Consider the following 114,288-nt stretch of genomic DNA (forward strand, 5'->3'; position numbering starts at 1 on the left):
CGGCGGCCAGCGCGTCCTCCGCGAGGTGCGGCGGTATGTCGTGGTCGAGCAGTGCCGCGATATGGCCGGCGCGGTCGGCCACCAGGCCGAGCAGCCGGTCCCAGTCGGCCGCCGAGAGTTCCTGGACCATCACATCGGAGCGGTACGGCGTGCCGTCACGGTCGCGGACCAGCGCGGTGATCCGGCCCGGCCGCACCGACACCGCGCCCACCGCCCCCGCACGGGCGTGCCTGCGCCCCGACTTCACCTGACGGCCGTCCAGAGCGGCGTCCTCCAGGGCCTTGAGCCAGGCCCGCCCCCACCAGCTCCGGGCGAAGCTCTGCCCGGGCTCGGGAGGCAGGGCGGGGAAGGTGAGTTCGGTGCCGCCGGTGCTGTCGTGTCCGGTCATCGGCCGGTCCCCCTCAGTGCGACGAGTTCGGTGAGTTCGGCGACGGTGAGTTCGGTCAGGGCGGTCTCCGCGGAGGAGCCCAGGACGGAGTCCGCGAGGGCCTGCTTGCGCGCGAGCATCTCGGCGATCCGGTCCTCGATCGTCCCCTCGGCGATCAGCCGGTGCACCTGCACGGGCTGGGTCTGGCCGATGCGGTACGCGCGGTCGGTCGCCTGTGCTTCCACCGCGGGGTTCCACCAGCGGTCGAAGTGCACCACATGGCCCGCCCGGGTGAGGTTCAGCCCCGTCCCGGCCGCCTTCAACGACAGCAAGAAGACCGGAACTTCACCGTCCTGGAAGCGCCGGACCATCTCCTCGCGCCGTGGCACCGGCGTACCGCCGTGCAGCAGCTGCGCGGTCACACCCCGGGACGTCAGGTGCCGCTCCAGCAGCCTGCCCATCCGGACGTACTGCGTGAAGACCAGGACGCTCACTCCTTCGGCCAGAATCGTGTCCAGCAGTTCGTCGAGCAGCTCGACCTTGCCCGAGCGGCCCCGGATGCGCGGGGTGCCCTCCTGGAGGCCGTCCTCCTTGAGGAACTGCGCCGGGTGGTTGCAGATCTGCTTCAGGCCGGTGAGCAGCTTGACGATCAGGCCACGCCGCTCGAAGCCGTCCGCGGCCTCCACCTCGGCGAGCATCTCCCGCACCACGGCCTCGTAGAGAGCCGTCTGTTCCTTGGTGAGCGCGACCGTGCGATCGGTCTCGGTCTTGGGTGGCAGCTCGGGGGCGATGCCCGGGTCCGACTTGCGCCGGCGCAGCAGGAACGGGCGGATGAGCGCGGCGAGGCGTTCGGCCGCGCCGGGATCCACGCCGCCCTCGACGGCCTGCGCGTAGCGCCGGCGGAAGCCGCCGAGGGAGCCCAGGATGCCGGGCGTCGTCCAGTCGAGGATGGCCCACAGCTCGGAGAGGTTGTTCTCCACCGGAGTGCCGGACAGCGCGACGCGGGCCTTGCCGCCGATGGTGCGCAGCTGCTTCGCGGTGTCGGAGTGCGGGTTCTTGACGTGCTGGGCCTCGTCGGCGACGACCAGGCCCCAGCCGGCCTCTCCCAGTCGCCGCGCGTCCAGCCGCATCGTTCCGTACGTGGTGAGGACGAACTCGCCGTCCGCCAGGCCGTCCAGACTCCGCGCGGGGCCGTGGAAGCGGCGCACGGGCGTACCGGGGGCGAACTTCTCGATCTCACGCTGCCAGTTGCCCATCAGGGAGGTCGGGCAGACGACCAGGGTTGGTCCGGCCGCGTCCCGCAGCGTCCCGCGGTGCAGATGCAGGGCGATGACCGTGATGGTCTTGCCGAGACCCATGTCGTCGGCGAGGCAGCCGCCCAGCCCCAGCGAGGTCATGCGGTGCAGCCAGTCGAGTCCTCGCAGCTGGTAGTCGCGCAGGGTGGCGGCGAGCGCGGGGGGCTGCGCGAGTGGTTCCTGAGCACTCTCCGGGTCGGCGATACGGTCGCGCAGCGCCGCCAGCCAGCCGCTCGCCCGGACGTCGACGAACTCTTTGGCGCCCCCGGGGCCTTCCGTCTGCGTATGTCCCGTCAGGGCCGCGCCGAGCGCTTCCACGGGGGTGAGCTTGCGGTCCTGCCGGCCCTGGGCGCGGCGTACGGACTCCGGGTCGAGGAGCACCCACTGGTCGCGCAGGCGCACGGCCGGGCGGCTGGCCTCCGCGAGGCGGTCCAGTTCGGCCTGCGTCAACTCCTCGTCGCCCACGGCGAATCGCCAGCTGAAGGTGAGCAGCGCGTCGGCCGACAGCAGGGAGGGCATCGCCGAACGGTCGTCGTCCCGGCCGTGGCCGTCGTCGTCCTGCGGGCCGACGACGGCGTACGAGGTGAGCTTGCGGGCCATTTCCTTCGGCCAGTGCACCTGGACGCCGGCGGCGTCCAGCGCCTCGGAGGCCGCGCCGAGCAGTTCGCCGACCTCTTCGTCGGCGAGGTCGAGGGCGTCGGGGGCCGGGGCCGACAGCAGGGGAGCGAGAGCGGGCCAGGCGTGGGCGGCGCGGCGCAGGGCGAGCAGCGCGTTCATGCGTGCTCCCTTGCCGAGCGAGGCCGTGAGGGGCGAGGCGCCGGACCATACGTCGGCCGCGTCCGCGACGAGTGCCGGGTCGGCGAGGCTGTGCAGTTGGAGCACGGCGCGGAACCGCGGGGAGGCGTCCTGTGCGTCGGTGAGTCCCAGCACCTCGACGCGGAGGGACAGCCGTACGCCGGCGTCGTGTCCGGCTGCCACGCTGTCCGCCCACGCGCGCTGTTCGGGCATGCGCCGGGGCTCGGCGGCGGCGAAGGCGGGGCCGCCCGCCGCGACCGCGGCGGCGGGAGTGCGCGGCAGGCCGTCGGCCACGGCGTCCAGGAAGGCGCGTACGAGCCGTTCGGGCTCGGGGAGCAGCAGGGGGCCGCCGCCGTCGTGCGGGAGCGGCACGCAGTGCGCGGCGGGCGGCATGGCGGCCGCCAGCTCCCGGATCCGGGTCATGTCCTCGGGGGCCAGCGGTCCGACGCGCCAGGCGTCGTGGTCCGTCGCCGTCAGCCCGGGGAGCAGGCGGCCGCGGGCGGCCAGTTGCAGGGCGAGCACTGCCGCCGTACCCCAGAAGGTGGCCGCCTCGTCGGCGCGTGCCGCGCGGGCGCGGGTGAGGACCGGCACGGCTTCACGCACGGGCATCACCACGGCCCGGACCGTCGTGGTGGAGACGCCGGTGCCGTCGTCGACGGCGACGGTCAGTTCCTCGACGCCGCCCGGTGCGGCGGGCGGGTCCTCGTCCGGCCGCCAGAAGGCCACGCGGCCGGTGCGTGCCGGGTCACCGGGGAGGAAGACCGCCGAGCACTGTGCGAGCCGGGAGATCTCGGAGGGCGTTGCGGCAGGGGGTGGTGTCACTGGGCTGAGCATTCCTCAAATTTGACTAGTGGAGCTCGGAGCGGCCGAGGATACAGGGAAGCCCTGCCGGAAGCGCCTCCTCCGCGTGTGACGCGCGACACGTGCCGCCCGTGGTCTCGCCGGGGTGCACCCAGCCCCCCGCGGCCAGGGGGGAATGCCCCCGGCGGTTCCGGGTGGTGCCGCCATGGCTGCCGGACGCCCCGGATCCGTACGTTCTGTGAGGTCAGCCCACCGGTCCGAACTCCCCGGAGCCCTCATGCGCCAGGCCGCCACCCCGCTCGCGGAACGCGCCGCGGGCAGCGATTTCGCGCCGCTCCTGCGCCTGGTCCGGGAGGAAGGACTCCTCGGCCGGCGCAGGGGCAGGTACGCGTTCACCATCGCAGCCGACCTGCTCGCACTCGCCGCCACGGCCGCCGGCACCGCGCTCGTGGGGGACACCTGGTGGGCCGTCCTGCTGGCCGTGCCCGCCGCCGTCTTCTGCGCCCGGATCGCCTTCGTCGGCCACGACAGCGGGCACGCGCAGATAGCCGCCACCCGGCGCGCCAACCGCGTACTCGGCCTCCTGCACGCGAACCTCCTGCTGGGCATGAGCTACGCCTGGTGGAACGACAAGCACATCCGTCACCACGCCAACCCCAACCACATCGACAAGGATCCGGACGTCGGCGTCGGCGCGCTCGTGTGGACGCAGCGACAGGCCGCACAGCGGCAGGGATTCACCCGCTGGCTCACCCGCCACCAGGCCCGGCTCTTCTTCCCCATGCTCCTGCTCGAAGGCATCGCCCTGAAGGTTTCGAGTGTGCGTGACCTCATAAGGCAGGAGGCACGCGATCGGCGCGTCGAAGCGGCACTTCTCACCCTGCACACGGTGGGCTACGCGACGCTCCTGCTGTCCGTACTGTCCCCCGGCAAAGCGCTGGTCTTCGCGCTGGTCCACCACGCGCTGTTCGGCCTCCATCTCGGCATGGTCTTCGCGCCCAACCACAAGGGGATGGACATGCCGGACCCGGACGGGGAGCGCTGGGGGCATCTGCGCCGCCAGGTCGTCACCTCACGGAACGTGCGGGGCGGCGCGCTGACCGACTGGTTCATGGGCGGACTGAACTATCAGATCGAGCACCACCTCTTCCCCAGCATGCCCAGGCCCCACCTGCGGCTCGCCCGGCCCCTCGTCCGCGCGCACTGCCGCGCGGTCGGGCTGCCCTACACCGAGACCGGACTGGTCGATTCCTACCGGCAGGCGCTGGGCCACATGCACGAGGTCGGTGCCCCGCTCCGGACCGGGTGAGGAACCGAACGGAACCCCGGGGCGTTCTCCAGGGCGAGCGGCAGCCGTCGCGAAGGAGGCACGGACATGAGCAACAGGACCAAGGTCGCCGTCGCCGGTGTGGTGGCGGGAGTGATCCTGCTGTGGCTGCATCCCTGGGTGGGCCTGCTGGTGCTGCTGGCGGTGCCGGCCGCCGCCTATCTGCTGCTGGACCCCGCACAGCGCAAAAGGCTCCGCAGGGTGTCCCGCAAGCAGCTGGGGCGCTAGCCGGTGAAGGCCGGGGCGAGGGCGGCGGTCATGGAGAGCCGGGGGCTCCCGGAGCCGTCCGCCGGGACGGTCCACAGGTCGGAGCCGTAATCCCCGGGCAGGGAGTAGACGAGGGTGTGCCCGTCCCGCCAGATCGCCTGGTCGTCGACGTTCCGGTGTTCGGCCGTGGCACTCTCGCGCAAGGTACGCAGATCCAGGACGTACAGCCGCCAGGGTGCGTCGGAGGAGGCGCCCTCGACGCGCTTCTTATAGGCGATACGCGTTCCGTCGGGTGAGAGGGAGGGGCACTCGACGTTGGCGTGCAGGGTACGCAGCGTCCGGTCGGAGCGGTCGCCGCGTACGAGATAGGTCCGCCCGCCGGTGGCGACGGTCGCGTAGAACCGGGTGTCGTCGGCGAAGGTGACGCCCCAGACGTTGAGATCGGATGCCCGGTGGAGGCGGCCGTCCAGGAAGAACCGGTACTCCTCGAGGTCGCGGTCCAGGCTCCAGGCGCGGGTGTCGAGCACCGAGGTGCGGGTGGAGAAGGCCGTGCCCGCGTAGGAGTCGCCGCTGACGAAGACCGTCCAGGCCACGCTCCGGCCGCTCGGGGATACCCGGGCCCGGGTGGGGATGCCCGCCAGATCGTAGTGGCGCAGCTCGCGCAGGTGCGCGTCGAGCACCACGGCGCGGTAGCTGTCGCGGAGCCTGCCGTGCACCGCTTGGAGGCAGATGCCGGTGCCCGCGGCCGCGTGGAAACGCAGGCAGCGCACTCCGGAGGAGGTACGCTGCCCGGCCGGGTCGTCCGCGGAGACCGTGGAGATCTCGTCGCGGTGCGGACCCCAGGCCATGTTGCGGAAGACGCTGAGCCCCGGAGCGTCCAGGGCGACCTTCCCGGCGCGTACGCGCGGGCCGCCCGGTTGCGCGCGGTCCTTCTCGGCCGACCGTCCGGCGGCGTGCAAGGTGGCGCCCACGGCGACACCGCCAAGGATCAGTACGGCGGCGAGCAGGGCCAGGATGCGGTTCTTGCGGTTCAACGGACAGGCTCCGGTAGGGCGTCGGGCGAGGGGCGCAGCAGCAGGGCGCTGACGGCGACGGAGACGGTGAGACCGGTCGCCGCCGCGCCCAGCGCCACGTGGTCGCCCCAGGTGGTCCAGGCCACACCGAAGGCGATCGAGCACACGAAACGGGCGGCTGCCTGACCTGTCTGGACCACCGCGAGCCCCGTGCCACGGATCGACGCGGGCACGGCGTCGGCGGTCACGGCGGCCAGCACTCCGTCGGTCGCCGCGTAGAAGCTGCCGTGCAGCGCGAGCACGACGAAGGCGAGCGTCGTCGAGTCGCCGAGCGGGGCGACCAGCAGGCCGTACGCGGTGAGCAGTGCCAGGTGGCCGCAGAGGAACAGCCTGCGGCGGCCCACCCGGTCGGCGATCGTCCCGAAGGGCACGGCCAGCAGGAGGAACGCCGCGGCTGTTCCCAGCGGCAGCAGCGGGAACCACGTCTCGGAGAGGTCCAGGCGCCGCTGGAGGGTGAGGTAGAGGAACGAGTCGCTGACGGTCGTCAGCCCCAGCAACGCGGCACAGCAGGTGAGCCGGCGCACCGACGGCCGACGCAGAACGGCCCGTAGGGGCGCGCGGCCGACGGCCGGTTCAGCCGGCGCGGGAGCGGCCCGGTGCCCCGGGACGAACAGCAGGAGCACGAGGACGCCCAGCGCCGCGACGCAGCCGCTGACGGTGAAGACGGCGTCGTAGCCGTCGGCCGCCGCCCGCAGGATCACGAAGGCGAGGAGCGGGCCGAGCAGGGCCCCGGCGGTGTCCATCGCGCGGTGCACGCCGAACGCCCGCCCTCGGGTGCCCGGTTCGCAGGCCAGGGAGATCATGGCGTCGCGTGGCGCGGTGCGCAGCCCCTTACCCGTACGGTCCGCCGCGAGCACGGCGCCGATCAACGGCACGCTGTGCGCCACCAGCAGGAGGGGCTTGCAGAAGGCGGAAAGACCGTAGCCGACCGCGGCGACCGCCTTGTGGCTCCCGCCGCCCCGGTCGGAGACCCTGCCGCCGATGAGCCGTACGAGCGCGCTGACGCCATTGTAGACGCCGTCCAGGAGGCCGAAGCCGAGCGGGGACAGGCCGAGCCCCGCGACGAGGTAGAGCGGCAGGACGGCGGTGACCATCTCCGAGGAGATGTCGGTGATCAGGCTGACGCTGCCCAGAGCGAGCACGGCTCCGGGCACCAGTGCGGCCCGCCGGCCGGGGAGGGGGTGCCGGCCGGCGGTTTCGGAAGGTTCCGGGGTGGTGCGGCTGTCCGCGAGATACACGGTCAGTTGTTCCAGATGCCGGTGATGTCCTTGCCGTCCGCGGCGTTGCCGGCGTGCGAGGTGCCGTACATGTCCTCGACCGTGCGCAGGAGGTCGTAGTGGTTGTAGGTGGCGTCGGAGGCCGAACCGGCCTGCACGGGCTGTCCGTAGAGGACCGTCGGGATGCGGTTGCCGCTCAGCCGGTTGTCCTCGTCGAAGGTGACCAGCAGCAGGCTGTTGTGGGTCTTGGCCCAGTCGGCATAGCTCTTGAGATTCTTCTGCAGCCAGGTGTCACCGGTGCCCACGGAGCAGTCGTGCATGTCGCTGCACAGATTCGGGACGACGAAGGAGACCGTCGGCAGCTTGCCGAAGTCGCCGGGGAAGGCCGTCATGGTGTGCGCCGTGCTGGTGGGGACGTTGTCGAAGCCGAACCAGGGGTTGTGCTTCTGGGCGTACTTGCCGCTCTTGCACGTGGTCGAACCCTCGCCCGGCAGGGACTCGTTGTAGCTGGCCCAGGTCCTGCCCGTGGCCAGGAGCTCGGAAGCGAGGTTCGGCGCGTCGCTGAATCCGGGGGTGACACAGCTGTCGTCGGTGACGCCCTGGGTGTCCCCGGAGAACAGGGCGTAGTAGTTCGGCTGGCTGGGGTGGGTCTCGGCGTACGACGCGGTCAGGCTGGCGCCCCCGGAGACCAGGGAGTTGATGTACGGGGCGCTGGAGCTGCCGATGACCTGGTCGTAGGCGTGGTTCTCGAAGACGACGACCACGACGTGGTCCGGCGTGGGCACGGCCGTCGCGGCCGAGGAGTCCGTGGCCCACAGCCCGAGGGACGCGGCGGCGAGCCCGAAGGCTGTGGTCAGGGCGGCGAGACGGCGGCGGGGAAGGCGCGGGGCGCGGGACTGGCTGGCTGCGGCGGGCACGGGTCCTCCGTACGGGGTGGGCGTCAGCGCGCAGGCGAAGTGGACGTGGGGAGGCGGGGGGTGGGGCCTGCGGGTTCGCTGGCAGCGTAGAGCGTTGAGGATGACATGTACACGCCTTCCAGGTGACGGGGGCGGGAACAGTGGCCGAGCGGAGCGCGACCCGTGACTGTCAGTGCCGGTGGTTAGAGTCGGATCGTCGACGTCGCGCGTGAACGGGGCGCGGCAGCGGGGTTGCCATAAGGGGGAACGGATGATGTCGGGAACGGTCAAGGCCGTGTGCCGCGGCCCGGAGCACGAGTTCAGCAAGCCCGTACGGGAGAGCATCGTGCTGCTGGAGGGGCTGGGCGTGGAGGGGGACGCCCACTCGGGGGTGACGGTGCGGCACCGCTCGCGAGTCGCTCAGGATCCCGGCCGGCCCAACCTCCGTCAGGTCCACCTGATCCACGAGGAGTTGTTCGACGAGGTCGGTGAGGCGGGCTTCACGGTGAGGGCCGGGGAGCTGGGGGAGAACGTCACCACGAGCGGCATCGACCTGCTCGGACTGCCGCGCGGGACGCGGCTGCGCCTCGGTGACCGGGCCGTCGTGGAGGTGACCGGACTGCGCAATCCCTGCCTTCAGATCGAGGCGTTCCAGAAGGGGCTGCTCAAGCAGGTCGCCGGCCGCGACGAGCACGGCACGGTGGTCCGCAAGGGAGGCATCATGGGCATTGTCCTGACGGGTGGCGAGGTCAGGCCCGGCGACTCCATACGCGCCGAACTTCCGCCCGAGCCGCACCTTCCGCTGGAACGCGTCTAGGCCGTCCCGGAGCTGGGCTGTGCGCTCCGGCGGGTCAGGCGGCGGGCAGGCCCAGCAGCGACCGGGCCACATGCTGCGGTGTCTGGCCGTGCTCGCGGGCCAGCGCGATGACCGCACGGCAGGCGAGCTCGTTCACGCCGAAGCAGAGTGCCTCCGGGGAGACCCAGCGGGCGGCCTCCGCGCTGGTCTCGTGATCGTCCTCGGCGCAGGCCGCCACATAGGCCGCCGCCGCCTCGAAGAGGTTGCTCCGGCGTCCCGCGGACGGCGGCGGCACAGGCGGCTGCCAGGCCACTTCGATGCGCTTGCGGAGCCTGTCGAACACGTCGATCACCTGCCCCCGTGAGCCGGATGCCCTGCGGTCGTTCAAGTGTGCCCGGCGCCCGTAGAGTTGAACCTCCGACGAACGAAGGGGTAACCGCCGAGTGAAGCGCTTCGACTGGCTCAGGGAGATCCGGCGGCTGGACCCGGAGAAGGACTTCCTGCGGATCTACCGGATCACCGCCACCCTCGAGTTCCCCTGGGACGTGACCCGCGCCCTCGAGCTCGCGCTCTACCGGACGTACGCCGTGCCCAGCATCGGCAGCCTCCTCGCCGCGACCGGAGAATTCCCCGACCGCACGCAGAAGCGCTACGACGACACGGCGCTGCTGCTGGACGCGGTCGTCGAGCACGGCTTCGACCACCAGAGTGGCCGGTCGGCGATCCGCCGTATCAATCAGATGCACCGCGGTTACGACATCAGCAATGACGACATGCGGTACGTCCTCAGCACCTTCGTGGTCGTCCCCGCAAGGTGGATCGACACGTACGGCTGGCGTCGCCTGTCCGAGCACGAGCGGCACGCGCTCGCCACGTACTACCGCACCCTCGGCGAGCACATGGGCATCCAGGACATCCCCCGGTCGTACGCCTGCTTCCAGCGCTTCCTCGACGAATACGAAGACGCCCACTTCGGCTGGGACGAGGGCGGGCGGAGAGTCGCGGACGCCACCCTCGATCTGATGGCGTCCTGGTATCCGCGTGCCCTCGCCCCGCTGGTGCGCGGGGCGGGCAGGGCCCTCCTGGACGAGCCGCTGCTGCGCGCGTTCCGCTACGAACAGCCGCACCCTGCCGCCCGTGCGCTGGCGCACGGCGCTCTGCGCGCCCGGGCGAAGGCCGTCCGGCTGCTGCCGCCACGCCGGACTCCTCACTACGTCCGCCAGAACCCCGAGATCAAGGGCTATCCGAACGGCTACGACATCGCGGCACTCGGCACATTCCCCACCCGCCGGTCCGGCGCGAACGCCCCCACCTGCCCGGTCCCTCACGGACGCCCGCGCCCGGACGCCGCCGCGCAGTGAGCTGACAACCTCCCGCCGCGGGGGCCTACTGGACTCGCCGGAGATATCAGTGTGTCCGATGAGGAGAAGGCGTGCGGCAGGCGGAATTCGGGCCCCAGGGCGCGCGTCCCGCCCCGGCCTCGTAACTCCGGGCTGCCCGCGCACTCCCGCGCGGGCAGCCGCCGCCGAACGGCCGCCCCCAGGCCGCGTCGGCGCGGATCAGTCCGCGACCGAGGCCAGGGCCACGACCTTGTCGATCCGGACGCGGACCACCAGCTCGCCGGGGACGCCGTTCCGTGCCCCGTACTCCTCGGCGCGTTCGTCGCCCATATAACGCCCGGCGATTCTGGTCGCCCACGCGCGCACCTCATCGAGGTCGTCGCTCAACTCGGCGCGCCCTTGGACGGTGACGAACGAGAACGGGGGCCGGTCGTCGTCCACACAGAGCGCGATCCGGCCGTCGCGGGCGAGATTGCGGCCCTTGACCGTATCCGCGCCGGTGTTGAAGACCAGGTCGTCACCATCGAGCACAAACCAGATGGGCGCGATGTGCGGGCTTCCGTCGGCGCGCACCGTCGAAAGCTTTCCGGTGCGCGTTCCCATGGAAAGAAAGGCGTGCCACTCGTCCTTGTTCATTTTCTGTGCCATGTCCCCATCTTGTGCCAACTGGCGCACAGACGTGTGCCGACAGGCCGGGCGGGTTGCCGACAGCGCGCGGGTGAGCAAGGCTGGCACGGCAGTTACGGGGAACGGCGGAACGGGGAGGCGGGACATGGCACTCAGCAAGGGACTCGACTGGATGCTTGACGACCTGACCGAGCGCGTCGAGCACATACGCCACGCGCTGGTGCTCTCCAACGACGGACTGGTGACGGGCGCCAGCGCGAGCCTCGAAAGAGAGGACGCCGAGCATCTGGCCGCCGTCGCCTCGGGGCTGCACAGCCTCGCCAAGGGCACGGGGCGGCAATTCCGGGCGGGCAGAGTGCGGCAGACGATGGTCGAATTCGACGAAGGTGTCCTCTTCGTGACGGCCGCGGGCGAAGGCAGCTGCCTTTGTGTCCTGGGCGGCCCCGACGCCGATATCGGCCATGTCGCTTATGAAATGACCCTCTTGGTCAACCGGGTCGGCGAGCACTTGAGCGTGGAGGCGCGGCAGCAGGGCGCAGCCCGTGGGGATGCCGACCGCGAGCTCTGACCGGAGTTATCCACAGGGTGAACGCGCTGTGGTCTCCCACCGCTACAGTCGTGACTGTCAGTGATCGACCTGTAGCGGGGAGGATGCCATGACGGTGCAGCAGTGCCATGAGCCGGGCACGGCGGTGGCCGGGATTCCGTTCGGGAGAGCGGCCCGGGAGCTGGAGCTCAAGCCACGCGAGTTCGAACTCGCCGTGCAACTGGGGCATGTACGGACGGTCGCGGCGGGGCCCGGCGGGCGCCGCAGAGTCCCACGCGAGGAGATCGAGAGGCATACGGCCCGGCCCGGGTTCCCCGACACGCTCCGCTCCCGGGTGTGGGTGGTCGGCACCGCCGAGGGAGCCGAGCTGATGGGCATCAGCCCGGCCCGGTTCGGCCGGCTCGCGAGAGCCGGCTGCTTCGCGCCCGTGAGGTTCTACGTCAACAGGTACCGCGCGGTGGTCTGGCACTATCTCGCGGCCGATCTCGTGGAGTTCGCCGACGCCAGCCCCGACCTGCTCACCGGCCGCACTCCTCCCGCGCTGCGCGCCGCCCTGGCGGAGAGAGAGGACAGGCGGGCCCGGACCTGGCGCGCCCGGCGGATCGACCAACTACTGGCCCTGGCCGAGGACCCGTGGGAGCGTGCCGCGGTCATGGCATCGGTGCTCGGCCCCGAGCAGTTGGCCGATGCTGTCCCCGACCCCGGTGAACGCGCCTACGTGAGTGCGCTGCGCCCGGAGCTCGCCTATGGGCGATCGAATGCCCCGGCCGGGCGCGAGGTCATCGACAGGGTGACCCTGGCGGCCGCGCCGGACGAGATCGAGCGGTATCGGCGCAGGCTCGCCGTCGCGCTGGCCGAAGCCCGTGTGATCCGGCCGGCGCCGATGCCGGACGGGCCACCGGTCGCCGGTTCACAGGTCGTTCCCGCCCTGAGGGCAGCAGAGCCGATGGCTGCCACGTCGGGGTCGCCCACGGCAGAGACCGGTGGATCGCCGGGCGCGCGTCAGGCGACACCGTCGGGGTTCCGCGCGCTGTGGAGATGGCTGCGACGCGGGAGAGCGCCGCTCGCCCGCGATTGAAGCCACTTTCACGGCACCTTGCGGAACAGCCCCTCCTGCATCACGGACACCAGAAGTCTGCCCTCGCGGTCGAAGATCTGGCCGCGCGCCAGGCCCCTGGCGCCCGTCGCGATGGGCGACTCCTGTTGGTAGAGGAACCACTCGTCGGCACGGATGGGCCGGTGGAACCACATCGCGTGATCCAGGGACGCCAGGTCGAAACCGCGCGGACCCCACAGCGGTTCCACCGGGATGCGCACCGCGTCGAGGAGCGTCATGTCGCTGGCGTAGGTGAGGGCGCAGGTGTGCACCAGTGGATCGTCACCGAGCGGCCCCAGGGCGCGCATCCACACCGCGCTGCGCGGTTCCGCCTCGGCCAGCTCCTGCGCCGTCCAGCGCAGCCGGTCCACGTAACGGATATCGAAGGCGAGCCGGCGCTCCATGTGCCGCAGAGCGTTCGGCAGCTCTCCGCCGAGGTGCTCGCGGATCTCGTCCGCGAGCCGCGGCAGTTCCTCCGGACCCGGCACGTCGGGCACCGCCATCTGGTGCTCGAAGCCCGGCTCGGGCTGATGGAAGGAAGCGGTGAGATTGAAGATCGTTCGCCCCTGCTGGACGGCCACCACCCGCCGTGTGGTGAAGGACCGCCCGTCGCGGACCCGCTCCACCTGGTACACGATCGGCACGCCCGGCCGTCCCGGGCGCAGGAAGTACGCGTGCAGCGAGTGGACCGGGCGGCCACCGTCGGTGGTCCGCCCGGCCGCGACCAGCGCCTGGCCGGCGACCTGTCCGCCGAAGACCCGCTGGAGGGACTCGTCCGGGCTGCGGCCCCGGAAGATGTTCAGATCGATCTGCTCCAGGTCGAGCAGACCCACCAGACGGTCGGTCGGACTGGCCATCGGTACTCCTCTGCTGGTGCGGCGCCGCGCGCGGGCGGCGCCTCGGAGGCTACAGCTGACCCACGTCCATGACGCGCACCACCGCGCGGCCTTCCTCGTCGGAAGCCGCGAGATCCACCTCGGCGGAGATGCCCCAGTCGTGGTCGCCGTTCGGGTCGGCGAAGGTCTGCCGGACCCGCCACAGACCGTCCTCCGGCTTCTCCTCGATGCGCAGCAGCTTCGGCCCGCGGGCGTCGGGGCCGGTGCCCAGCTCCTCGTACTCGTCCCAGTACGCGTCCATGGCCTCGGCCCAGCGGTCCTCGTCCCACCCGGCCTCGGCGTCCATCTCGCCGAGCTCGCCGACCTTGTCGAGCGCGGCGAGCTCGACCCGGCGGAACAGCGCGTTGCGCACCAGCACCCGGAAGGCGCGGGCGTTCGAGGTGACGGGCTTGACCTGGTCGGCGCGCTCCCGTGCCTCCTCCGCCGTCTCCTCCTCGGGGTTGGCCAGCTGCTCCCACTCGTCCAGCAGGCTGGAGTCGACCTGCCGGACCATTTCACCCAGCCAGGCGATCAGATCCTCGAAGTCGTCGGACTTCAGGTCGTCGGGCACGGTGTGGTCCAGCGCCTTGTACGCCCCGGCGAGGTAGCGCAGCACGATGCCCTCGGTCCGCGCGAGGTCGTAGAAGGAGGTGAACTCCGTGAAGGTCATGGCCCGCTCGTACATGTCGCGGATGACCGACTTCGGGGACAGCGGGTGGTCGCCGACCCAGGGGTGGCTCTTGCGGTAGAGGCCGTAGGCGTGGGTGAGCACCTCCTCCAGCGGCTTGGGGTAGGTGACGTCCATGAGGCGCTCCATGCGGTCCTCGTACTCGACGCCGTCCGCCTTCATCGCCGCCACGGCCTCGCCCCGCGCCTTGTTCTGCTGGGCGGCCAGGATCTGCCGTGGGTCGTCCAGCGTCGACTCGACCACCGAGACCATGTCCAGCGCGTAGGACGGGGACTCCGGGTCGAGGAGCTCGAAGGAGGCGAGCGCGAAGGTCGAGAGCGGCTGGTTGAGCGCGAAGTCGGACTGGAGGTCGACCGTCAGCCGTACGATCCGGCCCTCGGCGTCGGGCTTGTCGAGCTGCTCCACCACACCGCCGTCGAGCAGCGAGCGGTAGATGGCGATGGCGCGGCGGATGTGCCGCAGCTGGTTCCGGCGCGGCTCGTGGTTGTCCTCCAGCAGACGGCGCATCGCCTCGAAGGCGTTGCCCGGGCGCGCGATGACCGCCAGCAGCATCGCGTGAGTGACCCGGAAGCGGGAGGTGAGCTGCTCGGGCTCGGAGGCGATGAGCTTCTCGAAGGTGTTCTCGCCCCAGTTGACGAAGCCCTCGGGAGCCTTCTTGCGGACCACCTTGCGGCGCTTCTTGGGGTCGTCGCCCGCCTTCGCCAGCGCCTTCTCGTTCTCCACGACGTGCTCGGGTGCCTGGGCGACGACGAAGCCCGCCGTGTCGAACCCGGCCCGGCCGGCCCGGCCGGCGATCTGGTGGAACTCCCGGGCGCGCAGCGTCCGCACCCGCTGGCCGTCGTACTTGGTGAGGGCGGTGAACAGCACCGTGCGGATCGGCACGTTGACGCCGACGCCCAGCGTGTCCGTACCGCAGATGACCTTCAGCAGGCCCGCCTGCGCCAGCCGCTCCACGAGCCGGCGGTACTTGGGCAGCATGCCGGCGTGGTGGACGCCGATGCCGTGGCGCACATAGCGCGAGAGGTTCCGGCCGAACTTGGTGGTGAAGCGGAAATTGCCGATCAGCTTGGCGATCTCCTCCTTCTCCTCGCGCGAGCACATGTTGATGCTCATCAGCGCCTGCGCCCGCTCCACGGCGGCGGCCTGGGTGAAGTGGACGATGTAGACCGGTGCCTGATGCGTCTGCAGCAGCTCGGTCAGGGTCTCGGTCAGCGGCGTCGCGCGGTATTCGTAGGAGAGGGGGACGGGGCGGGTCGCCGACCGGACCACGGCGGTGGGCCGGCCCGTGCGGCGGGTGAGGTCCCCCTCGAATTTGGAGACGTCACCCAGCGTCGCCGACATCAGGACGAACTGCGCCTGCGGCAGTTCGAGCAGCGGGATCTGCCAGGCCCAGCCCCGGTCGGGTTCCGCGTAGAAGTGGAACTCGTCCATGACGACCTGGCCGATGTCGGCGTCCTTGCCGTCCCGCAGCGCGATGGAGGCGAGGACTTCGGCCGTGCAGCAGATGATGGGCGCGTCGGCGTTGACCGACGCGTCACCCGTGAGCATGCCGACGTTCTCCGTGCCGAAGATCTTGCACAGGTCGAAGAACTTCTCCGAGACCAGCGCCTTGATGGGCGCGGTGTAGAACGTCACCTGGTCGTTGGCGAGCGCGGTGAAATGCGCTCCCGCCGCGACGAGGCTCTTCCCCGAGCCGGTCGGCGTCGAGAGGATCACGTTCGCTCCGGAGACGACCTCGATCAGTGCCTCCTCCTGCGCGGGGTACAGCGTGATACCCCGCTCCTCGGCCCAGGTCGAAAAAGCTTCGAAGAGGGCATCGGGGTCGGCATGGCTCGGCATCTGATCGATAAGGGTCACCCCTCCATACTGCCTGGCCCCGGGCCGTATCAGAGAACCGGGCGGCCGGATGAAGATCATCGGACGCTACGCTGAGTCGCCGACCTGGCGTCAGGAATGCACGACGTCGGCCAACAAAAGGGGTGAAACGACCATGATGGGACCGGCGCACTCGCTCTCGGGCGCTGCCGCCTGGCTGGGGGTGGGGGCCGCGGTCGCCGCCGCGGGCCACCCGATGCCGTGGCCGGTGCTGATCGTCGGTGCCCTGATCTGCGCCGGCGCGGCACTCGCGCCCGACCTCGACCACAAGTCGGCGACCATATCGCGAGCCTTCGGCCCGATATCCCGCTCACTGTGCGAGATCATCGACAAGCTCTCGCACGCCGTCTACAAGGCCACCCGAGGCCACGGTGACCCGCGGCGCAACGGCGGCCACCGCACCCTCACCCACACCTGGCTGTGGGCGGTCCTGATAGGGGTCGGCGCTTCGGTGCTCGCGATGACCGGCGGCCGCTGGGCGGTGCTCGGCATCCTCTTCGTCCACCTCGTGCTCGCCGTCGAGGGACTCCTGTGGCGGATGGCCAGGACGTCCAGTGATGTCCTGGTGTGGCTGCTCGGCGCCACCAGCGCCTGGATACTCGCCGGCGTCCTGAACCAGCCGGGCAACGGCTCCGACTGGCTGTTCGGCGACCCGGGCCAGGAGTACATGTGGCTCGGCCTGCCCATCATCCTCGGGGCGCTCGTGCACGACATCGGTGACGCGCTCACCGTCTCCGGCTGCCCGATCCTGTGGCCCGTCCCGATCGGCCGCAAGCGCTGGTATCCGGTGGGCCCGCCGAAGTCCCTGCGCTTCCGGGCGGGCAGCTGGGTGGAGCTGAAGGTCCTGACGCCAGTGTTCATCCTGCTCGGAGGGGCGAGCGGGCTCGGCGCCCTGGATCTCATCTGATCCCCGGGGCCCGGCCCGCCATCGGCCTACCGGTGCCAGGAGCGCCACAGCGCCGCGTACGCCCCGTTTGCTGCGACCAACTCGTCGTGACTGCCCAGCTCGGTGATGCGGCCCTCCTCCGCCACCGCGATCACATCCGCGTCATGGGCGGTGTGCAGCCGGTGCGCGATCGCCACGACCGTACGTCCCTCCAGCACCCTCGCCAGTGAGCGCTCCAGGTGCCGGGCCGCCCGTGGATCCAGCAGCGACGTCGCCTCGTCCAGCACCAGCGTGTGCGGGTCGGCGAGGACGAGCCGCGCCAGGGCGATCTGCTGGGCCTGGGCGGGAGTGAGCGACAGCGCACCGGACCCGACCTCCGTGTCGAGACCCCGCTCCAGGGCTCGCACCCAGGCATCCGCGTCCACGGCGCCGAGAGCGGTCCAGAGCTCATCGTCATCGGCGGTCGTGCGGGCGAGCAGCAGGTTGTCGCGCAGTGAGCCCACGAAGACGTGATGCTCCTGATTCACCAGGGCCACATGCCGCCGCACCCGCTCCACGGGCATCCGGGCCAGCTCGGCGCCGCCGAGCGTCACCGCGCCGGAGCGCGGGGCGTAGATGCCCGCCAGCAGCCGCCCCAGCGTCGACTTGCCCGCGCCGGACGGCCCGACGAGTGCCACCCGGCTGCCCGGCCTGACCTCCAGCGACACCCCGTGCAGCACATCGCTGCCCGCGCGGTAGCCGAACCTGACCTCGTCGGCCCGCACGTTCCGGCCCTTCGGTTCCGTACCCTCGACCCCGGCGTCGGGCTCGATCTCGCGGACCCCCACCAGCCGGGCCAGCGAGACCTGAGCGACCTGGAGCTCGTCGTACCAGCGCAGGATCAGCCCGACCGGTTCGATGAGCATCTGCGCGAAGAGCGCGCCCGTCGTCAGCTGACCGACCGAGACCCACCCTTGGAGGACGAAGACGCCCCCGATGATCAGCACCGCGCCGAACACCAGCGTGTGCGTCACGTTGATCACCGGGAACAGCACCGAGCGCAGCCACAGGGTGTAGCGCTCCCACTGCGTCCACTCCGAGATCCGCCGGTCGGAGAGCGCGACCCGGCGCGCGCCCAGCCGGTGGGCCTCGACGGTCCGCCCCGCGTCCACCGTCTCCGTCAGGGACGCCGCGACCGCGGCATATCCCGCGGCCTCGGACCGATAGGCACTCGGCGCCCGCTTGAAGTACCAGCGGCAGCCCACCACCAGCACCGGCAGCGCCACCAGTACGCACAGCGCCAGCGGCGGCGCCGTCAGCGTCAGGGCGCCCAGGAGCAGCGCCACCCATACGAAACCGATGGCCAACTGCGGCACGGCCTCGCGCATGGCGTTCGCCAGCCGGTCGATGTCCGTGGTGATACGGGAGAGCAGGTCGCCCGTGCCCGCCCGCTCCAGGACGCCCGGAGGCAGTGCCACCGACCGTACGAGGAAGTCCTCGCGCAGATCCGCCAGCATCTCCTCGCCGAGCACCGCCCCACGCAGCCGCACCAGCCGTACAAAGAAGGTCTGTGCGGCAAGGGCGACCGCGAACAGCGAGATCGTGCGCCCCAGATGGAGGTCACGCGCACCCGACGACAGGTCCTCGACCAAGCCGCCGAGCAGATACGGGCCGACCATGGACGCGGTCACGGCCAGCGCGTTCACCGTCACCAGCAGGACGAAGGCCCTCCGGTGCCGGCGGAACAGCCCGCGGACGTAGGCCCGTACGGTCACCGGTGCGGCCACGGGCAAGGTGGTCGCCGACTCCGGTGCCGCCGGGTCGTAGGCCGGTGGCGCCACGCCGATCATGCCGACTCCTCGATGGGCTCGATCTCCTTGAGCTCGGTGAGCTCCGATTCCAGCTCCGCGGCTCCCGCTGGCTTCTCCATGTCGCTCTCCGTGTCCGACTCCCGTGTGACGACAGCGCGATAAACGGGATGACGCAGCAGCTCACGGTGCGTTCCTTCGGCCGCGACAGCGCCTTGTTGCACAAACACCACGCGGTCGGCCCGGTCGAGCAGCAGCGGACTGGAGGAGAACACCACGGTGGTGCGGCCCTTGCGCAGAGCCTTCACCCCGTCCGCGACCCGCGCCTCCGTATGCGAGTCCACGGCGGAGGTCGGTTCGTCTAGCACCAGCACCTGCGGATCGGTCACCAGCGACCGCGCCAGTGCCAGCCGCTGGCGCTGCCCTCCCGAGAGCGAACGGCCGCGCTCGGTGATCCGGGTCCGCATCGGATCGCCGGAGTCGTCCGCCGACGCCTGCGCCAGCGCGGTCAGCACATCACCGCACTGCGCTGCGGCCAGCGCCGCTTCGGTGCTCACGGCCCCCGAAGCGGGCACGTCCAGCAGCTCCGCGAGCGTCCCCGAAAGCAGCACCGGATCCTTGTCCTGGACGAGCACCGCGGCGCGGGCCGTGTCCAGTGGGAGCTCATCCAGTGCCACACCGCCGAGCCGGGCCGAGGCCACCCCGGTGGTGTCGCCCGGCGCATGCCCGCCCAGCCGGTCGGCCAGCCTTCCCGCGGCATCCGGGTCACCGCACACCACCGCGGTCAGCAGGCCGGCAGGCGCGAGCACACCGCTCGCCGGGTCGTGGAGATCGCCTGACGGGGCCGGCCCGCGGTCCGCGTCGTCCGCCGCCGGTACCGTGCGCTGGAGGGCGAGTACCCTGGCCGCGCGCGCCGCGGACGGACGGGAGAAGGAGTACGCCATGGCGATCTCCTCGAACTGGCGCAGCGGGAAGAGCAGGAAGGTGACCATGCCGTAGACGGTGACCAGTTCGCCGACGCCGACGCGCCCGTCCTGGACCAGCCCGACGCCGTACCAGACCACGGCGATCAGCAGCAGCCCCGGCAGGGCCACCTGCACCGAGGCGATCAGCGCCCACATCCGGGCGCTGTGCACGGCTGCCTTGCGTACCTCCTGCGACGCCCGCCGATAGCGGGCCAGGAACAGTTCCTCGCCGCCGATGCCCCGCAGCACACGCAGCCCGGCCACCGTGTCCGAGGCCAACTCCGTCGCCCGGCCGGCCTTCTCGCGCTGCTCGTCCGCACGCTTCGTCGCGCGAGGCAGCAGCGGCAGCACGGCCAGCACCAGCACAGGCACGCCGATCGCCACCACGACACCCAGCGCGGGCTGGTAGATCACCAGGGCCACACACACTGCCACGGTGGTGAACGCGGCCGAGGCGAAGCGCGACAGCGCCTCCACGAACCAGCCGATCTTCTCCACATCACCGGTCCAGACGGCGACCACTTCACCCGCCGCGACACGCCGGGTCAGAGTGGCCCCCAACTCGGCTGTCTTGCGGGCCAGAAGCTGCTGCACCCGGGCCGCCGCCGTGATCCAGTTGGTGACGGCGGTACGGTGCAGCATCGTGTCACCCAGGGCGATGAGGATGCCGAGCAGCACCATCAGGCCACCCGCCAGCGCCAGCCGTATGCCCGACCGGTCGACGACCGCCTGTACGGCGACGCCCATGGTCACCGGCAGCAGGGCCACGGACACCATGTGCAGGGTGCCCCACAGCATGGCCTTGACCTGTCCCACCAGTTGGTTCCGCCCCAGCCACAGCAGCAGATGAGGTCCGGACCGCACGTCGGGCCGGCCGGGGTCGGGATAGGGGAGATCGCGAATCTGCATGTCATCCCGGGGTCGAGTGAAGGGTGGGAGCGCTGAAAGGTTCGCGCCACCGGGATGCTGGGTTCAACTGGTTTTCCCGCAGCGACGACACATCAGGCCAAAGGGGCTCTGGCGCGCCGCCCCACGACGCGCTTCACTCCTGCCCCATGAGACGACTGCTTCTCGCGCTGTGCGCCGCGGCCATCGGGCTGTCGCTGGGCGTGAACCCGGCTACGGCCGCGGGCCCGCCGACCGAGTTCGGCACCGACTGGCACGACCCGGTCACCGCCGCCCCGCCGATAGCCACCCCGGACACCCGGTCCTGCAAGGTGACCGTCGCCGACACCGAATTCCGCGACTACACGCCCTACAAGAACACGTACACGCCGCCCAAGGGCTGTGGTGACCACTGGAGCAAGGTGGTCCTGCGGCTCGAAGGGGCTGTCGCCGGACGGCAATTCGATCGCCTGGGCTATCTGCACATCGGCGGCGTCGAGGTCCTGCGCACCTCCACACCCGAGCCGTCACCCCAGGGCATCGCCTGGAACGTGGAGAAGGACGTCACCCGCTATGCCGCCACGCTGCGGAACGAGCAGCCTGTCGAGATGCTCATCGGCAACACCGTGGACGGCACGTACACCGGCGTCATCAAGGTCAAGGTCACGTTGACGTTCTACGCCGCCGAAGGGCCGGTGAAGGCCGCGTCCACTCCGGACAGGGTTCTCACCCTCGACGGTGCGCACAGTGCGGGAGCGGCCTACGAGGGTCAGCTGACCACGCCGCGCAACAGCGAGCGGATCGTGGCCGAGGTCTACGCGACGGGCTCGGGTGGCGGGTGCGAGGAGTTCTGGTACCTCACCGTGCCCGACTCCACGCCGTACTCGTGCAGGGCCAAGGACGGCCCCTATCGGGAGGTCCAGGTCGCGGTGGACGGCCGCCTGGCGGGCATCGCCGCGCCGTTCCCGACGGTATGGACCGGAGGCTGGTCCAACCCCTTCCTGTGGTACGTGATTCCGGGCCCGCGCGCTTTCGACGTGCGCCCCGTCGAGTACGACCTCACGCCCTTCGCCGGGCAGCTGAACGACGGCAAGCCGCACCGGGTCACGGTCTCCGTGGCGGGACTGCCCGACGGGCAGAGCGGCTGGAGCACGCCCACCAACATCCTCGTCTGGCAGGACGCCAAGTCGGCCGTGGTCACCGGCGCGTTGACCACCCACGACGCGGGGGATCCCCGCAACACCACCGCCTACGAGCCCGGTGCCGAGCGGCATCTGCGAGCCGACGGTGGGCACTTGCTGACCGTAGCCGGATACCTCGACACCTCGCATGGCCGTGTGACGACGACCGTCACGCGGAACCTCACGGGTCGCTCAGACCACCGCTGGAACGAGAGCGAGACGACGGACGCGCTCCAGGCGCGCTGGAACGACGATGAGACGGTCACGACAGCGGGGCACGGGCCCGCCACCACGACCCGGACCCACCGGACCTACACCATGGACGGGGCGACGACGGTCTCGACCGGAGACCGTCTGCGCACGGTCATGACGATGGGGGACGGGGCGGACAGTGTCACTCTGCGTGCAGGCAAACGTCTCACCTGGTCGAGTTTTGACGACACCTATAAGGGTGATGCCGCGTACAACCAGAACGTATCGCGCGACCAGCGGCACGCGACCGGCATCTCGCGCGAGCGGTACCGCCTCGAAGGGCCAGGCTCCTGCTACGACCGGACGCTGGCGACGGCCCAGGGCGAGCTGACGGAGGACCGGCAGCGCTGCTGACCGGCGCGGTCGGGCGGGATCCCGGGGAACGCTGCCCCGAGGTCCCGCCTCCCGGCGGGCAGCAGCGTCAGCAGTGCTGGTCCGGGCCGTTCAGCAACTCGGCCAGCAGGCCGCCGAGCAGTTCACGCCGCTCGGCGGAGAGCGGGGCGAGGGTGTCCTCGACGGCGGTCCGCCGGGCTTCACGCAGAGCGCGCAGGGTGGAGCGACCGCGATCGGTGAGCTCGATCCGGATGACCCGCCGGTTGGACGGATCCGGGACCCGGCGCACGGAACCGTGCTCCTCCAGGGCGTCGACCAGCGTGGTCACGGCGCGCGGCACGACCTCGAGCCGCTGGGCGAGATCAGCCATACGCGGCGGCTCCTCGCAGTGCGCGACGGTGCGCAGCAGACGGGCCTGAGCGGGCGTGATGCCAACCGGTCCCAGATAGAGCTTCTGCGCCCGGTGGAGCCTGCGGGTGAGACGCAGCAGCTGTTCGGCGAGCTGGGCGGACGAATCGGAAGCGGTCATGATCAGAGGTTACAGGACCCAGTGCATTGTGAGTATAGGTAACAATGAGCTATGCTCGCTAGCGATCGGATCTCCACTGCCGGCCTCGCCGACCTCGCGAGCCTCGCCGACCTCGCGAGCCTCGCCGACCTCGCGAGCCTCGCCGGCTTCGCGGGCCGGTAGGTTGCCGGTCTCGTTCGCACCTCTCTCGCACACCCTTCGTGATCAGAGAATCAGGAGCCCATGCGTCACGACCAACCTGACTGGACACCCCCGCCCGCAGACCCCGAGCAACCCGCGCAAGTGCGCAGGATCCTCGGGCTCTTCCGTCCCTACCGCGGCAGACTCGCCCTCGTCGGGCTGCTCGTCGCCGCCTCCTCACTGGTGTCGGTCGCCTCGCCCTTCCTGCTGCGTGAGGTGCTCGACGTAGCCATCCCGCAAGGCCGTACGGGCCTTCTCAGCCTGCTGGCGCTCGGCATGATCGCGGCCGCGGTCGTGAACGGCATCTTCGGCGTGGCGCAGACGCTGATCTCCACCACGGTCGGCCAGCGGGTGATGCACGACCTGCGCATCGCGGTCTACGACCGGCTCCAGCGCATGCCCCTCGCCTTCTTCACCCGGACCCGCACGGGTGAGGTGCAGTCGCGCATCGCCAACGACATCGGCGGCATGCAGGCCACGGTGACGTCGACCGCCACCTCGCTGGTCTCCAATCTCACCAGTGTCGTCGCCACGGTGGTGGCGATGCTGGCCCTGGACTGGCGGCTCACGGTCGTCTCCCTGCTGCTCCTGCCGGTCTTCGTATGGATCAGCCGTCGCGTCGGCCGCGAGCGCAAGAAGATCACCTCTCAGCGGCAGAAGCAGATGGCCGCCATGGCGGCCATGGTCACCGAGTCGCTGTCGGTGAGCGGCATTCTCCTCGGCCGTACCATGGGCCGCTCCGACTCCCTCACCCGCGCGTTCTCCCAGGAGTCCGAACGGCTCGTCGGGCTCGAGGTCCGCGCGAACATGGCCGGGCGCTGGAGGATGTCCACCATCGGCGTGGTCATGGCGGCCATGCCCGCTCTCGTCTACTGGGCGGCCGGTATCGCGCTGCAAGCAGGCGGCCCCGGCATTTCCCTCGGCACCCTGGTCGCCTTCGTCTCACTCCAGCAGGCCCTCTTCCGGCCGGCGATCAGCCTGCTGACCACGGGCGTGCAGATGCAGACCTCTCTCGCTCTCTTCCAGCGGATCTTCGAATACCTCGACCTGCCGGTGGACATCGCCGAGCCGGAAGAGCCGGTACGGCTGGAGAAGGTGCGCGGCGAAGTCCGCTTCGAGGACGTCACGTTCTCCTACGAGGCGCAGCGTTCCGGGGAACCGCCCAGACAAGCGCTCAGCGGCATCGACCTGGAGGTTCCGGCCGGTGGCAGCCTGGCCGTCGTCGGCCCGACCGGCTCGGGCAAGAGCACCCTCAGCTATCTGGTGCCGCGGCTGTACGACGTCGCCGGCGGTCGGGTGCTCCTGGACGGGGTCGACGTCCGTGACCTGGATTTCGATACGCTCGCCCGCGCGGTCGGAGTGGTCTCGCAGGAGACGTATCTCTTTCATGCCTCGGTCGCCGACAATCTGCGATTCGCCAAACCGGATGCCACGGACGAGGAGATGGTGGAGGCGGCCAAGGCCGCGCAGATCCATGAGCACATCGCTTCCCTGCCCGACGGCTATGACACCCTCGTCGGTGAGCGCGGCTACCGCTTCTCCGGAGGCGAGAAGCAGCGATTGGCCATCGCCCGCACGATTCTCCGCGATCCTCCTGTCCTCATCCTGGACGAAGCGACCAGCGCCCTGGACACGCGCACGGAGCACGCGGTGCAGCAAGCCATCGACGCCCTTTCCGCAGGCCGCACGACGATCACCATCGCGCACCGGCTTTCTACTGTCCGCGATGCCCATCAAATCGTCGTGCTCGACGGAGGACGCATCGCCGAGCGCGGCACCCATGAGGAACTCCTCGCGGACGATGGCCACTACGCCGCCCTCGTGCGCCGCGACGCCCACCTCGCGGCGAGCGTCTGAGGGAGATCTGAGGAAGAGGGGTCGGACGGCCAGGGCCTGGGAGAAGCCGCATCGGACGGGTGTGCGAGGCGAAGGGGGAGGGGATTCAATGGATCATGACGCAATCCGAATCCCTGCCTGTCGACGGTGGCGGAGCCGTCGGCCCCCCGCATCCGGTGAAGGCGGCAGGCTTCCACTCCAGGTCCTCCGTCCGCCAGCTCGCTGCGGCATCGGTCGGCAACGCCGCCGAATGGTACGACTGGTACGCCTATTCGTTCCTCGCGACCTACTTCGCAGATCAGATCTTCCCCAAGGGCTCAGGAAACTCCCTGGTGCCCCTGCTGTCCAGCTTCGCCGTCTTCGCCGTCGGCTTCTTCATGCGTCCGGTCGGAGGTCTCCTGATGGGGGCCGTCGCCGACCGCCGAGGTCGACGGGCCGCGCTGACCGTCACCATTCTGCTCATGGGCGGCGGCAGCCTGCTGGTGGCACTCACGCCCACCTACGCCTCCGTGGGCGTCCTCGCGCCGGTGGTGCTCGTCATTGCCCGCCTGGTCCAAGGACTCTCCGTCGGAGGGGAATTCGCGGCCTCGACGACCTTCCTCATCGAATCGGCCGGCCCCGGCCGAAGGGGGCTGTTCTCCAGCTTCCAATACGTGTCCACCACGCTCGGACAGCTCCTCGCGTCCGGCAGCGCGGCCCTTCTGGCCCACCTCCTCACGGATGACCAGATGGGTGACTGGGGCTGGCGCGTTCCCTTTCTTTTCGGAGCCCTCATCAGCCTTGTCGGGTTCTGGATCCGGCAGGGAGCACACGAGACGCATGAGGTGGTGCGCGAGGCAGCCGCGCGACCGTCGCTGTGCGAAGGCATGCGCCGCTATCCCCGCCAGTCACTCCTGATTTGCGGGATCACGGCGGGCGGCACCCTCGCCTACTACACCTGGACCACCTACCTGCCGACATACGCCCAGGTGAACGCCGATATCAGCAAAGGCGACGCACTGCTCGCGGGGACGATCTCCCTGGCCTTCTTCGCCGTACTCCAGCCGCTCGGCGGCATGTTGTCGGACCACATCGGGCGCAAGCCCTTGCTGATCGGCTTCGCAGTGGGATTCGCAGCCCTCGCGGTGCCGCTGCTGCACGCGGTCGACGGATCCTTCACCTCGCTGCTGCTGGTCCAGTGCGCCGGGATGGTACTGCTCACGGGATACACCTCCGTGGCGGCAGCTGTGAACGCCGAGGTATTCCCCGCCCGCGTGCGGGCCGCTGGAATCGGCTTCCCCTATTCCCTGACGGTCGCGCTCTTCGGCGGCACCGCGCCCTATGTCGGCACCTGGTTCAAGCAGTCAGGCCACCCGAGTGCCTTCCCCTGGTACGTCGCGGCGCTCTGCGTGGTCTCGGCCTGTGTCTATCTGCTGCTCCCGGAGACCGCGAAACGCCCGCTCGATCACTGATACAGCAACGGTATCCGGGGGTTGTGCCCCTGGTATCCGCGATGGGTGGGGTGCCGGGCCGGCCACTGAGGCACAGGCCAGGAGACGCCGATTGGAGCTCGGCTCTCCCCGGCTAAGTGGTGGGCCCCACGGCCGTCAGCGATTCCGGGCACGGCTTCGACGGCCACGTACCGCTTCAACGGTCATGCCTTCCCGTACAGCCATATGCGGTTGCGGTACTAACGCGTGCCAGGTTCCGAGAACTCCGCGCGGATCGCCGTAGTATGGGCGCCCAGGGCGGGCACCGCGCCCATCACCGGCTCCCGGCCGTGGACTTCGACCGGTGGCAGGAGACCGCGCAATGGGCCTTTCGGCGAATCGAAGGCGCGCCACCGATCGCGTGCCGTCAACTGCGGATGGGCAGTGAATTCGGCGACTGTCCGAAGCCGCGCATGGGCGATTCCCGCTCCTTCGAGCAAGGCAATAGCCTCGTCCGCTGTATGCGGGTGGAATTGCTGCTCGATCACGGCTGTCAGCTCGTCGTCGTGTGCCCGTCGCAGGGGGTTGTCCGCGAAGCGGGGATCACGGATCAAAGCGGGCTGCCGGAGGACCTTTTCGCACAGTGCCTCCCACTCGCGATCGTTCTGCACGCCGAGGAAGACGCCGGCGCCGTCCCCGCAACGGTAGTGGCCGTATGGAGAGATGGAAGGGTGCCGGGCGCCACTGCGGGAAATGGGCGGGCCGCCATACGCCTCGGCGAAGTACGGATGCCCCATCCACTCCGCGAGAGCGTCGAAGAGGGAGACGGACAGTTGTGACCCTTCGCCCGTGCGCTCGCGCTCGTACAGCGCGCTGAGAATGCCTGTGTAGGCGTACATGCCTCCGGCGATGTCCGCGACGGAGATGCCGGGCCGGGCCGGCGAGTCGGTGTCGCCGGTGATCGACACCAGCCCCGCCTCGCACTGCACCAGCAGGTCGTAGGCTTTCTTGTCACGGTACGGACCTGAGGTGCCGTAGCCGGAGACATCACAAGTAATCAGGCGACGGTGCCGGGCGCGCAACTCCGCGCTGCCGAAACCGAGCCGTTCGGCGGCTCCGGGACCCAGGTTCTGTATGAACACATCGGCCCGAGTGAGTATGCGATCCAGCAGTGAGCGGTCCGGGCCGGATTTGAGATCGAGGGCGATGCTCTCCTTGCCCCGATTGACCCAGACGAAATGGGCGGACAGGCCCTTGACGCTGCGATCGTAGTCACGGGCGAAATCGCCGCGGCCCGGCCGCTCGACCTTGATGACACGCGCGCCGAGATCTGCCAGCTGGCGAGTGGCGAACGGGGCGGCGACGGCCTGTTCCAGGGCGACGACGGTGATGTCGTGCAAGGGGAGGCTCAACTCGGCTCCTTGCTGGGTGGGATCATACGACTGGGGCTGTGGACAGCCCGTCACGCTCCGATCACTCCATCCCTAGTCTCGTGCCATGGATATCGGAGAGCGGTTCAGCGTCGAGAGTTTCCCTGGTCGGTCGCCAGGGGGCGGGCCGCAGCCGGTAGGAGTAGCTGTACTCGCGGTCGGCATGCAGCAGATAGCGCTCCAGCGGCGCCGCTCCCCAGGAGTCGTTGCCGCCGACGCCAGTCTGCCGGTGATTGATGCCCAGGAATGTCTGGCCGCGTGGCTGGAGCTCGTGCGGATGGCGGGGCCCGTCCAGGTCGACGGGTGTCCAAGGGAGAGCGCTCACCTCCAACCACCCGAAGTCGTCTCCCGGTTCGGCCAGCACGGTCAGCCCGACACCACTCTGCCCTGTCAACGAGACGCTGCGGACGCCCGTTACGTTACCGCTCTCCTGCGGACGGGCGTACGGCATGGCGGCTGTCGCCAGGGAACGGTCGTAACGACCGACGAAGGAGGCGGTGCACCGGTCCCGATAGTTCTCCTGCGGTCCGCGTCCGTACCAGCTGAGCGCCTGATAGTCGGCCGGCACGGTCAGCAGGGCACCCACCAGAGGCAGATCGGGGAGGCCCCGGCCAGGGAGGAGAGTATGGCGTACGAGGATCTCGCCGTCCCCGCGTACGGTGAAGACGGTCGTCCACGGGGAGACGTCGGGAGACGTCGGGAGGGTCGCAGCGACGGTGAGGACGACTTCTCCTGCCGCGGCCCGTGTGACCTCGACGCCGGTGACGGTGCGGTTGGCGCCCGCGTCGCGCCAGGTGCGCGAGATGACCTGGGCGCCACGCCCGATGTCGTTATCGGTAGGCGCGCGCCAGAAGTTGGGCACCGGACCACCCGTCAAGAGCGTCCGCCCGGCATAGCGGTAGGCGGTGAACGTTCCGGTGGATTTGTCCAGGACCAGGTCGAGTTCCGGGCCCGTGACCGCGATGGTGCGCATGGTCTCTGTGACCGAGATTACCGGAAGGGCAGCCGCAGAGACGGGTGTGGATGCCGGGGCGCGCCATGGGAGGGCGAACTGCTCGGCGGCGACGGCATGGCCCGCTTCGGCCCAGGACGCTGCGCCGCGAAGAGCGAAGGAGATGTTCAGCCAGTACTCGGCGCCGGGCACCGGCTGGTCCGGTGGCTTCAACGGCAATTGCACGGTCGCGGATTCACCTGGCCCGGCCTGCGGCGAGGCAAGGGAGCCGTGCTGGATACGGGATCCGTCGCGGGTGACCTCCCACAGCAGCTCGTATCCCTGGAGGCCGGTGAAGAGCTGGCGGTTGGTGACCCGTACGGTCCCGGCGCCGAGATCCTCGCTGGACACCCGTACCGGCTGATAGATCTTTTTGACCTCCAGGAGAGCGGGCCGCGGGGTGCGGTCGGCGTCGACGAGACCGTTGCAGCAGAAGTTGCCGTCGGAGGGGTGGCCGGGCTTCCAGTCGCCACCGTAGGAAAGGTAGGTGCCATCGAGACCGTCCGGGAGCGGGAGACGGACTGCCTGGTCGGCGAAGTCCCAGATGAATCCGCCGTGAAGCAGGGGATGGGCCTCGATGATGTCCCAGTATTCCTTGAGGTTGCCCGTGCTGTTGCCCATCGAGTGGGCGTACTCGCAAAGGATGTACGGCTTGGTCGCGCCGGATCGTCCGTATGCCTCCACGGCGTCGGGCGTGGCATACATCTGCGACTCGATGTCGGCGACTTCGTTCATGCCCTCGTAGTGCACGGGGCGGGACGGGTCGCGGTCGTGGACCCAGTCGGCCATCGCGTGGAAGATCTCCCCCTGGCCGGCTTCGTTGCCCAGCGACCAGACCACGACGCAGGGGTGGTTCTTGTCCCGTTCGACGAGACTGCGGATCCGGTCGAGGCAGGCGGGGGCCCACTCGGGGCGGTTTCCCGGCAGTGTGTCCCGCACATCGTGCGTCTCCAGGTTGGCCTCGTCGATCACATAGAGGCCGTATTGGTCGCACAGTTCGAGCCAGTGTGGGTGATTGGGGTAATGAGAGGTACGGACGGCGTTGATGTTGTGCTGCTTCATGAGGCGGATGTCCCGCACCATGCGATCCAGTGGGACCGCCTGCCCGTGGTCCGGATCGGATTCGTGCCGGTTCACCCCGCGGAAGACGAGGGGCTTGCCGTTGATGGTGAGTCTTCCCCGTGCGCAGGAGATGCTGCGGAAGCCGACGCGAGTGTGCTGGACTTCGAGCGTGCGGCCCTCGGGGTCGGCCAGTTCGACCGTGAGGTCGTAGAGGTTCGGCGCCTCGTCGGACCACAGCGATGGCCTCGGCACATGGGCACTGAGCTCGACGATCGCCTCCCCGGTGGCGGCGTCGAAGCGGGCGTTGCCGGTGCGGGAGAGAACCGCGGATCCGTCGGCGGTGTGCAGGACGGCACGGACGAGGTGGTCGGCAGGGCAGGCTGTCGGGTCGGACCGCAAGGTCACCTGTGCCATCAGATCGGCGTCGCGGAGGTCGGGGCCGAGGTCGGTGCGGACGAAGAGGTCGTGCACATGGACCTGGGGCACGGAGATGAGATAGACGTCGCGGAAGATACCGGACAGATCGATCATGTCCTGGTCCTCCAGCCAGCTGCCGTTGGACCAGCGGTAGACCTCGACCGCGAGACTGTTCTCCTCCGCCCCACGGCCGTCGCGCAGACAGGGGCTGAGGTCGAACTCGGCGGGAGAGTAGCTGTCCTCGCTGTAGCCGACCAGCTCGCCGTTGACCCAGACGAAGAACGCGGACTTGACGCCCTGGAAGGAGATCAGTGTCCGGCGGCCCTGCCAGTCGTCGGGGATGGTGAAGGTGCGGCGATAGGAGCCCACCGGGTTGAAGGAGGTCGGCGCGTGCGGGGGAGTGGGCTGTTCGTATCCGGTCCAGGGATAGCGGACGTTGAAGTAGGTCGGCTCGGAGTAGCCCTGCGTTTCCCAGTTGCCGGGCACCTCGATGCGGTCCCAGTCGGTGTCGTCGAAGTCGTGGTCGAAGAAGTTCCGGGGGCGATCCGCCGGGTTGCTGGACCAGGCGAAGCGCCACTCGCCGTTGAGCGAGCGGTAGTACGGCGACTCGGCGGGGCGGTGGGCAAGGGCGGACGGCACGTCGGCGAAGGGGATGAGCGGGCTGCGAGCGGGTTCCCGGTTCAGTTGGAAGACCTCGGGGGAGGCACCGGTGACGGTGGCGGCGCGGGGGTCCGGGCGTGGTGCGCGCATGCGTCAACTCCGAACGTCTCAGGGGTACGCGGAGGCAGGCCGTGGATCTCCCGCCACGAGAATCACTTCCAAGGTGCGTGGGCCATGGACTCCTTCGACCCGGTCCAGTTCGATGTCGCTGGTGGCGGAAGGGCCGGAGATCCAGGTCAGCGGACGGTCCGCGGCCAGGCGGGGGAGGGCTTGCGGTACGGAGTCCACGACCTGGTCCGCGGTCCGCACCACGCACAGGTGATGGTCGGGCACGAGCGAGATGATGCGGCGCCCTTGCCCGGGGCTGCCGTCGAGGACGATCGTGCCGGTCTCGGAGATCGCCAGGGCACAGCCGGTGACGACACTGTCCATCGTGTCCAGTTCGCCCGGCGACAAGGCAGCGGACGCCGAGTCGGGGACGACGTCCACCCGCGCCTCGGCGAGCCAGGTCCCCGGCAGCCCGGACGGCACGACCACGCGTCGCGCGCCCCGTGCGGCCAGCAGACGGGAAAGGAGCGCGGGCAGGCCGGCGGCGTCCGAGCGGTGGACGACGGCACGGTAGTCGGAGAGGTTCCGGGCGAGCAGATCGACGGATTCGGCGGGCGTGCGCTGCCCGTGCGTGGCGAGATAGTCGCGCACGACGGGATGGTCGTCCGGGTGCTCGTCGCGTGGCACGTCGGCCAGTGCGCGCCGGATACGCCCCAGCACCTGTTCCCTGCTCGACCCCGCCCCCGGCCCCGATGCCGGACCCGACCACGTGCTCATGTCGCGTCCCCTCGCGTACGGGCCCACCAGTCCCGGAAGGATTCGGCCGGCACATCGGGCAGTTCCCGGGAGTCAGTCCAGGCCCGGCCAGGGCCCGGGAGCCGTCCGGGGTGGAGGCGGCGGGTGCGGGAGAGCAGTCGCTGGCCGTGGCGCAGCGCGCCCGGGTGGTCGAAGGTCCAGCGGGCGGCCCGCATCATGGCGCGCTCGGCCCGGTGCTTCCTGGCCGGCTTGATGACGGTGCGCGTTCCGCGCAGGGTCACCTCGCCGCCTTCCACGACCCGCTCGCGCAGGTGGACCAGGACTTCCGGGATGTCGATGGCGACCGGGCACACCTCGAAACAAGCCCCGCACAGCGACGAGGCGTACGGGAGCGACTCCTCCAGCGGGGAGGTGAGTCCGCGCAACTGCGGGGTGAGGATCGCACCGATCGGACCGGGGTACGGCGAACCGTACGCATGGCCGCCGGCCCTCTCGTACACGGGGCAGACGTTCAGACAGGCCGAGCAGCGGATACAGCGCAGCGCTTGGCGGCCGACCTGGTCCGCGAGGGTGTCCGTGCGCCCGTTGTCGAGAAGCACCAGATGGAAGGAGCGCGGGCCGTCGCCGTCGGTGGTGCCTGTCCACATCGACGTGTACGGGTTCATCCGCTCCGCGGTCGAGGAGCGCGGCAGGAGCTGGAGGAAGACTTCCAGATCCCGCCACGTCGGCACGACCTTCTCGATACCGACGACCGAGATCAGTGTTTCCGGGAGGGTGAGGCACATCCGGCCGTTGCCTTCGGATTCGACCACCACCAGGGTGCCGCTCTCGGCGACCATGAAGTTCGCGCCGGAGATACCGACCTTGGCGCGCAGGAATTTCTCGCGCAGATGTATCCGAGCCGCCTCGGCGAGGTCGGCGGGCCGGTCGCTCAGACCTTCGGGGGCGGGGCGGCCCCAGCTCGCCATGCGGTCGCGGAAGATGTCACGGATCTCGCCGCGATTGCGGTGGATGGCGGGGACGAGGATGTGCGAGGGGAGGTCGTCGCCGAGCTGGACGATCAGTTCGGCGAGGTCGGTCTCGTAGGCGTGGATCCCGGCGTCCTCAAGGGCCTCGTTGAGGCCGGTCTCCTGCGTGGCCATCGACTTGACCTTGACGGCCTCGGTCTCACCGGTCGCCCGTACCAGGTCGGTGACGATGCGGTTGGCTTCCCCGGCGTCGGCCGCCCAGTGCACCGTGCCGCCGGCCCGGGTCACCGACTCCTCCAGCTGCACGAGGTAGTGGTCGAGATGACGCAAGGTCCGGTCCTTGATCGCGGCCCCGGCGGCGCGTAGTCCGTCCCAGTCCGCCAGTTCCGCGACCGCTTGGGCGCGCTTGGCGCGGATGGTGTGCGTCGCGTGCCGGAGATTGGCGCGCAGGCGGCTGTCACGGGTGGAGACGGCGGCAGCCCGGGGGAAGGCCGGCATGCCCAGATAGGTGGCGCCGCGGGCGCGGTCCTGAGGGCCGCCGTCGGCCGGGCCCGGCCTCCTGCCTGCCGGACCGCTGACGGGACCGCTCCCGCGACCGCTGTTCACCGGACGTCGCCCTCCCTGCTGGCGAGGATCTCCGCGATATGGACGGGACGCACGGCCGAGCCGGCGCGGGAGAGAATGCCGCCGATGTGCATCAGACAGGAGTTGTCGACCGCGCACACGCCCTGTGCGCCGGTCGCGGTAACGGCGCGGGCCTTGTCGGTGCCCATCGCGGTGGACACGGCGGGGTTCTTCACCGCGAAGGTGCCGCCGAAACCGCAGCACTCCTCCGCCCCTGCCAGCTCCCGCAGCTCAAGCCCCTTCACCTGCTCCAGCAGGCGCCGGGGCCGGTCGCCGAGGCCCAGCGCCCGGAGTCCGTGGCAGGTGGGGTGGTAGGTGACGGTATGCGGATAGGAGGCGCCGACGTCGGTCACGCCGAGGACGTCGACGAGGAACTCGGTCAGCTCGTAGGTCTTGGCCACCGCCTCGGCCGCCACCGTGGACAGCTCCTCGCCCCGGCCCTCCGCGGCTGCCCTCGCCGCGATCCGTGGGTAATGGTCACGGACCATGGCGGCACAGGAGCCCGAGGGAGTGACGATGTAGTCGTGGTCGCGGAAGGCGGCGGCGTAACGGCGCATCAGCGGCTCGGTCTCATGGCGGTATCCCGTGTTGAACAACGGCTGGCCGCAGCAGCTCTGTTCCATCGGGAAGTCCACCCGCACACCGAGCCGTTCCAGCAGGGTGACGACCGCCCGGCCCGTGCGGGGGTAGAGAGTGTCATTGACGCAGGTGACGAACAGTCCTACGCGCATGTCCCCCTCCTCTTCCCGCCCTGATCATCCGGCGCCTCATACTGCCGCAGCGAGCGACCGCTGTGAAGGACCGGCCGCGCGGACGGGTCGGCGCCGGGGGCCGTCACCACTCCGCTTGAATATGAGGCATGGCTGATACCACCTTCACCTCCCGCACGATCGGCATCACGACCGGTTCGACGCAGACCGTGTACGACCTCACCGAGGAGTGCGCGGCGTTCCTCCGTGAGGTTGCCCCAGGGCGCGACGGACTGCTGAACATCTTCACGCCCCACGCGACCGCGGGGCTGGCCGTCATCGAGACCGGCTCGGGCAGCGACCACGACCTGCTGGCGGCCCTCGGCGACCTGCTCCCCGCCGACGACCGCTGGCGGCACCGCCACGGCACTCCCGGACACGGCCGGGATCACGTCCTGCCCGCCCTGGTCCCGCCGCACGCCACGCTGCCCGTGGTGGACGGCGAACTGGAGCTGGGGACCTGGCAGTCGGTCGTCCTGGTCGACACGAACGTGGACAACCCGGACCGGAAAGTGAGGCTGAGCTTCCTGGGGTGACCTGGGACAGGCCACTCCTGCAGGGCCTGGTCCGGGTGCCGGCTCTCGTGCGCTCTCGGGAGCCGCGGCTGAGGGCCGGACGTTCACCGTGCCGGTTTGCGTGCGGCTCTTTGCCGGTGCCCGGAGGGCGCGTTCAACTGGGGTGCTTTGTTTCGTGCGCCAATGCGGGATGCGCAGGGTGTGAGAGGAAGGCTTCGCGGAAGTACCGTGGAGTGACGTGGCTTTGGGGGAGTGCGAGTGGGGACCGACGGCGTGGTCAACCCTTTGTCGGGGCAGCCGAAATCAGCGGCTGTCTCTGCGGCGTCGTCACGAGCCAGCAGGCTCGACGACCAAGTCCCTTTCCTGGCCCGGTTGGAGCACCAGGAGCGGGTCGCGTTGCTGGAGCTGGGTCAGCCCATGAAGTACAGCCCGCGGTCCGTCCTCGTGCATCAGGACGAACCGTCCACCCATGTGATAGTCGTCCTCGCCGGCTGGACCAAGGTCATCTGCTCCGCGGCCAACGGCTACGAAGCTCTGCTCGCCCTGCGGGGACCGGGCGACATCGTCGGTGAGGCCGCCGCGGTCAGCGGCCGCTCTCGCTCGGCGACGGTCGCCGCACTCGGAAAGGTCGAGGCCGTCACGATCGGGCGCGGCAGATTCCTGGACCATCTGGCGGAGTTCCCGGCTACCGCCCTCCAACTGCTCAGCCTCATCGGGGACCGGACGCAGGCCAGCGACCGGCGCCGCGTGGAGCAAGGAGCGCTCGGGGTTCGTCAGCGATTGTCGCTCCTGCTCCTGGAGCTGTCGTGCACACACGGGGTGCAGGATGCGGAGGGGATGCGCCTGACCACCGGTCTCAGCCAGCATGAGCTGGCAGGCGCGGTCGGAGCCTCCCGCGAGGCGGTGGCCAGGCTTCTGAAAGAGCTGCGGGAACGCGACATAGTCCGCACCAGCCGCAGAGGACTGGTCATCGTCCGTCCGGACCTGCTGCGCCGGATAGGGGGTGGTGAATAGCCGACGGCTTTGCGGTCGGGGCGAGTTGTGTGCCATCGGCTACAGATGCTGTGTGTAGCCGTTCCTTCTCCACTGTCAGACCCCTGCGAGATAGTGCTCCGGACCGAGCCCGACCGTCCGAGAGGCACCTATGACTCTGGCCCTGACAGAACCCGTCAACCGTACCATTCTGCTGCTGGACATCGAGGACTTCAGCCGACGGGACGATGTGGTGCAGGCCTGCCTGCGCCGGGAACTGCACAACGTGGTGGAGGACACCCTGGCTGAGGCGGGTGTCGAGAGGAACATGCAGTACCGCGAGGACCGCGGGGACGGCCTGATCGTGCTCCTCAGCGCCGACATCCCGAAAACCGCGCTGCTCCGGGCCCTGTTGACGACCACCCCGGATGCGTTGTTCCAGTACAACCGGCTGGCATCGAGCAGTGCCCAGATGCGGCTGCGGATGGTGCTGGCCGCAGGGGAGGTCGCCTTCGACCCGAAGCAGGGCACGGTTGGCGGGCTCGTCGGCCACGACCTCAACCAGTCCTGCCGGATGCTCGATGCCGATGCCTTGCGCGAAGGGCTCGCGCAGCGGGACGCGGACTGTGTGCTGGGGGTGTCGTCCCCCGTCTACGAAGGAGTGGTCCGCCACGGACACCGCGGACTGCGCCCGGAAGAGTTCCGCCACGTTGCGGTGTCCGTGAAGAAGGACCGGCTCGACCTGTGGCTGCACGGTGTGCTCCCCCACGTCACCACCGCCCCTGCCGCGGAACCCGCGCCCGCCTGGCGCGACGGCGGGGGTACGCACAGCGATGCCGCCGGGCAGGCTCTCGCGGCGCCTGTCTCGGTGCCTGCGAGCACCGGGGCGGCATTCGCGTTCAACGGCGGGACCGTGTCGGTCGGCGGGAGCCAGGTCAACGGTGATCAGACCGGGGTCAGCGGCGGCCACGTCACCGGTGACGTGGTCATGGGCTCCGTCCGGCACGAGGGCCGGAGCGAGCAGGCATGAGCGAGCAGCCTGGTGACAAGCGGACGGATCGCTCCCAGGACGACACGGACCCGGCGGCCGGCCAACAGGAGCAGGCCAACGGCGAGCACACCGAGGCGGAGGACGACCGTCCGCAGGACCCCTGGGCCGCGCGGCGTGAGCTGTACGAGCACGTACCGGCCGCGGTCGGCGGCAGCCTGGTCGGCGGTGATCAGACCGGCGTCAGCGGGGGCAGCGTCGTAGGCGACGTCATTCTGGGCACGAAGGTGGAACACCACTACCGTTTCGGCGCCGCCACCCGCACGTCCGGGAACATCCCTCCATCCGAACTCGATCAACTTGCCCTGGAGTTCGCTGGGTACGAGGAGCTCGTGCACCCCCTGCGCGACCGGCTGCGCGAGGAGCGGGTACTCGTGCTGTACGGCGCGCCCTTCACCGGCCGCCGCAGCGCTGCCCTGATGCTGCTGCGCTCCCTGGACGCCGTGAGCGTACGCGCCGTCGACCCCAACACCCCGCCGACCGCGCTGAAAGACGAGGTGAATGGCAACTCTCACGGCTACCTCGTGAGCGACCTGGTGACGGGCCGGGAGAACCCACTGCGCGACATCGACCTGTGGGCCCTGCGCGACGCCCTTCGGCAGAAGGGCGCCTATCTGGTCATCACCGTCGACCTGTTCGCGACCCTGCGGGGCGTCGATCCCGTCCCATGGGTGCCGCCGTCGCCCCAGGCTGTGCTCCGGTCACATCTGCACGCCCTGGTGGACGACCCGCGCAGGGAACGCGAGCTGCTGGCTTTGGAACTCTCCCAGGAGTTCCTCGGCCGGGACGACCGTCAGCTGCGGGAGGCGGCGGCGTTCGCGAAGGCACTGGCCGCACACGCGGACGGCACGACCACTCGGGAGGATCTGGCGAACGTCGGTCCGAGACTGGTCCGGGAGCAGGTCCGGGAATGGTTCGGGGGCGACGAAACCCAGCTCCGGGACAAGGCGTTCCTCATCTCCCTGGCAGCGTTCGACGAGGCTGCCTACGCCCTGACCGCAGAGCTCAGCGACACCCTGTACGCGCAGTTCCAGAGGACGGAGGACGCCGGGAGAGAACCCCGGGTCGGCATCTTCGGGACGTCCATCACCAAACGTCTGCGACTGGCCCGCGCTGTCGAGTACTGGAGGGAGGAACACACCGAGTGGGGCCCCGTGCGCCAGCGCGTGGCCCGCTTCCAGGAGCCCAGAGCCTCGGGCGAGGTCCTTCGCGAGGTCTGGACGAGCCACCCTTCCGCGCGGCCTGCTCTGCTCGCGTGGCTCCGGAAGCTCGCACAGGACGGCCGGCCACTGGTGCGCACTCGCGCGGCAGTGACCGCCGCGGTGCTGGCCCAGACCGACCTGCCGTCGGCGATGGCCCTGCTCATCGAGGGCTGGGCGAAGTCGAAGATCTACCGTGACTGCCTCGTCGCCGCCAACGCCCTCGCGACGGCGTACGCCGTCGGTGCCCCGAACATCCCGTCGATCCTGCGTTCCTGGTGCGAGGAGGAGGCCGGATCACGGCTTCGCTGGACAGCCATCCGGGCCTACGCTCTGGTGGGCCCAAGGATGCCCGACGAAGCGCTGAAGGCGTTGGCGAAAGCCGCTCGTACCGGGGATGACGAGCACGAGGCGCAGCATATCGCCGAGTCCGCCGCGCTGCTGCTGAGCGACGAATCGGCACCGGTGCGCAGCCGGGTGCTACGGGGCCTGGTCGAACTCCTCCAGGATGGGCCTTCCGGCCGTGGCCTGGCGCTGCGCGCGTTTGTTCTAGCCTGTGCGCGCGCTGACAGCCGGCTGTTGTTGCGGTGGCATGCGGAGGCCTCCTCAGCAGGCCCGCCCGAGGACGCACGGTGGTTGTCCCTGCTCTGGCAGACCGCCCTGGGCGATCTGCGGTACACGGCGGACGCGCTGAAGGCTCTGGCCGGGTGGGTCCTCGAGGCGGACGGCGATCCGCAGGCGGAGCGGGAACTGTCGATGCTGCTTCCGACGCTTGTCGACTCCGATGACGACCGTAAGCGTCTCGATCACATGCTGGGGACACTGCGCGACCGGCGAGGGGACGGCCCGCCCGCGGTGGCCCATCGTCTGATGGCCGTGTTGTAGGGCATCACCTCTCGTCTGCGGCCAACAGGGTCGTCAATTCCGGATCACCGTTGAGTGAGGAGAGATGAACCATGGTGAACATCCGCCGCGAGCCTGACTGGGACCAGGGAGCGGACCGGCACAGTGAGCTGGTCGACCCGGTATTGACCGTGCGCCAGTTGTCCCGGTTCGGCCATGGCTGGGGATACGGCCGGATCGACAATGCGTTGCTCTTCACCACGGACAAAGGGGAGTACGAGGTATACCTGCCACCCCACCGGCCGACGCGCTCATTGTTCGCCACCAGGCGGTACACCGCGGCCTATGAAATCGACATGGGGGTGCACACCTGCGCCGTGTCGCTGCTGCTGCCCAGCGACAACGACGCCTTCGACTTCACCGCCGAGGTGGAGCTGACCTGGCAAGTCTCCCGGCCGCAAAAGTTCGTGGCCAGCGGAGAACGGGACGTGCCCGCTCTCCTGAAACGCCGGCTGGAGCAGCTGATGTACCCGATCGGCCGGGGCTTTCCGATCGACCGGAGTGCGGATGCCGAACGCGCCGTGTACCAGGTGGTCGCCAGGGAGGGCGAGCTGGCTGAAGAAGCCGGGCTGCGCACGTCGTGTTCCGTGCGGCTCAGGCTGGACGACGCGGCGATTGCTCACCAGCGGGAGCTGCGCCGACTCCGGTATACCGACGAACAGCTCGGCATGTCCCACGACGTGGCGCTGCGGGAGGACCGGCTCATGGCGGAGCGGGAGGCGGAGCGGGCCCAGCACGATCACGAACTGGTCATGCTGCGGGGTCGCCAGGATGAGGAAGCGAGGCAGTTGGAAGCGGAGAAGATCCGCTACTACGAGTACCACCTCCAGCACGGCGGCGTGACGATGTGGGCCCTGCACCTGGCACAGCATCCGGAGGATTCCCGGGTGGTGATGGAAAGCCTGCAGAGTGGCCAGCTGAGCCTGATCCGCAGCCAGTCCGAGGTCGCTCTCCAGGTGTTGAAGGAGGGGAATCCGGAGGACTACCAGCGCGCGGCACTGAACAAACAGGCCGTGGAGATCCTGGAGGGACTCCTCGCCCACAACCTGCCCGGTATCGCCTCCGCTCCTCCCGCACCGGACTCCCTGCCCTGGGCGGGGTCCACCGGCACCCCGGTGCATTTCCACAAGCAGGGGGAAGGGGCGTCCGCCGACAGCGCCGAGGAGGGGCGATGAACAGCAGTGGGGCGGAAGTCCCGTCCGTGGGAGCCCGTCTCCTCGCGGAACTGCGCTCCGAGACGGCCCATGCGGACAGTAAGGCGTCTCTGCTTTTGGGGATCATGAGCATGACCGTGAGTCTGCTCGGTGGCCTGGTCGCGGCCCGCCGATGGTTCTTGTCGGGGCTCTCCGTCCCCGGGAGCGTGCTGGTGTGGGTGGCGGTGGCCGCTCTGGCCGGTGCGCTGGGGTGCCTGCTCCTCGCCGTCCTGCCCCGGTACGGCACTGGCCGGTGGTCCCCGGGGAAGCCGCTGACCTACTTCGACGACATCCGCCGGGCCGCGGAAGGCGGTCGGCTCGCAGAGGCCCTCGCCGTCACCGAGGAGAGCCAGGCCGACGGGGTACTCGAAGCGCTGGCCCAGAACAGCCGCATCGTGGGCTCCAAACACTGGTGGATCCGGGCCGGCCTCGGCTTCTACTGCACGGGAGTGGTGCTTCTGCCCATCGCGCAACTCATCGGCTGAACGCTCGGCACCGCTTTGCCCCTTACCGCGTCGTCACGATCCGGACCGTATGCCCAGACAGGAAGCTCCCATGGCCACTCCTCCCGACCCGGCCCATGCCGGCAGCACGTCCCTGCCCGCCCCTCCGGTCTACCCGGCTGCTGTGGCCTTGTCCCCCTCGCGTTGTCCGGACGGGACGATACCGCCCCCGCCGCCGTACCCGGGCAGCACGACGCAGTACGCTGCCGCCCGCGATGGCGGCGGGCTGGTGGGCCACGCCGTTCCCGGCTCCAGGAAGCGTGATCCGCACGAGGACCTCGGCCAACGTGGGCGTGTGTATCTCGCCAAGCGGCAGCGGGGCATCGATGTTACGGCCGCGCTCCAACTGCTGCTGCAGTTGCCCCCGTTCTTCGCAAGCCTGGCGATCGTGGTGGTGGTCGCTCAGCTCCTGCTCCCTGGCATGGGCTGGCTGGGGGGCTTGCTCTGGCTCGTTTCCGGCGCCATGGCGTTTCACCGGCCCACCGAGAGAGCCCTCGCCCGCCATCTGCTGAATCTTCGTCAACCCACCCCACAGGAGCTGAGCCGACTGGAACCGTTGTGGCGGACAGTGACGGCCCGGACGGGTGTCGAGGGGCGCGCATACGAGCTGTGGATCGAAGACAGCGATCACCTGAACGCGCTGGCCGTAGCAGGCCATATCGTGGGCGTTACCCGGTTTTCGCTGGAGCATCTGTCCGATGGCCAGCTGGCCGCGGTACTCGCTCACGAACTGGGGCACCATGTCCGCGGCCACGCATGGTCCTCGCTCCTGGGACAGTGGTATGCGGTTCCGGGACGTCTTGCGTGGGCCGCTGTGCGGAAACTGATCCGGCATGTCACCGCCACCGGGCATGGGCGCATGGGCTTCTGGGCGGCAGTGGTGCTTCTTGTGGCGGGTGCCGCCGTCTTGCCGGTCGCGCTGGAGTACTGGTTCGTCGTGGTGATGCTGGCCGCTGCACCGTTCCTGCTCGCCGCCGTGGCCCGTCAGGCCGAAGTACGGGCGGATCACCATGCGGCAGCGGCCGGCTTCGGGCCGATGCTCGCGGAGGTGTTGCATATGACGCGGGCGGCGGATCGGGAAAGTGGACCCGTGACGGCTCCTGCCTTGTCCCGGTGCGGTAGAGCGGCTGCGATGGGCACGGTAACCCCACCTCGTGGCCGCAGCCGCGGCTTCTTGGCAAAGCTTTTGTCCATGCACCCCGACTACCACACGCGCCTGCATCACCTGGCGCCGTATCTGAAGCAAGGATGAGCCTGCCGCACCTCGCCCCCCGGGGGCCGAGCCGCCGCCACTCGATGCCGCTGAGACATCCACTGCGTAAACGTCACTACCGTAGCCTCGGTGCCCCACAACTATGGCCCTACCAGGCATTCCTGGTAGGGCCTTGGCGCATGGCCGGAAGGCTCATCCGCGGTCGTTCAGCGGGCGGGGCATCAGTCCCGCTGGGCCGACTCCGGGAGCTGGCGCAGCTTGACGTTGGACTTGGTGCGGTAGGCCCAGTCCAGCATCTTCACCGCGTCCGGGTAGCGGGAGGTGGCGTCATTGAGGATGACACCGACGACGGTCCGTCCGTCGCGCTTGGCGGCGAACACCAGGCACGGTCCGGCGGCGGTGCCGGTGCCGGTCTTGATGCCGATCGCGCCCTTGTACGAGCCGAGCAGCTTGTTCGTGTTGTCCCAGTAGTAGGTCCGCTTGACGTTCGCGGCCTTCTGCTGGGTGCCGGTCGTCTTCACGACCGTGCTGAACGTGCTGTTGGCGATCGCGTGCCGGGCGAGCTGCGCCGAGTCGCGAGGCGTCGTGTAGTTGGCCCCGGTCTGCGATATGCCGTCGAACGAGTCGTACTTGGTGTTCTTCATGCCGAGGTCGGACGCCTTCTTGTTCATCTTGGCGATGAACGAGTTCGTGCGTTCCTTCTCGGTGCCGCCGCTGCCGAACGTGTCGGCCAGCGCGTACGCCGCGTCGCACCCCGACGGCAGCAGAAGGCCGTACAGCAGCTGCCGTACGGTCATCTTGTCGCCCGTGCGCAGATCGGCGGTGCTCGCGCCGTTCCGCTCCACGTAGTCGCGGTAGGACTGCTTGATGGTGACCTGCTTGTTCAGGTCGACCCCGGGTGTGTCCAGCACGACCGTCGCGGTCATGACCTTGGTGGTGCTGGCCATCTGCCGCTTGGTGTCGGCGTCCTTGCTCCACAGCTGGCGGTTGCTGCCGCTGTCGAGCAGGAACGCGCCCTTGGCGCCGGTCACCGCCGGGCCGCTCGCGGCCTGCGCGGTCGTCGCCGGCACCGCGACGGCGACCGCCGCGGCCGACGCGATCAGAGCGGCACCCCACCGGCGTGCCGGTCTTTCCCTGCATCGCTCCATACATGCCTCTGTTTCTCGCGTGTTGAGTAGAGCGTGCAGATAATCGCACCTACTGCTTCACGCTGAGAAACGGGGCCGGTTCCGCGCCCGGGAAGGCCCGTTCACGAGCTCCGCTGAGCCGCCGCGCGCCCCACCGCGTCGACCAGCGGCACCACGCGATAGGGCACCCGCTCGCGCAGCACCATTTCGGTGCGTGTGCGCACCACCCCCGGGAACTGGACCAGCCGCTGGATGACGTCCTCCAGATGTCCGGCGTCCCGGGCGACGACCCGCGCCATCAGATCGCCTCCGCCGGTGATCGAGAACGCCTCGATGATCTCCGGTACGTCCGCGAGGGCGGTGGCGACCGTGTCCAGGTGCCCCTGGGTGACCTCGATATGGACGAAGGCCAGTACGGGGTGGCCGAGCGCGGCGGGGGACAGCCGCGGTCCGGTGGCGGTGATCACGCCGTCGCGCTCCAGCCGGTCGAGCCGCGCCTGGAGCGTGCCGCGCGCGATGCCCAGCACGCGCGCGTACTCCCGCACGCTCGTACGCGGCTGCTCCAGCAGCAGCCGCAGAATCTTCGCGTCCAGCGTGTCCACGGCCATGGGCCGACGGCCTCCCGGTGGTCGTACTTCCTGGCCGGTAACAGTACCAATGGCGCAGCCTCACACGCCGTCAGGCGCCCGTGGCCTTCCCGCCGCTCACGCGCCTCGGCGCCGGCCGGCCGGCTGTCGGCGGAACTTCGGCGTCCGGCGGGAAGACCCATGCGAGGGCGTTGTCGAGGAGGAGGCGGGCCGGACGCGAAGGTGCGGTCGGTGTCGGCCAGTTGCGTACGCGCCCCCCACCGCGCCGTGCCGGGGTTCCCCGGTCGCCGGTCAGGCGCCGAGCAGCGGTGACGGCCGCGAGCTGTGCAGGGGCACCGCGAGTTCGGCCAGGGCCCGCTCCAGGCTGTGCAGGTGCGCGAGCGCCGGTTCGGACAGCCAGTGCTCGGGTACGGCTGCCGTGGCCCCCACCGCGTCGCGCGCCTTGCCCGGTGTGGTCAGCGCCTCCACCGCGGCCTCCACGCGCCAGCAGGCAGCGGCGAGACGGTCGTCGTGCGATGCCTCGGGGTCCGCGGCGACGGACGCCAGCCCCCGGACCTCGCGGGCGCAGTCGTCGAGGAGGGCCAGCACCCGGCGGGCCTTCTCCTTGCGGGCGCGGAACGGGTTCAGCGGGTGGACGAGCGGGGCGAGCGAGAGCCGCACCCGGCCGAGCAGGAGCTCCAGTTCGGCGACCCGTGGGGCGGGGTCGGCCGTCTCGGAACCGGCGAGCCGTGCGGCGGCTTCGGCCGCGCAGGTGTGCACGCAGCGCAGGGCGCGCTGGATCCACGCGTCGGTCGCGGCGTGCGTGGTCACGGGCAGGACGACGAGGACGGCGATCGCCGCACCGGCCGCCCCGACGCCGGTCTGGGCCAGCCGGAGGACCAGCAGGTCCGCGTCCAGGACCCCGAGGAGCCCGTACAGCAGTCCGGCCATCATGGTCACGGCGAACATCATCCACGTGTACGAGACGGCGGACGTGTAGAAGATCCCGAAGACGCAGACGGCGACCAGGGCCGCGGTGGGCACGGGGGCCCCGTGCAGGGGAATGGCCACGAGGATTCCCGTGGCGATGCCGAGCACCGTGCCCAGGACCCGGCGGAAGCCGCGTACGAGGGTCTCGCCGCGCGAGGCGGTGTTGACGAAGATCCACCAGGCGGTGCCGACGGCCCAGTACCAGCGCGCGTCGGAGACCATCTGCCCGACGGCGAGCGCCAGGCCGCAGGCGAAGGCGGCCTGGAACGCCTGCCGGGTCGTGACGCGTGCCAGACCGCCGCCGGCCAGGGGTGCCGGGCCCGCGGGCGGCGGGGTGTGCCGCTCGATGCGCCAGAGCCCGAAGCGGACGAGACCGGCCGCGGCCAGTGCCATGATCACGGCCGCGTACAGGTGCGGCAGCTGGGCGGGCACGGCGTGCAGGAACTGCGTCGCGAAGAACATCATGAAGCCGAAGATCCCGAGCGCGTTGCCCCGCGCCCCCCACCGGCGGGCGTAGACCCCGCAGAAGACGACGGCCAGGAAGGCCGCGTCACGCACCAGTGGCATGCCGTGCAGCGCCGCGGCCAGCGCGAGCACGGGAAAGCCGACGACCGGCAGCAGAGCGGTGGTGATCGCCTGGCGGCGTACGGTCGGGTCGGCGACCGTGAACAGCGCGAGCAGGGCTGTGAGCCCGCCGGTGATGGAAGCGGTCAGGGGCAGGCCCGACAGCTGGACCACGGCGACAGCGGCGGCCACGCCCATGACGGCCCGGACGGCGACCCGCAGCCTCGCCCGGCCCGGATCCGGTGCCATGAACGCCCTCTTCAGCACTGCTTCCCGCCCCTTCGACGCACGGACATGAAAAAGGCGCCACGGATCTCCGCAGCGCCATCGACATCCCCATCAGACCATCTATCCGGCTGTTGGCTCAAGAGGAGCGGAGGTGGATGTGCCAATGGCATAGTTACCAACCGTACTGTCCGGCCGTGAAGGGGCCAATGGCAGCCCTGAGGGGCGGACGCCCGCCCCGGTCCGCCCGAACCGCCACCACCGCCCTGACCTCGGGCTTGTCAGTGGCTCCGTGTAGCGTCGGATGCACAGAGTGATTCGGTGGGGGAGGCGGCACGGTGATCAGCAGTGACCAGCACAGCCGGCGGGGGCGGTTCGCGTACATCGGCTCGTTCACGGCGGCGGGCGGGCCCGGTGTGACGGTCGCCGAGGTCGACAGCCGCACGGGCGCGCTCACACCGGTGTATGCCACCGACGCCGTGGCCAACCCGTCCTTCCTCGCGCTGTCCCCCGGAGCGGATGTGCTCTACGCGGTCAGCGAGACGGACGAGGGCGCCGCCGCGGCCTTCTCGCTGGCCGATCCCGCCCGGCCCGAGCCGCTCGGTGAGCCGGTCCTCGTGCGCGGTGAGGGGCCGACGCACCTCGCCTTCGCGGGTACGCACCTGTTCACCGCCAATTACCGCTCGGGCAGTGTCAGCGCACTCCCGGTCCGGACGGGCGGAGCACTCGGAGCGCCGTCGGCCGTCCTGCCGCACCGCGGTTCCGGCCCCGTGGCCGACCGGCAGCGCGGTCCGCACGCGCATGCCGTGGTGCCCGATCCCTCCGGCCGCCTGCTGCTCGCGGTGGACCTCGGCACGGACTCGGTGTGGATCTACGCCCTCGACCCGGTGACCGGCCTGCCGCGCCCGCACCACGAGACGCGGCTCCGCTCCGGGACGGGGCCCCGGCATCTGGCCTTCCACCCCGGAGGCGGCCGGGCCTACGTCCTCAACGAGCTGGACCCGACCGTCACGGTGTGCCGCTGGGACGCGGCGGAAGGCTCCCTGGTGCCGACCGGGGAGACGCGCGCCCTCCTGCCGGGCACGGGCACCGTCGACTATCCGTCGGAGCCCGTCGTCTCCGAGGACGGGCGGTTCCTGTGGCTCGCCGTCCGGGGGCACGACAGCATCACCACCCTCGAGCTCGACGCGGCGGGCGACATCCTCGGAATCCGCGCCTCGACCCCCTGCGGGGGCCACTGGCCCCGCGATCTGACGCTCCACCCCGGCGGGCGGTATCTCTACGCCGCCAACGAGCGGTCGGGGGATGTCACCTGGTTCACGGTCGACCCCGGCACGGGCATACCGAGCCCCGCGGGGTCGCTCGCCGTGCCCGCCGCCTCCTGCGTGATCTTCTCCTGAGAAAACGCGGACGACCGGAAAAGGCCGGAGGGGCCCCCGCGATGCGGGGACCCCTCTCCGGACCGCTCCGGCCCGCGATTCCGCGGCCGTGCCGTCAGGTCGTGCGGCACGTGGCGGCAGCCTTCGCCCTGCCGGTCACGCGCGTTCGTACAGAATGGCCGTCAGCGGACCGGGGCTCCCTGGAGCGACGGCTGGGTCGTCAGGCCCAGCACGGCCGCGTACTTCGCCAGGGCCAGCTTGCCGATCGCCGGGTAGGCGCCGAGCGGCTCGGCCGCGGCGCAGGACACCTCGCGCGCCGCCTCGGCGGCGAGGCCCTCGGCCACCTCGGGGCCGATGATGCAGGGCGCGAGAGCCAGGTTCCGGGAGCCGGAGGAGCGCAGCTGCTCCGCGGCGCGGCCGATGGCGCCTTCCTCGTCCAGCGCCGCCGCGAGCACCGGCACGGCCAGGCGGGCCGACAGCAGCATGCCGGTGATGCCCGCCGCCTGCACGGCCTCCTCGCCGCCGACGGTCGCCAGGACGATGCCGTCCGCGGCAGTTGCAACTGTGAACAGTCGGGCGCGGTCGGCGCGGGCCAGCCCGGCCTCCGAGAGACGCACGTGCAGGGCCTCGGCGAGCAGCGGGTGCGGGCCCAGCGTGTCGGTGAGCTCGGTGACGGAACCGCTGTTCATCACCGCTTGGCGTATGCGGCGCAGCTGCGAGCTGTCGGGTCCCGCGAGCAGCGGCACGGCCACGGCGGTCGGGAAGCGGTCCCAGGAGTCGGCTCCGTCCCCCTCGGGGCCGTCCTGGGCTTCGCCGGCGCGAGCGGCCCGCTGGGCGGCCGCGTGGGCCAGGACCGACTCCAGCGACGGATACCCCACGTCGCCGCCGTCGGCGTCCACATAGCCGATGCGCGCGTCGAGCCCGGGGAGCTCGGAGCGGGCGATGCTGAGGGTCTCCTCGGCGAGCCGTCGCGTGGCGAGGTCGGGCGTCCCCGGCACGGCGAGGACGAGCGGCGGCGCGCCCGTCGGCGCGGCCGCCGGTTCCGGCCGCCGGTGCCGTCCGGGCTGGCGGGGACGCGGCATTCGTACAGGCAGGCCAGGCGCGGGCCCTGTGGGGGAACTCATGGCGCCGCATGTTAGCCGTTCATCGCACCAGGCCGTTCGGGCGGGGGCGATACAGCGTCGTCTGTCCGGATTTATTCGTCCAGACATACGGTCGGCGCGGAGTCGTTCAGCAAATGATACGCAACATCACAGGGTCTGTCGGCAGGCGCAGACTGTCCGTCACCAAGGCTCCTGCCACGCGCAATGCGCCGTCGAGCGGTGTGCCCTGGGCGGGGACGAGTTGTGCGTGAGGTAGTTGCGATTGCAATTCTTCGCGCAGCGGTGCGAGCAACGGTTCACCCATGCGAAACAGCCCGCCCGTGAGTGCGACTTCATGTGCCCCACCAGCCGCTCCCGGAGCGGCCGTTTCCGCCGCCGCACGGGCCGATCGGCCGGAAAGCGGCCATCGGCGCGGACATACGGCGGCGGCGGCCCCGGCGATGTGCCGGGCCGCCTCGCGGAGGATCCGGGCGGCGACGGGATCCTTCGGAGCGCACCGGGCCACTTCGGGCGCGAACGAGGCGAGGACCGCGGGCCGGTCCGCCCGCGGGTAGAGCGCGCCGGGCACATCCGGCGCCGGGCCGAGGACGGCGGTCATCCGCGCCAGCAGCGCCTCCGACCCGCCGGCCCGCCCGTCGTACGCGCGCAGCGCCGCCTCGAGCCCGGCGCGGCCGATCCAGGCGCCGCTGCCGCAGTCGCCCAGCAGGTGGCCCCAGCCGTCCGCGCGGCGCCAACCGCCCTGCGGGGTCAGGTCGGTGCCGAGCGCGATCATCCCGGTGCCCCCGGCCACCACCGCGCCGGGGCGCTGCCCGAGCGCTCCCGCGTACGCGGTGACCGCGTCCGAGGCGAGGGCGAGACGGTGCACCCCGAGGGCCTCGCGCAGCGCGCCGGGCAGGACGGCGCGGAGCTCGTCGCCCAGGGCCACCATCCCCGCGGCGCCCACACAGGCGGCTTCGCAGGTCCCGGCTCCGGCGCGGGTGAGCAGGTCCCGGGCGGCGGGCAGGACGTGGTCGAGGAGCCGCCGGGCATCCACCCCCGCCGGGGCCGGGGAGGCCCAGGTCAGCGGCGGGCCGCTGCCGTCCGCGGGGGCCAGGGCGATCCGGATGCCCGAACCGCCGGAGTCGACCCCCAGGACGTGGCCCGCCGCGCGTGTCACGGGCCCGGCCGTCTCACGGCAGCTGCCAGTTCACCGGGGCGGCCCCCTGGCGGACCAGCAGTTCGTTGGCCCGGCTGAACGGCCGGGAGCCGAAGAAGCCGCGGTCGGCCGACATGGGGGAGGGGTGCGCGGACTCGACGGACGGCACGCTGCCCAGCAGCGGCCGCAGATTGCGCGCGTCGCGGCCCCACAGGATCGCCACCAGCGGGCCGCCGCGGGCGACGAGCGCGCGGATCGCCTGCTCGGTGACCTCTTCCCAGCCCTTGCCCCGGTGCGCCGCGGGCTTGCGCGGGGCGGTGGTCAGGGCCCTGTTGAGGAGCAGGACGCCCTGCTGGGTCCACGGCGTGAGGTCACCGTTGGACGGGCGGGGGAGGCCCAGGTCGGTGTGCATCTCCCGGTATATGTTCTCCAGGCTGCCGGGCAGCGGGCGCACCTCGGGCGCGACCGAGAAGCTCAGCCCCACGGCGTGACCGGGTGTCGGATACGGGTCCTGACCGACGATCAGCACCCTTACGTCGTCGAAGGGTTGCTGGAAAGCGCGCAGCACGTTCGCGCCGGAGGGCAGATAGGTACGGCCCGCGGCGATCTCGGCGCGCAGGAAGTCGCCCATCGACGCGATGCGCCCGGCCACCGGTTCCAGTGCCTTGGCCCAGCCGTTCTCGACGATCTCGTTCAAAGGTCGTGCAGCCACGGGGCGTCACTCTACTGGCTCAGCGCGTGCCCGTACGAACGCGTCCGGCCCATGGGCCCGTTCCGGCCGGACCCGGTGTCCCTCGAACGAGGGCCCAGGCGTCTTGTACGAAGGGTGTCGTAATTCGAGGATCCTCGTAGTACGGTGTTTCTCGTACCACTCGCGGCGCGTCGGTCGCACCGGCGGAAACGGAGTCTTTGATGAGTGCCCTCTTCGAGCCCTTCACCCTGCGCTCGCTGACCATCCCCAACCGGATCTGGATGGCTCCGATGTGCCAGTACAGCGCGGACGACCACGGCCACGACATGGGCATGCTGCACGACTGGCACTTCGCCCACCTCGCCGCGCGGGCCGTCGGCGGCGCGGGCCTGATCCTCACCGAGGCCACGGCTGTCTCTCCCGAAGGGCGCATATCGACCGCCGACCTGGGGCTGTGGAACGACCGCCAGGCGGAGGCGTTCCGGCGCATCACCTCCTTCCTGGAGGCCCATGGCGCGGTGCCGGGCGTCCAGCTCGGGCACGCCGGACGGAAGGCGTCGACCGAGCGGCCGTGGCGCGGCGGCGGTCCCGCCGGCCCCGAGGCGCACGGCTGGGCGACCGTCGCCCCCTCCCCGCTGCCGTTCGCGGAGGGCTACCCCACGCCGCGCGAGCTGACCAAGGACGGCATCGCCCAGGTGGTCGCCGACTTCGCGGCCGCCGCGCGGCGGGCGCTCGCGGCCGGCTTCAAGGTCGTCGAGATCCACGGCGCCCACGGCTATCTGATCAACGAGTTCCTGTCCCCGCACAGCAACCGCCGCACCGACGAGTACGGCGGCTCCTTCGAGAACCGCACCCGGTTCGCGCTGGAGGTCGTGGACGCGGTGCGCGCGGTGTGGCCCGAGGAACTGCCCGTCCTCTTCCGGATCTCCGCCACGGACTGGCTCACGGAGAACCCGGAGGATGACCGGGAGGGCTGGACCGCCGACGACACCGTGCGCTTCGCGAAGGACCTCGCCGCGCACGGCGTGGACCTGCTCGACACCTCCACCGGCGGCAACACCCCCGACGCCACCATCCCCACCGGGCCCGGCTATCAGGTCCCCTTCGCCGCCAGGGTGCGCGAGGAAGCGGGCCTGGCCGTGGCCGCCGTCGGCCTGATCACCGACCCCGCGCAGGCCGAGGAGATCGTGTCGTCGGGGCGGGCGGACGCCGTGCTCCTCGGCCGCGAACTGCTCCGCGACCCTTACTGGCCGCTCCGGGCGGCCACCGCCCTGGGCCTGCCGCCGCGCCGCCCCGCGCAGTACGGCAGGGCCGCCTGACGGCCCGGGGGGGGGGGGGGGGGAGCCCCCCCCCCCCCCCCCCCCCCCCCCCCCACACCCCCCCCCCCCCCCCCCCCCCCTCCCCCCCCTCCCCCCCCCCCCCCCCCCCCCCCCCCCCCCCCCCCCCCCCCCCCCCCCCCTCCCCACCCCCCCCCCCCCCCCCCCCCCCCCCCCCCCCCCGCCGCTCGAGGCGACCGGCCGCACCGCGCTTGAGGCAGGCTGTCAGGCTTGCGCGTACCGCAGCACGCCCCACATCGTGTTCTCGTCCGCGTCGCCCGGCTCCAGCCGCCGGCAGCTCTCCAGGCCGGTCCGCAGGGCGGTCGCGTCGATCCCCGTCCCGATCAGCACCAGCTGGGTGACCCGCTCCTCCGCGCGGCCCCACGGCGCGGCGTAGAAGCGCAGGAAGTCGCCCACCGCGTGCACCGCGTACCGCACCCCCCGGTGGCCTTCCGCCCCGAAGTGGATGAAGCCCTTGATGCGGTACAGGCCCTTGGGCCGGTTGTCGAGGAAGTCCATCAGCCGCCGCGGATCCATCGGCTCCGCGGAGGTGAAGCCCACGCTGTCGTACGCGGCGTGCAGATGACCGTGGCCGGGGCTGCCCCCCGCGCAGTCCCCGCCACAGCCCTGCGTTCCGCAGTCGTGGGCGTGCTCGTCCGCGTCCCGCACGAGGTCCTCGAAGGACAGCTGGCGTATCGCGCCCGGCTCGTCCCGCTCCCGCGCCTTGCGGTCGAAGAGCAGCTCCGGGTCGACCCGCCCGTGGGCCGACTCCAGGACAGGAGTGCCGGGGCCGAGCCGGGCCAGCTCGTCGAGGACGGCCTTCCGCTCGGTCTCCTTCGCCCGGTCCGTCTTGTTGAGGACGATGAGGTCGGCGATGGCCAGATGGCGGTCGATCTCGGGGTGCCGGGCGCGGGTGCGGGTGAACTCCGCGGCGTCCACGACCTCGACCAGGCCGCCGTAGACGATGCTCGCGTTGTCGCTGGCGAGGATCATGCGGATGAGCTCCTGCGGCTCGGCCAGCCCGCTGGCCTCGATGACGATGACGTCGATCCGCGCGGCCGGGCGGGCGAGCTTGTCGAGGAAGCCGTCGAGCTCGCTGGTGTCGACGGCACAGCACAGGCACCCGTTGCCCAGGGAGACCATGGAGTCGACCTGCCCGGCGACGCTCATCGCGTCGATCTCGATGCTGCCGAAGTCGTTGACGACCACGCCGATCCGGCTGCCCCCGCTGTGTTTGAGCAGGTGGTTGAGCAGGGTGGTCTTGCCGGATCCGAGGAAGCCCGCCAGCACGATGACCGGGATCTGTCGTTTCGCCAAGAGGCAGCCTCCATCACACGTCGGACGCAGCGGGCACCGGCTGCGGCGGGGGCGGGCCGACATAGCGGGCCGCCGGGCGGATGATCTTCGAGTCCTCCGCCTGTTCCAGGATATTGGCGCTCCAGCCGACCACGCGGGCCGCGCAGAACGTGGGCGTGAACATCTCCCGCGGCAGCCCGCAGAGCTCCATGACGACGCCCGCGTAGAACTCCACGTTGGTGTGCAGCTCGCGCCCCGGCTTGAGCTCGGCGAGGATCGCCTCGACCTTCCCCTCGACCTCGGTCGCGAGGTCGACCAGGGGCCCGCCGAAGTCCTGCGCGATGGAGCGCAGCATCCGTGAGCGCGGGTCCTCGGTGCGGTAGACGGGGTGCCCGAAGCCCATGATGCGCTCCCCCGCGAGGACGCGTTCGCGGATCCAGGGGTCGATGCGGTCCGGGGTGCCGATGGCGTCGAGGGTGTCCAGGGCTCGGCTGGGCGCGCCGCCGTGGAGCGGGCCGGAGAGGGCACCGATGGCACCGCCGAGGCAGGCGACGAGGTCGGCTCCGGTGGAGGCGATGACGCGGGCGGTGAACGTCGAGGCGTTGAAGCCGTGGTCGACGGTGGAGATGAGGTACCGCTCGATCGCGCGGGCCCGGCGGGGCTCGGGCTCGCGCCCGTCCAGCATGTAAAGGTAGTTGGCGGCGTACGGGAGGTCCTCGCGCGGCTCGACGGGCTCCAGTCCTCGGCCGAGCCGGTGGAGCGCGGTGAGCAGGGTGGGGACGGCGGCGCAGGCGGCGAGGGCGTCGGCCTCGCGGTGGGCGGCGGCGGTGTCGTAGAGGGGGCGGAGCCCGGCGGAGGCGCCGAGCAGCGAGAGCGCGGTGCGCAGCCCGGCGAGCGGGCCGGACGGCGCGCAGGAGCGGGCGATGGCCGGCAGGGCGTCGCGCACGTCGGCGGGGAGCCGGCGCAGGGCCGCGGTCTCGGCGGCGAAGGCGGCCCGCTGCGCCGCGTCGGGGAGGTGGCCCCGGAACATCAGGTGCCAGACGTCCTCGAAGGAGCGGCTCCCGGCGAGCTCGACGGCGGAGAACTGGCGGTAGTGGTAGAAGCCTTCGCCGCCGCGGACGTCGCCCAGGGCGGTGTCGGTGACGACGACGCCCGCGAGTCCGCGCGGTACCTCGGTGATCGGCATGACGGTGCCTCCTCGATCCCTTGAGTGCTGCTCGTTGAAACGTGATGGGACTGTCCACCCTTGATCCAATGGCTGTCAATATTGATTGAATCAATATGTACACGCCGGTTACGGTGTGCCCATGGCGGATCTTGAGACGGGCGGCCCGGCGGCGGGCGACGACGGCAGAGGACGGCTGACCACCCGCGAGGTCGCCGAGCGCCTGGGCGTCAAACCCGAGACGGTCTACGCGTATGTCAGCCGCGGCCAGCTCTCCAGCCGCCGCGGTCCCGGCGGCCGGGGCAGCACCTTCGACGCGCGGGAGGTCGACGCGCTGGCCCGGCGCGGCAGACGGGAGCCGGCGTTCGGCGGCGAGACGGCGATCCGTACGGGCATCACGCTCATCGAGAAGGACCGGTATTTCTACCGCGGCGTCGACGCGACCGCGCTCGCCGGGCGGCACGCGTACGAGGAGGTGGCCGACTGGCTGTGGACCGGGGAACTGCGCCCCGGGACCCGCTTCGCCGCCCCCGAGGAGACGTTGGCCGCGGCGCGCCGCGCCGTGGACGCGCTGCCCGCCGACAGCGGGCCCACCGACCGGCTGCGGGTGGCCGCGATCGCGGCGGCGGCCGCGGATCCGCTGCGCTTCGACCTCTCCCCGCAGGCGGTGCTCGGCACGGCCCGTGGCCTGATCCCGACGCTGGTCGACGCCCTGCCGCCCGCCGGCCGGCAGGCGCACGCCGACGACCGGATCGCGCCACGCCTGTGGTCACGGCTGACCTCGCAGGCGCCGGACGAGGCGTCGCTGTGCGCCCTGGAGGCCGCCCTCGTCCTGCTGATCGACCACGACCTCGCCGCCTCCACCCTCGCGGTGCGGGTCGCGGCCTCGGCGCGCTCCCATCCGTACGCCGTGGTCTCGGCGGGGCTCGGCGCCCTGGAGGGGCCGCTGCACGGCGCGGCGAGCGGGCTGGCCCACCGGATGCTGACGGAGGTGCTGGAGCGCGGCAGCGCGGGTGCCGTGGTGGCGGACCACCTGCGGGACGGCAGGCGCGTACCGGGACTCGGGCACCGCCTCTACCCCGGGCCGGACCCCCGGGCCACCACGCTCCTCGCCCGGCTGGAATCGGTGCCCGCCGCGGCGGCCGCACTGGCGGCGGCCCGCGAGGTCGAGGCCACGACGGCACGGCACGTGCCCCTGCACGCGAACATCGACCTCGCGCTGGCGGTCCTTTCCGTCGCCTCTGGCATGCCGCCCGAGGCGGGCGAGACGGTCTTCGCGGTCGCGCGCACGGCGGGCTGGATCGCGCACGCCCTGGAGGAGTACGCCGAGCGGCCCCTGCGGCTGCGTCCCACGGGCCACTACTGCGGCCCGCGGCCACCACAGCCCCTGCCCTGACAGCCGGGCGGGGATTCCGGGCCCCGCAAAGGCAGGTTAGGCTTACCTTTGTGAGTACGTGCGCGACCGTCTCCCGTCAACTCTCCGAGCCCCTGGCCGGCACCGCCGCCACCGCCCGGACCTGGCTGCTGCTCGAACAGCCCGGCCCCTGGGGCGCGAACGCACTCGCCACCAGCCACCTCGACCCCGCCGTGGGCCGCGCCCTGGAAGAGGCCGCGGCAGGCACCGGTGTGCGGATCGCCCTCATCCGGCGCCCCGGCCGCCACGCGGACTGCCACCGGCCCACGACGCAGCGGGTGTTCATCGCCCACACGGCGCCGGGCCGCTCCTGGATCCGCACCACCGCGCTCACCGACCCGGCGGCGCTGACGGAGCTGGACCTCGCGGCGCTCGGCGCGGGCGAGCACGGCGGGCTGTGGGAGCCGTACGCCGGAGACCCGCTGGTCTTCGTCTGCACCAACGGCAAGCGCGACCGCTGCTGCGCCCTGCTCGGCAGGCCGCTCGCCGCCGAACTGGTCAGCGCGGGCGGGATCGAGACCTGGGAGGTCACCCACATCGGTGGCCACCGCTTCGCGCCGACCCTCTTCGTCCTTCCCTACGGCTACGCGTACGGGCAGGTCACCGCGCACGGCGTCAAGGACGTGCTCGAAGCCGTGCGTGACGGCCGGGTGGTGACGGAGGGGTGCCGCGGCCGCTCCGCGTGGGAGCGCCCCGCCCAGGCCGCCGAGCTGGCCGTCCGCGAACTCACCGGAGAGGAGGGCGCGGACGCCCTGGACGTGTCCGGCTCCGGACCCGCCGACGGCCCGGCCGCGCGCTGGGCCGTGACCGTCACCCACACCGACGGCCGGGCCTGGCGGGTCCTCGTCGGGCAGGGTGCCGCCGAGCCGCCCCGCCCGGAGAGCTGCGGCCGGACGCCCGGCACCCCGGCCCGGATGGATGTCGTGTCCGTCACCCCGCTTTCCTGACGAACTCCGTGGTGTAGGTCTTCTCCAGGTCGATGTCGGCGTCGCGGATCGTGGGGCTGAACGCCTTGAGCACGTCGTGCACGGTCCTCGGCCCGTCGTCGGGCATCACCCCGTCCCGGGTGAACATGGGCAGGGTGTTCTTGACGGCCTGGACGTAGAGGTCCTTGCCGCCCTTGGCGTAGTCGGCGGGCATCTTGGCGGCGATCTCCCCGGGACTGTGCGAGGCCAGCCACGCCAGGGTCTTCACGAAGGCGTTGGCGAGCTTCTGGGTGGTCTCCTTGTGGCCGTCGACCCACGAGGTGTTCATGTAGAGGCTCGACGCGGGGTAGAGCCCGCCGAGCGCGGCCCGCGAGCCCTCGGGCGTCCGCAGGTCGATCAGCACCTTGCCGGTGCCCTGGGCGAGGACCTGGGCCACGGTCGGGTCGGTGGTCATCCCGCCGTCGATGGAGCCCTGCTGGAGCGCGGAGACGAAGGTCTGGCCCGCGCCGACGGCGACCAGGGTGACATCACTGACCTTCACACCGTTGCGCACGGCCAGATACTTCGTCAGGAAGTCGGTGGAGGAGCCGAGTCCGGTGACCCCCAGCTTCTTCCCCTTGAAGTCCGCGGGTGAGGTGAGGTCGCCCGCCGCCTTCTTCGAGACGATCTCCACCTCCCCCGGCGTCCGGGCGAGCTGGACCACCGACTCCACCCGCTTCCCCTTCGCCTGGAGGTCGAGGGTGTGGTCGTAGAAACCGACGACGCCCTGCACCTCGCCGGCGACCAGGGCCGTGGTGGCCTGCACTCCGGCCGGTTCGGTGAGGAGCTGGACGTCGACACCCTGTTCCTGGAAGAAGCCGAGCCGCTGGGTGAGCACCGCCGGCAGATAGATGACCTTGTCGAGACCGCCGACCATGATCCTCACGGTCTTGCCGGAGGTCTTGCCGCCGCCGGAGTTCGCGCCGTTTCCGGACACCTCGTCGGCGCAGCCGGCGAGGACGGTCACGAGGGCCACGGCGGCGGCCGCGAAGCGGAGGCGCTTACTGCTGGTTGAACGCATGACGGGTGATCCTTCGGGTGAGGGGTGGAGGGGGACGAGGGCCCGGGACGCCAGGCCCGCAGGCGCCCGGCGCGGCCTCAGCCGTCGGCCCCCGGCCGGCCGGCCTTCCACCGGAACAGCCGCCGCTCCGCGAAGGTCAGCAGCCCTTCCGCCAGCAGCGCGACCACCGCGAGGATGACCATCGCCGCGTACACCCCGGCCGAGTTGAACGTGTTCTGCGCGTTGGAGACGAGCAGCCCGATCCCCTTCGTCGCCCCGATGTACTCGCCGACGATGGCTCCGATCAGCGCGAACCCGAAGCTCACATGGAGGCTGGTGAAGATCCAGGAGGTGGCGGACGGGACGACGACCTGAAGGGTCACCCGGCGGTTGCTCGCGCCCAGGATCCGGGCGTTGGCGACGAGGTTGCGGTCCACCTCCCGCGCCCCCTGGAACGCGTTGAAGAAGACGGGGAAGAAGACCAGCACCACGGCCGAGGCGACCTTGGAGGCAGGGCCCAGGCCGAACCAGATGAGGAAGATGGGCGCGAGGACGATCCTCGGCAGCGCGTTGAGGATCTTGATGTACGGGCCGAGGACGTCGGCCAGGAAACGCACCCGGCCGAGCGCGATGCCGAGCGCCACACCGCCCGTCACGCCGATGACCCAGCCGAACAGGGCCTCGTAGAGCGTGTACCAGATCTGCTCGCCGAGCGAGCCCTGGGCGGTGCCATGGGCGGTCCACTGCACGATCTGGTCCCAGATCTCCGACGGCATCGAGAAGTTGAAGGGGTCGATAATTTTCTGACGGGCCATCAGTTCCCAGGCCCCGAGCACGACGGCGAGCAGCAGCACCCGCACGGCGAGGACCAGCAGCTTCCGGTGCCGGGCGGCCCTGGCCCGGGCCTCCGTACGGCCCGTCGCGCTCTTCGGCGCGGCCGGCGCGGCGGGGACGACGGCGGAACGGGACGGAATCGACTCATGCGACACGCCCTGCACCCCTCTCCCGTGTGATGCGGACCTCTTCGCCGAGCGAGGACCAGATCTCGCGGTAGATCTCGACGAACTCCGCCTCCAGACGGATGGATTCGACCTTCCGGGGCCGCGGCAGCCGGACGGGGAAGACCTCCTTGACGGTGGCCGGGCCGGCGGTCATCACGACCACCTTGTCGGCCAGCGCGATGGCCTCCTCCAGGTCATGGGTGACGAAGACGACGGACGCGGCCGTTCCGCCGGGCCGTCCACCGCCCCACAGCTCCAGGAGCTCGTCCGACATCAGCGCGCGGGTCTGCACGTCGAGCGCGGAGAACGGCTCGTCCATCAGCAGGATCGAGGGATCGCCGACAAAGGTCTGGGCCAGCGCCACGCGCTTGCGCTGGCCGCCGGAGAGCTGGTGCGGATAGCGGTCGGCGAAGGCCGCGAGACCGACCCGGCCGAGCCAGTCGAGGGCCCGCTCGCGCGCCTCCGCCTTGGGCACGCCACGGAAGCGCGGGCCGGCCATCACATTGGACAGGACCGTGCGCCAGGGGAACACCGCGTCCTGCTGGAAGACGAACCCGACCTCCGGCCGGATCCCGGTCACGGGTGCGCCGTCGATGAGCACCTCGCCCTCGGACGGCTCCTCCAGCCCGCTGACCAGGGTGAGGGTAGTCGACTTCCCGCAGCCGGTGGGGCCCACCACGGCCACGAACTCGCCGCGCTCGACGGTCAGGTCGAGATCGCGCACGGCCGTGTGCGCCGCGCCGGAAGGGGTGCGGAACACCTTGGTGGCGCCGCGCAGCTCGATGGCCGGATACCGGCCCGGTGGAGTCCCGCTGGGGGTAGCGTCGTCGGTCGTCCCGCTGTTCATCGTGGCGCCTCCTGTGCCCGGCTCGTCCGCCCCGCGGTCCCTCGGGGCGGTGCTGGACGGTAGGCGCGGCGCGCCCCGCGCAGACAGCCTTGTGAGCGCTGTGCGACTTGAGGGCACGAACCCTGTTCTGCTCGTTTTGCTCGCGGTAGAACAACGAAAGCGCTACGGAACCGGCCACTGGCCGGTCGTCCGGCTACGTTCTGGTGGCAGCGCAGGACGAAAACGAAAGGGACCCCTATGCGCCCCCGGTGGCCCCGCCGTGTCTTCGCTCAGGTGCTGCTCGCCCAACTGCTGATCATCACCGGGGTGACCGGGCTGGCCGCCGGGCTCTTCCTCGCACCCCTCGGCGCCCAGCTGGACGACCAGGCCGAGCGGCAGGCGCTGGCCATAGCGCAGGCCACCGCCGCCCAGCCCGGCATCGCCCGTGAACTGCTGGCCGGACTGCCCACCCCGCAGGGGCCCGTGCAGACGGCGGCCGAACGCATCCGGCTGGCCACGGGCGCCAGCTATGTGGTGGTCGTCGACCTCCAGGGCACCCGCTACTCCCACCCCTCGCCCACCCGGATCGGCGAGCGGGTCAGCACCGACCCGGGCAAGGTCTTGAGCGGGCAGGAGTGGAAGGGGATCGCCAAGGGCACCCTCGGCCGCTCGGCGCGCGGCAAGGTGCCGTTGCGCGACAGCGAGGGCGCCGTCGTCGGCGCCGTCTCCGTCGGCATCGCCTACGACAATGTGCACGCGCTGCTGGTCCACGCGGTGCCGGGCATCCTGCTGTACGCGGGTGCCGCCCTCGGGGCCGGGGCGCTGGCGGCGCTCGCCGTCTCCCGGCGGCTGCGCAAGCGCACCCGCGGCATCGCGCTCACCGAGATATCCGCCCTGCTGGACGAGCGCGAGGCGATGCTGCACGGCATCCGCGAGGGCGTGGTGGCCCTCGACCGGCACGGCCGCGTACGGCTCGTCAACGACGAGGCCCAGCGGCTGCTCGGGCTCGGGCCGGACGCGACCGGGCAGCCGCTGGACAGCGTCCTGCCACCCGGCCGGACCACGGACGTGCTGGCCGGGCGGGTGACGGGCACCGACCTGCTCACCGTCCGGGACGGGCGGGTCCTGGTCGCCAACCGGATGGACACCGCCGACGGGGGCACCGTGGCCACCTTGCGCGACCGCACCGAACTGGAGCAGCTCCGCCGGGAGCTCGACGGCACCCGCGGCCTGACCGACGCGCTGCGCGCGCAGGACCACGAGCACGCCAACCGGCTGCACACCCTGGTCGGCCTGCTGGAGCTGGAACTCTACGACGAGGCAGCCGAGTTCCTGGCAGAGGTGACGGGCGCGCACCGGGCCACGGCCGAGCAGGTCGCCGAGCGGGTGCGCGATCCGCTGGTCGGCGCGCTGCTGGTGGGCAAGAGCGCGGTCGCGGCCGAGCGCGGCGTGGCACTGCGGGTGAGCCCGCGCACCCGGCTGCCCGACCGGGTGGTCGACCCCCGCGACCTGGTCACCGTCCTGGGCAACCTCGTCGACAACGCGCTGGACGCGACCGCCGGCCGGGCCGGCGGAGAACCGTTCGTGGAAGTGGAGCTGCGGACGGTGGGCGCCGCGCTGATCGTGCGGGTCACCGACAACGGACCAGGGGTACCCGCCGCCGACCGGGAACTCGTCTTCGCCGACGGCTGGTCCACCAAGGAACCGCCCCCGCACCGCCGCCGCGGACTCGGCCTCTCCCTCGTCAGAAGGCTGGCCGAGCGCTACGGAGGATCGGCGCGGGCGGACGAACGGGAAGGCGGCGGCGCGGTGTTCACCGTGGAGTTGCCCGAGGCAGTGCGCTCACTCGAAGGGGTGAAGTAAATGATCGAGGTCCTGGTGGTGGACGACGATTTCCGCGTCGCCGAGATCAACGCCGCGTATGTCGCGCGCGTGCCCGGCTTCCATGTCGCCGCCAAGGTCCACACCGCGGCGCAGGCCCTGGCCGTGCTCGAACAGGGAGGCATCGACCTGATGCTCCTGGACCACTTCCTGCCCGACGAGACAGGGCTCTGTCTGGTGCGCCGGATGCGCCAGCGCGGTCACCTCACCGACGTGATCATGGTGACGGCCTCCCGGGACGTCGCGACCGTGCAGGCGGCGATGTGCTTCGGCGCCCTGCAATACCTGGTCAAGCCGTTCACCTTCCCGGGGCTGCGGGTGAAACTGGAGGCGTACGCCCAGCTGCGCCGGACTCTCGACGACGCGCACGAGGCCGGCCAGGACCAGGTCGACCGCATCTTCGGCACCCTGCGCACCGCGGCCACCAGCGCCCCCTTGCCGAAGGGCCACTCCGCGCCCACCGCCGAACTGATCCGCCGCGTGCTCTCGGACGCCGCGCGGCCGCTGTCGGCCCACGAGGTCGCCACCCGCGCGGGCCTGAGCCGCTCCACCGCCCAGCGCTACCTCAAACGCCTGGAGGAGTCCGGCAGACTCCATCTCACCCTCAAATACGGCGAGACCGGCCGCCCGGAACACCGCTACGCCTGGACGACCCGCTGAGCACGCGGGCCCCACATTCCAATTGACCTCACGTCAGCTCCGGCGCGGATCGGGCGGCACCACGATCCCGTAGCGGAAGGCATACCGCACGGCCTGCGCGCGGTCCCGCACCCCCGTCTTGGCGAAGAGGTTGTTGATGTGCGTCTTCACCGTCGCCGTGCTGACATGCAACCGGCGGGCGATCTCGGCGTTGGACAGCCCCTCGGCGACCAAGGACAGCACCTCCGCCTCACGCGCCGTCAGCCCGTCCGGCAACTCCCGGCGCGGCGGCACGCCCTGGGGGGATCCGCCCAGGGGCGACGGCCCCGCCCCGGCCGTACGCTCCGGTGAGCCTTGCTCCCCGGACACGGAGAGCCGCTCCAGCAACCGCCGCTGGATGTTGGGCGAAAGCCCCGCCTCCCCCGACATCACATGCCGCACCGCCCGCACGATCTCCTCCCCGCCGGCATCCTTGGTGAGATACCCGCGCGCTCCGGCCCTGAGCGCGGGAAAGAGCGAGTCGTCGTCGCCGTAGGTGGTGAGGATCACGACCTGGGTCGAGGGATGCTCGTCGCGAATCCGCCGCGTCGCCTCCACGCCGTCGCACCGCGGCATCCTCAGGTCCATCAGCACCACATCGGGGGCGAGTTCGGCCACCAGCCGCACCGCCTCATGGCCATCGGCCGCCGCCCCCACGACCTCGATCCCCGGCAGCAGCCCGAGCAGCATCACGATCCCCTCGCGCACCACGGTCTGGTCGTCAGCCACCACGACCCGCGCCACATCACGGACTTCGGCGCCGCCCGCCCCGGCCGAGCCCGGAGCTCCCGCACTCCCTTCCCCGCCCGCACCCGGCGCGGCCTGAGGACCGCTCGCTCCTCCCCCGCCGCCCGCCCCCTCGCCACCGATCGCGCCGTCCGTCATGCCGGCACCCGCAAACGCACCACAAAGCCCTCCTGCCCAGGTCCGGCCGGTCCGGCCTCCAGCGTGCCGCCGAGCAACTCGGCGCGCTCGCGCATCCCCAGCAGACCGTACCCGGCACCGGACGCCGCGAGGTCACCGGAATCCACATGCCCGCCCCCGTCACGGACCCACAGCTCCACCTGTCCCTCCAGATAGGTGAACCTCACCCGCACATCCGCACCGGGCGCGTGCTTGCGGACATTGGTCAGCGCCTCCTGGGCGACCCTGCGCACCGTCAGCCCGGCCTCCGCCGGCAGGCCCCTGGGCTCCCCCACCACTTCGAAGCGCGCCCCTTCGGACGCGGACGCGTCCCTGAGGAAGTCCTCGACTCGGGACATCTCGCCGCGCAGCGCGGAGAGCGCCTGCCGCGTCTCGGCCAGCCCCTCGCGCGCCATGCCCCGGGCCGCCACCACCCGCTCCAGGATCCGCTGCCGGTCTTCCCCTCTCTCGATGAGCAGCCGCGCCGCCTCCAGGTGCACCATCTGCGCGGAGAGGCTGTGGGCGAGCACGTCGTGGATCTCCCGGGCGATCCGGGCCCGCTCGGCGAGGGCCGCCGACTCGGCCTCCGCCCGGCGGGCCGCCCGCTCCTGCGCCAGCAGCCGGAACCCGGCCCCCCGCGCCTCCTCGTCCAGCCGCAGCGCGTACCCCAGGACGGGCAGCCCCAGCGCCGTCAGCGCGGCCACCGTCGGTCGGTCCGTGCTCGCCAGGGCGTACGACCCCATGGCGACCACGGAGACGCCCACCCCGTAGAGCATCGGGAGCCGCTCCATCGCGACGAGCGCGCACAGGCACCAGAGCACCGCGGCCGGCGTGTGCACCCCCGCCGCCTGGGATGCCGTACCGACCGCGTACAGCACCGCCAGCACCCCCAGGGACGGCCACAGCCGCTGGGCGAGCGTCGTGCCGTAGTAGACCCGGACCCCGACGACGCAGACGATCAGGCCGACGGCCAGGGCGACGAATCCCCACCCGTGCAGCAGGTGATCGCTCAGCACCCCCCACAGGACCAGGCCGAGCAGGCCGAGCCGTACCACCCAGCCCATGACCTGGCGCCGCCGTGGCACTCCCATCCGCGAAAGCGCCTCACGGGCCGGCCACTCGGTCCAGTTCTCCATCGGCACGTGGTGTCCCTCCGCCGCGACTCGAGCCTCAGCCACCGGCAGGGACACCGTACGCCGGGCGGAAGCCCTGGGCCCGGTGGGCCAGCACCCCGGAGCGGGCCAGGAGCACGGCCGCGACGGTCATCATCGTCGCGGCGCCGCCCTGGTGGACCCCGGCCAGCGCACCCAGACCGTAGAGCGCGACGCGCAGGGCCGCCCCGCCGAGCCATATCGCGGCCGTGGCCTTGCCGCCCCGGGCCCAGAGGGCCCCGGATTCGTCGGACCATATTCGGGTGGTCCAGGCCCACGCGGCGCCGGTGGCGAGCCCCGCCAGCACACCGCCGGCGAGCAGACCCACGGACGCGGCGCGATGCCCGGCGTCGATCAGCCCCGGCTGCCGGACGGCCACGACGACGAGCACCGCGGGAAGCAGCCACCAGCGCCGGGCATCGTCCGCCACCCTGCGCGGCCTCGTCTGCCGGACGAGCACGATCGCGCAGACCGCGACGATCACTGCGACATCGAAAAAGCCGGACATGGGACAAGCCTCCGCGGAGCGTGGACGAGCGCGAACGATTCAACGCATCCGACGCTACGGATCCGGCTCGCGGCCGGGATCGGCTCACGGGTGGGCTTCGGGTGGAGCCTGGGTGGAGGCTCGGGTGGAGGCCGCTCTCCACCCAGGGGTGGAGGCTCCGTGCCGGCGCACGGGCCTCCGGCGCCGCAGCGGCCGCCGGACCACTACCGCGTCGATCCCGGCGGACGCGCGGGCGCTGCCACAACGCCTGTCGGAGGAAGGGGTGCTGACAGGCGGCGGTGCGTCACTCGCCGACGCGTCAGGCGTCGATGCGCGAGCGGTCCAGCGTGGCGGCGGAGTTGGTGATGAACTCCTTGCGGGGGGCGACCTCGTTGCCCATCAGGAGGTCGAAAGCACGCTCCGCCGCTTCCAGGTCGCTGATGTTGATGCGCCGCAGGGTGCGGTGGCGCGGGTCCATCGTGGTCTCCGCGAGCTGGTCGGCGTCCATCTCACCGAGACCCTTGTAGCGCTGGATGCCCTCCTTGTAGCGGACGTTCTTCCGCTCCAGCTCCAGCAGCGTCTCCCGCAGCTCGCTGTCGGAGTAGGTGTAGATGTACTTGTCCTGCCCCTTCTTGAGCTGGGTCAGCTCCACCCGGTGCAGCGGCGGCACCGCCGAGAAGACCCGCCCCTCCTCCACCATGGGCCGCATGTAGCGCTGGAAGAGGGTCAACAGCAGGCAGCGGATGTGCGCGCCGTCCACATCGGCGTCGGCGAGGAAGATCACCTTGCCGTAGCGCGCCGCGTCGATGTCGAAGGTCCGGCCGGACCCCGCTCCTATCACCTGGATGATCGCGCCGCACTCGGCGTTCTTGAGCATGTCGGAGACCGACGACTTCTGGACATTGAGGATCTTGCCGCGGATCGGCAGCAGCGCCTGGAACTCGGAGTTCCGGGCCAGCTTCGCCGTGCCGAGCGCCGAGTCGCCCTCGACGATGAACAGCTCGCTGCGCTCGACGTCGTCACTGCGGCAGTCGGCGAGCTTGGCCGGCAGCGAGGAGGACTCCAGGGCCGTCTTCCGCCGCTGGGCCTCCTTGTGCTGCCGGGCGGCGATGCGCGTACGGGCCGCGGCGACGATCTTCTCCAGCACGGCCCGCGCCTGCTGCTTGGCGTCGCGCTTGGTGGAGACCAGGAACGCCTTGAGCTCCTTGGCGACGACGTTCGCCACGATCCGGGAGGCGGCCGAGGTGCCCAGGACCTCCTTGGTCTGCCCCTCGAACTGCGGTTCCGCCAGGCGGACCGTCACGACGGCCGTGAGGCCCTCCATGGCGTCGTCCTTGACGACGTCGTCCTCGGCGACCCGCAGGAGCTTCGACGAACGGAGCACCTCATTGACCGTCTTGGTGATCGACCGCTCGAATCCGGTCACATGCGTGCCGCCCTTGGGGGTGGCGATGATGTTGACGAAGGACTTCACCGTCGCGTCGTAACCCGTGCCCCAGCGGAGCGCGATGTCCACGCCGAGCTCGCGGGTGACCTCGGTCGGGGTCATGTGCCCGCGGTCGTCGAGGACCGGCACGGTCTCCTTGAAGGTGCCCTGGCCGCTCAGCCGCAGCACGTCGCACACGGCCTTGTCCTGCGCGAGGTACTCGCAGAACTCACTGATGCCGCCGTCGTAGCGGAACGTCTCCTCGGTGCTGTCCGCGCCGTCGAGGCCCCGCTCGTCACGGACGACGATGGTCAGCCCCGGCACCAGGAAGGCAGTCTGCCGCGCGCGGCCGTACAGCGTCTCCAGGGAGAGCTTCGCGTCCTTGAGGAAGATCTGGCGGTCCGCCCAGTAGCGGATACGGGTGCCGGTGCGGGCCTTGGGGGCCTTCTTGCCCTTCAGGAGGCCGTTGGCCGGGTCGAAGGGGGCGTCCGGGCCGGACTCGGTGAAGATGCCGGGCACGCCGCGCCGGAAGCTGATCGCGTGGGTCCGGCTGTTCCGGTCCACCTCCACGTCCAGCCGGGCGGAGAGCGCGTTGACGACGGAGGCGCCCACGCCGTGCAGACCACCGGAGGCGGCGTACGAGCCGCCGCCGAACTTGCCGCCCGCGTGCAGCTTGGTCATCACGACCTCGACACCGGACAGCCCGGTCTTGGGCTCGACGTCCACGGGGATGCCGCGGCCGTTGTCCCGGACCTCCACCGAGCCGTCGTCGTGGAGGATCACGTCGATCCGGTCGCAGAATCCGCCCAGAGCCTCATCGACGGAATTGTCGATGATCTCCCAGAGGCAGTGCATCAGGCCGCGGCTGTCGGTGGAGCCGATATACATACCGGGCCGCTTGCGAACGGCCTCGAGCCCCTCGAGGACGAGCAGGTGCCGCGCGGTGTAGTTGGATCCGTCCCGGTCTGCCCCGGTCAGCAACGCAGTGGACGGCACGGACATATCGGCGGTCACGCGGTTCGCTCCTCGCTGAATTTCTTTTTCGGCCCCGGTCGGGCGCGGTCATGGCTCGGTCGCCGTTCAGAGGGTACCGAGGCCTGGTAGAGCCTTTGCGCAGCCACCCGTAGGAATGCCCATGCTAGTCCAGAGTCGATCACACGTTCGATGACTCGTTGGAGTGACGTGCACATCACGTTCCCTTGGAGGCATGAACCATTTAGGCTCCGGGCACGTCCTCAAGAACAACCCGGCAAGCCGGCCGGGCAGGACCAAAGACCCCAGCGACGTGAAACCGTAAGCCCACGCAATACGGCTCATTCGCCGCCAACCGTCAAGATCTGGCCCACTCGGAAGGAACTTTCGAGGAAAAGCCGCGAGCGGGAACGTTTTCGGCCTGGTTGGATGTTGACCCTGGTACGACAGCTCGTCGAGCTAGAGAAGAGGCGACGTGACTACTGTTCTGACCCCCGCGAGCCCGCTGACGGCCGCTGACCGCTGCGACCGGTGCGGCGCTCAGGCTTACCTGCGCGTCGTTCTCATGAGCGGCGGCGAACTGCTCTTCTGCGCCCACCACGGGCGTAAGTTCGAGCCAGAACTCAAGAAGATCGCCGCGGAGATACAGGACGAGACGGAGCGGCTCACCGCCTCTCCGGCGTCCGCGTCCGACGAGGACCGTTGAGTCCGCAATGGAACGCTGACACATCGCATCCGACGACGAGCGAGGTCCGGCCATCCAGGGCCGGGCAGCGGCGGGCGGCCACCCCCACGGGGGAGGTCGCCCGCTCTCGTGTCCGCACACACTCCACCGGGTCTCTCCACGGCCTCACCGCCGCCTTCCCGGCCGCGCCCTGAGGTGGTGGCGCACGCCCCTCGGGACAGCCCGCGACACGAGCTGCTGGAGGGTCGGGGGCGGCGCCGGAGTCCCGGTGCGCTCCGGGGCCGCCGTGCGGAGGGGCGGCTCGACCGCCTGAGCGGCGGCTGGAGCGGCTTGCTTCGCCCCTTCGGCCACACGTGCCGCCACCAGCGACTTGACCGCCGAGATGCGCGTATAGACCCCTGGATGACCCTTCTGGGCGCAACCGCTGCCCCAGGACACCAGCCCGATCAGCCTCCCCCGCGCGACCAGCGGCCCGCCGCTGTCGCCCTGACAGGCGTCCTTGCCGCCGTCCGGCAGCCCGCCGCACAGCATCGAACCCCGGCGGTAGACGCCCTCCGCGCTCCCCGGGTACGCCCGCTCGCACAGAGCGTCGTCCAGCACGAGCAGCTTGGCGGTACGGAGCGTCTCCGAGTAGGTGCCGTCGCCGTACACGTCGCCCCACCCGTAGACCATGGCCGGCGTGCCCGTCCGGTACACCGAGTCGCCCGACTGCGCCATCGGGAGGACGCGCCCCCCGGGCACCGGCTCCTTCAGGGTGAGCACGGCGACATCGCCCGCGTTGGTACCGGCGTCGTACCCCGGATTGACCCAGGTGTCGCGGAGCTCCAGCTCGAAGCCGGACACTCCGCGCAGATCGTCCCGGCCGCTGATGATCCGGAGGTCCTTCGCCTCGCTCACGTCCATGCCGAGCACTTCGTGGCTCAGGCAGTGCGCCGCCGTGACGACCGTCCTGGGGCCCACCACGACGCCGCCGCAGAACTGTCCCGACCGGGCGACCCCGAACCGCTGGCGGCTCGCCAGAGCCACGGCCCAGGGCGCGTCCGAGGCTCGCACGGACTGTCCACCGATGACCCCCCGGTCCGCCGCTGCCGGAGCGGGGACCGCGAGCAGCAGCGCGACGGCGCCGGCCAGCGGATAGCTCAGGGAACGCATGCGGTCTCCTGACGGTGCGGAGTTCCTTGCACACCCAGGGTCAACCCGCGCGCCGATCACCGCATCCCGAAGCCGGACGGGCGTACTCCGAATTCGCACCCCGTCGCACGGAAAGCCCGAAGGCCCGGCGCCTCCACGAGGGAGGCCCGGGGCCTTCGGGACCTGCTGATTCGACGGGTTCGTCCGTCAGTCCAGGTAGTCGCGCAGGACCTGGGAGCGGGACGGGTGACGCAGCTTCGACATCGTCTTCGACTCGATCTGACGGATGCGCTCACGCGTCACCCCGTAGACCTTGCCGATCTCGTCGAGGGTCTTCGGCTGACCGTCGGTGAGACCGAAGCGCATCGAGACGACGCCCGCCTCACGCTCGCTGAGCGTGTCCAGGACGGAGTGCAGCTGCTCCTGGAGGAGGGTGAAGCTGACGGCATCGGCGGGCACGACCGCCTCGGAGTCCTCGATGAGGTCACCGAACTCGCTGTCGCCGTCCTCACCCAGGGGGGTGTGGAGGGAGATCGGCTCACGGCCGTACTTCTGGACCTCGATGACCTTCTCGGGGGTCATGTCGAGCTCCTTGGCCAGCTCCTCCGGGGTGGGCTCGCGGCCCAGGTCCTGGAGCATCTGGCGCTGGACACGCGCGAGCTTGTTGATGACCTCGACCATGTGCACCGGGATACGGATGGTGCGGGCCTGGTCGGCCATCGCGCGCGTGATGGCCTGGCGGATCCACCAGGTCGCGTACGTCGAGAACTTGTAACCCTTGGTGTAGTCGAACTTCTCGACGGCGCGGATCAGACCGAGGTTGCCCTCCTGGATGAGGTCCAGGAAGAGCATGCCGCGGCCGGTGTAGCGCTTGGCCAGGGAGACCACGAGTCGGAGGTTGGCCTCCAGCAGGTGGTTCTTGGCGCGGCGCCCGTCCTCGGCGATGATCTCCAGCTCACGCTTGAGCTTGGGCGCGAGCTTGTCGGAGTTCGCGAGCTTGTCCTCGGCGAACAGGCCCGCCTCGATGCGCTTGGCGAGCTCGACCTCCTGCTCGGCGTTGAGGAGGGGGACCTTACCGATCTGCTTGAGGTAGTCCTTGACCGGGTCGGCGGTGGCACCGGCCACCGCGACCTGCTGCGCGGGCGCGTCGTCCTCGTCCTCGTCGGACAGGACGAAGCCCTTGTTCTCGCCGGTCTCGTCCTCTTCCTCGCCACCCTTGCCCGGGGTGGGGGTCTCGTCGACGAGCTCATCCTCGAGCAGCTCGTCGGCGTCCTTCTTGGAGGCGGTCTTCTTGGCCGCCGTCTTCTTCACGGCGGCCTTCTTGGCCACCGTCTTCTTTGCCGCCGCCTTCTTGGTGGCGGCCTTCTTCACGGGCGAGCCCACGGCATCGTCATCGTCGCCGTACGCGTCCGGGGCGGACGTCGCGGACGCGGTCTGGCGTGCCGTGACCGTCTTGGACGCCACGGCCTTGGTGGCGGTGCGCTTCGCCGGGCTCTTCGCTGCGACGCTCTTGCGGGTGCGCTTGGGCGCCTCGGCGGCACTGACCATCAGCGTCACACCCTCCTCGTCGAGGACCTGGTTGAGGCTGCGCAGAACATTCTTCCACTGGGTTGGCGGAATCTGGTCAGCCTCGAAGGCCCGACGCACGTCGTCGCCGGCGATCTGCCCCTCGGCCTTTCCCTGCTCGATGAGCGCCATCAGAGACTCGGATTCGGCGATCTCCGGCGGGAGCGTACGGGATGTGCTGGCCGACACGAACAACCTCTCGGAACGATGGAAACGGCTTTCGGTCCCGGCCCCCTCTGGACGAGGACCCGGTTCCGACGACCGCCGGCAAGGATGAACCGGCGGCGCGGGTGGTGAATGCAGAGGGACTCAGCGCCTCGAACGAGGCCCGTATTCCTTCCGCGGCTGCCACCTCTTTAGTCATCGCACTGCCTCAAAGAGCGTTACGCCCAATCCTCGTGGCCCGAGTCACACCCCATAAGGGATATAAGGCCACTTCAGCGGACAGAACACCCCGATGCGCCCCCGCCCGAGTTCCGGGGGCGCCATGTGCCGTTCGTCCACAACGGCTCGCGCGGGCGACCCGGACGAGCGGCCGTACGCGCGAGCCGTGGGCACGGTCTCGCGCATGCGGCCCCGTCCGTGCGACCCGCCGGCGCCGTTCCGCTCTTCCGCGCGGTCAGTGCTCGCGAGGGGCCGGCACCACGCGCTCGACGTCCGGGTGGGCGACGAGCAGTTGACGCATCGCGGCTTCCGCCCCGGCGGCGTCCCCCGCGCCCACGGCGTCGACGATCCGGAGGTGATGGCCCACGCCCGCTTCCGTGGGGCGGTCACAGCCGGCCGAGGGCGCGCCCGAGACGTGCAGGGCGGAGGAGACGATGCCGGCGAGGTGCTCCAGCATGCGGTTCCCCGCGACCTGGAGCAGCAGCGAGTGGAACTCGGAGTCGGCGCGCGAGAAGGTGAGCGAGTCACCCTGCGCCAGCGCGTGCCCCATGATCTCGGCCATGTCGGCGAGGCGCTGCTGGACGTCCTCGCGCCCGTGTCCGGCGGCGAGCCGGGCGGCGAGCGGCTCGATGGTCCAGCGGAGCTCGCTGAGCTCGCGGCGCTGATCCTCGCGCTGGGGGCCGAAGGCCCGCCACTCGATGATGTCGGGGTCGAGCAGGTTCCAGTCGCTGACGGGGCGGACCCGGGTGCCGACGTTGGGGCGTGCGCTGACCAGGCCCTTGGCCTCGAGGACGCGCAGGGACTCGCGGACGACGGTGCGGGAGACCTCGAACCGCTGGCCGATCTCCTCGGGGACGAGCGGACGGTCGGCTCCCAGATCACCGGAGACGATCATCTGGCCGAGCTGCTGGACGAGCTGGCCGTGCAGCCCTCGGCCGCGACTGCCGGCCGCGCGGCGGCCTGCCCGGCTCAGCTCCGCCTCGCCGTCCCAGGCAGGCGAGGCCCCGCGGTCGACCCCTGGGGTCTCCGCGTAGGGGTAACGGTCAAGCTCGCCCGGGCCTGTGAGGCCGGTGTCGGCGGGGCGAGCCGCGGTCATCATGGTGTGCGCAAGGGTACTCACGCCTCCTTTGTCGGCGACACCTCGAAGTCCCTTGAGGTCTTTGGTGAAAAGCACACGAAAGGGTGATCGCCCATTACCTCACAATTGACGACCAAATGGACAGAACCGGGCACTCTCCGGGGTGGCGTGAATGCGGAGCGTGACGACATCAGCGCCTGGCGCCAGTCTGGATTCCGGAGCGTGAGCACGGCGGCATGAGCACCCCGGCGCGCGCCGTCATCGCGGGCCCCCTCGGAACACGGTGAGGACATACGCACCGAGCAACCCCGCGAGTGACAACGCGAGCGCCCAGCCGACGGGCTGGGACACCAACTGCAAGGCCGCCGAGATTCCGGTGTCCATCTCGGACGGCCACTGGACGACCGCGGCGGCGCGCAGCCGCTCGGGAAGTCCGATGAGGGACCGGGCCGCGGGCTCGGCCAGCACGCTGCCGAGGAGCGGCATCACGAGGGTCGGCACCGCCAGCACCGCGACCAGCCCCAGAGCGGTGGAGCGGAACAGCCCGCCGGCGAGGAGGCCGGCCCACGCGCAGCCGAGGGCCAGGCAGGCGCAGCCCGCGAGCCCGACGGCCCAGCCCGCGGGGGCGACGACCGCGTCGTCGCCGTAGAGCAGCCGCACCACGACCGCGTCGAGCAGCACCGCGACAAGCGCGAGGAGCACGGCGGCCGCACCGGTGACCGCGAGCTTGGCCCCGAGCAGTCCGAGACGGCGGGGGACGGTGCCCTGGTCCGGCGCCAGCGCGGGGTAGCGGAACTCCTGGCCGAATGAGAGCGCTCCGATGAGTCCGGCGCCGAACGCCGCCGGGGGCAGGGGCAGCAGGCTCGGCCAGCCGGTGAACAGGCGTGGCTCCGGGGCTCCGGTGCGGGCCAGCAGCACGGCGGCCAGGAGGGAGACGCCGAGGGTGGCGGCCGTCACGATCCAGCCGGTCGGGACCCCTGTCGCGCGGCGCAGTTCGTACCGCAGGGGCCAGACGGGGTCGGGGGCCGGGAGGCGCGGCAGCGGGCGGGGCACGATGACGGGCCGGACTGTCGGGCCTGACGCTGCCCCGGTGCCGCGCTCCCTCGGCTCTTCACCGGACGCGGTATCGGACGGAGCTTCCTGCGGAGCCGCCTCGGGGGCGGGGCCGCCCCGGCGGCCGTCGGCACGCGACAAGGGCGTCACGGGCCCAGTGTCACCGGTCTCCTCGGTCAGCCGGTGGACGAGGATGCCGTGCCGGTAGGCGGTCTCCCCGACGACCGCGCAACTGCTGCCGTAGACCGACAGCCTGCCGCCGCCCTCGTGCACGACCTCCATGGGCGGCTCTCCCGGGGGCATCTCCTCGGCGTCGGCCTCGGCCTCCAGGAGGTGGGCGAGGCGGGGTGCGAGCGGCGACCGCACCACGACGCGGGGGCGGAGCCGCGTACGGGCGAAGGCGGCCGCCTCTTGGTCGGCGACGAGGCGCCCCCGGTCGATGGTGACGACCTGGTGTGCGATGCGGGCGGCCTCGGAGGCGTCGCGGGAGGTGACGAGGACGGCGCCGCCCTGCTCGGCGAAGCCGCGCAGCACTCCGTGGAGCCATGCGGTCTCGCGGGGGGAGAGCTCGTACGCGGGCTCGTCGAGGACCAGGGTGTGCGGATCGCCGAGCAGCGCGGCGGCGAGGCCCAGGCGGCGGTCCATGCCGCGGGAGAAGGCGTCGAGGCGCTGATCAGCGAGGCCGGTGAGCCCCACGACCTCCAGCACCTCGTCGGCGCGGCGTACGGGCACGCCGGCCGCCGCGCTGAGCATGCGCAGGTGGCTCCGTGCGGTGCGGGCGGGATGGCCGGGGACGTCACCGAGGAGCACCCCGATCTCCCGCATGGGGTGAGCGACGCGGTCGAGGGTGCGGCCGCGGAAGAGGGCGACGCCGCGGCCGGGGTCGAGCCGCAGCATGAGACGCAGAGTGCTGGTCTTGCCCGCGCCTTCCGCCCCGAGGAGCACGGTCACCCGCCCGGGGCGCGCCTCGAAGGTGATGTCGTCGACGGCGGGAGGCTGGTCGCGGCGGGGAGTGCTCGTCAGTCCGATGGCCTGGATCATGGCTTCTCCCGCAGGGCGTGAGACGGCTCGGCGGCGCGGCCGGCGACCGGACCGGAGCGACCCGGGACCGAACGGATCCGGGGGATCGCACAGCACGCGAAGTCGCTTTGGCGTACGGCAGCACCGTAACCCGATATGCCCGAATTGGTCCGCAATGCCGACCGCGGGCCTCCCGTGTCCCGCCGCGGGAGCGAGCCGCCCCTACGCCTCCGGCCGCAGCATCGGCGGGTTAAGCACCGTGGCCCCGCCGGCCCGGAAGAGCTGCGCCGGACGCCCTCCCTGACGGGTCGTCGTCCCCCCTGTGGGCACGAGGAAGCCCGGCGTGCCCGTGACCTTGCGATGGAAGTTGCGCGGGTCCAGGGCGACGCCCCACACCGCCTCGTACACCCGGCGCAGCTCGCCGACGGTGAATTCCTGCGGGCAGAAGGCAGTGGCCAGCGAGGAATATTCGATCTTGGAGCGGGCGCGCTCGACGCCGTCCGCGAGGATACGGGCGTGATCGAAGGCCAGCGGGGCCGCCTGCTCGCCGTCGCGGCCGTGGGCCACCTCTTGGTCGAGCAGATCCTCCACGGGCGCCCAGCGCACGCTGTGCGCGTCACCGCCGGCCCGCGGAGCGGGCAGGTCGGGGGCCAGCGCGAGGTGCGCCACGCTGACCACCCTCATGCGAGGATCGCGCTTGGGGTCGCCGTAGGTGGCGAGCTGTTCGAGATGGGCGGCGTTGGCGAATGCGGGCCCCGCCGGGTCGTGGGCATGCAGCCCCGTCTCCTCGGCCAGCTCCCGGGCGGCGGCGGTCGCCAGGTCTTCGTCACCCCGGACGAAACCGCCAGGCAGTGCCCAACGGCCCTGGTACGGGGGCTCGCCGCGGCGGACGGCCAGGGCGCACAGGGCGTGGCGACGCACCGTGAGCACGACCAGGTCGACGGTGACAGCGAAGGGCGGAAAGGCCGACGGGTCGTAGGGCATGCCGCGATCATAGTCGTCTGCTTGACGATAAACAGGGTCTTGCGGACGGACCGGACGCGCCCCCTCGGACACCCTCACGCGCGTCACTCTCACACTCCGAGCTGCAGGCCGTCAGGCGCTTCCTCGACCATGCCGAGCCCCATCCTGCTGATCCGCACGGCGAACGGCTGCTCGGCGATACGCAACCCGGTGAACCGCAAGGCACCGAGCGGCGCGGTCTGGAGCGGCCGGACCGCCACGGATCCGGCAGGCACGTCGGGACGGACACCGGCGAGCGCGGTCAGCAACTGCACCGCACCAGCAGCCGCGACGGCGGCCGGCCGACAAGCCGCCGGGTGCGGCAGCGGCATGCTGCCAGTGGTGCGCTGCTCCCCCGCGTACATCTCCGGCAGACGGTGACCGAAGGCATCAGCCGCGTCGACCACGCCACGCAGCAGTGCGCCTGCTTCTCTCTCATAGCCCGCCGCCGCCAGTCCCGAGACCGCGACCGCGGTCTCGTGCACGCGCACGGCGCCGCTGCGGTGCCCGAACGGATTGTGTCCGGGCTCCTTCGCCCCCAGGCTGCGCAAACCCCAGCCCGAGTCGAGCGCGGGCCCGCCGAGCAGCCGGGCCAGTTGCTCGGTCTGCACCTTGTCGAGGAGCCCCGGGGCGTACACCCCGGCTCCGAGCAGGCCCGTGTCGAGGAGATGAGCGGCGGCACTCCCCAAGTGCGGTATCCGCCGCCCCTCGGGGGTGAGGGCGGCGGCCGGACGGCCACCACCCCGGTCCTCCATCCAGAAGTCCTCACGGAACCGCCGGCGCAGTCCGGCCGCCCAGCTCCGCCAGCTCTCGGCTCCGGGCCTGCCGTAGGCCTCCAGCAGCTCCGCGCCCAGGAGGGCGGCCCTGTGCGCGTGGGCCTGCACTTCGCAGCGGTACGGGCCCCGGGGCAGGGGGTCGGCGAGGTATCCGTCGTCGCCCGCTGCCGTGCGCAGCCATCCCAGGCACCGCTCGGCGGCGGGCAGCAGCCCTTCCGTCTCCCGGTCGGGCAGTCCCCACCTCCTGGCCTCGGCGAGCACGACGGGGAACAGCAGGGTGGCCTCGATGCTCGTGCACCCCGGGGGCAGGTGCGCTCCCGCGTGGCGCAGCGCGCCAGGGATACGGCCGCCGTCCGGGCCGGGGCCGGGGAGCTGGGTGCGCGCCAGGGCGCGCAGCGTGCCCGCCGCCAGTCGGACGCCGAGCGGCAGCGTCATACGGGCCGCCCACAGCCCCTCGGCGGGAGCGAGGCCGCAGCGCCAGGGGACTCCCGCGGCGAGGTGGGCGTCCCCTGGGTACGCGGGGTCGCGTACCAGCAGGGCGCGGAGATCGTCCAGGGCGGCGGCGAGCAGGCTCCCAGCTCGTGGATCATCACCGTCCGCCTGCGCGTCGCCCCAGCAGGCCGCGCCCGTTCTGCCCCAGGATGCCGATGCCTCGGGCGAGCGCATTGCGCCGTGCTGCTCCGCGAGCACCCGCAGCTCGATGCTCCGGCTGCTCCCCGGGGCCACGTCGACGTCCCAGCACAGCAGTCCCGCGGAGGCCAGGGTGTCATCCGGCGGAGGGTCGGCCATGACCGCTGACTGGGAGCCGGGCACCGACCACCGCAGCCCGGAGCCATGCACGGCGGCGGGGACTTCGGCTCCGGTCAGGCCAGCCGCTACCGCGCCCAGTTCGGCCAGGTCGGTGCCCAGCGACACCTCCACCCGGAGGCTCAGGGGGCGGACGGCGGTGCTGCGCAGGATGATGCGCTCGACGCCCTCCGCCATGCGCAGCCGTTCGACGGTGACGGCCGGATCGGGCCCGGAGTCGGCGGCGGTCCGCACCGTTCCCACGAAGCGGGCACGGTCGGCGGCGAGCAGCCGCCCCTGCACAGGCAGTGGCTCGGAGCCCCCTACCCGTACGAGGCACCGGGCGAGGAGCCGCCTGCCGCCCCGGTAGAAGCCGTCGAGGCCCTGACCGGTCATCTGCCCGTGCTCGCCGGAGATGGCGAGGGCAGGCAGCGCTACACAGATGAGCGCCGAGTGGACGGGCTGCGGGCCGTGGGCACGGAGTGCACCGGTGCGTGGGGGCGGTGCGGGGCGGCGGGTCGGCTGACCATGGGGGACGATGCCTTGCACTTGTCTGCACTCCCCTGCGGGTGTCATGGACCGGATCGACGGACAGCGTTTGCGGCCACCCGGATGAACGGCGCCGGGCCTGCCGAAGTCACGGTGCGGGGCACGCACCTCCTTTGTCGCGGGGGTCACTGGGGGCGGTCCTGGCCGCTGCGGGCGCCCTGCTCTCCCCCTGTCCACCGGGTGCGCGCCCTTCCTGCGGGACTGGTCGGTCCGCCGGGCCGGGTGTTCGCTGTCGGCCTCACCGTCCTGCTCCGGCGTCGCGTCGCCCCGCCAGCGGGCGGGGCGTCCGCCTTGGCCTCGGCGGTGATTCCCCTGCTCTCCTCATCCTGGACGGCCTGGCGCAGCGCGCGGTCGGCCTGCTCCGCGCGCAGGCAACGGCGCAGGGGTTCGGGGTCGAGGCCCTCGTTGCAGGCTCGGTGGAGGAGCTGGGCGAAGAGGTATTCCGGATCGAGGCGGAGGGCCCGCCCGAGGGCGACCCTGGCTTCGAGCTTGTCGCCGGCCGACCAGGCGACCCAGCCCGCGAGGGTGACGGGGGCGGCGGCGTGCTCGGCGTACGGAGGCACGCAGCGGCGGGCGAGGGCGCGCCAGAGCCGCAGCGCGGCCGGCAGGTCGGGGCCCTCCATCCACTCCGCGGCGCGGTCCCGTGTGACGCGGTCCTGCAATCCGATGATGATCGCCGCTGCTTCCTGAGCGGTGAGAAGGGTGTCGTCGCGGGCGTCGGCTTCCGCTCGGCCGCCGAACGCGGCGGTCTCATGGAACCTGCCCATGACCGCCCGGATCAGATCCAGCGTCTCCCGGCGCACGGTCTCGCAGTCGGCACCGCGGAGGATCCGGGGCACCAGGGCCATCGCCGCCGCGTCCAGCGCCTCCGTCTGCTCCTCGGCACGGGCTCCGGCGAGGGCTGCGTACCGCGCTTCCATCTGGCTGAGGGAGCCGCGCATCTCCATGCCGGCGTAGGTGGCGGCCGCCGCCATGACCGAGGTGCCGGGGGTCGCGAGGGGTGTTCCGTCGTCGGGGCAGCAGCGCGGATCGGGACAGCAGTAGGACCAGAAGCGGCCGTCGGAGATGCACAGCGCTTCGTGCACGGGCATGGCGAACCGGCCGCACGCGTCGTGCAGTGACCGGGCCAGCGGGCGCAGTCGCTCCATCACCTCCCGCGCTGTCTCGCCCGAGGCCGGGTCCTGGCAGAGGAAGAGGACGACGCCGTCGGGACGGGCTCCGCGCTTGTTGCTTCCGGTGACGAGGGTCTCCGCGAGCTGGTCGCAGATCTCGGGTCATTCCTCGCTGGTGTGGGGAATGCCGAGCCTGAGCCGGCCCCCGAAGCGGCCGCGCGGACCGTGGAGCGCGACCATGACGACGCTGTCGTCGGGCACGAAGCCCAGCAAATACGGCAGGGCGTCGGCCAGTTCGGCGGGGCTGCGAAGGGTGACCTCCTGCTCCGCGTGCGGGCCCGTGGGGCCGGACGCGTCGGCCGACGAGGAGAACGGGTGGGCTGAGTCACTGTGCTTGGTCATGGCCCGAGAGTCCCGCGACTGCGGGGCGGCCCACCAGCCCTGTGGATAACCGCCGCATATTGTCGTACGAATCTTGTGGACAGTGCCCCTCCCGACAGGCCGCCGTTCCCGGCGGCGCCCGCGTTTTCCACAGGTTCATGGTCACGGTCGCGCGATGTCAGTGCCCTCGTGTTGCATGGGGGCATGACCAACGAAGACCTCCGCACCTCGGCCGACACCGTCCTGGCCCGTCTCGTCGGAGACACCACGGGCGCCGCGAGACTGCGCGAGGATCAGTGGCGCGCGATCGAAGCACTGGTCGCCCACCATCGCCGCGCGCTGGTCGTCCAGCGGACCGGCTGGGGCAAGTCGGCCGTGTATTTCGTCGCGACCGCGCTGCTGCGCGAGCGCGGCAGCGGCCCCACGGTGATCGTCTCGCCGCTCCTCGCCCTGATGCGCAACCAGGTGGAGGCTGCCGCGCGGGCCGGTATCCACGCGCGCACGATCAACTCCGCCAATACCGAGGAATGGGACACCGTCCAGGCCGAGGTCGCGGCGGGCACCGTGGACGTACTGCTCGTATCGCCGGAACGCCTGAACAATCCCGACTTCCGGGACAATGTGCTGCCCAAGCTCGCGGCCGCCACGGGCCTGCTGGTCGTCGACGAGGCCCACTGCATCTCCGACTGGGGCCACGACTTCCGCCCCGACTACCGCCGCCTGCGCACCATGCTGGCCGATCTGCCGCCCGGCGTTCCGGTGCTCGCCACGACCGCCACCGCCAACGCCCGTGTCACCGCCGACGTCGCCGAGCAGCTGGGTACGGGCGAGAACTCGGAGGAGGCGCTCGTCCTGCGCGGGCCGCTGGACCGGGAGAGCCTGAGCCTCAGCGTCCTTCAGCTGCCCGACGCCGCCCACCGGCTGGCCTGGCTCGCCGACCACCTCGACGAGCTCCCGGGCTCCGGCATCATCTACACCCTCACCGTCGCCGCCGCCGAGGAAGTGACCGCCTTCCTGCGGCACCGCGGCCACGTCGTCGCCTCGTACACCGGCAAGACCGAGAACGCCGACCGCCAGCAGGCTGAGGAAGACCTGCTGGCCAACCGCGTCAAGGCGCTGATCGCCACCTCCGCCCTCGGCATGGGCTTCGACAAGCCGGACCTGGGGTTCGTCGTCCACCTGGGATCACCGTCGTCCCCCATCGCCTACTACCAGCAAGTGGGCCGCGCGGGCCGTGGAGTGGAGCACGCGGAAGTGCTGCTGCTGCCGGGCCGCGAGGACGAGGCCATCTGGAAATATTTCGCGTCCCTCGCCTTCCCCTCCGAGGAGCAGGTGCGCCGCACCCTCGACGTGCTGGCCGCGTCCGACCGGCCGGTATCGCTGCCTGCCCTGGAGCCGCAGGTGGAGCTGCGGCGCTCCCGTCTGGAGACCATGCTCAAGGTGCTCGACGTGGACGGCGCGGTGCACCGGGTGCGCGGCGGCTGGACGGCGACCGGCCGGCCGTGGGCCTATGACGCCGAGCGCTACGCCTGGGTCGCCCGGCAGCGCGAGGCGGAGCAGCAGGCCATGCGGGAGTACGCCACCACCACGGGCTGCAGGATGGAGTTCCTGCGGCGGCAGCTCGACGACGAGGGCGCCACCGCCTGCGGTCGCTGCGACAACTGCGCGGGGCCCCGTTTCACCGCCGAGGTCTCCGCGACCGCGCTGGACGCCTCGCGCGGCGAACTGGGACGGCCCGGCGTCGAGCTCGAGCCCCGGCGGATGTGGCCGACGGGAATGCCGGCGGTCGGCGTGGACCTCAAAGGCCGTATCCCCGCAGGGGAACAGGCCGCCACCGGCCGGGCCCTCGGCCGGCTCTCCGACATCGGCTGGGGCAACCGGCTGCGGCCGCTCCTCGCTCCGAACGCCCCGGACGGCCCTGTTCCGGACGACGTGGCGGACGCCGTGGTGACCGTGCTGGCCGACTGGGCCCGGGGGCCGGGCGGTTGGGCCGGCGGCGCCCGCGATGCGACCGCCCGGCCGGTGGGTGTCGTCACGCTCGCCTCCCGCACCCGGCCCAAGCTGATCCAGTCGCTCGGCGAGCACATCGCGAGGATCGGCCGAATGCCGTTGCTGGGCACGGTCGAGTACCGGGACTCGGGAGCGGACACCCACCTGCCGCGCACCAACAGCGCCCAGCGACTGCGCGCCCTGGACGGGGCGTTGACCGTGCCGCCCGCTCTCGCGACGGCCCTGGCCTCGGCGGGCGGCCCCGTGCTGCTCGTCGACGATCTGGCGGACACGGGCTGGACGCTGGCCGTGGCAGCGCGGCTGTTGCGCCGGGCGGGGGCGAAGGACGTACTCCCGCTGGTTCTGGCGGTGCAGGGATAAGCGCGTGACGGGCAGGGCGGCTGGGCAGGGATAGGGGCGCACGCCGCCCTGTGGGGGGCGCGGTGGCGCCAATTGATCGTTGCCGCGCACCGGCGCAGCCGGGAGAATCGGACGTGCTCCCGCCCCCGTCCGTCCATGGCCCGGCGGACTGCCGTGGCGGTGCGCGCCCTTGCCCGACGCCCGCCCGCGCCCGCCCATGGGCACGCAGACGAAGGGAGGATCATGACCTTCGGCTTCGCTCCGCCGCCCGCGGGCTCCGGCCCCCGGCTGGGCCGCTCGCTGGAGCCCGCCGAGTGGGCCGCGGCAGGGATCCCCTTGCTGCGGAATCCGCGCGAACTGATTACCGGTCTGCACGCACGTCACCTGCCCGCACCGTCGACGGCTGTCGTCGCCGTCCTCGACCCCGATGAACGGCTCGCCGCGAGCGCGTCCTTCGCCAGACGCCCCGCCTCGGCCGACGGCTGGGAGCTCCGCAACGCGCTCCTCGCGCAATTGCGCCAGGTGATCCCGCACGACCTCCGGCTCCGCGCCCCGGTCCGCACGGCTGTGCTTCTCTACTGCCGGGAGGGCGAGGCCCGTTGGACGGAGGAGGACGGTGCGTGGATGTGGGGCCTGCGTGATGCCTGCACCCTGCACGGCCTGCGCTGCGGCGCGTACATCACACTGACCACGAGTGGCTGGCAGATACTCGGCGAGGGGCGCAGCGGGCGGCGTCCGCGTTCGCCCGTGTACCGGACTGCGCCACCGGCATCCGGAAGCATGGCCTCCGAAATGCGGCACGCGCCGCACAACGGCCGCCCGACGGACCGGCCCGTGGGCGGCGGGCCGGGCACGAACCCCGCGGTCACCGCTGCCTCCAAGGCCGGGTGACCGCCGGGTTCACGCCTCAGACGCCTGCCGGGAGCAGGGAGTTGACCCGCTGGGGGTCGGCGCAGACGATCAGCAGCGCATCGGCACGGTCCAGGGCGGCGGGCAGCGCACCGTTCACCACGGCGTCCGCGCCACCGTTGACCGCGACGACCACAATCGGGCGGCGCCCGACACGGCCCGCCTCGGCGCTCGCGTAGAACACGTCGTCGCGGGCGTCGTGCTGCGCCCAGTAGGACGCCTCACCGAAGGACAACTCGTGCACGGCCCAGGGGTGCGGATCGCCGGTGGTGAGCACCAGGATCTCGCCGGGCTCGCGGCCGCTGTCGAGCAGCAGGTCGACGGCCTCGTCCGCGGCGTCCAGCGCGCCCTGCGCAGAGGCGGGGATCAGCTGGACCTGCGGAGCGGCCGCCGGGGCCGGGGCAGGTGCGACGGGGGCCTGGGCCGGCGTCACCGCGTCACGCGGGGACGGTACCGGCACCGGACCACGGTGGGAGCCGGGGCTGCCGGGCCGCGCCGGGACCGGACGGGGGCCAGGGACAGGACGGGGGGTCGGCGCGCCACGGCCGGGGGCCGGAACTGCGCGGGGACCCGGGACACTCTCGGGAATCTGAGGCTCCTCGGGGATGAGAGGCATGAGTTGATGTTTATCAAACGCCTGTGCGGGATGCATCGGCGGGTGGCGGCCGGCGCCGCTCAGAAGTCGAAACCGAGTTGGCCACCGGCCTCCAGAGCGAGTGCCTCAGGAGTGCTGCGCACCCGCTTGAGGTGCTGCCACCTGGGCAGCGCGTCGAGATAGGACCAGGACAGCCGGTGGTGCGGGGTGGGGCCCAGCGCCTCCAGGGCGGCGCGGTGCACCGGCGAGGGGTATCCGGCGTTGTCGCCGAAGCCGAAGTCGGCGCACTCGACGCCCAGTTCAGCCATCATGGCGTCCCGCCGCACCTTGGCGATCACGGAGGCGGCGGCGACGACCACGCAGGACTGATCGCCCTTGATGACTGTGCGGACCCGCCAGGGATCGCCGAGGTAGTCGTGCTTGCCGTCGAGGATCACCACGTCGGGCCGTACGGGCAGGGCGTCCAGGGCGCGGGTGGCCGCCAGTCGCAGCGCCGCCGTCATACCCAGTTCGTCGATCTCCTGTGGGGAGGAGTGCCCGAGCGCGTGAGCGGTCACCCAGGTCTCCAGCTCACCGGCGAGCGCCGTGCGGCGCTTGGGGGTGAGCAGTTTGGAGTCGGTGAGCCCCTCCGGGGGCCGGCGCAGACCGGTGACGGCCGCGCATACGGTGACCGGTCCGGCCCAGGCTCCGCGGCCGACCTCGTCGACTCCGGCGACGACCTTGGCTCCGGTCGTGGCGCGCAGGGAGCGCTCGACGGTGTGGGTAGGCGGTTCGTACGGCATGGCGCCAGCAAGCGTACGCCCCCGGCTCCGGCCCGAGTAGCCCCGCCCCCTCCCCTTTTCGTCTCTTCTTTCTGTCCGGTCAGCTCACAGCGGCCGGCAGCCAGCCGGGCAGCGCTTCGACGCGCTCCAGCCAGCCCGCCGGCGGCGCTCCCCGCTCGCCCGCCGCGACCACTCCGCCGACGATGGCGCAGGTGGTGTCCACATCGCCGCCCACCTGCGCGGTCGCCCAGAAGGCCGACTCGAAGGAGCCGAGGTTCCGGGCGGCGGCCCACAGCGTGAAGGGCACCGTGTCATGGGCGCTGGTGCGGCGGCCGCAGCCGAGGACAGCGGCGACGGTGTGCGCGTCGCCGTAGTCGAGCATGTCGCGTGCGCGCCTCAGCCCGGCCTGGACCGCGCTGCGCGGCACGAGTGCGATCACGCCGTCCAGGAGCGCCTCGGCCGTGACGGAGCCGGGTGCGGCGGCGATCGCCGCGGCGGCGGCCACCGCCATGGTGCCGGCCACGGCCTCGCGGTGCTGATGGGTGGTGTACGCGGAGATCTCGGCCTGGTGCGTCGCCTGCTCCGGGTCGTCCGCGTACCAGGCGCCGAGCGGTGCGATGCGCATGGCGGCGCCGTTACCCCAGGAGCCCTGCCCGTTGAACAGGGCGGCGGCCAGCTCCCGCCAGTCGCCCCCTTCCCTGATCAGGCGCAGCATGCGGTTGACCGCGGGGCCGTAGCCGCGGTCGAAGTCGTGGTGCTCGGCGAAGGAGCGGGCCAGGGCGTCCTGATCGATCCGGCCGTGCCCGGCGAGCACGGCCAGCACCGAACAGGCCATTTCGGTGTCGTCCGTCCACTGCCAGGGGGCGGGCGGCAGTTCGCGGCGCTTGAGTGAGGGGTAATGGGCGGGGACGAAGAACTGGGACCCGAGGGCGTCACCGAGAGCCAGCCCGCGCAGGCTCCTCAGAGCTCGGTGGAATCGGTCAGCGGTCATCGCAGCGAACTCTAATTCCTTTCCAACGGCGCGGTGGCCCCGGACAGGGGTCACGGGGTTGTTCGAGTGCCGAGGGCCGCGACGCCTAACCGGTGAACCCGTACGGTTCGGGGGTGCACCAGCGCTCGAACGGCCGGTTCAGGTGGTACCGGCCGTCGGTGCCGAGGATCAGGGCGCGGGTCTCTCCGTTGCCCGGGTTCGACAGGCACTCGAATTCGGCCACGGTCCAGTGCAGCCACCGCATGCAGAACAGCCTCATGGTCAGCCCATGGGTGACCAGCAGGACGTTCGGCGGATGGCCGGGGTCCTCGAAGCTGCGCCACAGGCTCTCCAGGAACGCTCCGACGCGGTCGTACACATCGGCGCCCGACTCGCCCTGGGCGAAGCGGTAGAAGAAGTGGCCGTAGGCGTCCCGGTACGCCTTCTGGCGGCGCACGTCCGCGGGGTCCTGCCAGTTGCCCCAGTCCTGTTCGCGCAGACGCGGCTCCTCGCGGACCCGGACCCGGCCCGGGTCGAGCCCCAGCTCGTGGAAGGTCTGGTGCGTACGGCGGTAGGGCGAGACGTAAGCGGACACCTGCTCGTCCCCGAAGAGCTCGCGCAACTGGACGCCTGCTTCCCGGGCCTGCTTGCGGCCCTTTTCCGTCAGGCTCAGGGCGTGGTCGGGCTCCCGTTCGTAAACGGTGTCGTCGACGTTGCCCACCGACTCGCCGTGGCGGATGAGAACGATGCGTCGGGGCCGTGGCATGCCGCCACCCTAGATCGAGCGCGAACCTCTTGCCGCACGTCACCCCTCGAACAGAGGGCGGCCTCCCCGTATCTCGCAGCGGCGTCCGACGAAGCGGCTGGTCAGCAGCCGGTCGTGGGAGACCACCACCAGAGCACCCGGCCATTGCGCCAGCGCCTGCTCCAGTTCCTCGACCAGGCCGAGGGCGAGGTGGTTGGTGGGCTCGTCGAGCAGCAGCAGGTCGGCCGGGCGGGCCAGCAGGCGGGCGAGACCCAGGCGGCGACGCTGCCCCACCGAGAGCGAGCCGACGGGCACATGGAGATCCCGCTCCAGGAAGAGACCGTAGGAGAGCAGGAGCTCACGGTGCGCCTCCTCGTCACCCGGGAGCTCACGTCCGAAGGCGGCGAGCAGCCGCTCGGCGGGCCGGCTCACGGCTGTCTCCTGGGGGAGGTAGCCGACGCGTCCGCGGCGGCGCACCGCGCCGGTGCCCGGCTCGGTCACCCCGGCCAGGGCCTTGAGCAGCGTGGACTTGCCCGCGCCGTTGGCACCCTGCACCAGGATCCGCTCCCCCGCGTGGATCCGGAGTGAACCGACAGCGAGCCGGTCTCCGACACGCACATCCTCCATCTCGACGAGGACGCCGTCGGCTCCTCCCACCGACGGACGCGCGGTGAAGCGCAGCGGCTCCGGTGGGCACGGCACCGGGTTCTCCCGCAGGCGGCGCAGCCGTTCCTGGGCGTTGCGCACCCGGCTGGAGACCGAAGCCTGCACCCGCCCCTTGTCCCGGTCGTACGCCATCTTGTTGCCGTCCCTCATGGCCCGGCCGGGAGCGACGCGTTGCGCGGTGGTCACGGCGGTCTCGGCCAGCGTCTCGGTCTCCGCCACCCACTGCTCGTACGCTTGCGCCCAGCGGCGCCGGGCCGCCGCCCGCTCCGCCACGAATCCCGCGTAACCGCCGCCGTAGCGGACGAGGGTTTTCCGGTCCGCGTCGACCTCGACCACCGCGGTGGCGACGCGCTCCAGGAAGACCCGGTCGTGGGAGACCGCGAGGACGGTGCCGGTGTGGGCCCGTACGGCGTCTTCGAGCCAGGTCAGTGCGGCACCGTCGAGGTGGTTGGTGGGTTCGTCGAGGAGCATGACCTCGGGTGCGGCCGCGATGAGGCAGGCCAGTCCGAGCCGGGCCTGCTCGCCGCCCGACAGGCTGCCCAGCACCCGCTCCCGTCCGATGTGGGCGAGCCCGAGCGCGTGGAGCGCCTTGTCCACCCTGGCGTCCGCCTCGTAACCGCCGCGTCCCTCGAAGGCGGTGAGCAGTTCCCCGTATTCGGTGAGCCCCTGAGGTCCGGCGGACTCCAAACCGGTCTCGAGCTCGCGGAGGCGGCGCTCCATGGTGCGCAGCTCCGCGAGCGCCGCGTCGATCGCGTCGCCGACGGTGCGGTCCGGAGGAAGCGAAAGTGTCTGCCCGAGGAGGCCGACCCCGCCCTCCGCCGCCGCCACGACGGTGCCGTCGTCGGGCTTCTCGGCACCGGCCAGCAGCCTGAGCAGGGTGGACTTGCCGGCGCCGTTCTCCCCCACCACGCCGATGCGCTCACCCGGCCGCGCCGAGAAGGACACGTCGTCCAGGAGGTGCCTGTCTCCGCGGGACAGGGAAACACCGCGCAGGGAAAGCTGGGTGTGCATACAGACCTCCAGGGGAATCGGGCCACGGGCAGGCGCGCCACCCGCACAACGCGGGCGACCGAGCCGCAAATGCGACTCGAGTTGCGTTACTCTCAGCATGGCACGACCCCGCCCACTAACGCAACAGGAGTAGCAATTGCCGTCCGATATGTCACCCTCCCAGGCCCCTGGCACCGTCCGCCCCGGCGGGCGCACCGCGCGCACCCGTGCCGCCGTCCGTGACGCAGTCCTCGCGGGGCTGGTCGAGACCGGCTACCCGGGCCTGACGGTCGAGTACGTGGCCGAGCACTCCGGCGTCCACAAGACGACGCTCTACCGGCGCTGGGGCGGAGTCGAAGGACTCGTCGCGGACGCGCTCGAGCTCGCCGGCGAGGACAACTGGACCCCGCCCGACACCGGGTCCCTGCGGGGCGATCTGCGCGCCCTGACGCAGGAGATCCTCGACAGCTTCGGCGACCCCGCGGGTGCCGCCGCCCCTGCCGCCTTCATCGCCGCCGCGTTCCAGTCCGCGCGCGCGGCGGACGCCCTGCGCGCCTTCTACACCGAGCGGTTCGCGCGCTGCGCGCCACTGGTGGAACGGGCCGTCGAACGTGGCGAGGTACCCTCCGGGACCGAACCGGGCGCTCTGATGCGAGCCGCCTCGGCCCCGCTCTTCTTCCGGCTGTTCATCAGCCGGGAGCCCATCGGCACGGCCGACGCCGACCAGGCGGCTGACGCGGCACTCGCCGCGGCCCGCACAGGGGTCTACGCCCCGCGCGCCTGACGCCGGGCACGCCCCGGCGCCGCTTCGGGCACGGCGGTCACACCGTCCAGGACGGCTCTATCGCGACGATGTCGCCGCCGATCGCCGCGACATCCGCCTCGGTCTGCGCCCGCAGGGCGAGCCGCTCCAGCCGGTCGACGCGGTATTTGCCGTACTCGGCCCCGGAGTTCCACATCGACAGCACCAGGAACTCCCGGCCGGGCGCCTCGCCGAACACACCTCGCAGCATTCCCGGCGAGCCGGCCATGGCCGGGTTCCACACCTTTTCCTGCATCAGCGTGAAGTGCTCGACCCGGTCCTCACGCACACGGCAGTGGGCGACGCGCACCACGTCCGCGTCCGCGAACTGCGGCCGGAAACCTACTTTTACGTCGCACCGGTGCTCGAACAGCCGCACTTGGATGTTCTTGTACGTGCCTGCCTGCGCGGCCGCCAGCCTGTCGTGGGACCGCGCCATGAACGAGTCGTAGAACGCCCTGCTCTCCCAGAAGCCGAAGAGGTGCGCCACCTGGGGGCGACCCCTGCTCCAGCCCCCGCCCTGCCCCCGGAATCCCGGTTCACCGAGCAACCCCGCCCACTTCCGCTGCCCCCGCTCGAAACCACGACGGTCCACCACAGTGCAGCGAATCCACTTGACCAGCACCGCGCCATCGTACGGCGCGGACAGCGGCGCGTAATCACGTCCCGGATGAGTACACCCGCGCGAGCGTGCCGGCATCCACCTCTCTGAGCTCGATGCAGAACTCCCGCTTCAGCGGTTCCACCAAGTCCTCGTCTTTCAGCAGCTGTTGCACCGTGGAGGCACGGAAGCACACCATCGGGAACGGTGAGCGGGGCGGGCTCCGGCGTGCGCCGGGATTCGCCGGCCGCCGCTCCGCGCCGACAGCGTTCAAGCCGAATCGGCACTCCGCCTCGGGTCCGGGCCTCACACCCCCGCGATCATCCGGCGGGCGCGAGCAACACTGCGGCGGCGTCCCGCGCCCGGAGGGCGGCACCGGCTTCTCCGGTGATCGCGGCGGTGGTGATCGCCCCGTCCATGAGCACGGCGAGCTGGTCGGCCAGCCGTTCCGCGTCCTCGGCGCCGGCCGCACTGACGAGGCCGAGGAGATAGCCACGCACCTCGGCCTTGTGGTCACGTACGGCATCGGCCACGGCCGTCGATCCCGCCCCCATCTCCCCGAACGCGTTGATGAACGCACAGCCCCGGAAGTCCGGTTCGGCGAACCACGCGTGCAGCCACTCGAACACCGCGAGCGGCCGGTCCTTCGCGGACCGGCGTTCCACATGCCCGGCGAGCATGCCGCGCCAGTGACGGTCGCGACGGCGAAGCCACGCCTCCACCAAAGCCTCCTTGGAGGGGAAGCACTGATAGAGGCGCTTGAGCGAAACACCGGACGCGCTGCGGATCCGGTCCATGCCCACGGCCTGTACGCCGTGCTCGTAGAAGAGCGCCTCGGCGGCATCGAGCACCCGCCGCTCGCTCTCGGCGATATCCATGTCACTCCCGACTGGCGAAGAGAACGTTCGTTCTCTAGGCTACGCGACAACTGCGAGAACGCTCGTTCTCCATTGGCAGGAAAGGCAATTCCATGACTCAGCGTCCGCCGCTTCCGCCGTTCGACGAGGAGACCGCCCGAGCCAAGGTCCAGGCCGCCGAGGACGCCTGGAACTCCTGCGACCCGGATCGGGTCACCCTGGCCTACACCGAGGACTGCGTCTGGCGGAATCGGGACCGCTTCCTCACCGGCCGCGCGGAAATCCGCGAATTCCTGCGCCTCAAGTGGGAGAAGGAACGTGACTACCGCCTGCGCAAGGACCTGTGGTCCTGGGGCGGCAACCGCATCTCCGTGCGCTTCCGTTACGACTGGCGTGACGCCGACGGCAGGCAGTGGGTCAGTTTCGGCAACGAGCAGTGGGAGTTCGACGCCGACGGCCTGATGTGCCGCCGCGAGGCCAGCATCAACGATGTCCCCGCCGCTGAATCCGCTCCGGGGGCCCACGCCCAGGATCTGTACCTCTCCGCGGCACCACGCGAGCGGACCGGCTGAACCGCGGGCGGATGCCATCGCGTCCGATGCGTCACCGAGGGTGGCATCAGCGGCAACGAGCGTGAAATCCTTGGGAGTCAGGGACGCGAACTCGCGGCATCCCGCCCGGCCGTGGCCCGGTTCCGTACCGTCGGCACTTCGCACGGGTCCTGTGCGGCATCAGACGAGTTCCGAGGAAGGGGAGCCTGGTGAACGGTCTCAACAAGGGGATAGAGAAAGTCGAGGTGACGCTCAAATGGGACCCGAGCCCACCCGGCACTCCCGCCACCGACCTCGACCTCATAGCCGCGACGTATCCCGCGACCGCGCCCTACGGAAGCCCCGCGTATCTCGTCTACTTCGGCAGCCGGGCCCCCGACGGCACCATCACCCTCAGCCGGGACAGCCGCACGGGCCAGGGCCTGGGCACCGACGAGGCGATGACGCTCGAACTCGACCGGCTGTCGGATGAATACGGCCGGGTGGTGGTGGGCGTGGCCATCCAGCAGAACGCCGGACGGAAGACCTTCGGCGAGGTGACGAATACGGGCATACGCATCACTGAAGACCGCTCCGTGCTGGCCGCCGAGGATCTCACCGCCGTCGCGGCGTTCACCGCCGCGACCGTCGGGGAATTCATCCGGGACAGCTCGGGCGCGTGGGCATTCCGCAACGTGCTGCGTGGATTCGACGCCGATCCCACGGCGTTCGCCGCGATGATGGGCCGCCGCTGATTCCCGGCACATCGGCCGGAGCGCAGAAACGGCCAGGCGGAAAGGCGTCCCCGAAGGGAGCCTTTCCGCCTGGTCACGTCATACGGTGCGCGCCGTCCGGCGCTCGCCGTCAGCTGCAGCCGCTGGTGGAGCCGCAGCCCTCGCAGAGGTAGCAGCTGCCCGCGCGGCGCATCTTCGTGCCGCAGGAGAAGCACAGCGGAGCATCGGCGTTCAGGCCGAGCTGCATCTCCACCAGTTCGGTGCTGTTGTGAGCCTGCTTCGGGGCCGGGACGGCCGCCGCGGGCTGGGCCGGGGCCTCCGACTGGGGGACCTCGACGTGACGCGGCGCCGACTGGGCGAGGCCCTCGACGTCGACCTCGTCGTCGGTCGGCTCGTACGAACCGGTGTCCAGGTGACGCTGGCGCTCCTCGGCGGAGTGGATACCCAGGGCCGAGCGCGTCTCGAACGGCAGGAAGTCCAGCGCCAGACGGCGGAAGATGTAGTCGACGATCGACTGCGCCATCCGGACGTCCGGGTCGTCGGTCATGCCGGCCGGCTCGAAGCGCATGTTGGTGAACTTCGAGACGTAGGTCTCCAGCGGCACGCCGTACTGCAGGCCCACGGAAACCGCGATGGAGAAGGCGTCCATCATGCCCGCGAGGGTCGAGCCCTGCTTGGACATCTTGAGGAAGACCTCGCCGAGACCGTCGTCCGGGTAGGAGTTGGCGGTCATGTAGCCCTCGGCGCCACCGACCGTGAAGGAGGTGGTGATGCCCGGACGGCCCTTGGGCAGACGCTTGCGGACCGGGCGGTACTCGACGACCTTCTCCGCGGCGGGAGCGGCCTCGGGCGCCTTGGCGGCCTCCGCGTCCTTCTTCTTGGCGGAGAGCGGCTGGCCCACCTTGCAGTTGTCGCGGTAGATCGCGAGCGCCTTCAGACCGAGCTTCCAGCCCTCGAAGTAGACCTCCTCGACCTCCTCGACGGTGGCCGACTCCGGCAGGTTCACCGTCTTGGAGATGGCACCGGAGAGGAACGGCTGCGCGGCGGCCATCATGCGGACGTGACCCATGGCGGAGATCGCGCGCTCACCCATGGCGCAGTCGAAGACCTCGTAGTGCTCGGTCTTCAGGCCCGGGGCGTCGATCACGTTGCCGTGCTCGGCGATGTGGGCGACGATCGCCTCGACCTGCTCCGGCTGGTAGCCCAGGCGCTTGAGGGCCTTCGGGACCGTGTTGTTCACGATCTGCATCGAGCCGCCGCCGACGAGCTTCTTGAACTTGACCAGGGCCAGGTCCGGCTCGACGCCCGTGGTGTCGCAGTCCATCATCAGGCCGATGGTGCCGGTGGGGGCCAGCACGGAGGCCTGCGCGTTGCGGAAGCCGTTCTTCTCGCCGAGGCGGACGACGTCCTGCCACGCCTCGGTCGCCGCCGCCCACACCGGGGTGTCCAGGTCGTCGGCGCGCGGGGCGACGGCGTTGGCGTCAGCGTGCTGCTTCATGACGCGCTTGTGGGCGTCGGCGTTGCGGGCGTAGCCGTCGTACGGACCGACGACCGCGGCCAGCTCGGCGGAACGCTTGTAGGAGGTGCCGGTCATCAGCGAGGTGATGGCACCGGCGAGCGCGCGGCCGCCGTCGCTGTCGTACGCGTGGCCAGTGGCCATCAGCAGGGCGCCGAGGTTGGCGTAGCCGATGCCGAGCTGGCGGAACGCGCGGGTCGTCTCGCCGATCTTCTCGGTCGGGAAGTCGGCGAAGCAGATGGAGATGTCCATCGCCGTGATGACGAGCTCGACGACCTTGGCGAAGCGCTCGGCGTCGAACGACTGGTTGCCGTTGTCGTCGTCGCGCAGGAACTTCATGAGGTTGAGCGAGGCGAGGTTGCACGAGGAGTTGTCCAGGTGCATGTACTCGCTGCACGGGTTGGACGCGGTGATCCGGCCCGTCTCCGGCGAGGTATGCCAGTGGTTGATCGTGTCGTCGTACTGGATGCCCGGGTCGGCGCAGGCCCAGGCCGCCTCGGCCATCTTGCGGAAGAGGCCCTTGGCGTCGATCTCCTCGATGACCTCACCGGTCATCCGGCCGCGCAGGCCGAACTTCGAACCGGTCTCGACGGCCTTCATGAACTCGTCGTTGACACGGACGGAGTTGTTGGCGTTCTGGTACTGGACGGACGTGATGTCGTCGCCGCCCAGGTCCATGTCGAAGCCGGCGTCGCGCAGGGCGCGGACCTTCTCCTCCTCCTTCACCTTGGTCTCGATGAAGGCCTCGACGTCCGGGTGGTCGACGTCGAGGACGACCATCTTGGCCGCGCGGCGGGTGGCGCCACCGGACTTGATCGTTCCTGCGGAGGCGTCGGCGCCGCGCATGAAGGAGACCGGACCGGAGGCGTTGCCGCCGGAGGAGAGCAGTTCCTTGGAGGAGCGGATGCGGGAGAGGTTCAGGCCGGCGCCCGAGCCGCCCTTGAAGATCATGCCCTCTTCCTTGTACCAGTCGAGGATCGACTCCATGGAGTCGTCGACGGAAAGGATGAAGCAGGCGGAGACCTGCTGGGGCTGGGCGGTGCCGACGTTGAACCAGACCGGCGAGTTGAAGCTGAAGACCTGGTGCAGCAGGGCGTAGCTGAGCTCGTGCTCGAAGATCTCGGCGTCCGCCGGGGAGGCGAAGTAGCCGTTCTCCTCGCCCGCCTTGCGGTAGGTCTTCACCACTCGGTCGATCAGCTGCCGCAGGCTCGACTCGCGCTCCGGCGAACCGACCGCGCCACGGAAGTACTTGCTCGTGACAATGTTGACCGCGTTGACCGACCAGAAGTCGGGGAACTCGACGCCACGCTGCTCGAAGTTGATCGAGCCGTCGCGCCAGTTGGTCATGACGACGTCACGACGCTCCCAGACCACCTCGTCGTACGGGTGCACGCCGGGAGTCGTGTGGATGCGTTCGATGCGCAGACCCTTGCCGCCCTTGTCCCCCTTGGAGCGGGAACCTCGTGCCGGGCCGCTCGTCGTCTCTGTCATGCCGCCTCCCTCTACGGGCAAAACGCCCTAATGCGCCTAATTCTTCCGTGGCGCGGATGTCTGTCGTTCACCCGGGCGCGCGGAGCGCGCCGGGCAGGTCTGTGGTTGTCGCCGCTAGTCGGCGGCGGTGGCGGGCGCCGGAACCTCGGGGCTCCCGACGCGCTCACCGGTGGCCGTGACGGGCCGCTGCTCCCGGAGCTCCGCGACGGCGGCCTCGAAGTCCTCCAGCGAGTCGAACGCCTGGTACACGGACGCGAAGCGGAGATACGCGACGAGGTCGAGATCCCGGAGAGGGCCGAGTATGGCGAGGCCGACGTCATGCGTGGAGAGTTCGGCGCTGCCCGTGGCCCGCACCGCCTCCTCGACACGCTGGCCGAGCTTCGCCAGGGCGTCCTCGGTGACCGGCCGGCCCTGGCACGCCTTGCGCACCCCGGAGATGACCTTGTTGCGGCTGAAGGGCTCGGTGACCCCGCTGCGCTTGATCACCATCAGTGACGCGGTCTCGACGGTCGTGAACCGGCGGGAGCAGTCGGGGCACTGGCGGCGCCTGCGGATCGAGCAGCCGTCATCGGTGGTCCGACTGTCGACCACACGGCTGTCGGGGTGCCTGCAGAAGGGGCAGTGCATGGCTCTCCACCCTCCTCACCCTCATAGGACTGTGCACGATCTTCGACTTCGACGGCCCCTTTTCAGGGGCCTCGTGAAGCAGCCCCAAGCATAGGCGATGGCCGCGGGCCGGAATGACCAGCGACGGCCGTCGACCACAACTTGTGGGTAGCCGCCGCAATCAAACCACTAGATCTGGTGCCGGGCGGCGAAGCTCGCCGGAGGCGTGTCGCGCCGTCCGAGCAGACTTCGAGCCTACGCGAGCGACCCGCGCGACGGCCCCGCGGGGGCTTTGGAGACCCACGGATGACACACTGGCCACCGGCGTCGCGACCTCCGCGCACCAGTCGCGCCCGGCCGCCGCGGACCGCCGCCTCCGGGGAGGCTTCCGCCGGTCGGCGTCCGATCCGACGGGATCCGTGAAGTCCGTAGGACTTCGCACGGAAGGTTACCGTAATAGGTCGAATTGATCTTCAGCCCTACACCCTCTCGCTTGATCACGTCAGGGAATCTTCGATATTTCACTCGAACGTGTGTTTGGCGCAACCTTTCGAAAGCAACTACCGTTGTCCAGCTAGGGAGAACATCTCGAGAGGGGCCGACGTGACCACCACCGCAGACAGCGCCACCATCACCGCCCAGGACCGCTCCCAGAACCGACTCGACCAGGCACACCCGATGAATGACGCAGCCATGAACGCCGAGGGGCCCAAGCCCGCTCGCGCCCTTCCCGGACGACCTCCAGGAATCCGGGCCGACAGCTCGGGCCTCACCGACCGGCAGCGGCGGGTGATCGAGGTCATCCGGGACTCCGTCCAGCGCCGGGGCTATCCGCCCTCCATGCGCGAGATCGGCCAGGCGGTGGGACTCTCGAGCACCTCCTCCGTGGCCCACCAGCTCATGGCCCTGGAGCGCAAGGGCTTCCTCCGCAGGGACCCCCACCGCCCCCGCGCGTACGAGGTGCGCGGCTCCGACCAGCCCAGCTCGCAGCCCACCGACACGACCGGCAAGCCCGCGGCCTCCTACGTGCCCCTGGTCGGCCGGATCGCCGCAGGCGGACCCATCCTCGCCGAGGAGTCCGTGGAGGACGTCTTCCCGCTGCCGCGCCAATTGGTCGGTGACGGCGAGCTCTTCGTCCTCAAGGTGGTCGGCGACTCCATGGTCGAGGCCGCGATCTGCGACGGCGACTGGGTGACGGTGCGTCGCCAGCCGGTCGCGGAGAACGGCGATATCGTGGCCGCGATGCTCGACGGCGAGGCGACGGTCAAGCGCTTCAAGCGCGAGGACGGCCATGTATGGCTGCTCCCGCACAACGCCGCCTATCAGCCCATTCCTGGTGACGAGGCCACCATTCTGGGCAAGGTGGTAGCGGTGCTCCGCCGGGTCTGAAGGCGTCGCACGACCGAGCCCCGGGACCACTGCGCCGGTTCCGGGGCTCGCCTGTGCCCGCGTCCCCCGGACGTGGTCCGGGGGACGCGGGCTCTACCGCTCCTCCGCCTTCGCGGCCGCGTCGATCGCCGCCAGGGAGCGGCGGGCCTGGTTACGGTCCGTGGTGTACCAGAAATCCGGCATGGAGGCGCGCAGGAAGCTTCCGTAGCGCGCCTTGGCCAGCCGCGGGTCGAGCACCGCGACGACACCCCGGTCGCCGGTGGCGCGCACGAGCCGTCCGGCGCCCTGGGCCATCAGCAGCGCCGCGTGCGTCGCCGCGACCGCCATGAAGCCATTGCCGCCCGCCTCCTCCACGGCCTTCTGCCGGGCGCTCATCAGCGGGTCGTCGGGGCGCGGGAAGGGCACCCGGTCCATCACGACGAGCTGACAGCTCGGGCCGGGCACGTCGACGCCCTGCCACAGGGACAGCGTGCCGAACAGGCACGTCCGCGCGTCGTCCGCGAAGGCCCGGATGAGCTCACCGAGGGTGTCCTCGCCCTGGAGCAGGATCGGCATGTCGAGCCGGCCCCGCAGCGCCTCCGCGGCCGCCTGGGCGGCCCGCATGGAGGAGAACAGCCCGAGCGTCCGGCCCCCGGCCGCCTCCACCAGCTCCGCCAGCTCGTCGAGCATGTCCGTGCGGCTGCCCTCGCGCCCGGGCTGGGAGAGGTGCTGCGCCACGTAGAGGATGCCCTGCTTGGGGTAGTCGAAGGGGGAGCCGACGTCGACGCCCTTCCACGGCGGGCTGTCCTCTCCCCCGGTGCCTTCCGGAGCCAGCCCCAAGGAGGCCCCGACCCCGTTGAAGTCCCCGCCGAGCTTGAGCGTGGCCGAGGTGAGGATCACCGAGCGCTCGGTGAAGAGCTTCTCCCGCAGCAGGCCGGAGACCGAGAGCGGGGCGACCCGCAGGGACGCTCCGAAGCGGTCGTGCCGCGCGAACCAGACGACGTCGTATTCGGAGCCCTCCACGATCCGCTCCGCCACCGCGTGGACGTTCTCCACCGCGGCCAGCGCCTGCTTGCGGACGGCGTCCTCGTCCTGGACGGACTTGTCGCGGGTGTTGCCGATGGCCGAGATCACCGTGCGGGAGGCGTCGCGCAGCGCCGTCAGCGCGTACCCGAGATCCTCCGGGAGCACCTCGAGACGGCCGGGCAGCGCGAGCTCCATGAGGCGCTCGAAGGTCTCGGAGGCGGTCTGGAGCGCGTCCGCCGCCTTCTCGTCCACGAGCTTCGCGGCGCGGCGCACGGCGCGGTTGACCTGGCTCGGCGAGAGCTCGCCGGTGGCCACGCCGGTGACCCGGGAGACCAGCTCATGGGCCTCGTCGACGATGAGCACCTCATGGCTGGGCAGCACCGGCGCGCCCTCGATCGCGTCGATGGCCAGCAGGGCGTGGTTAGTGACCACGACATCGGCGAGCTTGGCCCGCTCGCGGGCGGCCTCGGCGAAGCACTCGGCGCCGTACGCGCACTTGGAGGCGGACAGGCACTCGCGGGAGGTCACCGACACCTGGGACCACGCGCGGTCGGACACTCCGGGCGTGAGGTCGTCGCGGTCGCCGGTCTCCGTCTCGTCCGACCAGTCGCGCAGGCGCAGCAGGTCCTTGCCGAGCTTGCTGCTCGGCGCGGCCGCCGTCGGGGCCACCGGCTCGGCGGGGTCGAAGAGGGCCTGCTCCTCCTCCTGCGGCGCGCCCTCGTGCAGCCGGTGCAAGCACAGATAGTTCGACCGGCCCTTGAGCATGGCGAACTGCGGGCGGCGGCGCAGCAGCGGCTGGAGGGCGTCGACCGTCCGCGGAAGGTCGCGCTCCACGAGCTGGCGCTGTAGCGCGAGGGTGGCGGTCGCCACGACGACGCGCTCACCGTGGGCCAGGGCCGGGACCAGATAGCCGAGGGACTTTCCGGTGCCGGTGCCGGCCTGCACCAGCAGGTGGGAGTTGTCGTCGACGGCTTCGGCGACGGCTTCGGCCATGGCGGCCTGACCGGGCCGCTCGGTGCCGCCGACGGCGGAGACGGCGGCATGCAGCAGGTCGGCGAGGGAGGGCGAGGAGGTGGCAGTCATAGCGCGTCCAGCCTAAGGGGAGGCACTGACATCTCTTGCCCGATCATGGAAATGTGCGGCGGACGGGGTGCGCGGCGGGCGCCCGGCGGCGGCTCGTGATATCCGCGGCGGCGGCCCCCGTACGAGCCGCCGCCGATCGCCGAGTTGGGTCGCCGCGGGGCGTTCAGAGGACCCGGCGCAGCGCGCGGTCGCGGATCATCAGGGCCGCGCGCTTGTCCGGCAGGTCGATCTCGGCTGTCAGCCGGAAGCCCGCGCTGAGGAACGCCGCGACCGAGGGGGTGTTACGGAGGTCGGGTTCGGCGACGACCCGGCCGCAGGCGGGACGGCGGTCCAGGACGAGGTCGGCGACGGAGCGCAGCAGGCGGGTGCCGATGCCGCGGCCGCGATAGGAGACCTTCCCGATCAGGAGGTGGAGTCCGGTGTCGTTGGGCCGGGCCGGATAGTGGCGGGCGATGGGGTCGAGGTCGGCGCGGTAGACCTCCCAGTAGCTCATCGGCACACCGGCGAGCACTCCCAGGCAGGGCACGCTGCGGCCGTCGCCGTCGAGCTGGGCGCGGAGGTGGGCCTCGGTGACGCTCTCGGGCCCGTCGAGCTCCCAGAAGGCGGCGACCGCCGGATCGTTCATCCAGCGGGTGACGGTCGGCAGGTCGCGTTCGACGCGGACGGGCACGAGCCGGAAGGGCCCCATCCCGGTCTCGACGGGCCCCCAGTCCGCGAGGGAGCCGAGGAGGTCCGGGCCCCGGCGCCAGGGCGCGCCGACGCTCCCGGGCGCGTGCGGCTCCGAGGAGTCGTGGGCGAGGAACTCGACGAGCTCTTCGGACAGCCGCAGGTCAAGGGTGTCGTCGGTGCTGGAACTCGCGCTGGGGTCGGTGGGCGGCACGACGGCACTCTCCTCTCGGTGCGTCCCCCGACCTTCGAGGGGGCTCGGCCGGATGCCACGCGACCGGGCTTCCGCCTGTCATCCGGCCGGTGTGGCAAGGGGGTTGGTGATGGTGACGTAGACGGACTGGGTGTCGACCGGGCCGACGAGCTCGTCGAGCCCGTGCAGCCTGGTCAGCAGATTCGCCTTGCAGCGGAGCGTGGGCGACTCTAGGAGGCGGGCGGACAGGGACGAGCCGCCCGTGCCCGGCGCGGCGGCGGCAGCCTGCAGGAAGCGCCGGAAGGCGGCCAGCAGCAGCCTCTCGTCCGCCAGCCGCTGGGCCCCGAACGCGCCGATCAGACCGAGCACGTTGTTGATGCCGAGGTAATAGGCGAAGCGCTCGTCGGCCACCTCGTCGGAGACGAACGTGTCGCTCTCCGTGCCGATTCCGGGGAGCCTGCCGTCGAGTGCGTCGCGGTGGGACTCGCGGAAGTAGTAGCCCTGGTTGTCGCGGAAGCGGCCACCGGCGGGCCAGCCCTCCCGGTCCAGGAGGACCAGCGTGTTCTGCTGGTGGGCCTCCAGCGCGATGCCCGCCTCGCCGTCGAGCCACAGCACGGGCCGGACGACCGCTTCCAGATACCGCAGGAACCACTCCGCGGACACGGCTCCCGCGGGCCGCCCGGTGCGGTGCGCCAGCCGGGCCACGAGGCAGGCGAGGCGGGAGGCCACGCGGGGCCGCCCGGGGTGGCCCTCGATGGCGGGCCAGGGGCGTGGCGAGACGATCCCGGCGAGGCACGCGGCGTCGTCCCCGGGGCCGAAGGGGTTGTGCCGGATGACGGCGTCCAGGCCCTTCAGCGGTGTGCCGTCGGGGTCGTCCACGGCGAGCCAGGCGGGGTCGCGGACGATGTCGAACCCGAGGCCGCCGGAGCACGCCGCGCGCCACCGCTCGGCGAGGCCGCTGCGCAGCAACCGGTGCACTTCGACACCGCGTCGCAGCTCCTTGCGGAGGTTCTCCCGCCGCGAGTTGGTGATGCGCAGGCCCAGGGAGAGCTTCAGCATCGCGGGCGCGCCGGGGCGGTGCAGGGTGCGTACGGACGAGGTGGGGTACCACGGCTCACCGTGTGCGCCGAGCTCGTGGAGCAGGCCGGCTTCGAGGAGGCGGGCGACGGCCGGGCGGCCGCGCAGTTCACGTGCCTGCCAGGGATGCACCGGCAGGGCCATGGTGTCCGGTGGCAGGCACAGTCCGGGGCCGGCGAGCCGGGCGGCGAGCGTGACGGCGTCGATCGCCCTGCCACGCTCGGTCCACGCCGATTCGCTGGCCAGCAGGGAGCGGTGGACGGCCAGCCAGTGCAGCGGGAAGGAGCCGCGCGTCTCGGGTGAGTAGAGACGGGATTCGGCTTCGGAGAGGCCCTCGCGGCTCTTGGGCGCGGGGTGGAGGGGGTGTCCGAGCAGCAGCGACTGTTCCGCGTAGAGGAAGAGATCGTCGCCGTCCGGGTCGGCGGGCCGTGCGCGCCGGTCCGCGAGGAAGTCCGCCGTACGGCGGGCCGAGTCCGCGACCCGGCCGACGAGTTCGGCCGCTGATCGGCCGGCCGACGCCGACCGGTGCGCGGCCTCCCTGCCGAGGAGTGCGGCCAGGGTGACGGCGTCGACGGGCGGGGCGTCGGCCGGGCCGTCCGCCAGGCTGGGCAGCCCGAAGCGGTGCCAGCCGGTGGCGGACCAGTAGTGCACGGGGACGCGCAGTGCGGCACCGCTCGCGGTGAGGGGCAGGTGCAGCGCACTGCCGTCCGGGCGGGCGATGTCGTTCTCCCGCACCCAGCAGCGCAGCAGGCCCTCCACGGTGGCCGCGTCCGCGGCGGCCCCGGGGTCGGGGTGCTCCAGTGGGTCGGAGGCGGCCGGCGTACGAGGGTCGGGACCCGCGCCCTGGCCCGGCAGCGCGGGCGTCCTGGGCTGACTGGAGAAACGGTGGTCCCGGTGGACGGCGGGTGCCTCGGTCCCGGTGGATGCGTTCATACGGTGTGCGGCACGCGTGCCCCGGCATCAGGCCGGGGTCGCGGGGCCTGCCTCCTTCGGCGTGCTCGGAGTGGCTGCGCGGCGGTGGGTCCGGTCGACTGCGGCGAGCGCGTCCGCCAGTCGGTCGAGAACGGCTTCCGTCTGCTCGTCGGTGATCGTGAGAGGAGGCAGGAGGCGTACGACGGAGGAGTGCGGGCCGCCCAGTCCGACGATGAGCCCCCGGCGCAGGCACTCGCGCCGCACGGCGGCGGCCGGTCCGGGCGCGCACTCGATGCCGATCATGAGGCCGATCCCCCGCACCTCGCCGACGCACGCGTGGTCGAGTGCCCGGAGCCGCCGGAGGATGTGCGCGCCGAGTGCCGCCGCGCGCCCGGCGAGGCCGTTCTCCCGTACGTACCGCAGGGTCGCCGTGCCCGCCGCCATGGCCAGTTGGTTGCCCCGGCAGGTGTCCGCGCGGTCGGCGGGCAGGCGGCCGCCGAGCTCCGCGTGGTGGACGACGGCGGCGAGGGGGAGGCTGCCGCCGATGGCGTGGGACAGCACCATCACATCGGGCACGATGCCGCTGTGCTCCACGGCCCAGAAGGCGCCGGTGCGCCCGACACCGGTCGCCGCCTCGTCCACGACGAGGGGGATCGCGCGGGCCGCGGTGATGTCGCGTGCTCGCCGCAGCAGGCCGTCCGGCGCCGGGAGCACGGCACCCTCGCCCGCCACGGGCTCGACGACCACCGCGGCCGGTGCGCGCCCGCCGCTCCCAAGGGCCGCGAGGAACATCTCGGACGGCCCGGACAGAGCGAGAAAGGTCTCGGCCGGGGCGCCGGAAAGAGTGAGCACTTCCGTGCGGCCGGTCGCGGCCCGTACGAGTGCGGCGGCCTCCCGCAGCGCGTCGGCGGCCGTCGGGCCGCAGAACCGGATCCGTGCCCCGTCGGCCAGACCGCGCGGCAGCGTGGCCAGCAACTCGCCGGTGAAAGCTTCCCGTACGGGGGTGGCGAGGTCCGGCGCGTGCAGTGGGGCGCCCGAGTCAAGCACGGCGCGGATCGCTTCGAGCACGACCGGGTGATTGTGGCCGAGCGCCAACGCGCCCGCTCCCGAGAGGCAGTCGAGATAGCGGCGGCCGTCGGCGCCCTCGACCGTCAGCCCCCGGGCACGCACCGGCACGACCGGCAGCGAGCGGGCGTACGTACGGGCCGCCGCTTCCCGGGCCGGCTGCCGCCGGAGGACACCCTCACGGGCCGTCGGCGGCGAGGTCGTTGGCAACCGGGTCAAGGTCACGGCTCTGGGACCTCCTGGTGCTGAACTCCGGTCGGTTCTCCCCTGTACGTACCAACGACGCCGCGAGCGGCGGAACACGGCCGACCGTCAAGAACCTTCGGACCGGAACCGGGGACCCGCCCGAGCCCGTCTCCCACCGCACCGGCATAGTGGGGTCCTGCCACCCCACTGGGGCGGTACATGACAAATTTAGGCGCCCGCGCACAGCGCGGGCTCCGCTGCGCCAAGAGATCGATTCAGGGGGAACCCACTCCATGCCATCCATCCGCCGGCCCGCGCTGGCAGCGGCCGCTCTGACCGCCGCGCTGGCCCTGACAGCCACCGCGTGCGGTCCTTCCGAGGACAAGGCATCCGGTAGCGACAAGCCCAGCGCCTCCGCCGCCCAGACGGGCGACGACGGCATCCAGCTGCCCAAGAACCTGCCCTCGTCCCTCAAGGACCTGGACAAGTGGAAGAACGGCGCTTGGAAGAACTGGGACAAGGACCAGTGGCTCCGCGAGGCCCGTGACTTCATCAACCCCATCATCAAGGGCCACTGGAAGCCCGACACCATGAAGGACGCCCGCTCCAGCGACAAGACGCTGTCGAGCAAGGGCGCCCCAGGCAGCGCGCCCGGCGCTTCCGGCGACCAGGGTGTCACCGACCCGGAGCCGAAGGCAGTGACGGCCAAGTCGGTCGACCTGCCGTACCACAACAACGCCGCCCCGGTCGGCAAGGTCTTCTTCGACAGCCCCGAGGGCCACATGGTCTGTTCGGCGACGGTCGTCAAGGACCCGGCACACCCCGGCAAGTCCAACATGGTGTGGACAGCGGGCCACTGCGTGCACGCGGGCAAGAGCGGTGGCTGGTACCGCAACATCGCCTTCGTGCCGTCCTACAACGACAAGGGCCTGCCGAGCGCACAGGTCAACACCGCGCCTGTGCAGGACGTCGCTCCGTACGGCGTGTGGTGGGCGGACTGGGCGCAGACGTCCTCGCAGTGGATCACGCAGGGCGCCGAGACCGGGGGCGCCGGTGCCCCCTACGACTTCTCCGTGCTGCACGTGAAGCCGGAGACCGCTTCCGGCAAGTCCCTCGAGGAGACCGTCGGCAACGCCCTCACCGTGGACTTCGACGCCCCGCAGGTGAAGTCCATCCAGTCGATGGGCGCTTGGGGCTACCCGGCCGCGCCGCCCTTCGACGGGCAGAAGATGTACGACTGCGTCGACAAGCCCGGCCGGCTGACGATCGACCCGTCGCAGCCGACGATGTACCGCATCGGCTGCACCATGACCGGCGGTTCGTCCGGCGGTGGCTGGTTCGCCCAGCGCGACGGCAAGGTGGTGCTGGTCTCCAACACCTCCATCGGCCCGGCCAACAGCACCTGGCTCGCCGGCCCGCACCTGGGCCCGGAGGCCAAGGGCGTCTATGACGGCATCAGCCGGAAGTTCGCCAACCAGTAAGCGGTGAAGCCCGAAGGCCCGCCCCCGGACGGGGGCGGGCCTTCGCGTGTGCGTGCGGCAGGCGGTCAGCCGCGGGCCGCCGGGACGTAGCGCTGGAGCTCCGCGGCCAGTTCCTCGTGGACCCGCGCCTTGAGGAGCGTGCCTTCCGGGGTGTGCTCCTCGGAGATCACCTCACCGTCGGCATGCGTCCGCGCGACGAGGCCGCCCTGGGTGTACGGCACGAGCGCCTCGATCTCGACGGAGGGCCGGGGCAGCTCGGCGTCGATCAGCTCCAGCAGCTCCGCGATGCCCTCACCGGTGCGCGCGGAGACGGCCAGCGAGTGCTTCTCGATGCGCAGCAGGCGCTGGAGCACGAGCGGGTCGGCCGCGTCCGCCTTGTTGATCACAACGATCTCCGGCACGTCGACCGCGCCGACCTCGCGGATCACCTCGCGCACGGCGGCCAGCTGCTCCTCCGGCGCCGGGTGCGAGCCGTCCACCACGTGCAGGATCAGGTCGGAGTCCCCGACCTCCTCCATGGTGGAACGGAACGCCTCGACCAGGTGGTGCGGCAGGTGGCGTACGAAGCCGACGGTGTCGGCCAGGGTGTAGAGCCGCCCGCTGGGCGTCTCGGCCCGGCGCACGGTCGGGTCGAGGGTGGCGAACAGGGAGTTCTCCACCAGCACACCGGCTCCTGTGAGCCGGTTGAGCAGCGAGGACTTGCCCGCGTTGGTGTATCCGGCGATGGCGACCGAGGGCACCTTGTTGCGCCGGCGCTCCTGCCGCTTGATGTCGCGGCCGGTCTTCATCTCCGCGATCTCCCGGCGCATCTTCGCCATCTTCTCGCGGATCCGCCGGCGGTCCGTCTCGATCTTGGTCTCACCGGGACCACGCGTGGCCATGCCGCCGCCGGACGAACCGGAGCCACCGCCACCCATCTGCCGGGAGAGCGACTGACCCCAGCCGCGCAGCCTCGGCAGCATGTACTGCATCTGGGCCAGGGAGACCTGGGCCTTGCCCTCGCGGGACTTGGCGTGCTGGGCGAAGATGTCGAGGATCAGGGCGGTCCGGTCGACCACCTTGACCTTGACGACGTCCTCGAGATGGATGAGCTGGCCGGGGCTGAGCTCACCGTCGCAGACCACGGTGTCGGCGCCGGACTCCAGAACGATGTCCCGCAGCTCCAGCGCCTTGCCCGAGCCGATGTACGTGGCCGGGTCCGGCTTGTCGCGGCGCTGCACGACGCCGTCGAGCACGAGGGCGCCCGCCGTCTCGGCGAGGGCGGCCAGCTCCGCGAGGGAGTTCTCCGCGTCCTGCACGGTGCCCGAGGTCCACACACCGACCAGCACCACGCGCTCCAGGCGCAGCTGCCGGTACTCGACCTCGGTGACGTCCTCCAGCTCGGTGGAGAGTCCCGCCACCCGGCGCAGTGCCGCGCGCTCGGAGCGGTCGTACTGCTCGCCGTCGCGCTCCCCGTCGATCTCGTGGCTCCAGGCGACGTCCTCTTCCATCAGGGCGTCGGCCCGAAGGCTCTCCGGGAGGCTCTGCCGGTCCTGCGGAAGGGAAGAAGAGGAGGTCATTTGATCCTTACGTCGTTGGGAAGTGGCGGCCCCCGACGGGAGGCCACACCGTCGACAACGTGCGGTGGCCCCCGGAGATTCCCGGGGCCGGCCCCCGCGCCGACGTGTCGATGTTCCCACGCCGCCGCGGGGGCGTCACGCGGGTTTCCGGGTGGGCTTCCAGTCGGGGTGGCCCGGCATGGGCGGGGTGGTGGGCCCGTACAGCCAGTCGCGCAGGAACTGCGTCAGGTCCTGATGCGAGATCCGCGAGGCGAGGGCGGTGAAGTCGGCCGTGGTCGCGGTGGAGTCGCGGTGGCGGGCGACCCACTGGCGCTCCAGGCTCTCGAAGGCGGGGGCCCCGATCTTCTCGCGCAGCGCGTAGAGCACCACCGCGCTGCCGTCGTAGACGATCGGCCGGAAGATGCTGATCTTCTTCCCGGGCGCGGCTCCCTTGGGGGCGGCGGGCGGGCCCCCGTCGGCGCGCATGACGTCGGAGAACTCGTACGCCATGCGCATCCGGTCGGCGAACTTCGTGCCGCCCCTCTCCTCCGCGTACAGCGCCTCGTACCAGGTGGCGTGGCCTTCGTTCAGCCAGAGGTCGGACCACATCCGGGGGCTGACGCTGTCGCCGAACCACTGGTGGGCGAGCTCGTGCACCATGATCGATTCGAGGTACCAGTCGGGGATGTCGGTCCGGGTGAACAAGGCGCGCTCGAACAGGGACAGTGTCTGCGTCTCCAGCTCGAAGCCGGTCGACGCGTCGGCCATCAAGACACCGTAGGTCTCGAAGGGGAAGGCACCGACCCGCTTCTCCATCCAGGCGATCTGGTCGGGGGTCCTCGCCGTCCACTTCTCCAGCCGCTGCCGCTCGGCGGCGGGCACCACGTCGCGGACGGGCAGCCCGTGGGGGCCGCTGCGCCGGGGGACGGCGGACCTGCCGATGGCGACCTGCGCGAGCTCGGTGGCCATGGGATGCGCGGTCCGGTACGTCCAGGTGGTCTCCTCGCCGCGGGTGACCCGGCCCAGGGGCAGGCCGTTCGCGACCACGGTCAGGTCCTTGGGCGCGGTGACGTGGAAGGTGAAACGGGCCTTGTCGGAGGGATGGTCGCTGCCCGGGAAGATCCGGTGGGCGGCGTCGGCCTGATTGGCCATGACCAGCCCGTCGCTCGTACGGACCCAGCCGCCGTCCCCCGCGCCGCGCGGGTCGCTGGTGTGGCGCACCTTGACCGTGAAGCGGCCGTGAGGCGGCAGGGCCCTCGCGGGAGTGACGACGAGGTCCTCCTTGACAGGCGTGAACTCCGCGGGCGCTCCGTTGACCTCGATCGAGCGAACGGTGCCCTGGGTGAAGTCCAGGTTGAAGTGGTCCAGCCAGGAGGTCGTCTCGGCCCTGATGGTGGTCACGGCGTCGAGCGGACGGTCGTTGCCGTGGTAGTCGAGAGCGATGTCGTAGTCGGCCACGTCGAAGCCCGGGTTCCCCAGATACGGGAAGAGCCGGTCGCCGATCCCCTCCGGCGCGGCGGCCGGCGGGGCGGCGGCGCCCACGAGGAGGACCGTGGCTGCGGCCGTGGAGAAGGCGGCCCGGCGGCGTACTGACCGACGGCGGTTCGGGGAGCGCGTCCCGGGAGAGTGCGGCATGCGTCCACCGCTATCAGCGTGGAAGGGGCCACCGTCGGCGGCACGACGCCGCCCCACCCGTATGAGCGTTTCGGAAGGCTGTACGAGCGTCACACCGGTGGGCGCCTTCCGTGTGAGGCCCGCACTCGGTCGCACGCTCAGCAGGCTTCCCGGCGTCGTCCCCGGGCCACCTCCCCGAACGGCTAGAGGCGCGCTCCGGCGAAGGCCCGCCCCGCCCTTTCGACGTCATAGACCCCAGGGACACGCCGCATGGCCCGGATCAGCTCCGGCAGCTGTGCGGCGTCGGCCAGTTGGAGGGTGTAGGTGTGCCGCACGCGCTGCTCGTGCGGTGGTTCGACGGCGGCCGAGATGACCGCGGCCCCCTCCCCCGCGATGGCCTCGGTGAGGTCGGCCAGCAGATGCGGCCTGCTGAACGATTCGGCGAGGAGCGTGACCCTGTAGTCGAAGGCCCCCGCGCTCTCCGGGCCGCTCCAGCGCACCTCCACCGGATGGCGTCCCGAGGTGACCATCCGGCCCACAGCGGGACAGTGCGCGCGGTGCACGGTCACCGCGCCGCCCCGCACGGCGAAGCCGGTGACCTCGTCGGGCGGTACAGGCGTACAGCAGCCCGCGAGGCGCACGCTGGTGGCCGCCAGGTCGGTGCCGTCGGCGGTGACCACGACGGGCCACCGCGGGGCCTGAGCCGTGGAGCGCGGCGGTGGACAGGGGCGGTCCGGTGTCAGGGGCGCGAGCGGGGCGACGGGGTCCGGCGCCGGGTGAGTGGCCAGCCAGCGCTCGATGGCGATGCGTGCCGCGGGCGTGCGGGCGTGCTCCAGCCAGTCCGGGGACGGTCCGGAGGCGGTGTCGCGGGACATCAGCAGCTGGAGGGTGTCGCCGTCGCTCAGCACCGTGCTGAGCGTCGCCAGCCGGCCGTTGACCCGTGCGCCGATGCAGCTGTGCGCGCCGTCGCCGTACTGCGCGTAGGCCGCGTCGACACAGCTCGATCCGGCCGGGAGGCCGATCGTGCCTCCGTCGGCGCGGAAGACGGTGACCTCGCGGTCCTGGGCCAGTTCGTCCCGCAGGGAGGTCCAGAAGGTGTCCGGGTCGGGCGTGGCCCGCTGCCACTCCAGGAGCCGGGAGAGCCAGCCGGGCCGGGTGGGGTCGACGCGCTCGCCGTCCGCCGCGTCGGGCGTCTCGGGGGTCGCGTACGGGTTCCCCAGGGCGACGACACCGGCCTCGGCGACGCGGTGCATCTGGTGCGTGCGGATGAGCACCTGCGCCGCCTCGCCGCTCGGGCCGGCCACGGCTGTGTGCAGCGACTGGTAGAGGTTGAACTTCGGCACCGCGATGAAGTCCTTGAACTCCGAGACGAACGGCGTGAAGCAGGTGTGGAGTTCGCCGAGGACCGCGTAGCAGTCGGCGTCCTCCGCGACGAGCACCAGGAGCCGCCCCAGGTCCGATCCGGTCACCCTGCCGCGCTTGAGCCGCACCCGGTGGACGGAGACGAAGTGCCGGGAGCGGACGAGGACGTCGGCCGCGATGCCCGCTTCGCGCAGCACGGCGCGCACCCGCTCGGCCGTCTCCACCAGTGGATCGGGGCGGTCCGCGTGGGCGAGGACGAGGTCGCGGGTGCGGGCGTACTCCTCGGGGTGGAGGATCGCGAAGACCAGGTCCTCCAGCTCGGTCTTGAGCGCCTGGACGCCCAGCCGCTCCGCGAGCGGGATCAGCACATCCCGGGTGACCTTGGCGATGCGCGCCTGCTTCTCGGGGCGCATCACACCGAGCGTGCGCATGTTGTGCAGCCGGTCGGCGAGCTTGATGGACATCACGCGGACGTCGTTGCCGGTGGCGACGAGCATCTTGCGGAAGGTCTCGGGCTCGGCCGCCGCGCCGTAGTCGACCTTCTCCAGCTTGGTGACGCCGTCGACCAGGAAGCGCACCTCCTCACCGAACTGACAGCGCACCTGATCCAGCGTCACCTCGGTGTCCTCGACCGTGTCGTGCAGGAGGGAGGCGGTCAAGGTGGTGGTCTCGGCGCCCAGTTCGGCGAGGATCAGGGTCACCGCGAGCGGGTGGGTGATGTACGGTTCGCCGCTCTTGCGCGTCTGACCGCGGTGGGAGGACTCGGCGAGGAGATACGCCCGGCGCAGGATGTCGAGGTCCGCGCCGGGGTGGTGGGCCCGGTGGACCTTGGCCACATGGTCGATGGCGTCCGGGAGGCGGCCGCGCGACCCGGAGCCGCTGAGGGCCGCGCGCCCCAGCCGTCTCAGGTCGATGCGGGCACGGCCGCGCCTGCGGCCGAGAGCACCTTCATTCGGGGCCTCTGCGCTCATGGGCACCTCCGGCAGCGTCGACCGGTGGCCGGCCCGTCGCCTCCAGACCCCGGTGCTTGATGTTACCGAGCCCATCACGCGCCGCTCACCCGCTCTCGCCCAGAGTGAAACGGATCACCCATTCGAGCGAGCCACGCAGCCAGGAGTTCGGCAGTCGCGCGGAACCGCGGTAGTGCGGGGGTCAGGCGAGCGCCGTGGCCAGCCAGGAAGCGTCGAACACGCCCTCCGCGACGATCACCGCGGGGCCGGTCATCTCCACCGTTCCGTCCGGGGACTCACCGATCACCAGACGGCCGCCCGGGAGGTCCACGGTGTAGCTGACCGGAACGCCGGTGCGCGTGGGGTCGACGCCGTCCCGGCGGGCCGTCGCGACCATCACCGCGCACGCTCCGGTGCCGCAGGAACGGGTCTCGCCGGAACCGCGCTCGTGCACCCTCATGGCGACGTGGCGCGGGCCGCGGTCGACGACGAACTCGACATTGGTGCCGTCCGGGTAGGCGGCGGCAGGCGTGACCACGGGCGCGTCGAGCAGGTTCCCCGCGTCCGCGAGGTCGTCGGTGAACAGGACGGCGTGCGGATTGCCCATATTGACGTTGCGGGCGGGCCAGCTGCGGTCCCCGACCGTGACGGTGACGTCCCCTCCGGGCAGCAGCGCCTTGCCCATCGACACGGTGATGTCGCCGTCCAGGCCGTCCTTGGCGATGTGCGCCCGGCGGATGCCCGCGCGGGTCGCGACCGCGAGGTCACCGGGCCCGGCGAGGCCGGCGCGCTGGAGGTACCGGGCGAAGACGCGGACGCCGTTGCCGCACATCTCGCCGATGGAGCCGTCGCTGTTGCGGTAGTCCATGAACCACTCGGCCTCAGCGGCCATGGCGCGCGCCTCGGGGTCCGCGGCGGACCGCACGACCCGCAGGACACCGTCGGCCCCCAGGCCGGCCCGGCGGTCGCACAGCCGGGCCACGGCAGCCGGTGACAGCTCGATCCGGCCGTCGTGGTCGGGGATGATCACGAAGTCGTTCTCGGTGCCGTGACCCTTGAGGAAGGCGATCTGCGCGGTACTCACGCTTCGATGGTACGGGGACTCGCCGGACGCGCTTCCCGGGGCCGACCGCGGGTGCTGTCATCCGCACCGCGGAACTCCGCCGCCGACGGCTAACGCAGGCGCGCCACGCGCCACACGGCCAGGACGACCACCACCGCGACCAGGACGACGTACGCCGCCACGTACCGCCAGTCCGGGCGGTTCCCGGAGCCTCTCGGCGGCAGCCCGGGCCAGGTGTAGCCGACGCGGCGGGCCGCCATCACGGCCCAGCCCGCGGCGCAGCAGCTGATGAGCAGCCCGAGCATCGCCACGACCGGCCCGCCGTCCCCGAACTCGAAGGCGAGCGGGAAGGCGAACATCAGCGAGCCGGTGGCGGCCAGCGCCACGATAGGGGCGATCTGCCAGACGCGCAGCCTGCGCTGGGGGCGCAGCTCGCGGAACGAGGCGGGCACCGGAACGGTGACACCGGTCACCGAGCCGTCGGTCTCCTCGGGGCCGTCCGGAGTGAGCGCTTCCGGCTCATCCTGCGGCGGCTGTTGCGGTCTGTCACGAGGGCCGGCCTCCATCGCCACGCGCCCTCCCCACTCGGACTTCACCGCTCGATCGACCGCTTGATGATGGCACGCTCACGCAGGCCGGAAGGGCTTGCATAGCGTCCCGATGCCATCACGTGATCAGGCTGTGACCGCCCGTTCGAGCAACGTCAGGGCGTGCCCGGGAAGTTCCGCCCTCCGGTCCGCGGCGCCGCTCAGCCAGTGCACGCGGCCGTCCCGGCGGAACCACGAGTCCTGCCGCCGCGCGAACCGCTTCGTGGCCCGTACGGTCTCCGTGCGCGCCTCCTCCTCGGTGCACTCCCCCGCGAGGAACGCGAGCACCTGCTGATAGCCGAGCGCGCGCGAGGCGGTGCGTCCCTCGCGCAGGCCCTCGCGCTCCAGGGCGCGCACCTCGTCGACCAGTCCGGCCTCCCACATGCGGTCGACGCGGACGGTGATCCGCTCGTCCAGTTCCGGCCGCTCGACGTCGACACCGATCTGCAACGCGTCGTACACAGGCTCTTCACCGGGCAGGTTGGCCGTGAACGGCTTTCCGGTGAGCTCGATGACCTCCAGAGCGCGCACGATGCGCCGGCCGTTGCCCGGCAGGATCGCGCGGGCGGCGGCGGGGTCGGCGGCGGCGAGCCGCGCGTGCAGCGCGCCGGGGCCCTGCTCCGCCAGTTCGCCCTCCAGGCGCGCGCGTACGGCCGGATCCGTGCCGGGGAATTCGAGGGCGTCAATCGTGCCCTTGATGTAGAGCCCGGACCCTCCGACGAGCACGGGGGTGCGGCCCTGGGCGAGCAGCCGGTCGATCTCGGCGCGGGCGAGGCGCTGGTACTCGGCGACGCTGGCGGCCTCCGTGACGTCCCAGATGTCGAGCAGGTGGTGCGGTACGCCCTGCCGCTCCTCAGGCGTCAGCTTGGCGGTGCCGATGTCCATGCCCCGGTACAGCTGCATGGAGTCCGCGTTGACCACCTCGCCGCCCAGGTGCTGGGCGAGGGCGACGCCGAGATCGGACTTGCCGGCCGCCGTGGGGCCGACGACGGCGATGACCCGCGGGGCGGGACGTGCGTTTTTCACCGGGTTTTTCACCGCATCAGTCTCGCAAACCTTTGGCGCACCCCTCGAACGAGCGACGTGACGCGACGCTGTCGGTTTCGTTGCCTGTTGCGAGGTTCCGAGAGTCGGTTCACGGACCGCTGTCCGGAAGCGGCGCAATGGAACGCTCCGGGCGACGCGGGGCTTCTCTCACACCAGTAAGGTAATGGAGTAGATATGGGCGTGTTTTCAAGGTTTCGCCGCAAGAAGGCCGAGGCGTCAACCGAAGAGGCGGCGACAGCCACTCTGACGGCGGAACCGGCCGACGAGACGGCGAGTGCCGAGACCACCGAGGCGGAGCCGGAGAAGTCCGGCGAGGCCGAGGCGGAGGCCGCACCGGCCGAGGGAGTCGAGATTCCCAAGCAGCAGTCCGCGGAGAAGGCAGCGGACAGCGAGGCCGGTGAGGGCGCCCGTAAGTAGCTTCCGACCAGGAAAGACGAGGGAAGGCGCCATGGGCCTGTTGGACAATCTCAAGGCCAAGCTCGGTCCCGTGAAGGACAAGGTCGGCGACCTCGCGCAGCAGCACGGGGACAAGATCGAGCAGGGGTTGGAGAAGGCAGCCAAGGTCGTCGACGAGAAGACCAAGGGCAAGTACAGCAGCCAGATCGAGACAGGCACCGGCAAGGCCAAGGACGCCCTCGACCGCCTCGCCGAGAAGGACGGCAAGGGCGACGGGCCGGGCTCCACGGCCTCCTGAGATCTCGTCGACGACGGGCCGCGGAGCATCCGCTCCGCGGCCCGTCGTCGTTTGCTTTTCCCATGGGGGCACAGCCGCCCTGTGTGCCGTTCTCCCGGGCGTACGGGCAGCGGAAGTCCCCAGGGAACCCGTCCAGCGTCCCCCCGCCGCCTGGCGCCGCTCAGGGCGGCTCCTCGCTAGGACCAGGTGGCGACGAAGTAGCCCACTCCGTAGGGGGCGTCGTCGTGGAGCAGCTCGCCCTTCAGGCCCGCGCCCTCGCCCGCGCCCGCGAGCACCTGCCAGGGCGCCCGTCCGGCGGCCTTCAGCTCGTGAGCCAGCTCCGCGTCGAGCGCGGCCAGCGCGGCGGTGTCGGCCGCGCCCAGCGCCCGCGCGGCCCCGGCGTCGAAGCCTTCGGCCCGGTCGTCGAGATAGCCGGGGGCCTTGAGCGTCCGGCAGGCGCTGCCGTCGCCCATGACCAGCAGCGCGACCCTCTCGTCCCCCGCGACCAGTTCACGGCCGGTCTCCAGGCAGCGCGCGGCCTCCAGCGTCTCGCCGACGCCCAGTCCCTCGACGGGCGCGGCGGCCCAGCCCGTACGCGCGAGCAGCCAGCCCGCGACGGCCAGGGACTGCGGCAGTTCCCGGTCTCCCGCGAGGCCGCCCGGTCCGAGGCGGACGTCGGCCTCCACGCCGAAGGCCCGGAACGATCCGGCAGCGCCCTGGGGGTACGCGCCCTGTCCCGCGGAGCCGGCCGGGCCGAGGACCACGAGCCGGTCGGGGCGCGCCGCGGCCAGCACCGCCACGGCGTCCAGGCAGGCGGCCCGCAGGCCGTCGAGCTCGGGCGCGGCCCCGGAGGCGACCTCGGGCACCAGCAGCGGCGGACAGGGGCAAACGGCAGCGGCGACGAGCATGTCGGCACCCTAACAAGCGCTGTACGGCGTCAGTGGAGGCCGACGCGGGCCGCCCGCCCCGGGGCCGTACCCGAAAACCCCGCCGTCCGTCAGTCGCAGCCGCAGCCCGCGGCGACCGGAGCCGGCGCCGGGGCGGGGGCGCCGATCGTCGGGATGCCCAGCATCACGCCGGCCGGCTTCTCGGCGGGCGCGGCGTTGCGCTTCTCCCAGGCGTCACCGGCGCGCGTGCGGCGGACGGCGATCGCGGGGCCCTCGGCGAGCAGGTGGTGCGGGGCGGCGTAGGTGATCTCGACGGTCACCACGTCGCCGGGGCGCACCGGCTCCTCGGGCTTGCTGAAGTGGACCAGGCGGTTGTCGGGGGCGCGGCCGGACAGGCGGCGGGTCGCGTCGTCCTTGCGGCCCTCGCCCTCGGCCACGAGGATCTCCAGGGTCCGGCCGACCTGCTTCTTGTTCTCCTCCCAGGAGATCTCCTCCTGGAGGGCGACCAGGCGCTCGTAGCGGGCCTGCACGACCTCCTTGGGGATCTGCCCCTCCATGTCGGCGGCCGGGGTACCCGGGCGCTTGGAGTACTGGAAGGTGAACGCCTGCGCGAAGCGCGCCTCGCGCACGACGTGCATGGTCTGCTCGAAGTCCTCCTCGGTCTCGCCGGGGAAGCCCACGATGATGTCGGTCGAGATCGCCGCGTCGGGCATGGCGGCACGGACCTTGTCGATGATCCCCAGGAAGCGCTCCTGGCGGTACGAGCGGCGCATCGCCTTGAGGACCGTGTCCGAGCCGGACTGGAGCGGCATGTGCAGTTGCGGCATCACGTTGGGCGTCTCGGCCATCGCGGCGATGACGTCGTCGGTGAAGTCCCGGGGGTGCGGGGAGGTGAAGCGGACGCGCTCCAGGCCCTCGATCGCGCCGCACGCGCGCAGCAGCTTGGAGAACGCCTCGCGATCGCCCATGTCGGAGCCGTAGGCGTTGACGTTCTGCCCGAGGAGGGTGATCTCGGTGACGCCCTCGGCGACGAGCGCCTCGACCTCGGCGAGGATGTCACCGGGGCGACGGTCCTTCTCCTTGCCGCGCAGCGCCGGGACGATGCAGAAGGTGCAGGTGTTGTTGCACCCGACGGAGATGGAGACCCAGGCCGCGTACGCGCTCTCGCGCCGGGTGGGCAGCGTCGAGGGGAACGCCTCCAGGGACTCGGCGATCTCGACCTGCGCCTCTTCCTGGACGCGGGCGCGCTCCAGCAGCACCGGGAGGGAGCCGATGTTGTGCGTGCCGAAGACGACGTCCACCCAGGGGGCCCGCTTGACGATGGTGTCGCGGTCCTTCTGGGCGAGGCAGCCGCCGACGGCGATCCGCATCCCGGGCCGCTTCGTCTTCATGGGAGCCAGTCGGCCGAGGTTGCCGTAGAGCTTGTTGTCGGCGTTCTCCCGCACCGCGCAGGTGTTGAAGACGACGACGTCGGCGTCGCCCTCGGCGGTGCCCTCCGGAGAGCGGACGTAGCCCGCGTCCTCCAGCAGACCGGAGAGCCGCTCGGAGTCGTGGACGTTCATCTGGCACCCGTAGGTGCGCACCTCGTATGTTCCCTTGACGTCCACTGCCTGGCTCCGGTCACCGCTGCTGGTCATTCCTCAAGGGTAAGGGGGCCCCGGAGAAGCTCCTGCCAAAGGTCAGGAACGCGGCTGACCGGACTGATCGGCGCGTTCCGCCTTCTTCTCCTTGATGCGCACCGCTTCCTTGCGGACCTCTGCCTGGGTGGCGCGCTCGCGCCGCAGCCACTCGGGGCTGTCGTTCTTCAGCGCGTCGATCTGCTCGGTGGTGAGGGCCTCGGTGACACCGCCGCGCGCGAGGCCCGAGATGGAGACGCCCAGCTTCGCCGCGACCACCGGACGGGGGTGCGGGCCGTTGCGGCGCAGCTCCACCAGCCACTGGGGCGGGTCGGCCTGCAGTGCGTTCAGTTCGGCGCGCGTGACGACACCCTCCTGGAACTCGGCGGGGGTGGCCTCGAGGTACACACCCAGCTTCTTCGCCGCGGTGGCGGGCTTCATCGTCTGGGTGGTCTGGTGCGACTTCATGGTTCAAGGGTATCGAGCATGTGCGCTACCTCCGACCACGAGCGGCTAACCTTGCGGAGTGACAGGCTCGGATGTATCCCCTTCGTTCCGGCTCGCCTATGTCCCGGGGGTGACGCCCACGAAGTGGGTGCGGATCTGGAACGAGCGGCTGCCCGAAATCCCACTCACTCTGGTCGCGGTGCCCGCCGCCGAAGCGTGTGAGCTGCTGCGCGGCCGTGGCGCCGACGCGGGTTTCGTACGGCTGCCGGTCGACCGGGACGACCTCAGCGCGATCCCCCTGTACACCGAGACGACGGTCGTGGTGATCCCCAAGGACCACCTCGTGGCGGCGGTCGAGGAGGTGTCCACCGAGGAACTGGCCGACGAGATCGTGCTGCACCCCCTCGACGACACCCTCGACTGGGAACAGCTTCCGGGGCGGCCCGCCATCGAGCGTCCCGCCACGACGGCGGACGCCATCGAGCTGGTGGCGGCGGGGGTGGGAGTGCTCGTCGTCCCGCAGTCGCTCGCCCGCCTGCACCACCGCAAGGACCTCACGTACCGGCCGGTCACCGACGCCCCCGAGTCGCGCGTCGCGCTGTCCTGGCCGCAGGAGGAGACCACCGACCTGGTGGACCACTTCATCGGGATCGTGCGCGGGCGGACCGTCAACAGCACGCGGGGCCGCCCCCTGGCCCCCGCGCAGCCGAAGCAGAAGCGCCCGGCCACGGGCGGCGCGCAGCGCAAGCCCGCGGCCGCCAAGTCGGCCGGGAAGGGTGCACGGGGCGGGTCCGGCGGTGCCAAGGGCGGAAAGAGCCCGCGGGGCGGTTCCGGCGCTCCCAAGCGCGGCAAGCCCCGCCGGCGGTCCTAGCCCGTCAACCCACCGGAGCGCGGCATACCGGCTCCGTCCGACCTCTGCCGAAGCCTTGCCGGGCCTGGCAGGATCCGCCCATGACTCTCCGGCTCCCGCGCCCCGGCCGCCGCCGCGCCCTGCAGACGGGCGTCGCGGCCGCCGCCGTGCTCGCCCTGCTGGCGTGGTGGCTGGTCCCGCTGCACGGCTCGTCGTCACCGAGCGGCCGGATGTCGTTCGCGACCGGGGTGCCGACCGGCGTGTACGCGAAGTACGGCGATCTCCTGAAGGAGGATCTCGGGCAGGACATGCCCTCCCTGGAGGTGCGACTGCGGCGCAGTCAGGGGTCGCTGGACAACCTCAGGCAGCTCACGT

94 protein-coding genes and 2 pseudogenes (2 of these 96 cut by a window edge) are annotated in these 114,288 nt (G+C 71.4%); 35 read left to right on the top strand and 61 right to left on the bottom strand.

The window, feature by feature from the left end:
• Positions 1-388, bottom strand: the start of a protein-coding gene (locus tag ACZ4A5_RS10445) for an SWIM zinc finger family protein (protein WP_467580913.1). It extends 899 nt beyond the left edge of the window; 388 of the gene's 1,287 nt are visible here — the first part of the coding sequence; it begins with the start codon at positions 386-388; its stop codon lies off the left edge, out of view.
• Positions 385-3,279 carry a DEAD/DEAH box helicase gene (locus tag ACZ4A5_RS10450; RefSeq protein ID WP_467580916.1) on the bottom strand — a complete coding sequence of 965 codons (2,895 nt, stop codon included), beginning with the start codon at positions 3,277-3,279 and terminating at the stop codon, positions 385-387. The genes ACZ4A5_RS10445 and ACZ4A5_RS10450 overlap by 4 nt, the downstream gene beginning before the upstream one ends.
• Before the next feature lie 256 nt (positions 3,280-3,535).
• Between ACZ4A5_RS10450 and ACZ4A5_RS10455 the strand changes: the two genes are divergently transcribed.
• Positions 3,536-4,567, top strand: coding sequence for a fatty acid desaturase family protein (locus ACZ4A5_RS10455; RefSeq protein WP_467580919.1), 1,032 nt, complete (start codon positions 3,536-3,538; stop codon positions 4,565-4,567).
• 66 nt (positions 4,568-4,633) lie between these two features.
• Positions 4,634-4,813 carry a hypothetical protein gene (locus ACZ4A5_RS10460; protein ID WP_467580922.1) on the top strand — a complete coding sequence of 60 codons (180 nt, stop codon included), beginning with the start codon at positions 4,634-4,636 and terminating at the stop codon, positions 4,811-4,813.
• On the opposite strand, the gene ACZ4A5_RS10465 is transcribed toward ACZ4A5_RS10460, so the two are convergent.
• Genes ACZ4A5_RS10465 through ACZ4A5_RS10475 form a run of 3 tightly spaced genes read right to left on the bottom strand, consistent with a single transcriptional unit; the run spans position 4,810 to position 7,939 of the window.
• A complete protein-coding gene (locus ACZ4A5_RS10465) occupies positions 4,810-5,826 on the bottom strand; it encodes a TolB family protein (RefSeq protein WP_467580925.1) in 1,017 nt (338 codons plus the stop codon). The two genes, ACZ4A5_RS10460 and ACZ4A5_RS10465, sit on opposite strands and share 4 nt — an antisense overlap.
• Positions 5,823-7,103, bottom strand: a complete 1,281-nt coding sequence (locus ACZ4A5_RS10470; protein WP_467580928.1) for an MFS transporter — start codon at positions 7,101-7,103, stop codon at positions 5,823-5,825. The genes ACZ4A5_RS10465 and ACZ4A5_RS10470 overlap by 4 nt, the downstream gene beginning before the upstream one ends.
• A gap of 2 nt (positions 7,104-7,105) precedes the next feature.
• Positions 7,106-7,939, bottom strand: coding sequence for an alkaline phosphatase family protein (locus tag ACZ4A5_RS10475; protein ID WP_467581241.1), 834 nt, complete (start codon positions 7,937-7,939; stop codon positions 7,106-7,108).
• Positions 7,940-8,249: 310 nt separating this feature from the next.
• On the opposite strand from ACZ4A5_RS10475, the gene ACZ4A5_RS10480 reads away from it, so the two are divergent.
• Positions 8,250-8,795 carry an MOSC domain-containing protein gene (locus ACZ4A5_RS10480; protein ID WP_467580931.1) on the top strand — a complete coding sequence of 182 codons (546 nt, stop codon included), beginning with the start codon at positions 8,250-8,252 and terminating at the stop codon, positions 8,793-8,795.
• A 34-nt stretch (positions 8,796-8,829) separates the two neighbouring features.
• Here the strand turns inward: ACZ4A5_RS10480 and ACZ4A5_RS10485 are convergent, their stop codons facing one another.
• Entirely contained in the window at positions 8,830-9,117 is a 288-nt protein-coding gene (locus ACZ4A5_RS10485; protein ID WP_467580934.1) for a hypothetical protein, read from the bottom strand.
• 100 nt (positions 9,118-9,217) lie between these two features.
• Between ACZ4A5_RS10485 and ACZ4A5_RS10490 the strand changes: the two genes are divergently transcribed.
• On the top strand, positions 9,218-10,135 hold the full coding sequence (locus ACZ4A5_RS10490) for an oxygenase MpaB family protein (RefSeq protein ID WP_467580937.1): 918 nt from the start codon (positions 9,218-9,220) through the stop codon (positions 10,133-10,135).
• A gap of 198 nt (positions 10,136-10,333) precedes the next feature.
• On the opposite strand, the gene ACZ4A5_RS10495 is transcribed toward ACZ4A5_RS10490, so the two are convergent.
• Positions 10,334-10,762, bottom strand: a complete 429-nt coding sequence (locus tag ACZ4A5_RS10495; RefSeq protein ID WP_467580940.1) for a PPOX class F420-dependent oxidoreductase — start codon at positions 10,760-10,762, stop codon at positions 10,334-10,336.
• Between the two features lie 124 nt (positions 10,763-10,886).
• Between ACZ4A5_RS10495 and ACZ4A5_RS10500 the strand changes: the two genes are divergently transcribed.
• Together ACZ4A5_RS10500 and ACZ4A5_RS10505 are read left to right on the top strand one after the other, a co-directional pair.
• Complete coding sequence (locus tag ACZ4A5_RS10500; protein ID WP_467580943.1) at positions 10,887-11,309, top strand: roadblock/LC7 domain-containing protein; 423 nt, start codon at positions 10,887-10,889, stop codon at positions 11,307-11,309.
• A gap of 88 nt (positions 11,310-11,397) precedes the next feature.
• A complete protein-coding gene (locus tag ACZ4A5_RS10505; protein ID WP_467580946.1) occupies positions 11,398-12,366 on the top strand; it encodes a DUF6397 family protein in 969 nt (322 codons plus the stop codon).
• 8 nt (positions 12,367-12,374) lie between these two features.
• On the opposite strand, the gene ACZ4A5_RS10510 is transcribed toward ACZ4A5_RS10505, so the two are convergent.
• Both ACZ4A5_RS10510 and ACZ4A5_RS10515 read right to left on the bottom strand, forming a co-directional pair.
• Positions 12,375-13,241 carry an acyl-CoA thioesterase gene (locus tag ACZ4A5_RS10510; protein WP_467580949.1) on the bottom strand — a complete coding sequence of 289 codons (867 nt, stop codon included), beginning with the start codon at positions 13,239-13,241 and terminating at the stop codon, positions 12,375-12,377.
• 49 nt (positions 13,242-13,290) lie between these two features.
• A complete protein-coding gene (locus ACZ4A5_RS10515) occupies positions 13,291-15,864 on the bottom strand; it encodes a DEAD/DEAH box helicase (protein WP_467580952.1) in 2,574 nt (857 codons plus the stop codon).
• Positions 15,865-15,937: 73 nt separating this feature from the next.
• Here ACZ4A5_RS10515 and ACZ4A5_RS10520 point away from each other — a divergent pair, with 73 nt between their 5' ends.
• Positions 15,938-16,729 (top strand): metal-dependent hydrolase, encoded by a 792-nt coding sequence (locus ACZ4A5_RS10520; RefSeq protein ID WP_467580955.1) that lies wholly within the window; start codon positions 15,938-15,940, stop codon positions 16,727-16,729.
• 26 nt (positions 16,730-16,755) lie between these two features.
• Here the strand turns inward: ACZ4A5_RS10520 and ACZ4A5_RS10525 are convergent, their stop codons facing one another.
• Positions 16,756-18,537 carry an ABC transporter ATP-binding protein gene (locus tag ACZ4A5_RS10525; protein WP_467580958.1) on the bottom strand — a complete coding sequence of 594 codons (1,782 nt, stop codon included), beginning with the start codon at positions 18,535-18,537 and terminating at the stop codon, positions 16,756-16,758.
• Positions 18,534-20,369: an ABC transporter transmembrane domain-containing protein gene (locus tag ACZ4A5_RS10530; RefSeq protein ID WP_467580961.1), complete on the bottom strand. Its 1,836-nt coding sequence runs from the start codon at positions 20,367-20,369 to the stop codon at positions 18,534-18,536. Before ACZ4A5_RS10530 ends, ACZ4A5_RS10525 begins: the two co-directional genes overlap by 4 nt.
• A 146-nt stretch (positions 20,370-20,515) precedes the next feature.
• Between ACZ4A5_RS10530 and ACZ4A5_RS10535 the strand changes: the two genes are divergently transcribed.
• Positions 20,516-22,132, top strand: coding sequence for a peptide-N4-asparagine amidase (locus ACZ4A5_RS10535; protein ID WP_467580964.1), 1,617 nt, complete (start codon positions 20,516-20,518; stop codon positions 22,130-22,132).
• A gap of 67 nt (positions 22,133-22,199) precedes the next feature.
• Here ACZ4A5_RS10535 and ACZ4A5_RS10540 read toward each other — a convergent pair whose 3' ends face one another.
• Entirely contained in the window at positions 22,200-22,640 is a 441-nt protein-coding gene (locus tag ACZ4A5_RS10540; protein WP_467580967.1) for a MarR family transcriptional regulator, read from the bottom strand.
• A 222-nt stretch (positions 22,641-22,862) separates the two neighbouring features.
• On the opposite strand from ACZ4A5_RS10540, the gene ACZ4A5_RS10545 reads away from it, so the two are divergent.
• Together ACZ4A5_RS10545 and ACZ4A5_RS10550 are read left to right on the top strand one after the other, a co-directional pair.
• Entirely contained in the window at positions 22,863-24,677 is a 1,815-nt protein-coding gene (locus ACZ4A5_RS10545) for an ABC transporter ATP-binding protein (RefSeq protein ID WP_467580970.1), read from the top strand.
• Positions 24,678-24,772: 95 nt separating this feature from the next.
• A complete protein-coding gene (locus tag ACZ4A5_RS10550) occupies positions 24,773-26,107 on the top strand; it encodes an MFS transporter (RefSeq protein ID WP_467580973.1) in 1,335 nt (444 codons plus the stop codon).
• A 218-nt stretch (positions 26,108-26,325) separates the two neighbouring features.
• Here ACZ4A5_RS10550 and ACZ4A5_RS10555 read toward each other — a convergent pair whose 3' ends face one another.
• From ACZ4A5_RS10555 to ACZ4A5_RS10575, 5 genes are all read right to left on the bottom strand, one after another.
• A complete protein-coding gene (locus tag ACZ4A5_RS10555; protein WP_467580976.1) occupies positions 26,326-27,477 on the bottom strand; it encodes a CaiB/BaiF CoA transferase family protein in 1,152 nt (383 codons plus the stop codon).
• A 61-nt stretch (positions 27,478-27,538) separates the two neighbouring features.
• Positions 27,539-30,715, bottom strand: a complete 3,177-nt coding sequence (lacZ, locus tag ACZ4A5_RS10560) for a beta-galactosidase, LacZ type (protein ID WP_467580979.1) — start codon at positions 30,713-30,715, stop codon at positions 27,539-27,541.
• Positions 30,716-30,733: 18 nt separating this feature from the next.
• Positions 30,734-31,450 (bottom strand): LutC/YkgG family protein, encoded by a 717-nt coding sequence (locus tag ACZ4A5_RS10565; RefSeq protein WP_467580982.1) that lies wholly within the window; start codon positions 31,448-31,450, stop codon positions 30,734-30,736.
• Positions 31,447-32,895: a lactate utilization protein B gene (locus ACZ4A5_RS10570; RefSeq protein ID WP_467581244.1), complete on the bottom strand. Its 1,449-nt coding sequence runs from the start codon at positions 32,893-32,895 to the stop codon at positions 31,447-31,449. The genes ACZ4A5_RS10565 and ACZ4A5_RS10570 overlap by 4 nt, the downstream gene beginning before the upstream one ends.
• Positions 32,896-32,999: 104 nt before the next feature.
• Entirely contained in the window at positions 33,000-33,752 is a 753-nt protein-coding gene (locus tag ACZ4A5_RS10575; RefSeq protein WP_467580984.1) for a (Fe-S)-binding protein, read from the bottom strand.
• A 128-nt stretch (positions 33,753-33,880) separates the two neighbouring features.
• On the opposite strand from ACZ4A5_RS10575, the gene ACZ4A5_RS10580 reads away from it, so the two are divergent.
• From ACZ4A5_RS10580 to ACZ4A5_RS10610, 7 genes are all read left to right on the top strand, one after another.
• A complete protein-coding gene (locus tag ACZ4A5_RS10580; protein ID WP_467580986.1) occupies positions 33,881-34,306 on the top strand; it encodes a YjbQ family protein in 426 nt (141 codons plus the stop codon).
• A gap of 351 nt (positions 34,307-34,657) precedes the next feature.
• Positions 34,658-35,299 carry a Crp/Fnr family transcriptional regulator gene (locus ACZ4A5_RS10585; RefSeq protein ID WP_467580989.1) on the top strand — a complete coding sequence of 214 codons (642 nt, stop codon included), beginning with the start codon at positions 34,658-34,660 and terminating at the stop codon, positions 35,297-35,299.
• A gap of 130 nt (positions 35,300-35,429) precedes the next feature.
• Positions 35,430-36,287: a hypothetical protein gene (locus ACZ4A5_RS10590; protein WP_467580992.1), complete on the top strand. Its 858-nt coding sequence runs from the start codon at positions 35,430-35,432 to the stop codon at positions 36,285-36,287.
• Positions 36,284-38,389: a hypothetical protein gene (locus ACZ4A5_RS10595; RefSeq protein WP_467580994.1), complete on the top strand. Its 2,106-nt coding sequence runs from the start codon at positions 36,284-36,286 to the stop codon at positions 38,387-38,389. The genes ACZ4A5_RS10590 and ACZ4A5_RS10595 overlap by 4 nt, the downstream gene beginning before the upstream one ends.
• Positions 38,390-38,460: 71 nt before the next feature.
• Complete coding sequence (locus ACZ4A5_RS10600; protein ID WP_467580997.1) at positions 38,461-39,582, top strand: PE-PGRS family protein; 1,122 nt, start codon at positions 38,461-38,463, stop codon at positions 39,580-39,582.
• Complete coding sequence (locus tag ACZ4A5_RS10605) at positions 39,579-40,085, top strand: Pycsar system effector family protein (RefSeq protein WP_467581000.1); 507 nt, start codon at positions 39,579-39,581, stop codon at positions 40,083-40,085. Before ACZ4A5_RS10600 ends, ACZ4A5_RS10605 begins: the two co-directional genes overlap by 4 nt.
• Positions 40,086-40,398: 313 nt before the next feature.
• On the top strand, positions 40,399-41,355 hold the full coding sequence (locus ACZ4A5_RS10610; protein ID WP_467581002.1) for a M48 family metalloprotease: 957 nt from the start codon (positions 40,399-40,401) through the stop codon (positions 41,353-41,355).
• Between the two features lie 182 nt (positions 41,356-41,537).
• On the opposite strand, the gene ACZ4A5_RS10615 is transcribed toward ACZ4A5_RS10610, so the two are convergent.
• From ACZ4A5_RS10615 to ACZ4A5_RS10625, 3 genes are all read right to left on the bottom strand, one after another.
• Positions 41,538-42,464 (bottom strand): D-alanyl-D-alanine carboxypeptidase family protein, encoded by a 927-nt coding sequence (locus tag ACZ4A5_RS10615; RefSeq protein WP_467581005.1) that lies wholly within the window; start codon positions 42,462-42,464, stop codon positions 41,538-41,540.
• A gap of 101 nt (positions 42,465-42,565) precedes the next feature.
• Positions 42,566-43,051 (bottom strand): Lrp/AsnC family transcriptional regulator, encoded by a 486-nt coding sequence (locus ACZ4A5_RS10620; protein ID WP_467581008.1) that lies wholly within the window; start codon positions 43,049-43,051, stop codon positions 42,566-42,568.
• A gap of 270 nt (positions 43,052-43,321) precedes the next feature.
• The gene (locus ACZ4A5_RS10625) at positions 43,322-44,812 is read right to left on the bottom strand and encodes an FUSC family protein (protein ID WP_467581011.1); all 1,491 of its coding nucleotides are present in this window, start codon (positions 44,810-44,812) and stop codon (positions 43,322-43,324) included.
• Positions 44,813-45,126: 314 nt separating this feature from the next.
• On the opposite strand from ACZ4A5_RS10625, the gene ACZ4A5_RS10630 reads away from it, so the two are divergent.
• Positions 45,127-46,188, top strand: a complete 1,062-nt coding sequence (locus tag ACZ4A5_RS10630; RefSeq protein WP_467581014.1) for a lactonase family protein — start codon at positions 45,127-45,129, stop codon at positions 46,186-46,188.
• 161 nt (positions 46,189-46,349) lie between these two features.
• Here ACZ4A5_RS10630 and ACZ4A5_RS10635 read toward each other — a convergent pair whose 3' ends face one another.
• From ACZ4A5_RS10635 to ACZ4A5_RS10645, 3 genes are all read right to left on the bottom strand, one after another.
• Positions 46,350-47,291, bottom strand: coding sequence for a sirohydrochlorin chelatase family protein (locus tag ACZ4A5_RS10635; RefSeq protein WP_467581017.1), 942 nt, complete (start codon positions 47,289-47,291; stop codon positions 46,350-46,352).
• Positions 47,292-47,397: 106 nt separating this feature from the next.
• Positions 47,398-48,426: an N-acetylglucosamine kinase gene (locus ACZ4A5_RS10640; protein WP_467581019.1), complete on the bottom strand. Its 1,029-nt coding sequence runs from the start codon at positions 48,424-48,426 to the stop codon at positions 47,398-47,400.
• A gap of 13 nt (positions 48,427-48,439) precedes the next feature.
• Positions 48,440-49,117, bottom strand: coding sequence for a uracil-DNA glycosylase (locus ACZ4A5_RS10645; RefSeq protein ID WP_467581022.1), 678 nt, complete (start codon positions 49,115-49,117; stop codon positions 48,440-48,442).
• 200 nt (positions 49,118-49,317) lie between these two features.
• Here ACZ4A5_RS10645 and ACZ4A5_RS10650 point away from each other — a divergent pair, with 200 nt between their 5' ends.
• Positions 49,318-50,415 (top strand): NADH:flavin oxidoreductase/NADH oxidase, encoded by a 1,098-nt coding sequence (locus tag ACZ4A5_RS10650; RefSeq protein ID WP_467581025.1) that lies wholly within the window; start codon positions 49,318-49,320, stop codon positions 50,413-50,415.
• A 222-nt stretch (positions 50,416-50,637) separates the two neighbouring features.
• Here ACZ4A5_RS10650 and ACZ4A5_RS10655 read toward each other — a convergent pair whose 3' ends face one another.
• Together ACZ4A5_RS10655 and ACZ4A5_RS10660 are read right to left on the bottom strand one after the other, a co-directional pair.
• Positions 50,638-51,729, bottom strand: coding sequence for a CobW family GTP-binding protein (locus ACZ4A5_RS10655; protein WP_467581028.1), 1,092 nt, complete (start codon positions 51,727-51,729; stop codon positions 50,638-50,640).
• 13 nt (positions 51,730-51,742) lie between these two features.
• A complete protein-coding gene (locus ACZ4A5_RS10660) occupies positions 51,743-52,894 on the bottom strand; it encodes a citrate synthase/methylcitrate synthase (protein WP_467581030.1) in 1,152 nt (383 codons plus the stop codon).
• Positions 52,895-53,015: 121 nt separating this feature from the next.
• Here ACZ4A5_RS10660 and ACZ4A5_RS10665 point away from each other — a divergent pair, with 121 nt between their 5' ends.
• Complete coding sequence (locus ACZ4A5_RS10665; RefSeq protein WP_467581034.1) at positions 53,016-54,269, top strand: citrate/2-methylcitrate synthase; 1,254 nt, start codon at positions 53,016-53,018, stop codon at positions 54,267-54,269.
• A 50-nt stretch (positions 54,270-54,319) separates the two neighbouring features.
• Positions 54,320-55,234 carry a sucrase ferredoxin gene (locus ACZ4A5_RS10670; RefSeq protein WP_467581037.1) on the top strand — a complete coding sequence of 305 codons (915 nt, stop codon included), beginning with the start codon at positions 54,320-54,322 and terminating at the stop codon, positions 55,232-55,234.
• Here ACZ4A5_RS10670 and ACZ4A5_RS10675 read toward each other — a convergent pair.
• The 3 genes from ACZ4A5_RS10675 to ACZ4A5_RS10685 form a co-directional block, all read right to left on the bottom strand.
• Positions 55,218-56,273: an ABC transporter substrate-binding protein gene (locus tag ACZ4A5_RS10675; protein ID WP_467581040.1), complete on the bottom strand. Its 1,056-nt coding sequence runs from the start codon at positions 56,271-56,273 to the stop codon at positions 55,218-55,220. The genes ACZ4A5_RS10670 and ACZ4A5_RS10675 overlap by 17 nt on opposite strands.
• Positions 56,274-56,350: 77 nt before the next feature.
• Entirely contained in the window at positions 56,351-57,226 is an 876-nt protein-coding gene (locus tag ACZ4A5_RS10680; protein ID WP_467581247.1) for an ABC transporter permease, read from the bottom strand.
• 4 nt (positions 57,227-57,230) lie between these two features.
• Positions 57,231-58,100 (bottom strand): ABC transporter ATP-binding protein, encoded by an 870-nt coding sequence (locus tag ACZ4A5_RS10685; protein WP_467581043.1) that lies wholly within the window; start codon positions 58,098-58,100, stop codon positions 57,231-57,233.
• Between the two features lie 237 nt (positions 58,101-58,337).
• Here ACZ4A5_RS10685 and ACZ4A5_RS10690 point away from each other — a divergent pair, with 237 nt between their 5' ends.
• The gene (locus tag ACZ4A5_RS10690) at positions 58,338-59,942 is read left to right on the top strand and encodes a sensor histidine kinase (RefSeq protein WP_467581046.1); all 1,605 of its coding nucleotides are present in this window, start codon (positions 58,338-58,340) and stop codon (positions 59,940-59,942) included.
• Complete coding sequence (locus tag ACZ4A5_RS10695) at positions 59,943-60,620, top strand: response regulator (RefSeq protein WP_467581049.1); 678 nt, start codon at positions 59,943-59,945, stop codon at positions 60,618-60,620.
• Between the two features lie 33 nt (positions 60,621-60,653).
• Here ACZ4A5_RS10695 and ACZ4A5_RS10700 read toward each other — a convergent pair whose 3' ends face one another.
• The 4 genes from ACZ4A5_RS10700 to ACZ4A5_RS10715 all read right to left on the bottom strand — a co-directional run bounded on the left by ACZ4A5_RS10700 (position 60,654) and on the right by ACZ4A5_RS10715 (position 65,619).
• A complete protein-coding gene (locus ACZ4A5_RS10700; RefSeq protein ID WP_467581250.1) occupies positions 60,654-61,328 on the bottom strand; it encodes a response regulator in 675 nt (224 codons plus the stop codon).
• Between the two features lie 191 nt (positions 61,329-61,519).
• The gene (locus ACZ4A5_RS10705) at positions 61,520-62,677 is read right to left on the bottom strand and encodes a sensor histidine kinase (RefSeq protein WP_467581253.1); all 1,158 of its coding nucleotides are present in this window, start codon (positions 62,675-62,677) and stop codon (positions 61,520-61,522) included.
• A 34-nt stretch (positions 62,678-62,711) separates the two neighbouring features.
• On the bottom strand, positions 62,712-63,200 hold the full coding sequence (locus tag ACZ4A5_RS10710) for a DUF1453 domain-containing protein (RefSeq protein WP_467581052.1): 489 nt from the start codon (positions 63,198-63,200) through the stop codon (positions 62,712-62,714).
• 298 nt (positions 63,201-63,498) lie between these two features.
• Entirely contained in the window at positions 63,499-65,619 is a 2,121-nt protein-coding gene (locus ACZ4A5_RS10715; protein WP_467581056.1) for a DNA gyrase/topoisomerase IV subunit B, read from the bottom strand.
• Between the two features lie 433 nt (positions 65,620-66,052).
• Between ACZ4A5_RS10715 and ACZ4A5_RS10720 the strand changes: the two genes are divergently transcribed.
• Positions 66,053-66,283 (top strand): DUF7455 domain-containing protein, encoded by a 231-nt coding sequence (locus tag ACZ4A5_RS10720; RefSeq protein WP_030260793.1) that lies wholly within the window; start codon positions 66,053-66,055, stop codon positions 66,281-66,283.
• A 327-nt stretch (positions 66,284-66,610) separates the two neighbouring features.
• Here ACZ4A5_RS10720 and ACZ4A5_RS10725 read toward each other — a convergent pair.
• The 7 genes and pseudogenes from ACZ4A5_RS10725 to ACZ4A5_RS10755 form a co-directional block, all read right to left on the bottom strand.
• Positions 66,611-67,414, bottom strand: a pseudogene (locus ACZ4A5_RS10725) (S1 family peptidase); the annotation flags it as partial.
• A gap of 186 nt (positions 67,415-67,600) precedes the next feature.
• Positions 67,601-69,148 (bottom strand): RNA polymerase sigma factor, encoded by a 1,548-nt coding sequence (locus ACZ4A5_RS10730; RefSeq protein WP_398873469.1) that lies wholly within the window; start codon positions 69,146-69,148, stop codon positions 67,601-67,603.
• A 430-nt stretch (positions 69,149-69,578) separates the two neighbouring features.
• Positions 69,579-70,517, bottom strand: a complete 939-nt coding sequence (locus ACZ4A5_RS10735) for a FadR/GntR family transcriptional regulator (protein ID WP_467581061.1) — start codon at positions 70,515-70,517, stop codon at positions 69,579-69,581.
• Positions 70,518-70,679: 162 nt separating this feature from the next.
• Positions 70,680-72,515, bottom strand: coding sequence for an ABC transporter ATP-binding protein (locus ACZ4A5_RS10740; RefSeq protein WP_467581065.1), 1,836 nt, complete (start codon positions 72,513-72,515; stop codon positions 70,680-70,682).
• Between the two features lie 201 nt (positions 72,516-72,716).
• On the bottom strand, positions 72,717-73,478 hold the full coding sequence (locus ACZ4A5_RS10745) for an NUDIX hydrolase (protein ID WP_467581068.1): 762 nt from the start codon (positions 73,476-73,478) through the stop codon (positions 72,717-72,719).
• Positions 73,479-73,567: 89 nt separating this feature from the next.
• Positions 73,568-75,634: a glycogen debranching N-terminal domain-containing protein gene (locus tag ACZ4A5_RS10750; protein WP_467581071.1), complete on the bottom strand. Its 2,067-nt coding sequence runs from the start codon at positions 75,632-75,634 to the stop codon at positions 73,568-73,570.
• A 98-nt stretch (positions 75,635-75,732) separates the two neighbouring features.
• Positions 75,733-77,121: pseudogene (locus ACZ4A5_RS10755) on the bottom strand (DUF4192 domain-containing protein).
• 183 nt (positions 77,122-77,304) lie between these two features.
• Between ACZ4A5_RS10755 and ACZ4A5_RS10760 the strand changes: the two are divergent.
• Positions 77,305-79,470 (top strand): RecQ family ATP-dependent DNA helicase, encoded by a 2,166-nt coding sequence (locus ACZ4A5_RS10760; RefSeq protein WP_467581074.1) that lies wholly within the window; start codon positions 77,305-77,307, stop codon positions 79,468-79,470.
• A 222-nt stretch (positions 79,471-79,692) separates the two neighbouring features.
• Complete coding sequence (locus ACZ4A5_RS10765; RefSeq protein ID WP_467581077.1) at positions 79,693-80,340, top strand: hypothetical protein; 648 nt, start codon at positions 79,693-79,695, stop codon at positions 80,338-80,340.
• 16 nt (positions 80,341-80,356) lie between these two features.
• On the opposite strand, the gene ACZ4A5_RS10770 is transcribed toward ACZ4A5_RS10765, so the two are convergent.
• From ACZ4A5_RS10770 to abc-f, 5 genes are all read right to left on the bottom strand, one after another.
• Positions 80,357-80,974: a hypothetical protein gene (locus ACZ4A5_RS10770; protein ID WP_467581080.1), complete on the bottom strand. Its 618-nt coding sequence runs from the start codon at positions 80,972-80,974 to the stop codon at positions 80,357-80,359.
• Between the two features lie 59 nt (positions 80,975-81,033).
• Positions 81,034-81,735, bottom strand: coding sequence for a ribonuclease HII (locus ACZ4A5_RS10775; protein ID WP_467581082.1), 702 nt, complete (start codon positions 81,733-81,735; stop codon positions 81,034-81,036).
• Positions 81,736-81,814: 79 nt separating this feature from the next.
• Complete coding sequence (locus tag ACZ4A5_RS10780) at positions 81,815-82,705, bottom strand: ADP-ribosylglycohydrolase family protein (RefSeq protein WP_467581085.1); 891 nt, start codon at positions 82,703-82,705, stop codon at positions 81,815-81,817.
• Between the two features lie 85 nt (positions 82,706-82,790).
• Positions 82,791-83,450 (bottom strand): histidine phosphatase family protein, encoded by a 660-nt coding sequence (locus tag ACZ4A5_RS10785; protein WP_398873491.1) that lies wholly within the window; start codon positions 83,448-83,450, stop codon positions 82,791-82,793.
• Positions 83,451-83,489: 39 nt separating this feature from the next.
• Positions 83,490-85,106 carry a ribosomal protection-like ABC-F family protein gene (abc-f, locus tag ACZ4A5_RS10790; RefSeq protein WP_467581089.1) on the bottom strand — a complete coding sequence of 539 codons (1,617 nt, stop codon included), beginning with the start codon at positions 85,104-85,106 and terminating at the stop codon, positions 83,490-83,492.
• Between the two features lie 148 nt (positions 85,107-85,254).
• Between abc-f and ACZ4A5_RS10795 the strand changes: the two genes are divergently transcribed.
• Positions 85,255-85,869: a TetR-like C-terminal domain-containing protein gene (locus ACZ4A5_RS10795; RefSeq protein WP_467581255.1), complete on the top strand. Its 615-nt coding sequence runs from the start codon at positions 85,255-85,257 to the stop codon at positions 85,867-85,869.
• 37 nt (positions 85,870-85,906) lie between these two features.
• Here ACZ4A5_RS10795 and ACZ4A5_RS10800 read toward each other — a convergent pair whose 3' ends face one another.
• Positions 85,907-86,512, bottom strand: a complete 606-nt coding sequence (locus ACZ4A5_RS10800; RefSeq protein WP_467581092.1) for a YdbC family protein — start codon at positions 86,510-86,512, stop codon at positions 85,907-85,909.
• A 296-nt stretch (positions 86,513-86,808) separates the two neighbouring features.
• Positions 86,809-87,366: a TetR/AcrR family transcriptional regulator gene (locus tag ACZ4A5_RS10805; protein ID WP_467581095.1), complete on the bottom strand. Its 558-nt coding sequence runs from the start codon at positions 87,364-87,366 to the stop codon at positions 86,809-86,811.
• Between the two features lie 92 nt (positions 87,367-87,458).
• Here ACZ4A5_RS10805 and ACZ4A5_RS10810 point away from each other — a divergent pair, with 92 nt between their 5' ends.
• Together ACZ4A5_RS10810 and ACZ4A5_RS10815 are read left to right on the top strand one after the other, a co-directional pair.
• Positions 87,459-87,917, top strand: a complete 459-nt coding sequence (locus ACZ4A5_RS10810; RefSeq protein ID WP_467581098.1) for a nuclear transport factor 2 family protein — start codon at positions 87,459-87,461, stop codon at positions 87,915-87,917.
• A gap of 188 nt (positions 87,918-88,105) precedes the next feature.
• A complete protein-coding gene (locus tag ACZ4A5_RS10815; RefSeq protein WP_467581101.1) occupies positions 88,106-88,630 on the top strand; it encodes a TerD family protein in 525 nt (174 codons plus the stop codon).
• Positions 88,631-88,739: 109 nt separating this feature from the next.
• Here ACZ4A5_RS10815 and ACZ4A5_RS10820 read toward each other — a convergent pair whose 3' ends face one another.
• Positions 88,740-91,616: a vitamin B12-dependent ribonucleotide reductase gene (locus ACZ4A5_RS10820; RefSeq protein WP_467581104.1), complete on the bottom strand. Its 2,877-nt coding sequence runs from the start codon at positions 91,614-91,616 to the stop codon at positions 88,740-88,742.
• 114 nt (positions 91,617-91,730) lie between these two features.
• Complete coding sequence (gene nrdR, locus ACZ4A5_RS10825) at positions 91,731-92,243, bottom strand: transcriptional regulator NrdR (RefSeq protein WP_467581107.1); 513 nt, start codon at positions 92,241-92,243, stop codon at positions 91,731-91,733.
• 582 nt (positions 92,244-92,825) lie between these two features.
• On the opposite strand from nrdR, the gene lexA reads away from it, so the two are divergent.
• The gene (gene lexA / locus ACZ4A5_RS10830; RefSeq protein ID WP_361520735.1) at positions 92,826-93,611 is read left to right on the top strand and encodes a transcriptional repressor LexA; all 786 of its coding nucleotides are present in this window, start codon (positions 92,826-92,828) and stop codon (positions 93,609-93,611) included.
• Between the two features lie 93 nt (positions 93,612-93,704).
• Here lexA and ACZ4A5_RS10835 read toward each other — a convergent pair whose 3' ends face one another.
• The 4 genes from ACZ4A5_RS10835 to ACZ4A5_RS10850 all read right to left on the bottom strand — a co-directional run bounded on the left by ACZ4A5_RS10835 (position 93,705) and on the right by ACZ4A5_RS10850 (position 99,837).
• A complete protein-coding gene (locus ACZ4A5_RS10835) occupies positions 93,705-95,699 on the bottom strand; it encodes an ATP-dependent DNA helicase (protein WP_467581111.1) in 1,995 nt (664 codons plus the stop codon).
• A gap of 163 nt (positions 95,700-95,862) precedes the next feature.
• Positions 95,863-96,579, bottom strand: coding sequence for a GNAT family N-acetyltransferase (locus ACZ4A5_RS10840; protein ID WP_467581114.1), 717 nt, complete (start codon positions 96,577-96,579; stop codon positions 95,863-95,865).
• 78 nt (positions 96,580-96,657) lie between these two features.
• Positions 96,658-98,568 carry an IucA/IucC family protein gene (locus tag ACZ4A5_RS10845; RefSeq protein WP_467581117.1) on the bottom strand — a complete coding sequence of 637 codons (1,911 nt, stop codon included), beginning with the start codon at positions 98,566-98,568 and terminating at the stop codon, positions 96,658-96,660.
• A 27-nt stretch (positions 98,569-98,595) separates the two neighbouring features.
• Positions 98,596-99,837: an aminotransferase class III-fold pyridoxal phosphate-dependent enzyme gene (locus ACZ4A5_RS10850; RefSeq protein ID WP_467581120.1), complete on the bottom strand. Its 1,242-nt coding sequence runs from the start codon at positions 99,835-99,837 to the stop codon at positions 98,596-98,598.
• A gap of 254 nt (positions 99,838-100,091) precedes the next feature.
• On the opposite strand from ACZ4A5_RS10850, the gene ACZ4A5_RS10855 reads away from it, so the two are divergent.
• Positions 100,092-101,279, top strand: coding sequence for a trypsin-like serine peptidase (locus tag ACZ4A5_RS10855; RefSeq protein ID WP_398873517.1), 1,188 nt, complete (start codon positions 100,092-100,094; stop codon positions 101,277-101,279).
• A gap of 65 nt (positions 101,280-101,344) precedes the next feature.
• On the opposite strand, the gene hflX is transcribed toward ACZ4A5_RS10855, so the two are convergent.
• The 6 genes from hflX to miaA form a co-directional block, all read right to left on the bottom strand.
• Positions 101,345-102,838 (bottom strand): GTPase HflX, encoded by a 1,494-nt coding sequence (gene hflX / locus ACZ4A5_RS10860; protein WP_398873519.1) that lies wholly within the window; start codon positions 102,836-102,838, stop codon positions 101,345-101,347.
• 135 nt (positions 102,839-102,973) lie between these two features.
• A complete protein-coding gene (locus ACZ4A5_RS10865; protein ID WP_467581129.1) occupies positions 102,974-104,452 on the bottom strand; it encodes a M1 family metallopeptidase in 1,479 nt (492 codons plus the stop codon).
• Between the two features lie 182 nt (positions 104,453-104,634).
• Positions 104,635-106,764, bottom strand: a complete 2,130-nt coding sequence (locus tag ACZ4A5_RS10870) for a RelA/SpoT family protein (RefSeq protein ID WP_467581132.1) — start codon at positions 106,762-106,764, stop codon at positions 104,635-104,637.
• A 181-nt stretch (positions 106,765-106,945) separates the two neighbouring features.
• Positions 106,946-107,827, bottom strand: coding sequence for a diaminopimelate epimerase (gene dapF / locus ACZ4A5_RS10875; protein WP_467581134.1), 882 nt, complete (start codon positions 107,825-107,827; stop codon positions 106,946-106,948).
• An 89-nt stretch (positions 107,828-107,916) separates the two neighbouring features.
• Positions 107,917-108,372: a hypothetical protein gene (locus ACZ4A5_RS10880; protein ID WP_467581258.1), complete on the bottom strand. Its 456-nt coding sequence runs from the start codon at positions 108,370-108,372 to the stop codon at positions 107,917-107,919.
• A 108-nt stretch (positions 108,373-108,480) separates the two neighbouring features.
• Complete coding sequence (gene miaA, locus ACZ4A5_RS10885; protein ID WP_467581137.1) at positions 108,481-109,419, bottom strand: tRNA (adenosine(37)-N6)-dimethylallyltransferase MiaA; 939 nt, start codon at positions 109,417-109,419, stop codon at positions 108,481-108,483.
• A gap of 195 nt (positions 109,420-109,614) precedes the next feature.
• On the opposite strand from miaA, the gene ACZ4A5_RS10890 reads away from it, so the two are divergent.
• Positions 109,615-109,857: a gliding motility protein gene (locus tag ACZ4A5_RS10890; RefSeq protein ID WP_467581140.1), complete on the top strand. Its 243-nt coding sequence runs from the start codon at positions 109,615-109,617 to the stop codon at positions 109,855-109,857.
• Positions 109,858-109,888: 31 nt separating this feature from the next.
• The gene (locus ACZ4A5_RS10895) at positions 109,889-110,134 is read left to right on the top strand and encodes an antitoxin (RefSeq protein ID WP_361520702.1); all 246 of its coding nucleotides are present in this window, start codon (positions 109,889-109,891) and stop codon (positions 110,132-110,134) included.
• 176 nt (positions 110,135-110,310) lie between these two features.
• Here the strand turns inward: ACZ4A5_RS10895 and ACZ4A5_RS10900 are convergent, their stop codons facing one another.
• The 3 genes from ACZ4A5_RS10900 to ACZ4A5_RS10910 all read right to left on the bottom strand — a co-directional run bounded on the left by ACZ4A5_RS10900 (position 110,311) and on the right by ACZ4A5_RS10910 (position 113,084).
• A complete protein-coding gene (locus ACZ4A5_RS10900) occupies positions 110,311-111,021 on the bottom strand; it encodes a class III extradiol dioxygenase subunit B-like domain-containing protein (protein ID WP_467581144.1) in 711 nt (236 codons plus the stop codon).
• Positions 111,022-111,110: 89 nt separating this feature from the next.
• Entirely contained in the window at positions 111,111-112,637 is a 1,527-nt protein-coding gene (miaB, locus tag ACZ4A5_RS10905) for a tRNA (N6-isopentenyl adenosine(37)-C2)-methylthiotransferase MiaB (RefSeq protein ID WP_467581147.1), read from the bottom strand.
• A 42-nt stretch (positions 112,638-112,679) separates the two neighbouring features.
• Positions 112,680-113,084 carry a DUF5997 family protein gene (locus ACZ4A5_RS10910; RefSeq protein ID WP_467581150.1) on the bottom strand — a complete coding sequence of 135 codons (405 nt, stop codon included), beginning with the start codon at positions 113,082-113,084 and terminating at the stop codon, positions 112,680-112,682.
• A 58-nt stretch (positions 113,085-113,142) separates the two neighbouring features.
• On the opposite strand from ACZ4A5_RS10910, the gene ACZ4A5_RS10915 reads away from it, so the two are divergent.
• The gene (locus ACZ4A5_RS10915) at positions 113,143-113,934 is read left to right on the top strand and encodes a LysR substrate-binding domain-containing protein (RefSeq protein ID WP_467581153.1); all 792 of its coding nucleotides are present in this window, start codon (positions 113,143-113,145) and stop codon (positions 113,932-113,934) included.
• 80 nt (positions 113,935-114,014) lie between these two features.
• Positions 114,015-114,288, top strand: the 5' end (the start) of a protein-coding gene (locus ACZ4A5_RS10920; protein ID WP_467581155.1) for a TAXI family TRAP transporter solute-binding subunit. It continues 725 nt past the right edge of the window; the window shows 274 of its 999 coding nt (coding positions 1-274); the start codon lies at positions 114,015-114,017; the stop codon falls past the right edge of the window.

The organism is Streptomyces sp. NPDC025618, from assembly GCF_055558795.1.

Excerpts from the sequence above, each read along its gene's own strand:
- ACZ4A5_RS10550 (WP_467580973.1), top strand. The coding sequence starts at position 24,773 with ATGACGCAATCCGAATCCCTGCCTGTCGACGGTGGCGGAGCCGTCGGC.
- ACZ4A5_RS10595 (WP_467580994.1), top strand. The coding sequence starts at position 36,284 with ATGAGCGAGCAGCCTGGTGACAAGCGGACGGATCGCTCCCAGGACGAC.
- ACZ4A5_RS10750 (WP_467581071.1), bottom strand. The coding sequence starts at position 75,634 with ATGACACCCGCAGGGGAGTGCAGACAAGTGCAAGGCATCGTCCCCCAT.
- ACZ4A5_RS10880 (WP_467581258.1), bottom strand. The coding sequence starts at position 108,372 with ATGGAGGCCGGCCCTCGTGACAGACCGCAACAGCCGCCGCAGGATGAG.
- ACZ4A5_RS10460 (WP_467580922.1), top strand. The coding sequence starts at position 4,634 with ATGAGCAACAGGACCAAGGTCGCCGTCGCCGGTGTGGTGGCGGGAGTG.
- ACZ4A5_RS10565 (WP_467580982.1), bottom strand. The coding sequence starts at position 31,450 with ATGAGCACGTGGTCGGGTCCGGCATCGGGGCCGGGGGCGGGGTCGAGC.
- ACZ4A5_RS10570 (WP_467581244.1), bottom strand. The coding sequence starts at position 32,895 with ATGCCGGCCTTCCCCCGGGCTGCCGCCGTCTCCACCCGTGACAGCCGC.
- ACZ4A5_RS10700 (WP_467581250.1), bottom strand. The coding sequence starts at position 61,328 with ATGCTGCTCGGGCTGCTGCCGGGGATCGAGGTCGTGGGGGCGGCGGCC.
- ACZ4A5_RS10770 (WP_467581080.1), bottom strand. The coding sequence starts at position 80,974 with ATGCCTCTCATCCCCGAGGAGCCTCAGATTCCCGAGAGTGTCCCGGGT.
- lacZ (WP_467580979.1), bottom strand. The coding sequence starts at position 30,715 with ATGCGCGCACCACGCCCGGACCCCCGCGCCGCCACCGTCACCGGTGCC.
- ACZ4A5_RS10575 (WP_467580984.1), bottom strand. The coding sequence starts at position 33,752 with ATGCGCGTAGGACTGTTCGTCACCTGCGTCAATGACACTCTCTACCCC.
- ACZ4A5_RS10545 (WP_467580970.1), top strand. The coding sequence starts at position 22,863 with ATGCGTCACGACCAACCTGACTGGACACCCCCGCCCGCAGACCCCGAG.
- ACZ4A5_RS10890 (WP_467581140.1), top strand. The coding sequence starts at position 109,615 with ATGGGCGTGTTTTCAAGGTTTCGCCGCAAGAAGGCCGAGGCGTCAACC.
- ACZ4A5_RS10780 (WP_467581085.1), bottom strand. The coding sequence starts at position 82,705 with ATGACCGCTGACCGATTCCACCGAGCTCTGAGGAGCCTGCGCGGGCTG.
- ACZ4A5_RS10775 (WP_467581082.1), bottom strand. The coding sequence starts at position 81,735 with ATGCCGTACGAACCGCCTACCCACACCGTCGAGCGCTCCCTGCGCGCC.
- hflX (WP_398873519.1), bottom strand. The coding sequence starts at position 102,838 with ATGACCTCCTCTTCTTCCCTTCCGCAGGACCGGCAGAGCCTCCCGGAG.
- ACZ4A5_RS10760 (WP_467581074.1), top strand. The coding sequence starts at position 77,305 with ATGACCAACGAAGACCTCCGCACCTCGGCCGACACCGTCCTGGCCCGT.
- ACZ4A5_RS10625 (WP_467581011.1), bottom strand. The coding sequence starts at position 44,812 with ATGGCACCGGATCCGGGCCGGGCGAGGCTGCGGGTCGCCGTCCGGGCC.
- ACZ4A5_RS10510 (WP_467580949.1), bottom strand. The coding sequence starts at position 13,241 with ATGGCCAGTCCGACCGACCGTCTGGTGGGTCTGCTCGACCTGGAGCAG.
- ACZ4A5_RS10600 (WP_467580997.1), top strand. The coding sequence starts at position 38,461 with ATGGTGAACATCCGCCGCGAGCCTGACTGGGACCAGGGAGCGGACCGG.
- ACZ4A5_RS10765 (WP_467581077.1), top strand. The coding sequence starts at position 79,693 with ATGACCTTCGGCTTCGCTCCGCCGCCCGCGGGCTCCGGCCCCCGGCTG.
- ACZ4A5_RS10660 (WP_467581030.1), bottom strand. The coding sequence starts at position 52,894 with ATGCCGATCACCGAGGTACCGCGCGGACTCGCGGGCGTCGTCGTCACC.
- ACZ4A5_RS10865 (WP_467581129.1), bottom strand. The coding sequence starts at position 104,452 with ATGCCGCACTCTCCCGGGACGCGCTCCCCGAACCGCCGTCGGTCAGTA.
- ACZ4A5_RS10520 (WP_467580955.1), top strand. The coding sequence starts at position 15,938 with ATGATGGGACCGGCGCACTCGCTCTCGGGCGCTGCCGCCTGGCTGGGG.
- abc-f (WP_467581089.1), bottom strand. The coding sequence starts at position 85,106 with ATGCACACCCAGCTTTCCCTGCGCGGTGTTTCCCTGTCCCGCGGAGAC.
- ACZ4A5_RS10530 (WP_467580961.1), bottom strand. The coding sequence starts at position 20,369 with ATGCAGATTCGCGATCTCCCCTATCCCGACCCCGGCCGGCCCGACGTG.
- ACZ4A5_RS10835 (WP_467581111.1), bottom strand. The coding sequence starts at position 95,699 with ATGACTGCCACCTCCTCGCCCTCCCTCGCCGACCTGCTGCATGCCGCC.
- ACZ4A5_RS10580 (WP_467580986.1), top strand. The coding sequence starts at position 33,881 with ATGGCTGATACCACCTTCACCTCCCGCACGATCGGCATCACGACCGGT.
- ACZ4A5_RS10615 (WP_467581005.1), bottom strand. The coding sequence starts at position 42,464 with ATGGAGCGATGCAGGGAAAGACCGGCACGCCGGTGGGGTGCCGCTCTG.
- ACZ4A5_RS10710 (WP_467581052.1), bottom strand. The coding sequence starts at position 63,200 with ATGTCCGGCTTTTTCGATGTCGCAGTGATCGTCGCGGTCTGCGCGATC.
- ACZ4A5_RS10895 (WP_361520702.1), top strand. The coding sequence starts at position 109,889 with ATGGGCCTGTTGGACAATCTCAAGGCCAAGCTCGGTCCCGTGAAGGAC.
- ACZ4A5_RS10740 (WP_467581065.1), bottom strand. The coding sequence starts at position 72,515 with ATGATCCAGGCCATCGGACTGACGAGCACTCCCCGCCGCGACCAGCCT.
- ACZ4A5_RS10500 (WP_467580943.1), top strand. The coding sequence starts at position 10,887 with ATGGCACTCAGCAAGGGACTCGACTGGATGCTTGACGACCTGACCGAG.
- ACZ4A5_RS10590 (WP_467580992.1), top strand. The coding sequence starts at position 35,430 with ATGACTCTGGCCCTGACAGAACCCGTCAACCGTACCATTCTGCTGCTG.
- ACZ4A5_RS10705 (WP_467581253.1), bottom strand. The coding sequence starts at position 62,677 with ATGGAGAACTGGACCGAGTGGCCGGCCCGTGAGGCGCTTTCGCGGATG.
- ACZ4A5_RS10745 (WP_467581068.1), bottom strand. The coding sequence starts at position 73,478 with ATGCCCTACGACCCGTCGGCCTTTCCGCCCTTCGCTGTCACCGTCGAC.
- ACZ4A5_RS10635 (WP_467581017.1), bottom strand. The coding sequence starts at position 47,291 with ATGAGTTCCCCCACAGGGCCCGCGCCTGGCCTGCCTGTACGAATGCCG.
- miaB (WP_467581147.1), bottom strand. The coding sequence starts at position 112,637 with ATGACCAGCAGCGGTGACCGGAGCCAGGCAGTGGACGTCAAGGGAACA.
- ACZ4A5_RS10620 (WP_467581008.1), bottom strand. The coding sequence starts at position 43,051 with ATGGCCGTGGACACGCTGGACGCGAAGATTCTGCGGCTGCTGCTGGAG.
- ACZ4A5_RS10685 (WP_467581043.1), bottom strand. The coding sequence starts at position 58,100 with ATGAACAGCGGGACGACCGACGACGCTACCCCCAGCGGGACTCCACCG.
- ACZ4A5_RS10695 (WP_467581049.1), top strand. The coding sequence starts at position 59,943 with ATGATCGAGGTCCTGGTGGTGGACGACGATTTCCGCGTCGCCGAGATC.
- ACZ4A5_RS10900 (WP_467581144.1), bottom strand. The coding sequence starts at position 111,021 with ATGCTCGTCGCCGCTGCCGTTTGCCCCTGTCCGCCGCTGCTGGTGCCC.
- ACZ4A5_RS10525 (WP_467580958.1), bottom strand. The coding sequence starts at position 18,537 with ATGATCGGCGTGGCGCCACCGGCCTACGACCCGGCGGCACCGGAGTCG.
- ACZ4A5_RS10845 (WP_467581117.1), bottom strand. The coding sequence starts at position 98,568 with ATGAACGCATCCACCGGGACCGAGGCACCCGCCGTCCACCGGGACCAC.
- ACZ4A5_RS10515 (WP_467580952.1), bottom strand. The coding sequence starts at position 15,864 with ATGATCTTCATCCGGCCGCCCGGTTCTCTGATACGGCCCGGGGCCAGG.
- ACZ4A5_RS10505 (WP_467580946.1), top strand. The coding sequence starts at position 11,398 with ATGACGGTGCAGCAGTGCCATGAGCCGGGCACGGCGGTGGCCGGGATT.
- ACZ4A5_RS10870 (WP_467581132.1), bottom strand. The coding sequence starts at position 106,764 with ATGAGCGCAGAGGCCCCGAATGAAGGTGCTCTCGGCCGCAGGCGCGGC.
- ACZ4A5_RS10910 (WP_467581150.1), bottom strand. The coding sequence starts at position 113,084 with ATGAAGTCGCACCAGACCACCCAGACGATGAAGCCCGCCACCGCGGCG.
- nrdR (WP_467581107.1), bottom strand. The coding sequence starts at position 92,243 with ATGCACTGCCCCTTCTGCAGGCACCCCGACAGCCGTGTGGTCGACAGT.
- ACZ4A5_RS10810 (WP_467581098.1), top strand. The coding sequence starts at position 87,459 with ATGACTCAGCGTCCGCCGCTTCCGCCGTTCGACGAGGAGACCGCCCGA.
- ACZ4A5_RS10535 (WP_467580964.1), top strand. The coding sequence starts at position 20,516 with ATGAGACGACTGCTTCTCGCGCTGTGCGCCGCGGCCATCGGGCTGTCG.
- ACZ4A5_RS10455 (WP_467580919.1), top strand. The coding sequence starts at position 3,536 with ATGCGCCAGGCCGCCACCCCGCTCGCGGAACGCGCCGCGGGCAGCGAT.
- ACZ4A5_RS10650 (WP_467581025.1), top strand. The coding sequence starts at position 49,318 with ATGAGTGCCCTCTTCGAGCCCTTCACCCTGCGCTCGCTGACCATCCCC.
- ACZ4A5_RS10855 (WP_398873517.1), top strand. The coding sequence starts at position 100,092 with ATGCCATCCATCCGCCGGCCCGCGCTGGCAGCGGCCGCTCTGACCGCC.
- ACZ4A5_RS10665 (WP_467581034.1), top strand. The coding sequence starts at position 53,016 with ATGGCGGATCTTGAGACGGGCGGCCCGGCGGCGGGCGACGACGGCAGA.
- ACZ4A5_RS10785 (WP_398873491.1), bottom strand. The coding sequence starts at position 83,450 with ATGCCACGGCCCCGACGCATCGTTCTCATCCGCCACGGCGAGTCGGTG.
- ACZ4A5_RS10540 (WP_467580967.1), bottom strand. The coding sequence starts at position 22,640 with ATGACCGCTTCCGATTCGTCCGCCCAGCTCGCCGAACAGCTGCTGCGT.
- ACZ4A5_RS10690 (WP_467581046.1), top strand. The coding sequence starts at position 58,338 with ATGCGCCCCCGGTGGCCCCGCCGTGTCTTCGCTCAGGTGCTGCTCGCC.
- ACZ4A5_RS10480 (WP_467580931.1), top strand. The coding sequence starts at position 8,250 with ATGATGTCGGGAACGGTCAAGGCCGTGTGCCGCGGCCCGGAGCACGAG.
- ACZ4A5_RS10495 (WP_467580940.1), bottom strand. The coding sequence starts at position 10,762 with ATGGCACAGAAAATGAACAAGGACGAGTGGCACGCCTTTCTTTCCATG.
- ACZ4A5_RS10805 (WP_467581095.1), bottom strand. The coding sequence starts at position 87,366 with ATGGATATCGCCGAGAGCGAGCGGCGGGTGCTCGATGCCGCCGAGGCG.
- ACZ4A5_RS10675 (WP_467581040.1), bottom strand. The coding sequence starts at position 56,273 with ATGCGTTCAACCAGCAGTAAGCGCCTCCGCTTCGCGGCCGCCGCCGTG.
- ACZ4A5_RS10820 (WP_467581104.1), bottom strand. The coding sequence starts at position 91,616 with ATGACAGAGACGACGAGCGGCCCGGCACGAGGTTCCCGCTCCAAGGGG.
- ACZ4A5_RS10605 (WP_467581000.1), top strand. The coding sequence starts at position 39,579 with ATGAACAGCAGTGGGGCGGAAGTCCCGTCCGTGGGAGCCCGTCTCCTC.
- ACZ4A5_RS10795 (WP_467581255.1), top strand. The coding sequence starts at position 85,255 with ATGTCACCCTCCCAGGCCCCTGGCACCGTCCGCCCCGGCGGGCGCACC.